At 71.1% G+C, this 115,343-nt stretch carries 94 protein-coding genes and 1 pseudogene; 43 read left to right on the top strand and 52 right to left on the bottom strand.

The window, feature by feature from the left end:
* Positions 1 to 455 precede the first annotated feature (455 nt).
* The 4 genes from NE234_RS32235 (at position 456) to NE234_RS32220 (ending at position 3,736) form a co-directional block, all read left to right on the top strand.
* Positions 456 to 1,040: a carboxymuconolactone decarboxylase family protein gene (locus NE234_RS32235; RefSeq protein ID WP_252784648.1), complete on the top strand. Its 585-nt coding sequence runs from the start codon at positions 456 to 458 to the stop codon at positions 1,038 to 1,040.
* Between the two features lie 10 nt (positions 1,041 to 1,050).
* On the top strand, positions 1,051 to 1,374 hold the full coding sequence (locus NE234_RS32230) for a hypothetical protein (protein WP_252784647.1): 324 nt from the start codon (positions 1,051 to 1,053) through the stop codon (positions 1,372 to 1,374).
* A gap of 311 nt (positions 1,375 to 1,685) precedes the next feature.
* A complete protein-coding gene (locus NE234_RS32225; protein ID WP_252784646.1) occupies positions 1,686 to 2,267 on the top strand; it encodes a carboxymuconolactone decarboxylase family protein in 582 nt (193 codons plus the stop codon).
* Between the two features lie 11 nt (positions 2,268 to 2,278).
* On the top strand, positions 2,279 to 3,736 hold the full coding sequence (locus tag NE234_RS32220) for an aminotransferase class V-fold PLP-dependent enzyme (protein ID WP_252784645.1): 1,458 nt from the start codon (positions 2,279 to 2,281) through the stop codon (positions 3,734 to 3,736).
* Between the two features lie 62 nt (positions 3,737 to 3,798).
* On the opposite strand, the gene NE234_RS32215 is transcribed toward NE234_RS32220, so the two are convergent.
* The 4 genes from NE234_RS32215 to NE234_RS32200 all read right to left on the bottom strand — a co-directional run bounded on the left by NE234_RS32215 (position 3,799) and on the right by NE234_RS32200 (position 9,235).
* Positions 3,799 to 5,283, bottom strand: a complete 1,485-nt coding sequence (locus tag NE234_RS32215) for an MFS transporter (RefSeq protein WP_252784644.1) — start codon at positions 5,281 to 5,283, stop codon at positions 3,799 to 3,801.
* 404 nt (positions 5,284 to 5,687) lie between these two features.
* Positions 5,688 to 6,929, bottom strand: coding sequence for a hypothetical protein (locus NE234_RS32210; RefSeq protein ID WP_252784643.1), 1,242 nt, complete (start codon positions 6,927 to 6,929; stop codon positions 5,688 to 5,690).
* Positions 6,926 to 8,470, bottom strand: a complete 1,545-nt coding sequence (locus NE234_RS32205; protein WP_252784642.1) for an FAD/NAD(P)-binding protein — start codon at positions 8,468 to 8,470, stop codon at positions 6,926 to 6,928. The genes NE234_RS32210 and NE234_RS32205 overlap by 4 nt, the downstream gene beginning before the upstream one ends.
* A 321-nt stretch (positions 8,471 to 8,791) precedes the next feature.
* The gene (locus NE234_RS32200; RefSeq protein WP_252784641.1) at positions 8,792 to 9,235 is read right to left on the bottom strand and encodes a hypothetical protein; all 444 of its coding nucleotides are present in this window, start codon (positions 9,233 to 9,235) and stop codon (positions 8,792 to 8,794) included.
* A 698-nt stretch (positions 9,236 to 9,933) separates the two neighbouring features.
* On the opposite strand from NE234_RS32200, the gene NE234_RS32195 reads away from it, so the two are divergent.
* Positions 9,934 to 10,917, top strand: coding sequence for a MalY/PatB family protein (locus NE234_RS32195; protein WP_252784640.1), 984 nt, complete (start codon positions 9,934 to 9,936; stop codon positions 10,915 to 10,917).
* Between the two features lie 348 nt (positions 10,918 to 11,265).
* On the opposite strand, the gene NE234_RS32190 is transcribed toward NE234_RS32195, so the two are convergent.
* Entirely contained in the window at positions 11,266 to 11,622 is a 357-nt protein-coding gene (locus NE234_RS32190) for a tetratricopeptide repeat protein (protein ID WP_252784639.1), read from the bottom strand.
* A 277-nt stretch (positions 11,623 to 11,899) separates the two neighbouring features.
* Between NE234_RS32190 and NE234_RS32185 the strand changes: the two genes are divergently transcribed.
* Positions 11,900 to 12,712 carry an SAM-dependent methyltransferase gene (locus NE234_RS32185; RefSeq protein ID WP_252784638.1) on the top strand — a complete coding sequence of 271 codons (813 nt, stop codon included), beginning with the start codon at positions 11,900 to 11,902 and terminating at the stop codon, positions 12,710 to 12,712.
* Between the two features lie 267 nt (positions 12,713 to 12,979).
* Here the strand turns inward: NE234_RS32185 and NE234_RS46135 are convergent.
* Both NE234_RS46135 and NE234_RS32180 read right to left on the bottom strand, forming a co-directional pair.
* Positions 12,980 to 13,042: pseudogene (locus NE234_RS46135) on the bottom strand (hypothetical protein); the annotation flags it as partial.
* 187 nt (positions 13,043 to 13,229) lie between these two features.
* Positions 13,230 to 14,243: a LacI family DNA-binding transcriptional regulator gene (locus NE234_RS32180; protein WP_252784637.1), complete on the bottom strand. Its 1,014-nt coding sequence runs from the start codon at positions 14,241 to 14,243 to the stop codon at positions 13,230 to 13,232.
* A gap of 531 nt (positions 14,244 to 14,774) precedes the next feature.
* Here NE234_RS32180 and NE234_RS32175 point away from each other — a divergent pair.
* Positions 14,775 to 20,342 (top strand): GH92 family glycosyl hydrolase, encoded by a 5,568-nt coding sequence (locus NE234_RS32175; protein WP_252784636.1) that lies wholly within the window; start codon positions 14,775 to 14,777, stop codon positions 20,340 to 20,342.
* A 59-nt stretch (positions 20,343 to 20,401) separates the two neighbouring features.
* Here NE234_RS32175 and NE234_RS45550 read toward each other — a convergent pair whose 3' ends face one another.
* Positions 20,402 to 21,760 (bottom strand): PP2C family protein-serine/threonine phosphatase, encoded by a 1,359-nt coding sequence (locus tag NE234_RS45550; protein ID WP_252784635.1) that lies wholly within the window; start codon positions 21,758 to 21,760, stop codon positions 20,402 to 20,404.
* Between the two features lie 399 nt (positions 21,761 to 22,159).
* A complete protein-coding gene (locus tag NE234_RS32165) occupies positions 22,160 to 22,777 on the bottom strand; it encodes an Hsp20/alpha crystallin family protein (RefSeq protein ID WP_252784634.1) in 618 nt (205 codons plus the stop codon).
* Between the two features lie 500 nt (positions 22,778 to 23,277).
* Here NE234_RS32165 and NE234_RS32160 point away from each other — a divergent pair, with 500 nt between their 5' ends.
* The 10 genes from NE234_RS32160 to NE234_RS45545 all read left to right on the top strand — a co-directional run bounded on the left by NE234_RS32160 (position 23,278) and on the right by NE234_RS45545 (position 29,129).
* Positions 23,278 to 23,958 carry a hypothetical protein gene (locus NE234_RS32160; protein ID WP_252784633.1) on the top strand — a complete coding sequence of 227 codons (681 nt, stop codon included), beginning with the start codon at positions 23,278 to 23,280 and terminating at the stop codon, positions 23,956 to 23,958.
* Between the two features lie 6 nt (positions 23,959 to 23,964).
* Positions 23,965 to 25,269 (top strand): SRPBCC family protein, encoded by a 1,305-nt coding sequence (locus NE234_RS32155; RefSeq protein ID WP_252784632.1) that lies wholly within the window; start codon positions 23,965 to 23,967, stop codon positions 25,267 to 25,269.
* A 62-nt stretch (positions 25,270 to 25,331) separates the two neighbouring features.
* Entirely contained in the window at positions 25,332 to 25,733 is a 402-nt protein-coding gene (gene gvpJ, locus NE234_RS32150; protein ID WP_252784631.1) for a gas vesicle protein GvpJ, read from the top strand.
* A gap of 1 nt (position 25,734) precedes the next feature.
* Positions 25,735 to 26,520, top strand: coding sequence for a GvpL/GvpF family gas vesicle protein (locus tag NE234_RS32145; protein ID WP_252784630.1), 786 nt, complete (start codon positions 25,735 to 25,737; stop codon positions 26,518 to 26,520).
* A gap of 3 nt (positions 26,521 to 26,523) precedes the next feature.
* Positions 26,524 to 26,766 carry a gas vesicle protein GvpG gene (locus NE234_RS32140; RefSeq protein ID WP_252784629.1) on the top strand — a complete coding sequence of 81 codons (243 nt, stop codon included), beginning with the start codon at positions 26,524 to 26,526 and terminating at the stop codon, positions 26,764 to 26,766.
* A 34-nt stretch (positions 26,767 to 26,800) separates the two neighbouring features.
* Complete coding sequence (gene gvpO, locus NE234_RS32135; RefSeq protein WP_252784628.1) at positions 26,801 to 27,241, top strand: gas vesicle protein GvpO; 441 nt, start codon at positions 26,801 to 26,803, stop codon at positions 27,239 to 27,241.
* The gene (locus NE234_RS32130; RefSeq protein WP_252784627.1) at positions 27,238 to 27,660 is read left to right on the top strand and encodes a gas vesicle protein; all 423 of its coding nucleotides are present in this window, start codon (positions 27,238 to 27,240) and stop codon (positions 27,658 to 27,660) included. The genes gvpO and NE234_RS32130 overlap by 4 nt, the downstream gene beginning before the upstream one ends.
* Complete coding sequence (locus tag NE234_RS32125) at positions 27,653 to 28,444, top strand: GvpL/GvpF family gas vesicle protein (RefSeq protein WP_252784626.1); 792 nt, start codon at positions 27,653 to 27,655, stop codon at positions 28,442 to 28,444. Before NE234_RS32130 ends, NE234_RS32125 begins: the two co-directional genes overlap by 8 nt.
* A complete protein-coding gene (locus NE234_RS32120) occupies positions 28,441 to 28,689 on the top strand; it encodes a gas vesicle protein (protein ID WP_252784625.1) in 249 nt (82 codons plus the stop codon). Before NE234_RS32125 ends, NE234_RS32120 begins: the two co-directional genes overlap by 4 nt.
* Positions 28,686 to 29,129, top strand: coding sequence for a gas vesicle protein K (locus NE234_RS45545; protein ID WP_252784624.1), 444 nt, complete (start codon positions 28,686 to 28,688; stop codon positions 29,127 to 29,129). The genes NE234_RS32120 and NE234_RS45545 overlap by 4 nt, the downstream gene beginning before the upstream one ends.
* 94 nt (positions 29,130 to 29,223) lie before the next feature.
* On the opposite strand, the gene NE234_RS32110 is transcribed toward NE234_RS45545, so the two are convergent.
* Entirely contained in the window at positions 29,224 to 30,225 is a 1,002-nt protein-coding gene (locus tag NE234_RS32110; RefSeq protein WP_252784623.1) for a M56 family metallopeptidase, read from the bottom strand.
* A gap of 105 nt (positions 30,226 to 30,330) precedes the next feature.
* Here NE234_RS32110 and NE234_RS32105 point away from each other — a divergent pair, with 105 nt between their 5' ends.
* Positions 30,331 to 30,708, top strand: a complete 378-nt coding sequence (locus tag NE234_RS32105) for a BlaI/MecI/CopY family transcriptional regulator (protein ID WP_252784622.1) — start codon at positions 30,331 to 30,333, stop codon at positions 30,706 to 30,708.
* A 56-nt stretch (positions 30,709 to 30,764) separates the two neighbouring features.
* Positions 30,765 to 31,643 carry an alkaline phosphatase family protein gene (locus NE234_RS32100; RefSeq protein WP_252784621.1) on the top strand — a complete coding sequence of 293 codons (879 nt, stop codon included), beginning with the start codon at positions 30,765 to 30,767 and terminating at the stop codon, positions 31,641 to 31,643.
* An 89-nt stretch (positions 31,644 to 31,732) separates the two neighbouring features.
* Here NE234_RS32100 and NE234_RS32095 read toward each other — a convergent pair whose 3' ends face one another.
* The 6 genes from NE234_RS32095 to NE234_RS32070 form a co-directional block, all read right to left on the bottom strand.
* On the bottom strand, positions 31,733 to 32,551 hold the full coding sequence (locus NE234_RS32095; protein WP_252784620.1) for a COG4705 family protein: 819 nt from the start codon (positions 32,549 to 32,551) through the stop codon (positions 31,733 to 31,735).
* Positions 32,552 to 32,600: 49 nt separating this feature from the next.
* Positions 32,601 to 33,260 (bottom strand): response regulator, encoded by a 660-nt coding sequence (locus tag NE234_RS32090; RefSeq protein WP_252784619.1) that lies wholly within the window; start codon positions 33,258 to 33,260, stop codon positions 32,601 to 32,603.
* Positions 33,257 to 34,483, bottom strand: a complete 1,227-nt coding sequence (locus NE234_RS32085) for a sensor histidine kinase (RefSeq protein WP_252784618.1) — start codon at positions 34,481 to 34,483, stop codon at positions 33,257 to 33,259. The genes NE234_RS32090 and NE234_RS32085 overlap by 4 nt, the downstream gene beginning before the upstream one ends.
* 6 nt (positions 34,484 to 34,489) lie before the next feature.
* On the bottom strand, positions 34,490 to 35,305 hold the full coding sequence (locus NE234_RS32080) for an ABC transporter permease subunit (RefSeq protein WP_252784617.1): 816 nt from the start codon (positions 35,303 to 35,305) through the stop codon (positions 34,490 to 34,492).
* Positions 35,302 to 36,231, bottom strand: coding sequence for an ABC transporter ATP-binding protein (locus NE234_RS32075; RefSeq protein ID WP_252784616.1), 930 nt, complete (start codon positions 36,229 to 36,231; stop codon positions 35,302 to 35,304). Before NE234_RS32075 ends, NE234_RS32080 begins: the two co-directional genes overlap by 4 nt.
* Before the next feature lie 214 nt (positions 36,232 to 36,445).
* Complete coding sequence (locus NE234_RS32070; protein ID WP_252784615.1) at positions 36,446 to 36,613, bottom strand: hypothetical protein; 168 nt, start codon at positions 36,611 to 36,613, stop codon at positions 36,446 to 36,448.
* Between the two features lie 98 nt (positions 36,614 to 36,711).
* On the opposite strand from NE234_RS32070, the gene NE234_RS32065 reads away from it, so the two are divergent.
* From NE234_RS32065 to NE234_RS32055, 3 genes are all read left to right on the top strand, one after another.
* The gene (locus tag NE234_RS32065) at positions 36,712 to 37,656 is read left to right on the top strand and encodes a DUF523 and DUF1722 domain-containing protein (RefSeq protein ID WP_252784614.1); all 945 of its coding nucleotides are present in this window, start codon (positions 36,712 to 36,714) and stop codon (positions 37,654 to 37,656) included.
* Positions 37,657 to 37,851: 195 nt separating this feature from the next.
* A complete protein-coding gene (locus NE234_RS32060) occupies positions 37,852 to 39,243 on the top strand; it encodes an MFS transporter (protein WP_252784613.1) in 1,392 nt (463 codons plus the stop codon).
* 37 nt (positions 39,244 to 39,280) lie between these two features.
* A complete protein-coding gene (locus NE234_RS32055; protein WP_252784612.1) occupies positions 39,281 to 39,748 on the top strand; it encodes a MarR family winged helix-turn-helix transcriptional regulator in 468 nt (155 codons plus the stop codon).
* Between the two features lie 21 nt (positions 39,749 to 39,769).
* On the opposite strand, the gene NE234_RS32050 is transcribed toward NE234_RS32055, so the two are convergent.
* From NE234_RS32050 to NE234_RS32040, 3 genes are all read right to left on the bottom strand, one after another.
* Positions 39,770 to 40,834 carry an ABC transporter permease gene (locus NE234_RS32050; protein ID WP_252784611.1) on the bottom strand — a complete coding sequence of 355 codons (1,065 nt, stop codon included), beginning with the start codon at positions 40,832 to 40,834 and terminating at the stop codon, positions 39,770 to 39,772.
* A gap of 136 nt (positions 40,835 to 40,970) precedes the next feature.
* On the bottom strand, positions 40,971 to 42,362 hold the full coding sequence (locus NE234_RS32045; protein ID WP_252784610.1) for a serine/threonine-protein kinase: 1,392 nt from the start codon (positions 42,360 to 42,362) through the stop codon (positions 40,971 to 40,973).
* Between the two features lie 184 nt (positions 42,363 to 42,546).
* Positions 42,547 to 44,229, bottom strand: coding sequence for a phosphodiester glycosidase family protein (locus tag NE234_RS32040; RefSeq protein WP_252784609.1), 1,683 nt, complete (start codon positions 44,227 to 44,229; stop codon positions 42,547 to 42,549).
* Positions 44,230 to 44,491: 262 nt separating this feature from the next.
* Between NE234_RS32040 and NE234_RS32035 the strand changes: the two genes are divergently transcribed.
* Positions 44,492 to 47,302, top strand: coding sequence for an FAD-binding and (Fe-S)-binding domain-containing protein (locus NE234_RS32035; protein ID WP_252784608.1), 2,811 nt, complete (start codon positions 44,492 to 44,494; stop codon positions 47,300 to 47,302).
* Here NE234_RS32035 and NE234_RS32030 read toward each other — a convergent pair.
* Positions 47,292 to 48,125, bottom strand: a complete 834-nt coding sequence (locus NE234_RS32030) for an alpha/beta hydrolase (protein WP_252784607.1) — start codon at positions 48,123 to 48,125, stop codon at positions 47,292 to 47,294. The genes NE234_RS32035 and NE234_RS32030 overlap by 11 nt on opposite strands.
* A gap of 181 nt (positions 48,126 to 48,306) precedes the next feature.
* Here NE234_RS32030 and NE234_RS32025 point away from each other — a divergent pair, with 181 nt between their 5' ends.
* Positions 48,307 to 49,911 carry an FAD-dependent oxidoreductase gene (locus NE234_RS32025; protein WP_252784606.1) on the top strand — a complete coding sequence of 535 codons (1,605 nt, stop codon included), beginning with the start codon at positions 48,307 to 48,309 and terminating at the stop codon, positions 49,909 to 49,911.
* Here NE234_RS32025 and NE234_RS32020 read toward each other — a convergent pair.
* The 3 genes from NE234_RS32020 to NE234_RS32010 form a co-directional block, all read right to left on the bottom strand.
* Positions 49,905 to 51,035, bottom strand: a complete 1,131-nt coding sequence (locus NE234_RS32020) for a sulfite oxidase (RefSeq protein ID WP_252784605.1) — start codon at positions 51,033 to 51,035, stop codon at positions 49,905 to 49,907. The two genes, NE234_RS32025 and NE234_RS32020, sit on opposite strands and share 7 nt — an antisense overlap.
* A gap of 111 nt (positions 51,036 to 51,146) precedes the next feature.
* Positions 51,147 to 52,841, bottom strand: coding sequence for a hypothetical protein (locus NE234_RS32015; RefSeq protein ID WP_252784604.1), 1,695 nt, complete (start codon positions 52,839 to 52,841; stop codon positions 51,147 to 51,149).
* Positions 52,842 to 53,074: 233 nt separating this feature from the next.
* Positions 53,075 to 54,097 (bottom strand): DNA polymerase IV, encoded by a 1,023-nt coding sequence (locus NE234_RS32010; RefSeq protein ID WP_252784603.1) that lies wholly within the window; start codon positions 54,095 to 54,097, stop codon positions 53,075 to 53,077.
* Between the two features lie 285 nt (positions 54,098 to 54,382).
* Here NE234_RS32010 and NE234_RS32005 point away from each other — a divergent pair, with 285 nt between their 5' ends.
* Both NE234_RS32005 and NE234_RS32000 read left to right on the top strand, forming a co-directional pair.
* The gene (locus NE234_RS32005; protein ID WP_252784602.1) at positions 54,383 to 56,779 is read left to right on the top strand and encodes an MFS transporter; all 2,397 of its coding nucleotides are present in this window, start codon (positions 54,383 to 54,385) and stop codon (positions 56,777 to 56,779) included.
* Positions 56,776 to 57,603, top strand: coding sequence for a YceI family protein (locus NE234_RS32000; protein WP_252784601.1), 828 nt, complete (start codon positions 56,776 to 56,778; stop codon positions 57,601 to 57,603). Before NE234_RS32005 ends, NE234_RS32000 begins: the two co-directional genes overlap by 4 nt.
* A gap of 103 nt (positions 57,604 to 57,706) precedes the next feature.
* On the opposite strand, the gene NE234_RS31995 is transcribed toward NE234_RS32000, so the two are convergent.
* Positions 57,707 to 59,686 carry a putative Ig domain-containing protein gene (locus NE234_RS31995; protein WP_252784600.1) on the bottom strand — a complete coding sequence of 660 codons (1,980 nt, stop codon included), beginning with the start codon at positions 59,684 to 59,686 and terminating at the stop codon, positions 57,707 to 57,709.
* A gap of 206 nt (positions 59,687 to 59,892) precedes the next feature.
* Between NE234_RS31995 and NE234_RS31990 the strand changes: the two genes are divergently transcribed.
* Complete coding sequence (locus NE234_RS31990; protein ID WP_256529738.1) at positions 59,893 to 60,798, top strand: Gfo/Idh/MocA family protein; 906 nt, start codon at positions 59,893 to 59,895, stop codon at positions 60,796 to 60,798.
* 17 nt (positions 60,799 to 60,815) lie between these two features.
* Here the strand turns inward: NE234_RS31990 and uppS are convergent, their stop codons facing one another.
* Complete coding sequence (uppS, locus tag NE234_RS31985) at positions 60,816 to 61,586, bottom strand: polyprenyl diphosphate synthase (protein ID WP_252784598.1); 771 nt, start codon at positions 61,584 to 61,586, stop codon at positions 60,816 to 60,818.
* Between the two features lie 82 nt (positions 61,587 to 61,668).
* On the opposite strand from uppS, the gene NE234_RS31980 reads away from it, so the two are divergent.
* The 4 genes from NE234_RS31980 to NE234_RS31965 all read left to right on the top strand — a co-directional run bounded on the left by NE234_RS31980 (position 61,669) and on the right by NE234_RS31965 (position 66,466).
* Complete coding sequence (locus NE234_RS31980; RefSeq protein ID WP_252784597.1) at positions 61,669 to 61,986, top strand: PadR family transcriptional regulator; 318 nt, start codon at positions 61,669 to 61,671, stop codon at positions 61,984 to 61,986.
* A 2-nt stretch (positions 61,987 to 61,988) separates the two neighbouring features.
* A complete protein-coding gene (locus NE234_RS31975) occupies positions 61,989 to 63,014 on the top strand; it encodes a permease prefix domain 1-containing protein (protein WP_252784596.1) in 1,026 nt (341 codons plus the stop codon).
* A gap of 141 nt (positions 63,015 to 63,155) precedes the next feature.
* Positions 63,156 to 63,938, top strand: a complete 783-nt coding sequence (locus NE234_RS31970; protein ID WP_252784595.1) for an ABC transporter ATP-binding protein — start codon at positions 63,156 to 63,158, stop codon at positions 63,936 to 63,938.
* On the top strand, positions 63,935 to 66,466 hold the full coding sequence (locus NE234_RS31965) for an FtsX-like permease family protein (protein WP_252784594.1): 2,532 nt from the start codon (positions 63,935 to 63,937) through the stop codon (positions 66,464 to 66,466). Before NE234_RS31970 ends, NE234_RS31965 begins: the two co-directional genes overlap by 4 nt.
* A gap of 28 nt (positions 66,467 to 66,494) precedes the next feature.
* On the opposite strand, the gene NE234_RS31960 is transcribed toward NE234_RS31965, so the two are convergent.
* The 7 genes from NE234_RS31960 to NE234_RS31930 form a co-directional block, all read right to left on the bottom strand.
* A complete protein-coding gene (locus tag NE234_RS31960; RefSeq protein ID WP_252784593.1) occupies positions 66,495 to 67,355 on the bottom strand; it encodes an aldo/keto reductase in 861 nt (286 codons plus the stop codon).
* Between the two features lie 149 nt (positions 67,356 to 67,504).
* The gene (locus NE234_RS31955; protein ID WP_252784592.1) at positions 67,505 to 69,286 is read right to left on the bottom strand and encodes a discoidin domain-containing protein; all 1,782 of its coding nucleotides are present in this window, start codon (positions 69,284 to 69,286) and stop codon (positions 67,505 to 67,507) included.
* 169 nt (positions 69,287 to 69,455) lie between these two features.
* Positions 69,456 to 70,874 carry an NAD(P)/FAD-dependent oxidoreductase gene (locus tag NE234_RS31950; RefSeq protein ID WP_252784591.1) on the bottom strand — a complete coding sequence of 473 codons (1,419 nt, stop codon included), beginning with the start codon at positions 70,872 to 70,874 and terminating at the stop codon, positions 69,456 to 69,458.
* A 148-nt stretch (positions 70,875 to 71,022) separates the two neighbouring features.
* Entirely contained in the window at positions 71,023 to 72,363 is a 1,341-nt protein-coding gene (locus tag NE234_RS31945) for a glycosyl hydrolase family 8 (RefSeq protein ID WP_252784590.1), read from the bottom strand.
* A gap of 227 nt (positions 72,364 to 72,590) precedes the next feature.
* Positions 72,591 to 73,598 carry an acetamidase/formamidase family protein gene (locus NE234_RS31940; protein ID WP_252784589.1) on the bottom strand — a complete coding sequence of 336 codons (1,008 nt, stop codon included), beginning with the start codon at positions 73,596 to 73,598 and terminating at the stop codon, positions 72,591 to 72,593.
* Positions 73,595 to 74,986: an APC family permease gene (locus NE234_RS31935; protein ID WP_252784588.1), complete on the bottom strand. Its 1,392-nt coding sequence runs from the start codon at positions 74,984 to 74,986 to the stop codon at positions 73,595 to 73,597. Before NE234_RS31935 ends, NE234_RS31940 begins: the two co-directional genes overlap by 4 nt.
* A 99-nt stretch (positions 74,987 to 75,085) precedes the next feature.
* Positions 75,086 to 76,201, bottom strand: a complete 1,116-nt coding sequence (locus NE234_RS31930) for an ABC transporter substrate-binding protein (RefSeq protein WP_252784587.1) — start codon at positions 76,199 to 76,201, stop codon at positions 75,086 to 75,088.
* Between the two features lie 45 nt (positions 76,202 to 76,246).
* Between NE234_RS31930 and NE234_RS31925 the strand changes: the two genes are divergently transcribed.
* The 3 genes from NE234_RS31925 to NE234_RS31915 all read left to right on the top strand — a co-directional run bounded on the left by NE234_RS31925 (position 76,247) and on the right by NE234_RS31915 (position 79,474).
* Positions 76,247 to 76,690, top strand: a complete 444-nt coding sequence (locus NE234_RS31925) for a MarR family winged helix-turn-helix transcriptional regulator (protein ID WP_252784586.1) — start codon at positions 76,247 to 76,249, stop codon at positions 76,688 to 76,690.
* 145 nt (positions 76,691 to 76,835) lie between these two features.
* Positions 76,836 to 78,404 (top strand): amidohydrolase, encoded by a 1,569-nt coding sequence (locus NE234_RS31920; protein ID WP_252784585.1) that lies wholly within the window; start codon positions 76,836 to 76,838, stop codon positions 78,402 to 78,404.
* A 203-nt stretch (positions 78,405 to 78,607) separates the two neighbouring features.
* The gene (locus NE234_RS31915) at positions 78,608 to 79,474 is read left to right on the top strand and encodes an alkaline phosphatase family protein (RefSeq protein ID WP_252784584.1); all 867 of its coding nucleotides are present in this window, start codon (positions 78,608 to 78,610) and stop codon (positions 79,472 to 79,474) included.
* Between the two features lie 132 nt (positions 79,475 to 79,606).
* Here the strand turns inward: NE234_RS31915 and NE234_RS31910 are convergent, their stop codons facing one another.
* The 12 genes from NE234_RS31910 to NE234_RS31855 form a co-directional block, all read right to left on the bottom strand.
* Positions 79,607 to 80,494: a U32 family peptidase gene (locus NE234_RS31910; protein WP_252784583.1), complete on the bottom strand. Its 888-nt coding sequence runs from the start codon at positions 80,492 to 80,494 to the stop codon at positions 79,607 to 79,609.
* A gap of 167 nt (positions 80,495 to 80,661) precedes the next feature.
* Positions 80,662 to 81,918 carry an ATP-grasp domain-containing protein gene (locus NE234_RS31905; protein WP_252784582.1) on the bottom strand — a complete coding sequence of 419 codons (1,257 nt, stop codon included), beginning with the start codon at positions 81,916 to 81,918 and terminating at the stop codon, positions 80,662 to 80,664.
* Entirely contained in the window at positions 81,919 to 83,055 is a 1,137-nt protein-coding gene (locus NE234_RS31900; RefSeq protein WP_252784581.1) for a GNAT family N-acetyltransferase, read from the bottom strand. It lies immediately after the preceding gene.
* Positions 83,056 to 83,198: 143 nt separating this feature from the next.
* Positions 83,199 to 84,578 carry a DUF6002 family protein gene (locus NE234_RS31895; protein WP_252784580.1) on the bottom strand — a complete coding sequence of 460 codons (1,380 nt, stop codon included), beginning with the start codon at positions 84,576 to 84,578 and terminating at the stop codon, positions 83,199 to 83,201.
* 260 nt (positions 84,579 to 84,838) lie between these two features.
* Positions 84,839 to 86,011 carry an acyl-CoA dehydrogenase family protein gene (locus tag NE234_RS31890; protein ID WP_252784579.1) on the bottom strand — a complete coding sequence of 391 codons (1,173 nt, stop codon included), beginning with the start codon at positions 86,009 to 86,011 and terminating at the stop codon, positions 84,839 to 84,841.
* A gap of 288 nt (positions 86,012 to 86,299) precedes the next feature.
* On the bottom strand, positions 86,300 to 87,265 hold the full coding sequence (locus NE234_RS31885) for a chlorinating enzyme (protein WP_252784578.1): 966 nt from the start codon (positions 87,263 to 87,265) through the stop codon (positions 86,300 to 86,302).
* Entirely contained in the window at positions 87,262 to 89,094 is a 1,833-nt protein-coding gene (locus tag NE234_RS31880; protein WP_252784577.1) for a non-ribosomal peptide synthetase, read from the bottom strand. The genes NE234_RS31885 and NE234_RS31880 overlap by 4 nt, the downstream gene beginning before the upstream one ends.
* A gap of 61 nt (positions 89,095 to 89,155) precedes the next feature.
* Complete coding sequence (locus tag NE234_RS31875; protein WP_252784576.1) at positions 89,156 to 90,346, bottom strand: ATP-grasp domain-containing protein; 1,191 nt, start codon at positions 90,344 to 90,346, stop codon at positions 89,156 to 89,158.
* 29 nt (positions 90,347 to 90,375) lie between these two features.
* Positions 90,376 to 91,731 (bottom strand): hypothetical protein, encoded by a 1,356-nt coding sequence (locus NE234_RS31870; protein WP_252784575.1) that lies wholly within the window; start codon positions 91,729 to 91,731, stop codon positions 90,376 to 90,378.
* A 503-nt stretch (positions 91,732 to 92,234) separates the two neighbouring features.
* Complete coding sequence (locus tag NE234_RS31865) at positions 92,235 to 93,476, bottom strand: MFS transporter (protein ID WP_252784574.1); 1,242 nt, start codon at positions 93,474 to 93,476, stop codon at positions 92,235 to 92,237.
* A 631-nt stretch (positions 93,477 to 94,107) separates the two neighbouring features.
* Positions 94,108 to 95,115, bottom strand: a complete 1,008-nt coding sequence (locus NE234_RS31860; RefSeq protein WP_252784573.1) for an Rv2578c family radical SAM protein — start codon at positions 95,113 to 95,115, stop codon at positions 94,108 to 94,110.
* 59 nt (positions 95,116 to 95,174) lie between these two features.
* Positions 95,175 to 96,041 carry a LysR family transcriptional regulator gene (locus NE234_RS31855; protein ID WP_252784572.1) on the bottom strand — a complete coding sequence of 289 codons (867 nt, stop codon included), beginning with the start codon at positions 96,039 to 96,041 and terminating at the stop codon, positions 95,175 to 95,177.
* A gap of 104 nt (positions 96,042 to 96,145) precedes the next feature.
* On the opposite strand from NE234_RS31855, the gene NE234_RS31850 reads away from it, so the two are divergent.
* Complete coding sequence (locus NE234_RS31850) at positions 96,146 to 97,105, top strand: DMT family transporter (RefSeq protein WP_252784571.1); 960 nt, start codon at positions 96,146 to 96,148, stop codon at positions 97,103 to 97,105.
* On the opposite strand, the gene NE234_RS31845 is transcribed toward NE234_RS31850, so the two are convergent.
* Entirely contained in the window at positions 97,050 to 98,153 is a 1,104-nt protein-coding gene (locus NE234_RS31845; protein ID WP_252784570.1) for a site-2 protease family protein, read from the bottom strand. The two genes, NE234_RS31850 and NE234_RS31845, sit on opposite strands and share 56 nt — an antisense overlap.
* A 76-nt stretch (positions 98,154 to 98,229) precedes the next feature.
* On the opposite strand from NE234_RS31845, the gene NE234_RS31840 reads away from it, so the two are divergent.
* Together NE234_RS31840 and NE234_RS31835 are read left to right on the top strand one after the other, a co-directional pair.
* Entirely contained in the window at positions 98,230 to 99,801 is a 1,572-nt protein-coding gene (locus NE234_RS31840; protein WP_252784569.1) for a glycoside hydrolase family 10 protein, read from the top strand.
* 128 nt (positions 99,802 to 99,929) lie between these two features.
* Positions 99,930 to 100,133 carry a DUF3040 domain-containing protein gene (locus NE234_RS31835; protein ID WP_252784568.1) on the top strand — a complete coding sequence of 68 codons (204 nt, stop codon included), beginning with the start codon at positions 99,930 to 99,932 and terminating at the stop codon, positions 100,131 to 100,133.
* A gap of 379 nt (positions 100,134 to 100,512) precedes the next feature.
* On the opposite strand, the gene NE234_RS31830 is transcribed toward NE234_RS31835, so the two are convergent.
* The gene (locus NE234_RS31830; RefSeq protein WP_252784567.1) at positions 100,513 to 100,980 is read right to left on the bottom strand and encodes an ester cyclase; all 468 of its coding nucleotides are present in this window, start codon (positions 100,978 to 100,980) and stop codon (positions 100,513 to 100,515) included.
* Between the two features lie 178 nt (positions 100,981 to 101,158).
* Between NE234_RS31830 and NE234_RS31825 the strand changes: the two genes are divergently transcribed.
* The 3 genes from NE234_RS31825 (at position 101,159) to NE234_RS31815 (ending at position 103,930) form a co-directional block, all read left to right on the top strand.
* Positions 101,159 to 101,734 carry an RNA polymerase sigma factor gene (locus tag NE234_RS31825; RefSeq protein ID WP_252784566.1) on the top strand — a complete coding sequence of 192 codons (576 nt, stop codon included), beginning with the start codon at positions 101,159 to 101,161 and terminating at the stop codon, positions 101,732 to 101,734.
* Positions 101,721 to 102,509, top strand: a complete 789-nt coding sequence (locus NE234_RS31820; RefSeq protein ID WP_252784565.1) for a methylated-DNA--[protein]-cysteine S-methyltransferase — start codon at positions 101,721 to 101,723, stop codon at positions 102,507 to 102,509. The genes NE234_RS31825 and NE234_RS31820 overlap by 14 nt, the downstream gene beginning before the upstream one ends.
* Positions 102,510 to 102,616: 107 nt before the next feature.
* Positions 102,617 to 103,930, top strand: coding sequence for an acyltransferase family protein (locus NE234_RS31815; RefSeq protein WP_252784564.1), 1,314 nt, complete (start codon positions 102,617 to 102,619; stop codon positions 103,928 to 103,930).
* A 45-nt stretch (positions 103,931 to 103,975) separates the two neighbouring features.
* Here the strand turns inward: NE234_RS31815 and NE234_RS31810 are convergent, their stop codons facing one another.
* The 3 genes from NE234_RS31810 to NE234_RS31800 form a co-directional block, all read right to left on the bottom strand.
* Entirely contained in the window at positions 103,976 to 104,731 is a 756-nt protein-coding gene (locus NE234_RS31810; protein WP_252784563.1) for a nuclease-related domain-containing protein, read from the bottom strand.
* Positions 104,732 to 105,522: 791 nt separating this feature from the next.
* The gene (locus tag NE234_RS31805) at positions 105,523 to 106,302 is read right to left on the bottom strand and encodes an alpha/beta fold hydrolase (protein ID WP_252784562.1); all 780 of its coding nucleotides are present in this window, start codon (positions 106,300 to 106,302) and stop codon (positions 105,523 to 105,525) included.
* Positions 106,303 to 106,369: 67 nt separating this feature from the next.
* Positions 106,370 to 109,399: a hypothetical protein gene (locus NE234_RS31800; protein WP_252784561.1), complete on the bottom strand. Its 3,030-nt coding sequence runs from the start codon at positions 109,397 to 109,399 to the stop codon at positions 106,370 to 106,372.
* A 91-nt stretch (positions 109,400 to 109,490) separates the two neighbouring features.
* On the opposite strand from NE234_RS31800, the gene NE234_RS31795 reads away from it, so the two are divergent.
* Positions 109,491 to 110,468: an EamA family transporter gene (locus tag NE234_RS31795; RefSeq protein ID WP_252784560.1), complete on the top strand. Its 978-nt coding sequence runs from the start codon at positions 109,491 to 109,493 to the stop codon at positions 110,466 to 110,468.
* On the opposite strand, the gene NE234_RS31790 is transcribed toward NE234_RS31795, so the two are convergent.
* Together NE234_RS31790 and NE234_RS31785 are read right to left on the bottom strand one after the other, a co-directional pair.
* Complete coding sequence (locus NE234_RS31790) at positions 110,449 to 111,186, bottom strand: ABC transporter permease (RefSeq protein ID WP_252784559.1); 738 nt, start codon at positions 111,184 to 111,186, stop codon at positions 110,449 to 110,451. The genes NE234_RS31795 and NE234_RS31790 overlap by 20 nt on opposite strands.
* Positions 111,176 to 112,108 carry an ATP-binding cassette domain-containing protein gene (locus NE234_RS31785; protein ID WP_252784558.1) on the bottom strand — a complete coding sequence of 311 codons (933 nt, stop codon included), beginning with the start codon at positions 112,106 to 112,108 and terminating at the stop codon, positions 111,176 to 111,178. Before NE234_RS31785 ends, NE234_RS31790 begins: the two co-directional genes overlap by 11 nt.
* Before the next feature lie 72 nt (positions 112,109 to 112,180).
* Here NE234_RS31785 and NE234_RS31780 point away from each other — a divergent pair, with 72 nt between their 5' ends.
* Positions 112,181 to 112,816: a TetR/AcrR family transcriptional regulator gene (locus NE234_RS31780; protein ID WP_252784557.1), complete on the top strand. Its 636-nt coding sequence runs from the start codon at positions 112,181 to 112,183 to the stop codon at positions 112,814 to 112,816.
* On the opposite strand, the gene NE234_RS31775 is transcribed toward NE234_RS31780, so the two are convergent.
* Complete coding sequence (locus NE234_RS31775) at positions 112,813 to 113,415, bottom strand: TetR/AcrR family transcriptional regulator (protein WP_252784556.1); 603 nt, start codon at positions 113,413 to 113,415, stop codon at positions 112,813 to 112,815. The two genes, NE234_RS31780 and NE234_RS31775, sit on opposite strands and share 4 nt — an antisense overlap.
* Positions 113,416 to 113,548: 133 nt before the next feature.
* Here NE234_RS31775 and abc-f point away from each other — a divergent pair, with 133 nt between their 5' ends.
* Positions 113,549 to 115,159 (top strand): ribosomal protection-like ABC-F family protein, encoded by a 1,611-nt coding sequence (abc-f, locus tag NE234_RS31770; protein ID WP_406567097.1) that lies wholly within the window; start codon positions 113,549 to 113,551, stop codon positions 115,157 to 115,159.
* Positions 115,160 to 115,343 lie beyond the last annotated feature (184 nt).

The following is a 115,343-nucleotide window of genomic DNA, read 5'->3' as shown; positions in this document are numbered from 1 at the left end:
GGGGTGGGCGGGCTCGCTTGAATCAAGACAAACACTTTAAGAAAAGATAGTCAATGAGAACGCTGTGGACGAGACGTCCAGGGGGATGTGCGGACGAAGCCGCAGCTCGTATGAGACCGGCCTGCCGGACTCGGCGGCGGGACCGGCTGAGTCGCAACCTGTTTCACAAGTATCTGAGCGCCGCCGAGCCGTGCCCCGGGAGGAGGCCGTGCGGGGCTCTTCGCCGACCGCGGTTGCGGTAAGGCCGCTCAACCGCGAATCTCCCGAGGTTGAGCGGCCGGCCACCTTCGCGTCCGCTCACCCGGCGCGGCTCACCCGGCGCGGATCGCCTCGTACGGGCCTGGCAAGAAGGGCGCCTTGCCTTTCAGTTGGCAAGCTGCGTGAATTGGTGGGGCTTGATAACGTTCGAATGAGTGCCGCCGTGCCGGGACATTGATCAGGCGGGTGAGTGAAGCATGCGGCTGAGTAATCTTGAAACGGGTCAGCGGAGGCCGGCCAAATTCTTCATGCTGATGGCCTCGAAAGCCTCGGGCGCGGAAATGGCTGACGTGGTGAAGATGTTCCTCTACCGGCCGGAGTTCTTTGGCCGTGCGATAAGCGAGCTCTTCACGGAGGTCATGCGCGGGCCATCCTTCTGGACCGCTGGAGAGCGTGAGTTCATCGCGCTGCGCATCGCGCAGCTCTATAAGGTCCAGTATTGCATAGACATCCATACCGAGATGATCAGTATCGCGTCTACCGGCGAGATAGACGCGGCGGATGCCGACACGGCGCGGCCGGAGCTCAGGGCCGTTCTCCCGTTCCTGGAAAAAGTGACGCGCTCTCCTGACTCGGTCGGTGAGAGCGATCTCGCGGAGGCGCGGGCGCTCGGAGTCTCCGACGAGGCCGTGACCGAAGCGCTGCATGTCGCGTTCATCTGGGATGCGGTCGACCGCCTGGCGTACGCATTCGACTTCAAGCTGCTCGACGGCCAGGTCACGAAGGGAACCCGGGCGCTCCACCAGTTCAAGTACCGGTTCCCCGCGTTCACGCTGCGGTGAAAGGGAGATAATGCGCGACGAAGAGGAGCCCATCGCGGCGAAGTATTCACGCCTCATCTCCGATCTGCGTGAAGCGGTGTTCGAGGGGCCCGGCCGGACCGACTCGGCGACGCGCAGGTCCGCGGCCACTGGAGGAGCGCTTCCTGAGCCTTGGCTGTCGTACGCGGCGAAGGTCAGGGACGAGTCATGGGGGGTGACGGATTCGGATATCGAGGACCTCAAGGCGGCCGGCCACGGCGAGGACGAGATATTCGAGATCACTGTCGCCGCCGCCGTGGGCGCCGCACTGCGCGCGCTCGACGCCGGCCTGCGGACGCTGCGCGCTGCCGGCTGATCTGGTATTCCCGCGCAAGACGGCCGCCGTTTCCTGTGGCGTCGAGCCGCCGGCGTCGAGCCGCCGGCGGAGTACGCGGCTCGATTCCACGGCCTTCCGGGTCGGCGGAAATTCCGGGAGAACCGCGTCGTAGGGATTCCTGCCCTGAGTTCCAGCGGAGTTCTCCGCTGCCCTTTTCCGCGCGGTCCCGCCTACGGCGCTGAACGAGCCATCAGTAATTGACTAGCTTTTTTTAAAGTGTTCTACTGATGGCGAGGCCCCGGTGCCGCCCACGACGGCGGCGGCGGGCGTGGAGATATCAAGGAGGTATCATGCCCCACATTCCCGTAGCCGAGGGCAGTCCCGGAATCTTCGGGCTCTTTCAGTTCCGGCCGGAAACGGCGGTGCCGATGCTCGAACTCTGCGAGGTGCTGCTTCGCGCGGACAACTCGCTGTCGCGTGGCGAGCGTGAAATGATCGCCGGCTACGTCTCCCAGGGCAACCGCAGCGAGTTCTGCCAGGACGGGCACTTCACCATTGCGGCCATCCAGATGGAGGACGGCCGTGATCTCGTGCGCGCTGTCCGGGCGACGCCGGAGGATGCGCCGATCAGCGCCAAGATGAAGGCTCTGCTGCGCATCGCCGAAAAAGTACGGATCGGCGGCCGCTCGGTGCTCGAGGACGACGTCGACGCGGCGCGGAACGCCGGGGCGACGGACGTCGAGATCCACGACGCCGTGCTGATCGCCGCGGCGTTCTCCATGTTCAACCGGTACGTCGATGGCCTCGACGCGATAATCCCCGAGGACCCCCACTTCCACGACGTGGTGGCGCAGAAGGTCGTCGCTCAGGGGTACTCCAGGATGGCGAAGATGATCGCTGAGGGGGCCTCCAAGGCCGGCGCCTCCCGGTGAGCTGATCTGCCGTGACAGTTGAAACGCAGCAAGAGATCAGTCTCGCGGAGTTCTCGCGAACTTATCCGGAGTACCTCACCACCGGGCATCTCGACCGGATCCGCCGGGACGACTTCGCCCGGCTCGACGATCAGGACCTGGTCTATGTGGACTACGCCGGTAGCGGCCTTCCCGGGCGGTCACAGGTTGCCGCGTTTCAGCAACTCCTGTGCCAGGAGACCCTGGGTAATCCGCATTCGGAGAACGCTCCGTCGCGGCGTTCCTCCGAAGCGATGCGGCGGGCCCGGCGGGCCACGCTCCGGTTCCTGAACGCCGACCCCGACGAGTACTCGGTCATCTTCACCGCGAACGCGACCGGCGCCCTGCGGCTCGTGGGTGAGGCGTTCCCGTTCCGGCCGGGGTCCCGGTTCGCGCTGTTGCAGGACAACCACAACTCCGTGCTCGGCATCCGCGAATACGCCGCCGCGCGCGGTGCCGCCCTGGAGATGATTCCGCTGCGGCCGGATCTGCGTGCGGATCCGGCCGCCGTGGTCGAGGCTCTGGACCGCGGGAGCACGCTGCCGTCGCTGTTCGCGTATCCGGCGCAGAGCAACTTCTCCGGCGTTCAGCATCCGCTCGGCTGGATCCGCGAGGCCCGGTCGCGTGGCTGGCGCGTGGTGCTCGACGCCGCGGCGTACGCAGCGGTCTCCGACCTCGACCTGAGCAGCGACAAACCGGATTTCGTCCCGCTGTCCTATTACAAGATATTCGGCTGGCCGACCGGGCTCGGGTGCCTGGTCGCCCGCAATGACGCGCTCGCCGAGCTGCGGCGTCCGTGGTTCTCCGGCGGAACCGTGGTGGCGTCCAGCGCCCTGGGCGGATGGCATGCGCCCGCCGCCGCGCCAGAGGGCTTCGAGGACGGGACGCCCGACTTCACGGGCGTGCTCGGAGTCACGATCGGCCTGAACTACGTGCGGGAGAGTCTGGGCCGCGACGCGGTCCGGACCAGGCTGCGGTGCCTGATGGACCGCCTGCTGGACGTCATGCGCACCCTGCGCCACGGCAACGGCCTTCCCGTCTGCGTGGTCTACGGCCCCGCCGACACGAAGGACCGGGGTGCGACGATCGCGTTCAACCTGCTGGACACCGATGGAGCCCTCGTCGACGAACGGGCGGTGGAGACGAGCGCGGCCCACAGCGGAATCGCCTTGCGCGCAGGTTGTTTCTGCAATCCGGGAGTCGGCGAGACGATCTTCGCGCTCGACCCCGAGGACCTGCTTCGAGCCGGGCGACAGCGGCCCGCGCCGGCCACGGCGGACGAATATCGGCGCGCGATGCGGTTGCCCACCGGCGGTGCCCTGCGGATCTCACTCGGGCCGATGAGCAACCTGCGTGACATCTCCCGGCTGATCCGGTTCCTCACGTCGTGGCGGGACTACCGTGCCGCCGATGACGACCTGTCGACACTGGGGGAGCGAGCCCGGTGCTGAAGGTCGGCCGCGGACAGGCCAGCGCGGCCGGGCACCGCCTGGGGCACCGGGCCGGGCGGTCTCTAGGAGTCCACCTGGTCCGGTGAGACCTCGGCCAGCGCGGTGCGCGGCTGGGCGGTCACGTTCTCCAGCAGCACCAGGATGAGCACGGCGGCGACGACGAGCACGATGGCGGTGACGCGGAACGCCAGCGTGTATCCGCCGGTCTGTGCCACCGCTACGGGCGTCCCCGTGCGGATGTGGTCGGCGGCATGCCGGAGCGCGATGGTGAGCAAGATGGACAGGCCGAGTGCCGAGCCGACTTGCTGCATGCCGGTCTGCACCCCCGATCCCAGGCCGGAGTCCTGGCCGGTGACCTGGTGCAGCGCGCCGTTGATCAGGCCGGGGAGGCAGATCCCGGTGAACAGGCCGACCACGATCAGGCCGGCCAGCAGCCCGCCGGCGTAGGACGAGTCGGCATGCATGTAGCTCGCTACGAACATCCCCGCAGCCGTGCCGATGAAGCCGAGGGTCAGCAACAACTTGACGCCGAGGCGTGGCATCAACGCGGTGTTCATGCCGATCCCGGCGCCGAAGGCGAGGCCGAGCGGCAGGTACGCGAGCCCGGTCTTCAAGGGGGAATAGCCGAGTATCTGCTGCATGTACAGGGTCAGCATGAACGCGTAGCTGACGAACGTCGCGAACAAGGCCGCGGTCAGAACGTTGGACGTCGCCCGGGTGCGATTGTTGAAGAACCGCAACGGGACCAGCGGATCGGAGGAACGACTCTCGATCGCGACCATGATGGCCAGGAGGCATATCCCGCCGATCAGCGGAAGGAGCACCTGCCATGAGCCCCACGAATGCGAGGAGACATTCAGAATGCCGTCCACGATGGCCAGGACGCCACCGGTCACGGTGATGGCTCCGGCCGCGTCGATCGAGTGGCCTCCGCGAGCCATCCGGCTCTCCGGCAGCACGCGCGGCGCCATGATCAGCGCGAAGATCACGACGGGGATGTTGATGTAGAAGATCCACCGCCAGTCCACGTCGGTCAGCAACCCGGAGATCACCGGGCCGAGCGTCCCGCCCACGCCGCCGATGCCGCCCCAGATTCCCACGGCCTTCATCCGCTCCCGGGAGTCGGAGAACAGCAGCGGAATCATGCCGAGCGCCGCCGGGCCCGCCAGCGCCTCGCCCATTCCCTGCGCGAATCGGCTCGCGACCAGCATCGACGACGTGACGGCGGCACCGCACGCCGCCGACGTCACCCCGAAGACGATCACACCGATGAGGAACATCCGCCGGCGCCCGAACATGTCGGCCAGGCGGCCGCCCAGCAGCAGGAACCCGCCGGCCACCAGCACGTAGCCGTTGGGAACCCACGAGAGTGCCTGACGGGAGAAGCTCAGGTCGTGCTGGATCTTGGGGAGAGAGACGTTCACCACGGTGGCATCGAGGACGAGCATGAACTGCATCGCCGCGAGAACGGCCAGCGCCCGCCACCGCCGCGGGTCGGGTTCTGCCGTGACGGGTGCCGGATCGTGCAAAGGACCTGGGGTGCCCACTACCTGATTCCTCCTGACCTGCTCCGCGGGCACGATTCGCCATCAGGACGCATGTGCCTGTCCGGGAGCCGTGTCACCTCGGCATATCTTGCCCATGGCTGGTGCGCGTATTGTGCATAAGTCGCTCTTATTCGATTAGGGCGATTTGTGCACCTTTCACTGATGCGGCGTACTACTGCTGACCATTGACAAACCGCGCCGAATGTTATCACTCTCCGTAAAGAATGGAAAGCGCGGCTGAGCTGCGGATATGGTGCGGTCGCTGAAGAGTGCCCGTTTAGAGGCGGGGCCGGAGGCGCTGCCAGGGCTTTGGGCCCGTGATTCGGACTGTACATTTTCCGGATTTGTTGCTCTTTCGGGCCGCTTGGCGGCTCGGTTCGGGGGCGGTCCTGCCGCCCGTCGAGCTAGCCGCGGAGGGTGTGCCGAACCTGCGGAGCTGGTCGTGAGGGCGTTGCCGCGGCCGGCGACGTGGCGGCATCCGCCTCCGACACCGCCCCGGCGTACGGGTCGGCGGTTGCCGAGGCCGGTTCAACAGGCTGGTACGGGCTCTCATACCGGATCCGGCGGGCCGCGACCGTGAACTCCGTGCCCGGCATCAGCCGGGCCGACGCGCCGGGGGCGATGTGCAGGTCCCCGCCGCCGGGAAGCGCCAGGGCGATCGGGTGGAGCTCGCTCGACACGAAAGGCTGCCACCCGGCCAGCCGGATGTCGGCGAGGGCGGACGCGGCGGGTATCTCATCGCGGTGCCCGGCGGTGAGGGGCCCGGGCCCATCCGCTTCGGCCAGCCTGACATCACCGTCGAGGACGTGCGTCACGCCGTCGTCGAGGATGAGGACCCCCAGCGGCGGACGCCGGCCGAGGACGCGCGTCCCGTTCAGCTGGGGCAGCGGCCCCCCGCAGATCATGCAGTACCGCATCCCGGGATGGCCGAAGTGGCCGTGGTCGCACATGTTCCCCTCGACCAGATCCCCGCTCGACGCGGACGTCGGGTTCCCGTTCACCCGCGCGAGGCCCGTGTGGGGCCGGAGGGTGAGCCGGGCGGCCGCCGTGCCCGGGACGGCATCCCGTACCCCTGCCTCGGAGGTGCCGGCGCCTTCCGGCCGGGAGATCGCGGGCCGGTCGCCGGGCACCGCGGAATCCGGGACGTGGGAGTGCACGATCAGGCCGCCCTCGAAACGCCAGCGAACGAAGATGACGCGCATCGGGCCTTGGCCGAACAGCCACATGAGCCCCCACGTCGTACCCATGTGGACGACGAAGCCGGCGAGATAGGGCGAGTCCAGCCCCAGGGAGCCCGCGTTGGCCAACGAGGAACCCGACATGCCCGGCATGGGGCCTGACATCACCGGGAAGAGGTGGTCCAGCAGCCATACGAGGAGCGCCTCGTTGAGCACGGTCAGCAGGGCGAAGACCGATGGCCAGTCCCTGTCCCAGCGCCTCTGCTGGAGGCGGTGATAAAGGTGTTCCCACACCAGCCCGTAGACGGCCATCAGCAAGAGGCTGTCGAACGCCATGGAGTACGACATGCCGGTCGTCACTCCAGGGGGCTCGGGCAGGAAGGGCGAGATGATGGCCGTCCACAGCACTCCGACGGTGGCGGCCAGGAAGAGCCGCGTCTGAAGTCGACCTCTCAGCGTTGGAGTCATGGCACTCGGCGGGCCAGCTGTTTGATCCAGGCAGCGACCGAGCGCCTCGGGCCCAGCCGCGCGCACACCCCTCGCACCGCCAGGTCGTCGCAGATGAGCAGCGCCGCGTCGACGAGCCCCGCGAACGAGTCGACCGGCGCGAGGTAGCCGCCGCGCGCGATCGCGCCCGAGGCGTAGAGGCGACCCGGTTCGCCGCCGGAACCGCGTACTTCGAAATGCGGCCCGACGTCGAGGCCGCCCAAGGCGTTGACGGCCGCGCCGCCGCTGTCGATGAGGTCGGCCAGCAGCGGGTTGTCCCGCAGTTGCGGGCTCATTCCGGTGCAGTCGATCAGGAAGTCGACGTCCAGGCGCAGCGGATCGTCCTCGGCCGAGCCGGCGATGACCAGCCGTACCTGCCGGTCGCCGGACGGCTCCATCATCGTGATCTCTCCACTGAGCGCCTGGTAGAAGCCCTCCGACCGCGCCTTGCGGAGTTGCCGTTGCCAGTGACGCCGCTTGGCCGTGGTCGTGGCGCCCATCGCGGTGATCCAGGCGGCGCGTTCCGCGCTGCTCATGCCGGCCAGCTGTTCCCGGTGCTGCCCGGACGTCGCCGACCTCGGGAAGCTGAACGCCTGGTAGCGCCAACCGTGCTCCACGGCGGGGCTCGATCCGCGCCGGCCCGGCGGGTGCTCGGCGAGATCGCGGAACAGGTGCTGGATCCGTACGGCCTGGCCGGAGCGGTCACGGTCGTCGATCAGCCGCTGCAGGACTCGTGACGCGGTGATGCCCGCGCCGCGTACCAGCACCGTCCCCGGCCGGCGCCGCAGCACCTGATACACGTGCTCGTGCGGCTCGTAGGCGTTGACCACGTTGAAGTACTCCTGGTGGCGCAGCCGGTATTCGATCAGCCCGGGCGCGTACCCGAGCGCCGGGTACCCGGTCCCCAGGTGCAGGTAAGGGGTGCGCAGTACATACGGAGGGGAGTGATCCGCGGGGTGCACCAGGCAGAAGAAGCCGCCCTCGGCACCGCGCCTGATGAGTCCCGCCTGCCCGGGGGCCAGCATCGAATCCCAGCCGATCCGGCCGGCCTCCCGGTCGAGACCGCGGAACACCTGACCGGGCGAGGGGTTGTAGAACTCGGCCGCCACCGGCTCTGCGAGTACCTTCCACAGTGGCCGGATGGTGCGGCGCCGGATCGCCTCCTGCACCGCGTACCCCGGGAACCCCCAGATGTTGTCCGCTCGCGCCCCCGAGTCCGAGCGCAGCGGGTCGTCGTCGCGGATCTGACTCGTCCTGATCAGGCGGCTCAGGTTCTCGTAGGGCCGGCGCTGCGGGCTGACCACCCGAATCCGCGTCGGCTCGAGCCCGCGGATCCGCAGCGTGTCGACCACCGTGAAGCCGGCCAGGCCACCGCCGACCGTCACGAAGGTCGCGTGCTCGGTGGGGAGTCCCGCCGTCGCGACCAGTTCCTCCGACCAGACGGGCGCGGCCCGCAGCCGCTCGAGCTCCGGCGCTCCGGCGTGCGCGGACCCGGGCATCGGGTGGGCGGTGAGGTCGGGCATCAGTTCCCGACCCCCCGCCACGGAACGCGCCCGGCGGCCACCGGCCGCCCGGGCCGGGCGCTGATGTCCCCCAGGCGGCGCCCGTGAGCGTCGATCCCGAATGCCGCGAAGGTCCCGACCGGCCGCACACCGCGGAGAGAAACCCGGCTCCTCGGTGAAGAACCAGAAGAACCAACTGCAGTCATCGGTGCACTCCTCGCATCTCTGCGGCTGGTCGCGGGCCGGCTACCGAGCCGTCTCGACCGCGCCCGGCTCGGGCGGCGGACAAGGCGGACGAGCAGGCTGCGGGCCTGCCCCGAACTGGATGAACTGGCGTTCCGTCTAGGCGGCCAGCGACGCCATGAGGGCCTCGAGCTCGCTGACGATGGTGGCGTAGTCGACCAGGCGTTCGTGGATCTGGGTGTGCTCCGCGGTCTGGTCGCCGAGCTCGGCGACGAGCACCTCGATGAGCCGGTCGAGGTTGTTGTGGGCGATGCTCACCGGGAAGTGGGAGAGGGGAGTGGTGAGCTGCGGGTCCGCGGTGGGCGGGCCGGAGGTGATGCGGCCGTCTGAGCCGGACGCCTCGCGCCACGATCGTTCGACGGTGAGGTCGTAGCGGCGGAAGGCGTCGAAGTAGTAATTGCGCCAACGCTCGCGGAGCTGATCGGCGCTGATGCGGTTGTCGAGGAATTCGGCGGCGGCCGGTACGACGATGGCGCGGTACTCGGCCAGCAGCGGGCCGGTGTCGGGGCCGTCGGTCTGCACTCCCTGGTCTGTCACCGTCATGGTGTTCTCCGATCGTGGGCTAGTGGGCGGGCTCGCTTGGGATCAGACAAACACTTTAAGAAACAGTAGTCAATGAAGCGATGCGCGTACTGATCGGCCAAGCACATCGAGGCTGTCAGGGACGTTGCCTTCACGGGCTGCGAAGGACGGGAGACTGCAATATATTTTAGGAGCGCTCGGGCGCGGCAGGTCGTGGCTGGCGGGCGCGCTGCGCGGGTCTTCGCCGACCGCGCCCGGGCTGCTCAACCGCGAACTTTTCGAGGTTGAGCGGCCGGCCGGCCCCGCACCGGCTCACCCGGATCGCCTCGCCGGGCCCTGGTCCGGATCCGGAGCGCCGAAGAACTCAGCGTAAAGATTATGCGGCAGCCACTCAATAAAGCCGATACACCCCGTGCTGTTCGCGGAAATGATGCCACTGCCGGCCGGCCGCGTGATAATCCAAGCGATGATTATGATGATCTGTCGGGAAAGGCGAAGCGATGCGCGAACCAAGTGCCGTGGCGGCCGACTTCGGATTTGAGCACCTTGACATGTCGTGGCTCCGGAGCAAGGAGGGCGTCAAGTGGGGCCGGGCCGGGCACGATGTACTCCCCGCCTGGATAGCCGACATGGACTTCCCCGTGGCGGAGCCGATCAGAGAGGCGATATATGCGACAGTACGGCGCGGGGACCTCGGATATCCATCCTGGTCGAACTGGATGGGACTCAGTCCGCTGGCCGAGCCGTTCGCGCGGCGGATGACCGAACTCCATGATTGGCAGCCCAGGCCCGACTGGGTGCGTAATTTCAGTGACCTGATCCAGGCGATACAAGTCGTGCTGTACTTGACCACGCGGCCAGGAGAAGCGATCGCCCTGCACACGCCGAACTATCCGCCGATCCTTAAGTCGATCACGATGATGGGTCGGCGGGCGATCTTCAGCCCGATGGAGTGGACCGGCGATGACTGGGGCTTCGACCCGGCCCGGCTGGAGCAGGACGTGGCGAAGGCCGGGTGCCGCACCTTGATCATCGTCAACCCGCACAACCCCACCGGGCATGTCTACACGACGGCGGAGTTGCAGGCTCTCGCCGACATCGCGGTGCGGAACGACATGCTCGTCGTCGCGGACGAGATCTTCGCCGAGTTGGCCTACTCACCGCATCGGCACGTCCCCCTGGCCTCCCTGGGGCCGGACATCGCCGACCGGACGGTGACCCTGACCTCGGCCACGAAGGCGTTCAACATGGCAGGCCTGCGCTGCGCGGTCGCGCACGTCGGCTCGGCCCGGCTCCGGGAGGCCCTCGACGCGTGCCCACCGGACCTCTTCGGCGTCCTCGACGTGCTGGGCGTGGAGGCGACCAGAGCCGCGTGGGAGAAGGGCGGCACGTGGCTGGCCGCGCTGATGGATCACCTGGGGGAGAACCGCGACCTGATCGCCGACACACTGGCGGCGTGGGCACCGGCCATCGGGTACCACCCGCCGCAGGCGACATACCTGGCCTGGCTGGACTGCCGCCGTCTCGAAATGGCGATGGAGCCGGCCGCATTCTTCAAGGAGAAGGCGAAAGTCGCGCTCAGCTCGGGTGAGAACTACGGGCCCGGGGGAGCCGGGTTCGCACGGCTGAATTTCGCCACCTCGGCGGCGATCCTGGGCGAGATCCTGAACACCATGGCGGACGCCGTCGATGGCGCACAGTAGGCCGGTCCAGCGGTGGACAGGGGAGGCCCGATGCATCTCCGGCAATGGATCCGTCGCCTGACACCCCGGCGGGACGATCTGCTGCGCTCGCTCGCAGTGTCCTGCTCCTATTGGATCCTGGCCGTCGACTGCATACCGCGAGACCTCCTGATGGCCGATACCGGAATCGAACTCGAAGGCTCTGGGGAGACCGATTCGCAGTCGAGCGTCGAGAGTCGCGGTGCGAAGAAATAGGCAGGCGATCGGCGGATTCTACCGATCGCCTGTCTGAGAAACGCCCTGGCATGGGCGGTGACCCGTCCCGTGGCCGGCCGACTCGCGGCGTCCGAGGCCCGGCCCGGAGTGAGGTCAGTCGGCGAGGTTCGCGGCGGAGACGAAGACCGCCACCTCGTCGGCCGGGTCGGTGCCCATGGCGCGGGCCAGATTGCGGTACGGCGCGGCCTCGTCGGCGCGGCCGCGCCGCTCGAGAGTGCGGGCCAGCGCCTCGTACGCCCAGCCGTTGGCGGGGTCCAGCTCGATCAGCCGCCGGAAGGTCTGCTCCGCGCGGCCCAACTGCGCGCTGTGGAAGTAGGCCCGCCCGAGCAGCTCGACGGCCGCCCGGTTGTCCGGCTCGCTCTCGACGATCGGGGCGAGAATACGGCCCGCCTCGGCGTAGTCCCGGGCGTCGAAGAACATCCGTCCGCGCTGGTACTCCTCGTAGGTCATCGGGGTCCTTCCGTCGATGACGTCCGCATCGTCGGACGCCGACCGCCACAACGCTCGTCCCCGCCGCCCTCTTCCCACCGTCCGATGCCGTGGCTGCACCGGCTCACCTCAGGCACCCGATGCCCGGGGCGTCGAGAACCCGCCGAGGCGGGCGCGTGCGCATGCCGCAGGGGGAGTCGCTCGCCCAAAGCAACGGTCGACCGAAACGGTCACTCCACGACCAACGTTGATTGACACGGCACTAAGATGACCATCTAACCTTGACTGGAGGCCGAGCGTGCCCGATTCGCAGGATGTCCGAATCCCTACGGTAGATGTCACCAGGCCGAGTGTCGCTCGGATGTATGACTACTATCTGTCAGGGAAGGACAACTTCGAAGTCGATCGGGCCGCCGCCGAGCAGGTCGCGCAGGCCATGCCGGAGATCCGCGAACTGGCTCTGGAGAACCGCTCGTTCCTGCGCCGCGCGGTGCGCTACATGACCCAGCGTGGTGTCCGGCAATTCCTCGACATCGGCTCCGGGCTGCCGACGGTGGGTAACACCCATGAGATCGCCCAGGAGATCGCCGCGGACGCCCGGGTCGTCTATGTCGACGTCGATCCGGTGGTGCTCGTGCACGGCCGGGCGCTGTTGGGAAGGGACAAGAGCACCACGGTGGTCCAGGGCGACATGCGTCGCCCCGGCGAGGTGCTCGGCCACCGGGAGACCACCCGGCTGCTCGATCCGACGGCTCCGGTCGGAGTACTGATGATCGCCATGATCCACTTCCTCACCCTGGAGGAGCGGCGTTCGGTCATGGAGGAGTTGCGTGCGGCCCTTCCCCCGGGCAGCTATCTGGCCGCCACTCACGTGACCGGCGAAGGCCACTCCTCTTCAGCGGTCGAGCAGATCGAGGCCGTCTACGCGACCACACCGACGCCCATCTACTTCCGTCCCCGGCAGGAGATCGCCGGCTTCTTCGAAGGGTTCGACATGGTCGAGCCCGGGCTGGTCACCATCGACCGGTGGAACCCCGACTCCGACCAACGAGATCGTCCTCGTGCCAAGGCCGGCACCTGGCTTTACGGAGCCGTGGCCCGCAAAGCCTGATCGGAAGGTGAGCGTGGCACGGAGGGCGGGCCGGGATCCGGCCCCGCGCCCCGTGCCGCTTCGGCGTTCACCGGCCGTCGTGGCTCGAGGCCGAGGCCGGTGGGTCAGTCGTGGGCGATCCTGGTGTTGTCGGCTCGGGTGGTGATCGGGTCGGAGCGGACGGTGAGGGCTCGGGCCTGCGGGTCGTAGCTCCAGCCGGCTCCGCTCACCGTCCTTGAGGAACATGGGCATCGTGTCCAGGCCGGCCGTGATCGTCTGCCTGGACGGACCGATGTAGGTCCGGCCGGTGAAGTAGCCGGTCCAGCGTCCCGGCGGGAACCAGACCGACACCGAGCCGTTGCCGCTCTTGTGGTTCGGGTGGTGATCGGCGCGACGAGGACGTCATCGCCGTAGAGGTTGTGCGGGACCAGGGCTTCGCGCAGCCGGATGAACTTCTCCGCGGCGTCCTCGGTCGCGCCCGGATGGCTCCACGGCAAATCGCCTCCCTCGACGCGCGTCTCGTACGCCGGCGGGTCGATCAGCGCGGAGGGGCGCCCCGGGCGACCAACTCGGTGGGGAGCACCACCGTACGCGGCAGGGAGCGGTCTCCCTCGATCCGGCGGAACAGCAGTTCGGTGGCGACCCGGGCCAGTTCGTGCGTGTCGTAGGCGATCACGGTCAGCGGGTACGGCACCAGGCGGGCCAGGTCGAAGTCGTCGAACCCGAGCAGCGCGGCGTCACTGCCCCGGCGGCACAGCTCCTCGATCACGCCGACGGTGATCCGGTTGTTCAGGGCGAAGAAGGCGGTCGGCGGGTCCGGCCGGTCGAGCAGGTCGGCGACGGTCCGGGCGGCCGCCGCCGGATCGCGGATGCCGTCCCGGACGAGCCGGGTGTCGTACGGCGCGCCGGCCGGGGCCAGTGCGTCGTACGCGCCGTCGAGCCGTTCCCTCATGGTGTGGATTCCGACCGAGTCGAGCAGGATGCCGATCCGGTGGTGGCCCGCCTCCACGAGCCGGCGCACGCCGGCCCGCGCGCCGCCGCGGTTGTCGAGCAGCACCGTGTCGGCGGCCAGTCCGCCGGCCGGCCGGTCGAGGAAGACCACGGGAGTGCCGAGCTCGACCTCGGTGCGCAGGAACGAGTGGTCGTACCCGGCCGGCACCACGAGCAGCCCGTCGACGCGGCGGGCGCACATGTCCCGTAGCAGCTGCCGCTCGCGCGCCGGATCCTCCTCGGAACTGGCGATGATGAGCATCATGTCGTGCTGCCGGACGACCTCGGCGGCGGCTCCGGCGATCGTGGCGTAGAACGGGTTGGCGATCTCCTCGATCAGCAGCCCGATCGTGGCGGACGCCTGCCCGGAGCGCAGCGAGCTGGCGAGATGGTTGCGGCGGAAGCCGAGCTCCGCCACGGCGGCGAGCACCCGCTCGATCAGGTCGGGCTGGACGTTCGGCTCGTTGTTCACGACCCGCGAGACGGTCTTCAGGCTCACTCCCGCCCGGTTCGCCACGTCGACCATGGTGGGCCGCCTCGTACGGCCGATGTCGCCGGTCATGCGACGAACCCTACCGGGGCGCCTCGGCTCGGTTGACAACCTTGTCAGGCCGCCTCGGTCAACCTGCCCGTTACGGCCTCGCCGTCGGCGGCGGAGGCGCCGTCGTCGTCACCCGTTCGCCTCGCCCGATCAGAGAAACCGGAAAAGTCGGACGGACGGTTATGAATCGGTTACATGGGCCGATCTTGACAACGTTGTCTTCGAGGATCACGCTAGCCGTGATCTTCATTCGGGTGCCGCTCCTCCGCAGAACCCGCCGTCCCCCATGGAGTTCCCGCATGCCTGAATACCCGCGCTTCTGTTCACGGCAGCGGTCGCGGCGGTCGCCGCGGCTCCACGGACCCTCTCCCGGCGTCGGCCCGCGCTAGCCCCCGCTCACACCGACGTACGGCAAGCCCGGCTCACGTACTCGGTAGGCCCGCTCACGCTCCCTCGCGCACCCCGACGTTCGGCGCTCCGGCGCCTATCGAGTCGAAAGGCCCTGCCATCAACGCGTCTCCACCCCTCCGTGCCCCCTTGTCCCTCCGACGATTGGCCGCGGCAGCGGCCCTGTTGATGCCGGTGTCGCTGCTCGCCATCGCACCCTCGGCAAGCGCCGCGGCGCCGCCCGGCGACTTCAGCTCCTCGTTCGAGTCCTCCGATCCGCAACCCGCGACGAGCACCGCCGAGGTCGACGCGAGCGGCGACCCGGTCCAGGGCAATCTGAGCGGATCGAGCCCCAGCGGACTGCCCGGCAGCCTGCTCGGCCAGGTCAGCGCGGTGACCGCGAGCGCCGAGAACCCGCCGAACGAGATCGCCGCGAACCTCAAGGACGAGAACCCGTCGACCAAGTGGCTGGCGTTCAACCCGACCGGCTGGGCGACCTACCAGCTGGCCAAGCCGGCGGCGGTCGTGAAGTACTCGCTGACCTCCGCGAACGACGCGCCGACCCGCGATCCCAAGGACTTCGTCCTGCAGGGGTCGGACGACGGCAAGACCTGGACCGACCTGGACAAACGGACAGGGCAGAGTTTCAGCGGGCGGTTCGCCACCAACGTCTACAGCTTCACGAACACGACCGCCTACGGCTACTACCGGCTGAACGTCACCGCGAACTCCGGTGACTCGCTCGTCCAGCTCGCCGACTGGAACATCAGCGACGGCTCGAACACGCAGCCGCCGGCCACCCCGATGGTCGGCGTCGTCGGCACCGGTCCGGTCAGCGGCTACAACATGAAGCCGGGAGCCGGGTTCACCGGGACGGCCTCGCTGCGCTACTCGGGCGGCGCCCAGGCGGCCGGCCGCTCGTACGCGACCGACAAGCTGTTCGACGTGAACATCCCGGTCGGGCCGAAGACCCGGCTGTCCTACAAGATCTTCCCTGAGTTCACCGGCGGCGACACGCAGTACCCGTCGACCTACGCGGCCGTCGACCTGCACTTCACCGATGGCAGCTACCTCAGCCGGCTGTCGCCCGTCGACCAGCACGGCTACGCGCTCACGGCCGCCGGACAGGGCGCCTCGAAGGTGCTCTACGCCGACCAGTGGAACGCGGTGCAGTCCGACATCGGCGAGGTCGCGAAGGGCAAGACGATCGACCGCGTCCTGCTCGCGTACGACGACCCTCAGGCCAAGGCGTCGACCCGTTTCCAGGGCTGGCTCGACGACGTCACCGTGACGGCCGAGCCGGCGCCGATCGACGGCTCCAGCCTGACCGACTACGTCGACACCCGGCGCGGGACCAACGCCTCGGGCTCGTTCTCCCGCGGTAACAACCTGCCGATCACGGCGCTGCCGAACGACTTCAACTTCTTCACGCCGGTCACGGACGCCGGATCCAACTCGTGGGAGTACGCCTACCAGCAGAACAACAACGCGGCCAACCTGCCGACGCTGCAGGGACTGGCGATCTCGCACGAGCCCAGCCCGTGGATGGGCGACCGCAACCAGATGTCGGTCATGCCGGTGCCGGCCGGCGGGTCGCTCACCGGAGCGCCCAGCGCCCGGGCCCAGGCGTTCAGCCACAACGACGAGATCGCGCGGCCGGACTTCTACCGCGTCGCGATGAAGAACGGCATGACCGCGCAGATGTCGCCGACCGACCACGGCGGGATCATGCAGTTCTCCTTCCCGTCCGGAATGGCCACCGGAAGCCTCGTCTTCTACAACGGCACCTTCACGATCGGGACGGACGGCACGTTCTCCGGCTGGGTCGACAACGGAAGCGGACTGTCGGCCGGTCGCAGCCGGATGTTCGTGTACGGAACGTTCGACCGGGCGCCGACGGCGTCCACCGCCACCGCCGCCACGTTCGACACCTCCGCGACGCACGACGTGACGTTGCGCATCGCGACGTCGTTCATCTCGGTCGACCAGGCGCACAAGAACCTCGACCTCGAGGTCACCGGTAAGAGCTTCGACCGGATCCACGCCGACGCCACCGCGGCCTGGAACGACCGGCTCGGCCGGATCGGCGTCCAGGGTGCGACCGAGACGCAGCTGGTGACGCTCTACTCGAACCTCTACCGGCTGAACCTGTACCCGAACTCCCAGTCGGAGAACACCGGCACCGCCACCGCGCCGCACTGGCAGTACGCGAGCCCGGTGTCGGCGGCGACCGGCACGTCGACCGCCACGCAGACCGGCGCGAAGATCGTCGACGGGCAGATCTACGTCAACAACGGGTTCTGGGACACGTACCGCACCGTGTGGCCCGCGTACTCGCTGCTGTACCCGGACATCGCGGCCAAGATCGCCGACGGGTTCGCCCAGCAGTACCGCGACGGCGGTTGGATCGCCCGCTGGTCCTCGCCCGGCTACGCCGACCTGATGACCGGCACCAGCGCGAACGACGCGCTGGCCGAGGCGTACCTCAACGGCGTCAAGCTTCCCGACCCGCTCGGCGCGTACGACGCGATCGTCAAGGACGCGACCGTCGCGTCCGGGCGCAGTGCGGTCGGCCGCAAGGGCATCGAGACCGGGCTGTTCCTCGGCTACACGCCGACCTCCACGGGCGAGTCGGTGTCGTGGGCGCTGGAAGGCTTCATCAACGACTACGCCATCGGCAACATGGGCGCGGCCCTGGCCAAGGACCCGGCCACGCCGAAGGCGCAGCGCGCCCGGCTCCAGGAGGAGTCGGAGTACTTCCTGCAGCGCGCCCGCAACTACGTCAACCTCTTCGACACGAAGACGAAGTTCTTCGAGGGACGCAACGCCGCCGGGACCTTCACGGCCGGCAACCCGCTCGACTGGGGCGGCGTCTACACCGAGACCGACGGGTGGAACTTCGCGTTCACCGCGCAGCAGGACGGCATGGGACTGGCCAACCTGTACGGCGGGCAGCAGGCGCTGAAGGACAAGCTCGACCAGTTCTTCGCCACCCCGGAGAACGCCGACCACCCCGGCGGGTACGGCGGCACGATCCACGAGATGCTCGAGGCGCGTGCGGTCCGCATGGGTCAGCTCGGCATGAGCAACCAGCCGTCGCACCACATCCCGTACATGTACGACTACGCCGGCGCGCCCTCCAAGACGCAGGCGATCGTGCGGGAGATCCTGCAGCGCCTCTACGTCGGCAGCGAGATCGGCCAGGGCTACCCGGGTGACGAGGACAACGGCGAGATGTCCTCGTGGTACATCCTCAGCTCGCTCGGCCTCTACCCGCTGCAGGCCGGCTCGTCCAACTGGGCCATCGGCTCGCCGCAGTTCACCCGGATGACCGTCCACCGCGAGACCGGCGACATCGTCGTCAACGCGCCCGACAACAGCACGAAGAACGTCTACGTGCAGAGCGTGAAGGTCAACGGGGAGAAGCAGAAGCAGACGTCCATCGACTCGTCCGTGTTCGCCCACGGCGGCACGATCGACTTCCGGATGGGCCCGAACCCGTCGGCCTGGGGCACCGGCAAGAAGGACGCGCCGCCGTCCCTGACCGAGAAGAACGACGTGCCGCAGCCGTTGCAGGACGTCACGGGCCCCGGTCTCGGCACCGCGACCGCGACCGGCGGGCAGGACGCGTCGAAGCTGTTCGACGACTCGTCGTCCACGCAGATGACCTTCGCCTCCGGTACGCCGCAGGTGACCTGGGTCGTCCACGGCGGCAGGCAACAGCCGACGTACTACACCCTCACCTCCGGGGCGAGCGCGGGAGACCCGTCGGACTGGGAGCTGCAGGGCTCCCGGGACGGGATCACCTGGGCCACCCTCGACCGGCGCAGCGGCGAGGTGTTCACGTGGCGGAACCAGACCCGGCCCTTCAAGATCGACAAGCCGGGGAAGTTCACGCAGTTCCGCTTGGTCGTGACGAAGACGACCGGCGCCGCGCAGACGAACCTCGCCGAGATCGAGCTGCTCGCCGGCGGCGACGTCCAGCTCGGTGGCGGCGACATCGCGGTCACTCCGGCGAGCAGCGTGCACGCCACGTCCGGTGTCGCGGTGTCCGCGTCGCTGGCGTCCGTCACGGGGGGCACCGCGAGCGGCTACAAGGCCACGGTCGACTGGGGTGACGGCTCACCCGCCACCGCGGGCACCGTGACCCTGAGCTCGCGGGGCGTCTACAGCGTCGGCGGATCGCACACCTACGCCAAGCCGGGTTACTACCAGGCCAAGGTCACGGTGACCGACGGCACCGGTCAGGGCGTGGCGACGGCCGGAGTCGACGTGGCGTACGCGCCGAGCAACAGCCTCACCACGGCGTTCGACACCGTCTGCATCGGTGACGACGGCACTCTGGCGGCCAACTGCGACGCCAAGTCGTGGGCGTACTCGCGTGCCGCCCTGGCCGCGGCGGGCGTGACCCAGGGCGAGCGGCACGACGTGCCCGGAACGGCGCTGCACTTCACGCTGCCGGCGGTTCCCGCCGGACAGCCGGACGACGCGACCGGGAACGGCCGTAAGGTCGTGCTGAACCTGCCCGCCGACGCCAAGAGCATCTCGTTCATCGGCGCCGGTACGCAGGGCAACCAGAGCACGACCGCGACGGCGACGTTCAGCGACGGCAGCACCGCGAACATCCCGATCCAGATGAGCGACTGGACGCTGGGCGGCAACCCCAACGGCACGCCGTCCTACGGCAACATCATCGTCGCCAGGTCCGCGTACCGCCTGCTCGGCACGAACAAGGACGGCGCGCAGCCGTTCCTGTTCGCCACCGCGCCGTACCAGGTCCCGGCGGGCAAGACGCTCGTCTCGGTGACCCTCCCGACGCAGACCGGCGACCCCGGCTCGGCGGGCAGGATCCACGTGTTCGCCATCGCCGACGACGGCACGCCCGCCGCCGCGCTGGCGACCACCGCTCCGAAGGACCAGACGGTCACCGCCGGTCAGGTCCTCTCCGCGGACCTCGGTTCGGTCAAGGGCGGCGTTCCCGACTCGACGGGCTACCACGCCAGTGTCCAGTGGGGCGACGGCACGGCTCCCGAGGATGTCACGGTCGGCTCGGACGGTGCGATGAGCGGACAGCACAAGTACGCGCAGGACGGCACGTACACCGTGCACGTCACCGTGTGGGACACGCTGTCGAGCAGCACCGAGACGTTCACCGTGACCGTGGGGCGTGCCAAGTCCCAGCCGACGATCTCGGCGGCGGCGTCGGCCGCCCCCGGTGACCCGATCACCGTCACCGGCAGCGGGTTCGCCGCCGGTGAGAAGGTGACCGTCAAGCTCGGCACCAGCCCGGCGCGCAGCCTCACGGTCGAGGCCTCGGCGAAGGGCGCGGTGAACACGTCGATGGCGGCGTCGGACGGCGCCCAGCCCGGCCGGTACTCCGTCACCGCTGTCGGCGCGTCCTCACGGACACCGGCGACGGCGACCGTACGGGTGACCGAGCGGCCGGTGGCGCGCACGTACCGACCGGAGGTGACGTTGTCGACCACCTCGGGTCCGCGCGGCACCGCGATCACGGTCAACGGTTCCGGGTTCGCGCCGAACGAAGCGGTCACGATGACGTTCGGCGCCGGCCTCGCCTCCATCAGGGTGCGCGCGAACGGCGACGGCGTGATCTCCGGCGCGATCATCAGCGTCCCGGGGACGGCGAAGCCGGGTGCGACGAGCATCACGCTGGCCGGCGCCCGTTCGGCGGCCCGGGTCAGACTGCCTTTCACGGTCGATGGCCGGAACTAGGCGGAGCTAGTCGAAACCGCCGGTGAGCGGACCGTGCCCACGGTCGCTCACCGGCGGTTTCACGTCTCGTACGACCCGCGAAGCGGCGCCTGACGGTCCGGACGCTGCACGGGGAGCGTATGGGGCGTCAGCTGGATGGCGCCACCGGGGGTGGCGGGGCGCCACTCGGCGAGCATGATCGTGGCGTCGTCGGCCAGCGGGCCGTCGTGCTCGGCCAGGAGGCCGTGGACGAGCCGGCGCAGCGCCTCCGGCGTGGACATGCCGGCCGCGGCCGTGCGGAGGATGGTGTCGGCCAGGCGATCCACCCCGAACAGATCGCCGTTGCGGGTGCGCGCCTCGGTCACGCCGTCGGTGTAGCACAGCAGCCGGTCGCCCGGTTGCAGGGTCTCGCGGTGCGTTCGCGGCCGCGTGCCCTCCAGCAGCCCCATGGGCGGGTCGGGGGTCCGCGCGAGCTCCTTGATCACTTTGTCCTTGCGGATCAGCAGCGGGGGCGGATGGCCGCAGTTGACCCATCGCAGCAGGCCGGTCTCCGTCTCCAGGTCCAGCAGCAGGCCGGTCATGAACCGCCACTCCGGGCTGTGCTCGCGGATCGCGCTGTCGGCGACCGTCGCGATCTCGGCCAGGTCGCCGCCGGCCCGGCGGGTGCTGCGGCAGGAGGCCAGGCCCACGGACGCGACCAGCCCGGCCACCAGGTCGTGCCCGGCGGCGTCGAGGATCGTCATGTGAACGGCGGAATCCATCGTGGAGAAGTCATAGGCGTCTCCGCCGAGCCGGTAGGCGGGCTCGGCCGCCGCGGATATCACGAAGTCCTTGGTGGCCAGGGTGTGGCCCGGCATGAACGCCCAGACCAGCTCGGCCGACAGCTCCATGCGCTCGCGCCGGCGCAGCCGCGCGAAACCGTCGCTGTACACGCCGTGGCTGGCCACGAGGAGCGCCACCACGCCGGTCAGCAGGTGGCACCGTTGCAGTACCTGCTCGTCCAGGTGATCGAGGGTCAGCTCCAGGACGCCGAGTCGTATGGTGCCGTCCACCAGCGGCAGCCACACCCGATGCCGCCGCACCGGCGCGTCGATCGTGGTCAGATTCCCTGAGGCGTCGCACTCTTCGGCCGTCACCACGGTCAGTCTCCGGTAGGCCAGCCCGGCCACCGTGCCCTCGATCCGCACCGTGCCGCGCACGGGCGCGATCACGCCGACGTCCGGATCACCGATGTCGACCTGCTCGTCGAGGTCCGGATCCGCGCCGCCGTCCGCGCCGCAGGAGAGCGGCACGAGGACCGTCTCCTGCAGGTCGGCCAGGTAGACGACCACCCGCGTGATGCCCAGCGGCCGGGCCTGGTCCAGCACCACGTCGGCAAGCCGGCTCGGCGGGTTGCATCGCGCCTCCCGCAGCGTGCCGGCCAGAACCCGTTCGCCCACCGACAGACCGGCGGAATCACCGACGTTCAACGCGGCCGCCCGGCGCCGCTCCGCGGCAGCGGGTCACGGCCGTGGGAGCGGGTGAGAGGACCGGCCGGCGCGTGTTCCGCGTTCCGGCGATCGCGGAGAAGATGTTCGGACACCGGCGACTCCTGCCGACAGGGTCTCCAAGCCGGGAGGCCGCCGTAACCTTGTCGCCGGCCCGCCGACCTGCTCTAACTCCGACCCTACGCCCTGCCGCCCGGCGATTGGAGGGCAGCCCACAGTGCGACGGCCACCACCGTCGCCTTCTCTGACCTCGCTTCTCCGGGCACCGTCGTGCGGGCGGAGGAGCGGTGGTCGTCGTGACGGAACAGAGGCGCGGTGGTCCGCCGGAGCCGTCCGGCCTCAAGTCCCCGCTCAGCGCTCGGGCCGGATGCCCTCGCTCGGCATGCCCCCGGACTCCGTCGCCCCGGTGGCCGGCATGCCTCCGGTGTGCGTGCCTCCGGCCGGCATGCCGGTGGCCTGTCCTTCGGCCGGCATGCCCGTGGTGCCCATGCCCTCGGCCGGCGTGCCGGTGGTCTCCGCGCCGCCGAGCGGCGTGCCCGTCGTGCGTCCACCCGTGATCGGGACGCGGTGCCCGTGGGATCGCTGCGCCTTCGGAATGCGCAGGGTCAGCACGCCCTCCTCGAGCTTCGCCTCGACGTTGTCCTCGTCGACGTCGGACGGCAGCGACGCGTGGTAATGGAAGCGCCCGACCCGTACGCGCAGCGCGTTGGATCCTTCGGTCTCCTCCCGGACCTCACCGTTCACGCACAGCTCACGGTCGCGGATGCCGACGTCGATGTCGTCCGGCAGGATGCCCGGCAGCTCGAGCCGGACGACGTAGCCGTCGTCGGTCTCGTCGATCTCCGCGATGGGCACCCACGGGCGTTCGGCCTCGGCCTCCATGGGCGGCTGGATGAGCCCGGTCATCCGGTTGAGCAGTTCCTGAACGTCCGCGAAGGGATCCCGGTGCAGCAGTCCGGTCGGCTCCATCCCGTGCAGTCGGCCCCCTCTGCCACGCCGCCTCATCGGCATAGTCATGACAAATCCCCATATTCGTCGGTATGGGCGCCCTCGCCGGCGTCCACTCTCCCCGTCCGTCGAGGCGGTGGCCCCCAGCCACCGCAACGGCCTCACTGAGCGCCGTACCCGGCCGTTCTCGGGACCACACGTCGATCGGACCGCTCGAGACCGGTCGTCCGCCCCTCCGGCCCACCGCTCCCACGGGCCCCGCGCGGACCTCTCCGCGGGCCCTCTTCCGGCCTTCTCCGAGGGCCTCCGGGCCGCACTGAGGCGGCGTCGAGGTCCCTGGCGTGCGGGTTTTGTGGACGACGGTAAGGGTAGGGCGATCGGTAACAGACCTACATATTGATCGTTTTCACGCTCGAAGTCGGTGATATCGGCAGTAGGGGCGGCCGGGGCCGACGGGCCGGTCGGGGCGGATGGGGGCATGGCACCCGCTCCGGCTGCGGGCGCCGAAGGGGGACACGATCATGAAGGACGGACTGCGGATCGCCCTGGCCGTCGGCGCGGGATACCTCATGGGCCGCCGGCGCAAGATGAGGCTCGCGCTGACGCTCGCTGCGGCAGGTGCCTCGGGGCGTATCGCCAAGAACCCGGCGAGCCTGGTCAAGCAGGGTACGAACCTGCTGAACACCTCGCCCGAGGTCAAGAACCTTACCGATGCCGTGCGCGGCCGCCTCGTCGAGGTCGGCAAGGCGGCGGCCGTCACCGCCGCCAGCAGTCAGATCGACGCGCTCAGCGACCGCCTTCAGCGACGGACCGAAGCCCTCCTGCAGCCGCCGCGTACGCCCGGCGGCGTCCGGGAGCGGGAGGAAGAGGAGCCCTACGAGGAGCGGGACGTCCGCGGGGAGGAGCGCTACGACGAGGGGCCCGAAGAACGGCCGAGGCGCCGGCCCGCCGCCATCCGCAGGCCGTCCGCCTTCCGCCGCCGGCCACGCGCCCACGACGTCGAGGACGAGGACGTCGAACGGCCGCGCGCCGAACGGGACTACGCCGAGGATGAGGGCGCCGACCGGCCGCGTGGCGTACGGCGTTCGGCCTCCCGCCCCGCGGAGCCGGAGGACGAGTACGAAGAGGAGACCGACCGGCCGCGTCGGGAGGCTCCACTGAGCGAACCGGGACGGCCACCCGTCCGGCGTACCCGGAGGTGAACCCCGATGACGGACGCGACGCGCTCGGTGACCGATCCACTGAAACGGACCACCGAGGAGCTTCCCGGCGGTGACCTGCTGAAGGACCTGCACGCCGACCGGCTGCTCGGCGAGGTGCAGCACCTGCTCGCCGCCATGGGCACCCGCGCCGCGAAGCGCCTGCTCGAACGGATCGAGGGCACCGCGGACCGGCTCGGCGACTACTCGGAGAGCGGCGAGGGCGGGCTGCTGTCCGCTCTGACGGGAGGCGCCGGCGGCGGCCTGCTGTCCAGCCTGGCCAAGGGCGAAGGCGGCGGTCTGCTGTCCGGCCTGGTCAAGGGCGAGGGGGGCGGCCTGTTGTCCGGTCTCGCAAAAGGCGCGGGCGGCGGGGTGCTGTCCGGTCTCGCGAAAGGCGCGGGCGGCGGGGTGCTGTCCGCCCTGGCCGGAGGGGGAGAGAAGGGCTCGCTGAGAGAGCGGCTCGCTCCGGGTCTCGCCGCCGTCAAGGCGTACGCCAAGACCAAGCTGGAACAGAAGCTGCGCGGGGGCGACAAGGGCGGCAGGGGCAAGAAGCTGAAGGTCACCAACATCGTCGAGACCCTGGACGTCGGCGCCCCGCTGCGGCTCGTCTACGACCAGTGGACCCAGTTCGAGGACTTCCCGTCCTTCACCAAGAAGGTCGAGGACGTCCACCAGGAGAGTGACGAGAAGGTCGAGTGGAAGGCGCAGGTCTTCTGGTCGCATCGCACCTGGGAATCGACCATCATCGAGCAGATCCCCGACAAGCGGATCGTCTGGCGGTCCAAGGGGCCGAAGGGGTACGTCGACGGCGCCGTGGCCTTCAGCGAGATCGGGCCGGACATGACCCGCATCGCCCTGGTCCTGGAGTACCACCCGCAAGGACTGTTCGAGCACACCGGGAACCTCTGGCGCGCCCAGGGACGCCGCGCGCGGCTGGAGTTCAAGCACTTCCGGCGGCACGTCATGACGCAGGCGGTCCTGCGCCCCGACGAGATCGAGGGATGGCGGGGCGAGATCCGCGACGGCAAGGTCGTCAAGGACCACGAGACCGCGATGCGCGAGGAGGGGAAGGCCGAAGGCCGGCCGGAGCGAGCCCCGCGCGAGGAGGAGGAGCCGGAGCGCGGGCGCGAAGAGGAGTACGAGGGCGAGTACGCGGAGGAGTACGAGGGCGAGGAGGAGCCCGAGTACGGCGAGGAGGAGCCCGGCGAGGGGGAGCGCGGGCGCCGCGAGCCCGTGACCTCCGGCGGACGGCGCGGCGACACCGGGCGAGGGGATCGGCCCGAGCGCTCGACACGCCGCGAGCGCCGCGGCTGACCGGCGGAGGCACCGGCCGACCGGCGGAACCACTGGCTACCGACGGAACCACTGGGGGGACCATGACCACGGCAGTACAGCCGGCGGGTGGGGGTGGGCTCGGACGCCCATCGGGCGGCGGCCTGGCCGACGTCATCGACACGATCCTGGACAAGGGGCTCGTCATCGACGCCTACGTCCGGGTGTCGCTGGTCGGCATCGAGGTGCTGACCATCGACGCGCGCATCGTCGTCGCCAGCGTCGATACGTACCTGCAGTTCGCGGAGGCGGCCAACCGCCTCGACCTGACCCAGACCGAGGAGCAGGGGATCCCCGGCCTGATGAGGGACCTGCAGGAGGGCGGTGCCAAGTACAAGACGCGGGGCGCCATCGAGGGCGTCGGCGAGAAGCTCCGCGAGTTCGTGGGCATGGACGACGCCGAGCGGGCGGTGCCGCGTCGGCGGCGCCGATCGGGGGAGGAGTGAGATGACGGCACCTGGACGGACCCGCCCGGCCCAGGAGGTGCGGGAGACGGGCTGTTATGTGTACGGCATCCTGCCGGGAGACGTGGAGCTGACCCCCGACGCCCGCGGGCTGCGGGACCACGAGGTCGACCTGGTGCGCCACGGGGACATCGCGGCACTGGTCAGCGACATCGACCTGGGCGGCCCGATCGGCCGGCCGGAGGACCTCACCGCGCACGAGCGGCTCCTGGACGGCGCCGCCGTGGAGGTCCCCGTCCTGCCGATGCGGTTCGGCGCGGTCCTCACGAGCCGGGAGGCGGTGGAGCGGGAACTGCTGGCCGCCAACCACGACCAGTTCCTCGCGGCCCTGGATGAGATCGAGGGGCGGGTCGAGTACATCGTGAAGGGGCGCTATGAGGAGCGCGCCGTGCTCCGGGAGATCATGTCGGAGAACCCGGACGCCGCGGGCCTGCTGGAGCAGATCCGCGACCGTCCGGAGGAGCTCACCCGCGACGCCCGCATCCGGCTCGGCGAGTTCATCAACCAGGCGATCTCCGCCAAGCGCGACGCCGACACCCAGTGGGCGGCCCAGGCGCTCTCGGAGTACGCCCAGGCGAGCGTCCCGCGGCGGCCGACCCATCCCGAGGACGCGGTCCAGGTGGCCTTCCTCGTCGAGACGGACCGGCGGTCCGAGTTCGAGAGGGCCGTGGCGAAGATCGCCGAAGAGTGGCAGGGGCGGGTCGACCTCCGCCTGCTCGGCCCGACGGCGCCGTACGACTTCGTCATCACACCGAGTACGGGGGCCTGAGCCATGGGCCTGGTCTCATCGATCCTCACGTTGCCGTTCCTCCCGGTGCAGGGCGTGATCAAGCTCGGCGAGCTCATCGAGCAGCAGGTGGACCAGCAGCTCAACAGCCCGATGGCGATCCGCGCCCAGCTGGAGGAGATCGAGCGGCGACGCCAGGCCGGTCTGATCTCCGAGGAGGAAGAGGCCGAGGCCCAGCAGGAGATCCTGGGCCGGCTGATCGGCGGCCGGGCCACCGGCGCCCCGTAGCGGGTTCCGGCCGTCCCGCCGGAAGGGAGGAACCGTGTCCGTCAGCCGCAGAGACCGGCCGGAACGCGCGCGTCGGCGGCTCGATGACGAGATGGACGAGGACCGCGGCGCCGAGTACGAGGCCGGGTACGACGCCGACGACGAGGCCGCCGGGTACGAGGAGGACGAACCGGCGCCGCGGCGAGGGGGCGGTGGTGCGGTGACGGCCGGATCCGCGCGGCTGTCCGCCGGGGAGGCGGCGCACGCCGCGCTCCGGGAGATCACCGCGCTCACCGGCAGGTCCGCGGAGGGCGTGGTGGCGATACGGCCGGGGGAGAGCGGCTGGGTCGCCGGTGTCGAACTGCTCGAGGCCCGTCGCGTCCCCTCCTCCTCGGACACGCTCGCGCTGTACGAGGTCGAGGTCGACGAGGAGGGCGGCCTCGTCGCGTACCGCCGGATCCAGCGGTACCCGCGCGGCCGTGGCGAGGCGTCATGACACCGGACCGACCGCGGGGCGGGTACATCACGCCGTACGGGACCGGGGCGAGCGCGCGCGAGGGCGCCAACCTCGGCGACATCCTGGAGCGCGTCCTCGACAAGGGCATCGTCATCGCCGGTGACATCCAGGTGAACCTCCTCGACATCGAGCTGCTCACCATCAAGCTGCGGCTGCTGATCGTGTCGGTCGAGACCGCGCGCGAGCTGGGGATCGACTGGTGGGAGCACGACCCGTGGCTGACCGGAGACCGGCGCGGCCTGGAGGAGGAGAACCGCCGGCTGCGGGAGCGGGTCGCGGACCTGGAAGAGGGCGGGCACGGGCGGCGGGCCGTGGACGCGCCGCGTACGGAACGGGAACGCGGCCGCCTCGAAGAAGGCGAACGCCGCCGCGTCGATCCGGAGCGCCGCCGTGACTGACACCGGAACGTATCTGTACGCCATCGCACGGGACACCGGGGCGCCCCCGCCCCCGGGACCGACCGGCCTGCTGGGCGCGCCGGTCCGGACGATCGCGGAGGCCGGGCTCGTCGCGTACGTCGGGACGGTGCCGCTCGCGCAGTTCGGGGAGGCCGCCCTGAAGCGGAACCTGGAGGACCTGACCTGGCTGGAGGCGACGGCGCGGGCCCACCATCAGGTCGTCGAGGCGATGGCGGAGGCCGGCCCCGTCGCTCCCGTACGGCTGGTGACCGTCTACCGGGGCGACGAGCAGATCCACCGGCTCCTGCGCGACCGCGCCCAGGAGTTCACCGAGGTCCTCGCGCGGGTGGCCGGACGGCGCGAGTGGGGCGTGAAGGTCTTCGCGGCCGCGCGCCCGGCCGCACCGGATGACGCGGGGGCCGGCGAACCGCCGGAGAGCGCGGCGGAGCGCCCGGGGACGGCGTATCTGAAGCGCCGCCGGACGAATCTGCGCACGCGTGAGGAGGCGTGGCACCGGGCGGCCTCGCGGGCCGAGCGGATCGACTCGGTCCTGACCGGCATCGCGGTGGCGCGCCGGCACCACCGGGCACAGGACCCGCAGCTGTCCGGCCGGGACGACTGGATGGTGCTGAACGGCGCCTACCTGGTCGAGGACGAGCGAGGCGAGGAGTTCGCCGCCGCGGTCGCCGCGCTTCGGGACCCGGAGCTGGACGTTCAGCTCACCGGGCCGTGGGCGCCGTACTCCTTCACGATCAGTGAATCCGGGACGGGAGGGACCGCGTGACGGTCGACCGCTCCGCCGAGCGTATGCCGGCCGCGCGAGGCGGGGTTCCGGCACAGCGCGTCGCGCTGGTCGACCTCCTCGACCGCCTGCTGGCCGGCGGCGTCGTCATCAGCGGCGACCTGACCCTGTCCATCGCCGACGTCGATCTTGTGCGCATCTCACTGCGGGTACTGATCGGCTCGGTCGGCGGCGACGACGTCATCGCGCCGCGACGATCCGACGTGCCGGGGACGAGGCCACGGTGAACGAGCCCTTCCCCTCCTGGTCGCAGGACCCGAACGCCGCCGACCGCACGGGCGCCGCTCACCTCCCGGGCGGCGCTCACCCCGAGGGCACCGCGCATCCCGAGGGCGCGGCTTATTCCGCCGGCGCCGATCATCCCGCGGGCGCTCCGGTGCGCCGCGGGGGCCGACGCATCGAGGCCGACTCCGAGACCGTCCAGCGCGACCTGGCGCAACTGGTGCTCACCGTGGTGGAACTCGTGCGGCAACTGGTCGAGCGTCAGTGCATCCGGCGGGTCGACCAGGGCGATCTGTCCGACGAGCAGGTCGAGAAGATCGGCGTGACGCTCATGCGCCTGGAAGAGGCGATGGAGGAGTTGTGCGAGCGGTTCGGCCTGTCGATGGCCGACCTCAACCTCGACCTGGGCCCGCTCGGCACCCTCCTCCCCACCGATCGGGACTGAGCGGGACCGGTCGGCGCGACCGCCGACCGCCGGTCGCCGGCCGGGGAGGGGGCGGCCGGCCGGTGCCCGAACCGCCCGGCACCGTTTCCCGAGCTCAGGCGGCCTTCCCGGCCGTACGGAGCGAGCCCGGGTTCGCCAGGACGGTCTCGGGGCGGTGACGGCCCTCCGTCTCGTGTTGGTGGGTCTCCGCGGCCTCCACGCTGCCTCCGAGGTCGGTGGCGGCGTCCAGCGTTCCCGCGCCGGACAGCGTGACGCAGGCGGCCAGGGCCGCCGCGATGCCGGGCAACAGCCGCGAGCGTCTCGCCGGCGGAGCGGCCAGCAGCGCCGCGACGCGGCGGGGGACGGGCCCGGCCGCCACGGAGAGCGCCCCCACCGGGGCGGCGGGTGCATGCGCCCGTCTTCTGGCCAGGGCGGCCCGCGCGATGGCGCGGGCGACGAGGCGCCGGTCCCCGACGGCGCCCGCCGCCGACTCGTCGGCCCAGCGCTCGAGGTGGTAGCGCAGCGGCGCGCGGAGCGCGAGCAACGCCGGGTGCAGGACGGCCGCCACGTCCATCACCAGTGTGAACAGGTGGTGGCGGCCGGACAGGTGCGCGCGCTCGTGGGCGAGGAGCACCTCCCGTTCACGGGCGTCGAGGGCTCGCAGCATGCCTGTCGTGACCACGATGGTGCCGGGGCGGCCGGGCACGGCGTAGGCGTCCGGGAGGTCGTCCGGTAGCACGGCGAGGTCACCACGCCGGGCCGGGGCGGTGTTCGCGGCCCGCAGAAGGGCGGTGACCCGCCGGCAGAGGGTCCGGCCCGCGGCGCCGATCGTGACGGCCAGGGCGAGACCGGCCGCACAGGCCAGCGGCGGCGGGGTCGGCGACATGCGGCGCAGCAGGGGCGGCGACAGGTGCTCGGCGGCCGCGACGAAGTCCAGCCGGAGGAGGCCCGCGCCGGTCAGCAGGACGAGGGCGAGCATCGTGCAGGCGGACAGCACGGCACCGGTGGTGGCCAGCAGCCAGGAGGCCGGCCGGGGCGCCAGGCGTTCCGCCAGAAGGCGGACGAGCGGCACCGCGAGCAGGGGGATCAGCAGCGGCATCCAGACGGCGACGACCATGCCCTTCATTATGGGTCCGGAAGAGGGCACCGGTCCGGGGGGTGCGGCACCGGCGGCGGCCCTGATCTACTATCGGGGTAATACCTGAGGTGTCTGGAGCGGGACGTGACCAAGGAACAGGACCCGGGGCGGCGGCCTCCCGGCATGCTGGAGGACGCCGTGCTGGCCGCCCTGTGGAACGGCGGCCGGCCGATGAGCCCCGGAGACGTGCAGGCCGTGCTCCCCGGTGCCCCCGCCTACACCACGGTGATGACCACCCTGGCACGGCTGCATCGCAAGGGGCTGGCGACGCGCACCCGCGCCGGACGCGGATTCGTCTACTCGCCCAACGTCGACGAGGCCGCTCACACGGCGACCGCGATGCACGACCTGCTGAGCCGCCGGAGCGACCGGGCCGCGGTGCTGGCCCGTTTCGTCTCCGAACTGACGCCCGAGGACGAAGTGCTGTTGCAGCGGCTGTTGCGCCAGGAGGAAGACGGGTGACGCACCGCCGGACGCTACTATTCGGGTAGTAGAAGTCCCGGCATCGGAGGTCGGTCGTGAAGGATCGGCGTTTCCGCCGCGCACTGCTGCTCGCGGCGACACTCCTCGCCGCATCGCCGGCGGCCGGCTGCGGTGACGGCGGGGCGACCCACGCCGCCGGCCCGCATCCGACGGCCGCCTCGGTGCCACAGCCCGCGCACGTGGTCGTCGTGGTGCTGGAGAACAAGTCCGACCGTCAGATCGTCGGTGCCCGTGACGCGCCGTATCTCACCTCGCTGGCCCGGTCCGGTGCGCTGTTCACGAATTCCTACGCGGTGCGGCATCCGAGCCAGCCGAACTACCTGGCGCTGTTCTCCGGGTCCACCCAGGGGCTCACCGACGACTCCTGCCCGCACACCTACACGGCCCCGAACCTCGCCTCGGAACTGTCCGCGGCCGGGCTGACCTTCGCGGGTTTCGCCGAAGCGCTGCCGGCCTTCGATCGGACCGCCTGTGTCACCGGCAACTACGCCCGCAAGCACGTTCCCTGGGCGGACTTCCCCGACCTCCCGGACGCCGTCAGCCGGTCCTTCGCCGACTTCCCGTCCGACTATTCCGCGCTGCCCACGGTGTCGTTCGTCATCCCGGACATGTGCGACGACATGCACAACTGCCCGGTCAAGACCGGGGACGCCTGGGTCCGGGAGAATCTAGACGGTTATGCGCAGTGGGCCCGGACCCACGACAGCCTGCTCATCGTCACCTTCGACGAGAACGACAACCGTCCCGGTAACAAGATCGCCACCATCTTCGCCGGCGGCCCCGTCAAGCCCGGGACGTACCCGGAGAAAGTTGACCACTACCGCGTGCTCCGGACCATTGAGGACGCCTACGGGCTCCCGCACGCCGGGGAGAGCGCCGCACGCAGCCCCATCACCGACGCCTGGAGGACCTGACCGGCCGGAGCCGAACCCGGAGGGGCGTCACCGGGACTCCCGGTGCCGGCGAGCCGGAACCGGGAGTCCGGGAACTCAGGGCGAGGTGCTCAGGCGGATCGCCGCCCGGACGCGTGGGCTCCCCGCCGGCCGGCGGTGGTGTCCCTGCGGCTCACGGTCAGATAGCCCACGAACGCGACGATGACCACCGCCAGGGCGAGGCTGACCGGGCCGGTGCCCAGCGCGACGCCGCCCCGGGCGCGCGACACGCCCAGCCAGTCGGCGAACGATGCGCCGAGCGGCCGGGTGAGGACGTAGGCGACCCAGAAGGTGGCGATCGCGTTCATCCTGAGCAGGCCGTAGGCCACGGCCGGAACGGCGATCAGGACGGCGAACATCACGCCCGAGGCGAGGTACCCGAGGTGGACCGTCACCGCGGTCATGTCGCCCGTGGCGGTGCCGAGCGCGAAGGTGGTCATGACCGTGATCCAGTAGAACAGCTCACGTCGCGGCGTCACGACGCTGTGGATCGACAGGGTCCGCTCGCTCGCGTACCAGAGGGCGAAGATCGCGGCGAGGGCGACGACGAAGAACGCGGTGGAGATGACGTACGGCACGCCCAGGACGACGTGTACCACGTCGGCGGCCATCGTGCCGAACACGCTGACCATGACGATGGCCGTCCAGTAGATCCAGGCGACATAGCGCCGGACCGTGAACTGCAGCGCCAGCGACGCCGCGAGGACGACGCCCGCCGCGGCCACCGCGACGATCGGACCCAGGCGGTGCGCCAGGTAGTCGGAGGTCGTCTCGCCCATGCCGGTGGTCAGGACCTTGACGATCCAGAAGTACGCGGTCACCTCGGGGACCTTGCTCATCGTCCGCCGGGTGACGGCGCGGGGGCTGTTGCGCAGTTGACTCGTCGCCATGTGGCTCGTCGACCTTGTCCTCTCGTGTTCTCGTACGGTCGGGGAATGGTCAGGTGGGCCGGAGCAGCCCGGTCTGGTAGGCGAGTACGACGGCCTGGACGCGGTCGCGGAGGCCGAGCTTGGGGAGGATGCGGCTGACGTGCGTCTTCACGGTCGCCTCGGACAGCCCGAGCGCCACCGCGATCTCGGCGTTGGACAGGCCCCTCGCCATCTCGATCAGCACCTCGCGCTCCCGGTCGGTGAGCCGGCCGAGGCGTGGGTCGTCGGCCGGGCCCGGCCGCGCGGGACTCTGGCGGGTGAACGCCTCGATCAGCAGCCGGGTGAGCCGGGGCGCGACCACGCCGTCGCCCGCGGCGACCGTGCGGATGCCCGCGATCAGCTCGGCGGGCTGGACGTTCTTCAGCAGGAAGCCCGCGGCGCCCGCGTGGAGGGCGGCGAAGGCGTACTCGTCCAGGTCGAACGTCGTGAGGATGAGGACGCGCGAGGCGGCGTGGTCACGGACGATCCGCTCGGTGGCCTCCAGGCCGTCCATGCCCGGCATCCGTACGTCCATCAGCACCACGTCGGGGGAGCGCGAGGCCACCGCGGCGAGGGCCTCGGCGCCGTCACCGGCCTCGCCGACGACGGTGATGTCGGGTTGCGTCTCCAGCACGAGCCGGAAGCCCATGCGCAGCAGCGGCTGATCGTCGACGAGCAGAACGTTGATCACCGGCTGACCTCCAGCTGGGACGGCTCGAAGCGGGCGTGCACCCGCCAGCCGCCGTCGGGCAGCGGTCCGGCCCGGAGCCGACCGCCGTAGACGGCGACGCGTTCGCGCATTCCGGCGATGCCGTGCCCGGCGCGCGGCCGGCCGGCCGGAGCGCCGGCGGCCGCCGACCCGTCATCGGTGATCTCGACGTCCACCTGTTCCGCGGCGTACTCGAGCCGTACCCGTGCCGTCGTTCCCGGCGGCGTGTGCTTCCGGACGTTCGTGAGCGCCTCCTGGACGAGGCGGTAGATGGTGAGCTCGGCTCCGGAGGCCATGGCGGGCGGCCGTCCGGTGACCACGTACTTCACGGGGAGCCCGGCGGCGCGTACCTCGGTGAGCAGCGCGTCCAGTTGGCTCAGCCCCGGCTGCGGACGCCTGAGCCGGTCGGTCGCCGGCGCGTCCTGTCGGAGCACCTCGAGGACGCGCTGCATCTCCGCGATGGCCTGGCGGCCGATCTCCGACGCCTTGGACACGGCGTCGGCGGCCCGCTCCGGCGCGGTCGGAAGGGTGTAGGCGGCGCCGTCGGTGAGGGCGACCATGACCGAGAGGCTGTGGGTGACGATGTCGTGGACGTCCCGGGCGATCCTCGCGCGTTCCTCGGCGGCGACGATCTGGGCCTGCTGGTCGCGTTCCCTCTCGAGGCGGGCGGCGCGGTCCTCCAGCGACGCGAGGTAGGCGCGGCGCGTGCGCATGTTCAACCCGATCACGGCGGCGGCCGTGGTCATCCCGGACAGCAGGACGAACGCCTTCCACAGGTGAACCCGCGGGACCCACTGGTCGGTGGCCATGGCGACGCCGAGTTCCACGACGCCCGCGGCCACGAGCAGCCGGCGCAGCGTCGAGTGCGCCGCCACCGAGTACAGCGCGATCAACACGGCCAGGTCGCCGGTGGTGAGGAGCACCCCGCCCAGCCACTGAACGAACGCGATCCCCGCGACCACGGTGAACGCGGTGAACGGCGCGCGCCGCCGCCAGGTCAGCGGGACGAGGAGCGCGACCTGAAGAACCCAGCCGAGCAGTACGTGCCCCGGTGGGTCCTTGATCAGGTGCGGCGCTCCGATCAGGAACAGCAGAAGGGCGAACGCGCCGTCGGCGACGGTGGGGTGTCTCCCGGCGAGCGCGCGGACGCGAGGGCCCCAGCGCACGGCGAGCGCGCCGGGGCCCATCTCGGGCGAGTCGGTCATCGAGGGTCAGGCGTCCCGGCGCTTGAGCAGGTACGCGGCGACCGCCATGGCGATGACGGTGTAGAGGACGAAGACCCCGAAGCCCGTCCACGGGCCGAGCGACCCGGGATCGGGCGCGTTCGTGAGCAGGTCGCCGCCGGCGTTGCTCGGCAGGTACGGCGTGATGTGCTTGCCCCAGGACGTCAGGTTGAGGACCTCGCCCAGGACCGGCAGGACCAGCAGGATGCCGAACAGCGCCGCGATGGCTCCGGCGGTGCTGCGGATGATGGTGCCGAGGGCGGTGCCGAGGAGACCGACGACCGTGAGGTAGAGCCCGACCCCGGTGACGATTCGCAGCGCCTGGGGAGACGAGAGCGTGGCCTGGATGTGCTGGGAGGACAGGATCGCCTGGCCGCCGAGGAAGGTCACGAACGAGACGATCTCCATCAGGACCAGCACGACCACGCTGAAGACGGCGGCCTTGGCCCACAGCACGGGGAGCCTGCCGGGCACCGCGGACAGCGTGGCACGGATCATGCCGGTGGAGTACTCACCGGTGATCACCATCACGCCGAGCACACCGACCGCGAGCTGGGCGATGACGTACGGCCGCAGCGGGACGGTCACCGCCATGGTCGCGGCGTCGCCGATGGGGTGGTGGTGGTCACCGACGCGGGTGGCGAAGCCCCAGCTGAAGAGCATGCCGAGGCCGATGGTCGCGACGATCGCGGCGAACAGCGACCAGAAGGTCGAGCGCAGGGTCCTGAGCTTGATCCATTCGGAGTTCAGCACCCGGACCTGGGTGACGCTGCCGGGCGGGACGGTCGTGGTGGCGGTGGTCATGCGGCGGACCTCTCTGCGGTGCGGGCGGGTGCCCGGTACTCGACGGAGTCGCCGGTCAGCTCCATGAACGCCTCCTCCAGCGAGGCCTGCTGCGGAGCCAGCTCGAAGAGCGTGACGCCGTTGTCCGACGCGATCTGGCCGATCTGGTCGCTGGTCAGCCCGCTGACGAACAGAGTGCCCTCCTCGGTGGCCGACACCGTGACGTCCGGGCCGGCGAGCAGATCCCGCAGCCGGGCGGCCTGGGGGGAGCGGACCTTGACCCGGCCCGTCGACGCGCGCTCGATGAAGTCGGTGACGGAGGTGTCGGCGATGAGCCGGCCCCGGCCGATGACGATGAGGTGCTCGGCGGTCAGGGCCATCTCGCTCATGAGGTGGGAGGACACGAAGACGGCACGCCCTTCGGCGGCCAGGTCCTTGAGCAGGTTGCGGATCCACAGGATGCCCTCGGGATCCAGGCCGTTGACCGGCTCGTCCAGGATCAGCGTCTTGGGGTCTCCCAGCAGCGCGGACGCGATGCCGAGGCGCTGGCCCATGCCGAGGGAGAAGCCTCCGGCGCGCTTGCGGGCGACCTCGCGCAGGCCGACCAGGTCGATGACCTCATCGACCCGGCGGCGCGGGATGCCGGTGGTCGCGGCCAGCGCGAGCAGGTGGTTGTAGGCGGTCCGGCCCGTGTGGATGGCCTTGGCCTCCAGCAGCGCGCCCACCTCGTGCAGCGGTGCCGCATGCTCGGCGTACGAGCGGCCGTTGACCGTCACCGAGCCGGAGGACGGCCGGTCCAGGCCGAGGATCATGCGCATCGTCGTGGACTTGCCCGCGCCGTTGGGGCCCAGGAATCCCGTGACGATCCCGGGTTCAACGGTGAACGACAGGTCGTTCACCGCGGTCTTCTCGCCGTAGCGCTTGGTCAGGCCTCTGGCCTCGATCATCATCGGTCCTTCGGAAGGTTCAACGGTGTCACGGGGAAACGGTAGGGATCGGACCGCGCCGGATCGTCGCCCTCACGGAGGAATCCGGCAGGTCACGAAGGTCCACCGCGCGATGTAGGCCTACATCGCGGGATGCAGCGGCCGGATCGGCTCGGCATCGCCCTCGTTCCCGGCCGGCCGCTCACGGCCTTTCCCGGGGGCTCCCGGCCGGCGCTCAGTCGGCGTTCGGCCCTCCTCCTCCGGGGCGGGGGACGTCCGATGGCAGATCGCGGCCGGTCGTGGCCCTGTGACCCCGCTCCCGCCGGGCTACGAACATCGGGGCGAGCTGGAGGTACCACAGGAGCGCCAGGGCGGCGCTGCCGAACAGCAGGGAGACGAGCATGCGGAGCCTATCCGGAGGGAACTACTACAAGCATAGTAGAAGGCGGGTCCGGCGGGAACCGGCCGGGGGCTCCGTCACGGTCCGAATACAGTGGGCGTATGGCGGCGCTCGAGTGTGACGCGGTCGGCCGGCCGCGGATCGGGGTGTCGAGCTGTCTGCTCGGCGATCCGGTCCGCTACAACGGCGGCCACAGCCGCTGCCGCTTCCTCACCGACGAGCTCGCTCCCTACGTTGACTGGGTGCCGTTCTGCCCGGAGATGGAGATCGGCCTGGGGACCCCGCGCGAGACGCTGCGGCTGACGGCCGACGACCGCCTGGTCGGCCGGAGTTCGGCCGCCGACCACACCGCCGCGATGGCCGCCCTGCCGCTGGCCTCGGGCCTCGACGGCCAGGTGTTCAAGGCCAGGTCGCCGAGCTGCGGCGTCCGGGGCATCCCGCGCTACGCCGGGGACGGGCGGCCCGCCGACCGGCGCGGTCGCGGCGTCTACGCGGCGCGGCTGATCGACGCGGACCCGCTGCTGCCGGTGGAGGACGAGGGCCGGCTGAACGACGCCGGGCTCCGGGAGGCGTTCGTCGAGCGGGTGTTCGCGCGTGCCCGCCTGCGGGAGCTCTTCGCGGGCGACTGGCGCCCGCGTGACCTGGTCGCCTTCCACACCCGCCACAAGGTCCAGATCCTCGCGCACGATCCCGCCGGTTACCGGCTGGCGGGGCGGGTCGTCGCCCGGGCCGGCGACCGGCCCCGCGAGGAGAGTGAGGCCGCCTACCGTGCGCTGTTCGACGCCGCGCTGGCCCGCAAGGCCACGCGGGGCCGCAACGCGAACGCGCTCCAGCACGTGTTCGGCCAGATCGGCGAGGTCCTCGACGACACGCGGAGACACGACATCGTCGCGAGCATCGAGGAGTACCGCCGCGGCGACGCCCCGCTCAGCCTCCCCGTCGCGCTGCTGAGCCACCACGCCCGCGGAGAGGGCATCGCCTGGGCGGCGGACCAGACCTACCTGGCCCCCTTCCCGGCCGCCCTTCGCCTGCGTCACCACCTCTGACCGGCGCCTCCAGGACGGCGCGGCCGGCCTCTCGTACGTCCTCCCGTGCCTCCGTCGACCCCTGCGGTCCCGGTGCAGTTAGTTAGCGGTAATAATGGTTATATGTCTATAACTGATGGTGTTGCGGTTCGTAGCGGTACACCTCGCCAGGAGGCGGGCGGGCGCCGGCGCTGGCTCATCCTGGGGATCTGCTGCATGAGCCTGTTCATCGTCGGCCTGGACAACACGATCGTGAACATCGCGCTGCCGTCGATGCAGCACGATCTGCACGCCTCCGTCTCCGGCCTGCAGTGGATCATCGACGCCTACACCGTCGTGCTCGCCGCGCTCCTCATGCTGTCCGGCTCCACGGCGGACCGCGTCGGCCGGCGCCGCACCTTCCAGACGGGCCTCGCGCTGTTCACGCTCGGCTCGCTGCTGTGCTCACTCTCCCCGAGCCTCGGCTGGCTGGTCGCCGCGCGTGTGATCCAGGCCGTCGGCGGTTCGATGATGAACCCGGTGGCCATGTCCATCATCACCAACACGTTCACCGACCCGCGGGAACGCGCGCGGGCCATCGGGATCTGGGGCGGCGTCGTCGGTCTCAGCATGGCCATGGGCCCGGTCGTGGGCGGCGCGCTGGTCGCCTCGGCCGGATGGCAGGCGATCTTCTGGATCAACATCCCCGTGGGCCTGCTCGCGATCGTCCTGTGCGCGCTCTTCGTTCCCGAGTCGCGTGCGCCGCGCGCCCGCCCGATGGACCCGGTCGGCCAGATCCTGATCTGCGCGCTGCTCGCCGGGCTCACCTACGGCATCATCGAGGCGCCATCCGCCGGATGGGCCTCCGCGCAGACTCTGGGCTGCTTCGCCGGGGCCGCCCTCGTCCTGGCCTGCCTCGTCGCGTACGAACTGCGCCGCGCCGAACCGCTGATCAACCCGCGGTTCTTCCGCAGCGCGCCGTTCGCGGGAGCGACCGTCATCGCGATCTGCGGCTTCGCCGCGCTGGGCGGCTTCCTGTTCCTCAACACGCTCTACCTGCAGGACGCGCTCGGCCGTACCGCGCTGCACGCCGGCCTGTTCACCCTGCCGATGGCCGGGCTGACGGCGGTGTGCGCGCCGCTGTCCGGGCGGATCGTGGGAAGTTCCGGCCCGCGGCTGCCCCTGGCCGTCGCCGGCACCGCCATCGGGCTCAGCGCCCTGCTGCTGACCGGCCTCACCGCGCACACCCCGGTCTGGCGGCTCATGGTCGCGTACGTGCTGTTCGGCCTCGGCTTCGGCATGCTCAACGCGCCGATCACCAACACCGCCGTCTCCGGCATGCCGCGGTCGCAGGCGGGTGTCGCCGCCGCGGTCGCGTCCACCAGCCGGCAGATCGGCCAGTCGCTCGGCGTCGCCGTCATCGGCTCCCTCGCCATGTCCACCGTGCACGGGCCGCTGCGCACGGGGATCCCGGCCGCCAGCCACGTCGGCTGGTGGGTCGCCGTCGGCTGCGGCGCCGCGATCCTCCTGCTCGGTATCCTCACCACCGGTCGCCGGGCCAGGCGGACCGCCGAGCGCACGGCAGAGCGGCTCATCCACGGCTCGACCGAAACGGCGGAGACTGCGTGAGCCGGCTTCGACCGCTCCTCTGACGAAGGATGGGCCCATGAACGACAGGTCCGGGGTGCCGCGCGACGCGGCCTCCACCGCCGTCGCCGACGCGGACGCGGTCGCCCGCGTCTGGGCGGCGATGTGCTCGCTCGTCCTGAAGCAGGAGGACCGGCGCAAGGAGGTCGCCGAAACACTCGGGATGAGCTTCTTCCGCGCCAAGGCACTGCGCCGGCTCCTGCCCGGTCCGCTCACCATGCGCGAGTTGACCGCCAGGCTGGCGACCGAGAAGCCCTACACCACCCTGGTCGTCGACGACCTGGAGCGGCGCGGGTTCGTCGAACGCAGCGTCCATCCCGACGACCGCCGCTGCAAGATCGTCACCCTGACCCCGGCCGGGGTCGCGGCCGCCGAGCAGGCCGAGCGCATCCTGGCCCGGCCGCCGCGCTCCCTCCTCGACCTCGCTCCCGAGGACCTGGCGGTCCTCGACCGGATCATGGCCGAGCTCCGATCCCCGCGGGGCTGACCGGCGAGACGGAGGGCGGTCTCACGCCGCCGCGTGAGCGGGCCTTCTCCCGCGGCCTCCCGGGTGGCGGTGCCGCCAGAACCAGAACACGGCGCAGGAGACGAGCGACCAGCCCGCGAGGACGAGGAACGGGAACACGTGCTGGTGGTGGCGGAAGTAGATCGCCGTGTGCTGGGCGTTGACCGACGCGCCCGGCGGCAGCCAGCGGCCGATCGTGCCGAGCGGCGAGGGCAGGAGTGCCCAGGAGACCGCGCCTCCCGAGGACGGGTTGCCGAGCAGGACCATCAGGCTCCACGTCGGCAGCATCGCCCAGCGCCCGAACAGGGTCTTGAACATCGTGAACACCATGCCGCAGGTGAACATCGTGAACGACAGGATCGGCCAGGACTGACCGAAGGGCAGGCGCAGCGCGCCCAGGAGCCAGTTCACGATCGCCACGATGACGAACCCGCCGAGCACCGAGTACGCCACCGTGAAGCCGATCCGCTCCAGCGGCGCCAGTGCCTCCGCGTGCGCGCTGAGTTGGACCGCGCCGACGAACCCGAGGATCACCGCGGCGATCGAGACGTAGAACACGGCCAGGCCGCGCGGATCGCCGCGCTGTAGCGGCTTGACGTCCCGTACCGTGACCGAGACGCCCGTGGCCCGGCCCACCTCCGGCGTGGTCTGCTCCAGCAGCTGGGCGACCGAGGCGCCCGACGCCCCGGCCACGTCGACGGTGACGACCCGGCCGGAGTCGCGGAAGTCGAGGATCGCGAAGACCTTCTGGGCGTCCACCGCGTCGACGGCCGCCTCCCGGCTCTCGTACGGGTAGATCCGGACGGAGGCGTTCAGCGCCTTCTCCAGCCCCCCGATGAACGCCTTGGCGCGCGCCGGCTGGTAGTTCCCCACGATCGCCACCGGGATCGAGTGCGGCGTGGGGTTCGCCATGGAGTAGGTGTAGGAGCCCGCGAACAGCCCGGCGGCGGCCGAGATGATCAGCACCAGCACGGTCGCGGGCAGGAACGGCGACCGCTTGAACGCCGCCCAGCGCTCCGCGCGGGTGGGCGGCCTGCCGTGCGCGCCGTGGACCGGCGTCTCGGACATGTCACCACGCTAAGCGACGGCGTGCCGGCGCGCGGCCCCGGGAGGGCCGGCGCCCGGGTGGGCGACGCCACGGTGATCACCGTCCGCCGTACGCTCGGCGGCCGCGTGGTGCAGAGCCTCAGCGGGAACACCGGTTTCACTTCGCCGTGACGCAGAAGAACCACACGTTGATGTCCACCTCGGTCCAGGCGGGGTCGCACCGGGACGTGGAGGACACCCGGGGCAGGCCGATACCGCGGGTCATCACCTTGTACTCGGTGGCCGCCGACCAGCAGGAGGCCTTGACCCAGGTGCTCTTGCGCTTGATGTAGTGAAGGCAGTCTCCGGCCTTGGCGGACGATATGGAGCTGGAGAGGTTGAGCCTCTCGGTGGCCCAGACGGAGAAACCGCGGTCGCCGTGGTAGAGCAGGACCGCCACGACGGCGGCGATGCACAGGGCGACGATCCAGCTCGTCGGGTCGTTCGAGCCCTCTTGTTCCTGGGGCGTGGTCTGCGGTTTCGGGGTGTCCGAGGTCTTCGCCGATGGCTTCGCGGGCCCGGTGCTCTTCGGCAAGGGCTTCGCGGGTGCGGGTTCCTTCAGCGGTGGCTTCGCCGACTTGGGCTTCTTCGCCGGAGGGCGGGCAGGCGCGGGCACGGTCAGCCGTTTCGTCTTCGCGGTCTTCCCTCCGTTCGTGTTCTTCCCGGACGTACCGCTCTTGCCGGCGGCCTTCGAGCGGTCGAGCAGACGGAACGCGTCGGCGACGGACGGGCGCCTGTCCGGCGTCTTTCTCATCAGCGCCATGATGAGCGGTTCCAGTCGCCCGGCGCGTTCAGGCGCCGGTGGATCCTCCGCGATGATCGCGGACAGGGTCTCGTCCGTGGTGTCGCGGTGGAACGGGGGGACACGTTCGAGCGCGTAGTAGAGGGTCGCGCCGAGGGAGAACAGGTCGCTCGGCGCCTGCCCGTCGAGGCCACGGGCGCGCTCCGGGGCGAGGTAGTTCATCGTGCCGATGAAGGTCCCGGGCGCGGTGAGCGACCGGTCGTTGCGCGCGACGGCGATGCCGAAGTCGGTGAGCAGGATGGAGCCGTTGTCGGCCATCATGACGTTGGCGGGCTTGACGTCACGGTGGATGATCCCGGCCTCGTGCGCCGCGCCGAGTGCTTTCAGGAGCGCTTTGGCCAGCCGTGCCGTCTCGTTCACGGAGAGCGGCCCGTACCGCTTGACGTGGTCCTCCAGCGAGTGGCCCACGACGAACTGCATGACGATCCAGGGGGCGTCTCCGTCGATCACGACATCGTGGACGGTGACGATGTGCGGATGGTCGCGAAGCTTCGCGGCGTTACGGGCCTCGCGTTCGGCGCGCTCCAGGAACTGAGCGCGCATGGCGGGCGGCAGCGCCGGGTGCAGCAGCACCTCCTTGACGGCGACCGTGACCTGAAGGAGCTGGTCCCATGCTCGCCAGACCCGCCCGAACCCGCCTGCCGCCAGCACCTCGTCGAGCCGGTAGCGACCCCCGATGGCCTGCCCCGGCTGCGCCTCCCGAACCATCGATCACCCCACTGGCCGCCCGCCGCGGCGATAAGGAAAGCCGAGCCGAGGGCCAATCGTAAAGACTTCCCCATCCGTCTGACAGTGGGTAAGGCGTGCCGGCCGGATGCGGGGCCGTACGCCGCCGGACGGGACGAGCGGGCCGGGCGGCACCGGCGAGCGGCTCCGTGTGGCGCGACGGGACCTACGGCCGGCGGCGCGACGGCAGGACGACGACGGCGTCGCCGACGGGACGCTGACCGGTGGCGTCCGACGGCGAGTTGATCATCTGGCCGCCGACGACCATCGTCGTCGAGCCGCCGCCGTCGAGGTTCATCGCCTGGACCGCGCCGAGGCTCTTCATCACCTGGCCGGCCTCGGCGATGGACAGGCCCTGGCTGAGGGACGCCTGCCGGCCGTCCGCCTCGACCAGCAGGAGTCGTCCGCGCCGGTCGGTGCCGATCATGGTGCGGGGATTACGGCGCAGGACCCAGCCGTAGTAGAAGGACGGGTCGCCCGGGTGGACCAGCCCGTCGGCCTGCGGGGCGATGGCGACCCGGCCGTCGGTGACCAGCTGCGGGCCGCCGTTGACGACCGAGTCGTTCGGCCCGAAGTCGACGGGCCGGCCGCCGGGTCCGGTGACCTTCGTGCGGAGCCGCAGCCGGTGCCCGACGATCGCGTGCTCGCCGAGCCAGGACGCCTCCGTGCCGATCGCCTCGATCACCCGGCCCCCGGCGGGCACCGACGTGGCGGTGCGCGGGCCGGTGGACACGACCGTGCCGTGGGCGTCCAGCACCGCCTCGGTGCCGGGCCCGGTCGGCAGCGGCCCGCCGAACTCCGGCGTGAACACCGCCAGCTCGTTCGGGTCCGTGCAGGTGACGTCGTGCCGGGGGAGGGACGTCGGGCTGTCCTCCGCGTCGCCGCCGCAGTCGCGGATCACTCCGGGCGTGCGGTTAAGTCCTTCGACCCGGTGCGTGCGGCCGTGTTCGTCGACCAGCTCGATGCTCGTCCACAGTTTCTTCAGCTCGACCCGGCGGCCGCCGTCCCGCAGGATCGCCGCCACCCGGCCGTTGGTCGCGTCGTGCAGCAGCCTGCCGTGCTCCACGACGATGCCGGCCGTGTCGCCGGGCACCCCGTCGCTCTCGGAGATCACGAAGAACCCGCCGTTCACGGCGGCGAGGGCTCCGGTGTCCTGGGCGATCTGGGTGGTCGTCCGGCGGCCCGCGAGCGTGGCGTCGTGCGACTCGGCGACGCTGCCGTGGAACCGGTGGAAGTCGACGGTCAGGGCGCGGACGACCCAGGGCCCGGTGGTCGAGTCGCCGTCGAAGCCGGTGTAGACCACCGACGGCTTGAAGTTCGCCGCCTTCAGCTTCTTGGCGGCGGCGTTGGCGGCGTCCTGGGTGGCGTACCGGCCGACCCGCACCCGGTAGCCGATCACGCCGGCCTCGACGTCGGCGAACGCGGGCGTGGACACCGGCTGCGCCTGGCCGGTCCAGCCGGCCGCCGTCAGCTGGGCGACGACCGCGTCGGCCGCCGTGTGGGTTCCCACCACCGCCGTGACGGCGTCCGGGTCGGGTGACGGCGGGACGTCGGAGGAGGTGGGGATGCCGACCTCGATGGTCCAGTGGTCGTCGGGCGACACCCGGCCGCGCGTGATGGTCGTGAGGGTGACGCCCGGGGCCACGTCCTGCGTGGTGCGGGTCTCGGCCAGACCACCGGGACCGAGCGGCAGCGAGGCCGTCGTCGCGGGCCGGCCGGCGGAACGACCGGCCTCGGCGGGTCCGGGCGCCGTGCCGGGCGTGGCCGCGCGCGCCGCCGTCCCGGTCGTCGCCAGCAGAGTGAGGGCCGCGGCGCCCGCGGCCCATCCCCGTCGAACTCCGTGCGTCACGACGCCTCCTCGGTACCGGTCGTCCCGGTTAATTGATCACCTGAAATTGATCAACAGCGTCGGTATCTTACGGAATACTGGATCACCCCAAAAGACCCGGAAAGCGGCTGAAGGTCGAATTCTGGGTAGCGCGGGGATGATCCGCGAGCCGACGGATCCGGCGGCCCGCCGACCCGGGGGCCGCCCCTATGCTGGACATTCGGGCCGAAACAGGCCTCTTCCGTCCACGCCGGTAGGCGACCACCCATCGGACGAAGGAAGCATGAGCGCCACCCGCACCCAAGGAACGCCGAGGCTGCCCGCGCCGGATCCCGCCGTCCTCGCGGCGGTCGAGGCCGCGGTGCCGGGGATCACCCGTTCGCGGGTGAGCGACCGGCTGGGCGTCGCCCACGACGCGTCGCACTACCTGCTGACCCCGCAGGCCGTCCTCGTGCCCCGCAGCGCCGAGCAGGTCGGCGCGCTGATGCGCGCCGGTCTCCCGCTGACCTTCCGGTCCGGCGGCACCAGCCTGAGCGGGCAGGCGGTCACCGACCACCTGCTGGTCGACACCCGGCGGCACTTCCGCGCCATCGAGGTGCTCGACGGCGGCGCCCGCGTCCGGGTCCAGCCGGGCGCCGTGCTGCGGCAGGTCAACGCCAGACTCGCCGCGTACGGCCGCAGGCTCGGACCCGATCCGGCCAGCGAGGCGGCCTGCACGATCGGCGGGGTCGTCGCCAACAACTCCAGCGGCATGACCTGCGGCACCCACGCCAACACGTACGAGACGCTGGAGTCGATGGTCCTCGTGCTGCCGAGCGGGACCGTCCTCGACACCGGCGCGCCGGACGCCGACGCGCGCCTGCGCGCCCTCGAACCCGACCTCGCGGCGGGCCTGGAGCGCCTGCGGGACCGCGTCCGCGGCAACCCCGAGTCGGTGCGCCGGATCAAGGCCCAGTTCGCCCTGAAGAACACCATGGGCTACGGGCTGAACAGCTTCCTCGACCACGACTCGCCCGCGCAGATCCTCGCCCACCTCGTCGTCGGCAGCGAGGGCACCCTCGCCTTCGTCGCCGAGGCGGTCCTGCGGACGGTCCCGGCGCACCGCCTGGCGGCGACCGGCCTGCTCGTCTTCCCCACGCTGCGCACCGCGATGGCCGCCGTGCCCGAGATCGTCGCGGCGCGCCCGGCCGCCGTCGAGCTCCTGGACGCCGAGTCCCTGCTCGTCGCCCAGGAGGACCCGAAGGCCGAGGACGTCCTGCGCGCGCTGACCGTGGAGGACCACGCGGCACTGCTGGTGGAGTGGCAGGAGTCCGACCCCGAGGTCCTCGCCGACCGCGAGCGCGCGGCCGCGCGGCTCTTCGACGCGTTCGACCTGGCCGTTCCGGCACGGCTCAGCGGGGACGCTCAGGGACGCGCGGCGCTGTGGCACATCCGCAAGGGCCTGTACGCCTCCGTCGCCGGCGCCCGTCCCAGCGGCACGACGGCGCTGCTGGAGGACGTCGCCGTCCCCGTGCCCGCGCTGGCCGACCTCTGCGACGACCTCGCGGAGCTGTTCGCCGAGTACCGGTACGAGCGCAGCGTCGTCTTCGGGCACGCCAAGGACGGCAACCTGCACTTCATGCTCAACGAGCACTTCGGCACCGACCTGCAGCGGTACGCGGACTTCACCGAGGACATGGTCGACGCCGTCCTCGGCCGCGGCGGCACCCTCAAGGCCGAGCACGGCACCGGCCGCGTCATGGCCCCCTTCGTGCGGCGTCAGTACGGCGACGAACTGTACGCGGTGATGCGGGAGGTCAAGCGGCTGTGCGATCCGGGTGACACGCTGAACCCCGGAGTCGTGCTGACCGACGACCCCCGGGCGCACCTGCGCGACCTCAAGTCCGCCGTCACCGTCGAGCCCGAGGTCGACCGATGCGTCGAGTGCGGCTACTGCGAACCCGTCTGCCCCAGCCGCGACCTCACCACGACGCCGCGCCAGCGCATCGTGCTGCGCCGCGAACTCGCCGCCGCCCGCGCCGCGGGCGACCACGAACTGGCGCGGCGGCTGGAGGCGGAGTACGAGTACGACGCCGTCGAGACGTGCGCCGTGGACGGCATGTGCGCCACCGCCTGCCCCGTGCTGATCAACACCGGGGACCTCACCAAGCGCCTGCGCGCCGAGGGCCACGGCCGGGTCGCCCAGGCCGGCTGGAAGACCGCCGCCGGCCACTGGGGCGCGGTGACGCGGGCCATGGACAAGGCGCTCGACGTGGCGGCGGCGGCCCCGCCGGGGCTCGTCGAGGCGGCCGGGCGGGCGGCACGCAGGATCGGCGACCCGGACACCGTCCCGGAGTGGAGCCGCGACCTGCCGCGCGGCGGCGAGCCCCGGCGGCCGTCGCCGGCGCCGGACGCCGACGCCGTGTACGTGCCGTCCTGCCTGAACACCATGTTCGCCCCCGCCGAGGGCGGCCCGGGCGTCATGGCCGCGCTGCGGCGCCTCACCGAGCGGGCGGGCCTGCGCCTGCACGTGCCCGGGGACATCGCGAACCTGTGCTGTGGCACCCCGTGGTCGTCCAAGGGGTTCACCCAGGGGTACGAGGTCATGCGCGGCAGGGTGCGGGCGGCCCTGCTGGCCGCCACGGACGGTGGCCGGATCCCGGTGATCAGCGACGCCGCCTCCTGCACCGAGGGGTTCCGCCGGCTCGCCGGCACGGCAGGTCCGGCCGTCGCGGTGGTGGACGCGGTGAGCTTCGTCGCCGAGCACGTCCTGCCCCGGCTGCCGGCGGCCCGCCGCCTGCGCTCACTGGCCCTGCACCCGACCTGCTCCTCGACGCGGCTCGGCCTGGACCGGGACATCGCCCGCATCGCCGAGGCGGTCGCCGAGGAGGTCGTCGTCCCGGAGGGCTGGCAGTGCTGCGCCTTCGCCGGCGACCGCGGCATGCTCCATCCGGAGCTGACCGCCTCGGCGACCCGCGCGGAGGCGGAGTCGGTGGCCCGCGGCGACTTCGCCGCCCACGCCTCGGTCAACCGGACCTGCGAGATCGGCCTGTCCCGCGCGACCGGCGAGACCTACCACCACCTGCTGGAACTCCTCGATCAGGTCACCGCCTGACCGGCCCGCCTCCGCGATCCGGAGTGCCGTCCTGCGCCGTCCCGTCCTGCGCGGTGCCGTCCCGGCCCGGCGCGCCCTCCGGATCCGGAGTGCGGTCCCGGCCCGGAACGCCTCCGGACAGCATCCAGGACACCGCGCGGTCGACGATCGGCTCGGGCACCTCGTGGCCTCCGTCGAACTCCTCGTACGTGACCTGGTACCCCAGCGCCCGCAGGCCGGGGACCAGCCGGCGGCTGCAGGCGTCGATCCGCAGGACCCGGTCGCCCGTCCCGTGGGAGACGAACACGCGCGGCGTCCCGTGCGTGACCAGCGGCGTCGCGAACCCGGGGGAGAAGGCGACCACGGCGTCGAACAGGTCGCCGTTGGTCAGTCCGATCGACAGGGCGTACGAGGCGCCGTCGGAGAATCCGCCGACGATCACGCGTTCGACCGGGTAGGCGTCGAAGATCTCCTCAAGCACCCGGTCCAGCCGCAGCACGTCGGTCCCGAATCCGTCGACGATCAGGTCCCAGGTGTTCGCGGCGGACTTGGGCGCCACGAGCAGGAGCCGGTGGTCGTCCGCGGCGGGCAGCAGCAGATCCAGGCCCTGGCGCGCCGACCCTCCGGCGCCGTGCAGGAGCACCACGAGCCGGTACGGGCGCCCGTTCACCGGCGGCGGGACGTACGCCATGGCCAGCAGCTCGGCCGTCGGGCCGTCGAACCGCAGCAGTCCCGTGCGGTCGGACTCCACCACCGGATCGCAGAGACGGACCGCCAGGCGTCCGTGGTGGAAGCCCTCCTCCGGCCGCGGGTGGGGCTCGGCGGGCTCGGCGGTGAAGGACATCTCGATCACCTCAGGTCGATGTCGGTAACCCGCGGTGACGGGCCGGGAATACTCCGGGTGACGCTCGACGTTGTGAATGTCATCTCTGGATGACATCCCCCGCCCCGTTCGCCGGACAATCCCTCGTCCCGATGGCGTCACCGATCACGCGGGCGGCCATTCCAAGGAGTTCTTTCCCCTCATGGATATTCATACCGATGCCCTTGTCGTGGGCGGAGGTCTGGGCGGCGTCGCCGCCGCGATCGCACTGGCCAAGGCCGGCTCCTCGGTCGTGCTGACCGAGGAGTACGACTGGCTGGGCGGCCAGCTCACCAGCCAGGCCGTACCCCCGGACGAGCACAGCTGGGTCGAGCGCTTCGGCATCACGGCCGGCTACCGCGCGCTCCGCGACGGAATCCGGGACTACTACCGGAACCACTACCCGCTGACCGGCCGCGCCCGCGCCTGGGACGAGCTCAATCCCGGCGCCGGCTGGGTCAGCCGCCTCTGCCACGAGCCCCGCGTCGCCGTGGCGGTCATCGAGGCCATGCTCGCCCCCTACCGCGGCTCCGGCCGGCTGCGCGTCCTGCAGCCGTACCGGCCGGTCGGCGCGGACACCGAGGGCGACCTCGTCACCGCGGTCACCTTCGCGCACCGCGACACCGGCGAGCGGACGACCGTGTCCGCGCGGTTCGTCCTCGACGCCACCGAGACCGGCGAACTGCTGCCGCTGACCGGCACCGAGTACGTCACGGGCTTCGAGTCGCAGGCGGACACCGGCGAGCCCAGCGCTCCGGAAGAGGCACAGCCGCAGAACATGCAGGCCATCTCGGTCTGCTTCGCCATGGACCACGTGGACGGCGACCACACGATCGAGCGGCCGAAGACCTACGATTACTGGCGCGCGTACCAGCCGGAGTTCTGGGGCGACCGCCTGCTGTCGTGGTCGGCTCCGATCCCGCGCACGCTCGAGCCGGTCGAGCGGACCTTCACCCCGAACCCCGAGGGCGACCCGATGGCCGTGCTGGGCGACCAGCAGCGCTTCGGCGGCGACCTGGACCTGTGGTCGTTCCGCCGGATCGCCGCGCGCGGCCTGTTCGAGGACGGCGCGTACGCCAGCGACATCACGCTGGTGAACTGGCCGATGATCGACTACTTCGATGGGTCGATCATCGACGTCCCGGACGCCGACCGGCACGTCGAGGCCGCGCGCGAGCTGTCCCGCTCCGCGCTGTACTGGATGCAGACCGAGGCGCCGCGGCCGGACGGCGGCACCGGATATCCGGGGCTGCGGCTCCGCGGCGACGTCACCGGAGGCGCCGACGGCCTCGCCCAGGCCCCCTACATCCGAGAGTCGCGCCGCATCCGCGCGCTCTACACCGTCCCTGAGCAGGACCTGTCCCTGGCCGTACGCGGCGACAAGGGCGCGGTCCGGTACGAGGACTCGGTCGGCGTCGGCATGTACCGGATCGACCTGCACCCCTCGACCGGCGGCGACAACTACATCGACGTGGGCTGCTCGCCGTTCGAGATCCCGCTCGGCGCCCTGATCCCCCGGCGCATGCGCAACCTCGTGGCCGCGGCCAAGAACATCGGCACCACCCACATCAGCAACGGCGCCTACCGCCTGCACCCCGTCGAGTGGAACATCGGCGAGGCCGCGGGCACCCTGGTGGCGTTCTGCATGGAGCGGTCCGCGACGCCGTACGCCGTCCGCGAGAAGGACGACCTGCTGTCCGAATACCAGTCGCGGCTCGAGCGGTCCGGTGTGGAGCTGCACTGGCCGGACGGGGTCCACGGCTACTGAGCCCCGGTCGTCGTGAGGCGGACGCGGTCCCAGGAGTTGTTGGCGTAGCCTTTCGGATTCCACAGCGTCGCGGGCGACTCCGGCTGCGTCACGCCGGTGGAGTCCCAGGCCCGGGCGGTGACGACGGTGTCACCGGCCGGCAGGTCGACGATGATGCGCCACTCCTGCCACGTCCAGGGGCTCAGCGGCGCGTCCAGCTGCGCCTGCGCCCAGGTGCGGCCGCCGTCCAGGGAGACGTCCAGCCGGGCCACGGTCCGGTCCTCGCCGGCGTAGGCGTAACCGGCGATCTGCGTCGGGCCCGGCGGCAGCGGCGTGCCGCCGTCGGGCGCCAGGATGGCGCAGTTGAGGCCGACCGGGCCGAGCGGGATGCCCGCCTCCGGCCCCGTCCGGGAGGGGTCCGCGTCCGGCGGCAGGATGCGGTAGGCGACGGCCTGGAAGTAGTTGGACGACGGTTCGGCCTGCGCCGTGACGCGCTCCAGCCACTTGACGCTGCGCGCGCCGATCCATCCCGGGACGATCACGCGCAGGGGGGCTCCGTGCACGTCGTGCAGGGGCCGGCCGCCCATCCCCCAGGCCAGGAGGACCTCACCGGAGATCGCCTTGGCCAGCGGGATCGAGCCGCCGAAGGGCTGCGGCGGATCGGCCAGCGGTGAGACGTCGGGGGCGGCGAAGGCGACGTGGCGCGCGCCGGGTCGTACCCCGGCGGCGGCGAGCACGTCGGCCAGGAGCACGCCGGTCCAGTGGGCGGTGGAGGTGGCGCCGGGCCCCCACGGGTCCTCACCGGGGATGTCACGGACGTCGAGCAGGCCCGCCCGGCGGTTACCCGCGCACTGCACGGTGGCGAGGAGTTGCCGCTCGGCGAACCGCTCGCGCAGGTCGCCGAGCGACAGGGTGAGGGGGCGCTCCACCAGGCCGTCCACGCGCAGCCGCCAGGCGCGGGCGTCGATGTGGGGGATCGGGCCGTGGTTGCGGCTGTAGAAGCTCTCCGGATCGGTCAGCACGCGGCGGGCGAGGGCGTGGCGTGGCGGCTCGGCGTTGAACGGTTCCCGCCGGTGCACCACCATGTCGTCCCGCTTGCCCCACGGCCCCATGTCCCGAGCGCTACCCGCGCGGACGAACTCCACCCGCGGCGTCTCCTGCGGGTGGCGCCAAGTTCGTGCCCGGAGTTCTTTGCCGAGCCGGGGCCGCACGTGACGCGGGCCGCACGTGACGCGGGCCGCAGGCGGTCGCCGGGCTCAGCCGCCGGACATCGCCGGGTGGGGCGACTCGGCGAAGGCGCACTCCGGATGGGTGTCGCGGTCGATGATGTTGCGGACGGTGGCGTGGACGCGGACCGGGCCGGGGCGCAGCGCCGTCACCTGGAACCAGCCGTCGGGCGTGGTCGTGAGGCAGGCCGCGCCGCCGTCGGCGACGCCCCACATGTCGTTGGCGTGGATGCGGACCGTCTCGGTGCCGGCCGTCGGGAAGTCCAGGATGAACGACGAGACCTCGAGGGTGCGCAGCGTGGCGGGGCCCGAGGCGAGCGGGACCGCGTCGGCCACCTCCCAGACCTTCCAGTGCGCGTCGTGCCAGACTTCATGCAGGTAGGAGGGCGGGTCGGCGAGCAGCGCGGCCTCGGAGAGGCCGCCCCGGTCGAGCGGGACGTCGGGCAGCGCGACCAGGCCGACGGCGTTGGCGTTCAGCCAGGCGCGGTAGCCCTCCGCGGTCAGCGGCCGGTAGAGCGCGGGGGAGTAGTGAAGGTCGAGCTGCCGCTCCCAGCCGCGCGCCATGGGGAACCGCTGGGCGAGGAACACGGTCTCCCAGTGTTCGCGGGTGAACGGGACCTCGAGCCGGCCCGCCGCCGGTCTCCGGGTGGCCAGGAACGACTGCAGGCCCGTGTAGTACGAGGCGTTGGACGACGGGTCCCCGGCCGAGTTGGCCAGGGCGGTCGCCACGGGCACCAGCTGCCAGCTGAGCAGCGGCACGATCAGCAGCGCCAGCACCAGCCGCCGGCCATAGCGGAGCAGCAGGTAGCCGGCCGCCGGCAGCGCGAGCGTGCTGCCCAGGCGAGCGATGTTCGCCCCGACCGGGTTGGGCACCACGAACAGCGCGGCGCTGAGGCCACCGTAGATCACCGCGAAGCGGCGGATGAGAGTGCTGCTCCGCGGGGCGATGGCCAGGGTCAGGGCGCTGAACAGCAGGACGCCGAGGAGGTTGACCAGGGGGAACGGGAACCGGCCGCTGCCGCCCCCGGTCACGAAGGACACGAACATGCCCAGGGCGGCCGAGCCGAGCGGGGCGACCCGCCGCCAGCCCGCCTGCGGGGCCCAGCTGAGGCCGGCCAGCAGCAGGAACAACCCGGCGAGTGGACTCGACAGCGACGAGCAGGCGGCCATCATGAGCACCAGCAACGGCAGGCCTTCGATCGCGGCGAGCAGCGCGGCCAGCCCGAAGGCCAGCCCGAGGGCGAAGGGCAGCTGGCCGATGATCAGCTCGCCGACGATGCCGATGGCGAGCGCCAGGCGGAAGAAGGTCTGCGCGCTGTCGCGCGGGCCGGGCAGGAGCCTGCAGGCCGCCCAGGTGATCACGGTGCAGGAGATCAGGCCGGTGATCCGCGCCCCCAGGACCGCGGCGATCGGCGGGAAGAGGACGCTGTAGCCCGGCAGGCTGTGCCCGTCGTACCACTGGTTGTTGAACGCCACCAGACCCGCGGTGCGCGCCACCCAGGTCCGGAAGTACTGCGCCGGCAGATCCGGGCCCCGGAGGTTGAGGGCGATGACGAGAGCGCCGAGCAGCAGCGTCACCGTCCACGGGTGACGCACCGGCGCGGCGAGGCACCGGCGAATCCACGACGCGCCGCGGTCCGGCGAGGGTAGGGTGTCCACGCGGCCGAGGCCCTGGCCGGCCGCGTCCGGGCCGCCGCTCGGACGCGGACGCATGGATGTCTTCACTGCTCTCCCTCCTGTACCGGGCTCAGCCGCGCCCGCTCACTGCCCCATCCTTCACCACCGACGCCGCAGGTCCCGGCGTCGGCCCTCCGCCCGGCACGCCCCGATCCTGCCGTATCGCGCCGCCGGCAGGAGCGGATCATCCCGCTCCCCGGCGTGTTCCGCTTCCTCCGGCCCCGTTTCGGCCGGAACGGTTTGCTTGGGCGGTCGGGCCGGAATGAGGCCGTCCGGCCGGTTCAGCGGGAGAACTCGGCCCGGACACCGAGCAGGCGCACGGGCCGCCGAGCGGTGAAGCGGCCGAGGGCGGCCAGGGCCGCCTGCTCGATCGCCTCCACGTCCACGGTCGGCGTGGTGAGCGTACGCCCGTGGGTGCGGGTCGTGAACGGCGCGTACCGCACCTTCACGACGACGCGGACGGCGGGCCGCTCCTCGGCTGCGATCTCCTCCGCCACCCGCCTGGCGAGGCCGGCCACCTCATCGCGCACCCGGTCCCAGCCGTCCAGGTCGCGCTGGTAGGTCGTCTCGCGGCCGTGCGAGCGCGCGACGTACGGCGCGTCCGTCACGGGGGAGCGGTCCTCGCCGAGGGCGAGGCGGATGAGCCACGGGCCGGTGGCGGGCCCGAAGCGGGCCGCCAGGACGGCCGGGTCGGCGGCGGCGAGGTCCCGCACGGTGCGGACGCCCAGCGCGGCGAGCCGCCCGGCGGTCCGGCGGCCGATGCCCCACAGCGCGTCGGTCGACCGGTCGCCGAGCACGTCGAGCCAGTCACCGGAGGTCAGCCGGAAGACGCCGCCCGGTTTGCCGAAGCCGGTCGCCATCTTCGCCTGCAGCTTGTTGTGGCCGATGCCGACCGTACACTCCAACCCGGTCGCCTCCCGTACACGGGCGCGGATCCGCCGGGCGACGTCCTCGGGATCGTCGCCGGTCACCGCCAGGAACGCCTCGTCCCACCCCAGGACCTCGACGACGGCGTCGAACTCCCGGAGCGCCGCCATCACCCGGGCCGAGAACTCCTCGTACACGGCGCGGTCGACCGGCAGGAAGACCGCCTCGGGACAGCGCCGCGCCGCCGTGCGGAGGGGCAGCCCGGAGTGCACGCCGAAGGAGCGCGCCTCGTACGACGCGGTGCTGACCACGCCCCGCTTGGTCGGATCGCCGTCACCCCCGACGACGACCGGCCGCCCGCGAAGCTCCGGACGGCGCAGCATCTCCACCGCGGCCAGGAACTGGTCGAGGTCGACGTGCAGCACCCACGGGGCCACACTCCATCTTCGCTCCGGCGCCGGAGCGGGCGCGCACCCCCTCCCGCCGGGTGGGCGGCCCGGTACGGCGCCGGTTGGTTCAGACGGTCACGGGCTGAAAAGGCCGGATGCGGTCTTTATCCCTGCTAAGCAGTGATGTACCCTCAGTGTCGGGACAGATACACAATGTGAGATCGTTCCGGGGTGACAGGGGGGTGGAGACGTTCGACCATGCCTCTCCACGCCCGGTCCCACGATCTTCGCTCGCCGGCAGGCCCGCCCGACACCACTAGGAGACCTCTCCTCATGTCGACGACCGCCTCGACTCTCGTTCCCCGTCGCTGGATCGCCCTGATCTTCATCGCCCTCGCCCAGCTGATGGTCGTCCTGGACGCGACCATCGTGAACATCGCGCTCCCGTCGGCGCAGCGGGCGCTGAACATCTCGGACGCGAACCGGCAGTGGATCATCACCGCCTACACGCTCGCGTTCGGCGGGCTGCTGCTGTTCGGCGGCCGGGTCGGCGACCTGATCGGCCGCAAGCGCGCCTTCCTCATCGGCCTGATCGGTTTCGCGGGCGCGTCGGCCGTCGGCGGCGCCGCGGTCGACGAGGGCATGCTGCTGGGCGCCCGCGCGCTGCAGGGCGCGTTCGGCGCCCTGCTGGCGCCGTCGGCGTTATCACTGCTGGCGGTCACGTTCACCGTCGCGAAGGAGCGGGCGAAGGCGTTCGGCATCTACGGCGCGATCGCCGGCGGCGGCGCCGCGATCGGCCTGATCCTCGGCGGCCTGCTCACCGAGTACCTGAACTGGCGCTGGGCGCTGTACGTCAACGTGCCGATCGCCGTCGTCGGGCTCGTCGGGGCGCTGGCGTTCGTCCGCGACCCCGCCCCGCACGACGGCGCGCGCCTCGACGTCCCCGGCGTCATCCTCGTCACCGGCGGGCTGGTCGCGCTCGTGTACGGCTTCACCCGCGCCGAGTCGGAGGGATGGAGCGAACGCGGCGTCATCGGCCTGCTGGCCGGGGCCGGCGTGCTGATCGTGGCGTTCGTCGTGGTCGAGGCGGTGACGAGGGCGCCGCTGCTGCCCCTGCGCGTCGTCCTCGACCGCAACCGCGCCGGCGCCTACCTCGCGGTCGGCCTGTCGGTGATCGGCATGTTCGGCCTGTTCCTGTTCATGACGTACTACCTGCAGACGGTCAGGCACTACTCACCGGTCCGGACCGGCCTGGCGTTCCTGCCGCTCACCGCCGGGATGATCGTCGGTTCGACGCAGATCTCCGCACGGCTGATGAACCACGTACCGGCGCGCCTGCTGATGGTCCCCGGCCTGCTCGTCGCGGAGAGCGGCATCGCGCTGCTGCTGCGCATCCGGGTCGACAGCGGCTACGCCGGTGTGGTGCTGCCCTCACAGGTCCTGCTCGGCATCGGGCTAGGCGCGACGATGATGCCCGCCATGAACCTGGCCACCCTCGGGGTGGACCTACGGGACGCCGGCATCGCCTCCGCGATGGTCAACACCTCCCAGCAGGTCGGCGGCACGCTCGGCACCGCGCTGCTCAACACGGTCGGCACCACCGCGGCGACGGGCTACATCGCGGCGCACGCCACCGGCCGTCCCACGCCGGCGCTGGCCGCCGCCGGGCTCGTGCACGGTTTCCAGGTCGCCCTCTGGTGGGCGATGGGCGCCATCGGCCTGGCGGCGGTCATCGTCGCGACGCTGATCACCCGCAGGGGCGAACCGCGCGCGCCGGCGCCTGTCCGGGCGGCCCCGGACCTCCCGCGCGAGACGCGTGGCGCCGAGGCCGAGCCGCCCCGTGAGCTCGCCGCCGTCGGGACGTACGCCGAAGCGCCGTGGGACGACGGGCCGCAGGGCGAGACGCGCCTGGCGTACGCCCCGGTGGCGTCCACCGGAGGGTACGGCGGGCCCGGCGGCGCGCGGGTCCGGGGCCGGGTGCGCGGCGCCGAGGGCGGGCCGGTCACCGGCGCCGCGCTCACCCTCATCGACCTCGGCGGACGCCAGGTCGACCGGGCCGTGACCGGTCCCGACGGCGGGTACACGCTGCACGCGCCGGGCGGCGGCCCGTACATGCTGATCACGGCGGCCGACGGACACCAGCCGCGGGCGGCCACCGTCGTCCTCGGCGACGACCTCGTCGACCACGACGTGACGCTGTCCGGCACCGCGAGCCTCTCGGGCGTCGTACGCGCCGCGGCGACCGGCGGGCCGGTCGCCGGGGCGGTGGTCGTGGTGACGGACGCCCACGGCGAGGTGATCGGCTCGGCCGGGACCGGCGACGACGGGGCGTTCGTCTTCGACGACCTGGCCGCGGGCACGTGCGTGGTGGCGGTGAGCGCGGGCGGCCACCGGCCGGCGGCGCTCACCGTGGAGGTCGGGGCGGGCGGCACCACGCGGTGCGAGGTCGAGCTGCCCGCCGGCGCGCGGGTGTACGGCACCGTACGCGCCGGCAGCGCCGACCTTCTGCTGGCCGACGCCCGGGTCACGCTCGTGGACGCCGCCGGCAACGTGGTCGCCACGGCCACCACCGGTCCCGACGGCGCGTACGCCTTCGAGGACCTCGACCCCGGCCCGTACACCGTGATCGCCACCGGGTACCCGCCGGTCGCCATGGCGGTCGAGGCGGGCGAGAACGGCTCGGAGCCGTTCGGCCTGACCTTGCGCCACCCCACCGAGGAGCAGGGATGACGGACGACGGGGGCCTGCGGGCACGGGTCCGCACCACGGACGGCTGGGCGGTGCCGCACGCGGTCGTCACGGTCGCCGACATGACCGGCCGCCAGGTCTGCCGCGCCGAGGCGGACTCCGAGGGCGTGGTCCGCACCGAGCCGCTGCCGGCCGGCCGCTACACCGCGATCGTCACGGCCATCGGGTACGCCCCGTCCGCCTCGACCGCGCGCGTCGGCGCGGCGGGCGCCGCCGAGCTCGGCACGGTCCTCCTGGACCGCCAGGCCGGCACGGACCTGCCGCCACCCGGCCCGTGGTCGATCGACCCGGCCCACTCAAGCATCCTGGTCAGCGTCCGGCACCTGGGGCTGTCCAGCATCCACGGGCGCTTCGGCGAGTTCGGCGGCCGCATCGACCTCGGCCTGCCCGTCGAGAGCTCCCGCGTCGACGCCGAGATCAAGGCCGCCTCCATCGACACCGCCAACTCCCTGCGCGACGAGCACCTGCGGGGCGGTGACTTCCTCGACGTCGAGCGGTTCCCGGTCATCACCTACGCCGGTACGCGCGTCGTCCCGGCCGGCGGCGACCGTTGGACCGTGCACGGGGAGCTGACGTTGAAGGGCGTACGCCGCCCGGTGGAGCTGGACCTGACCTACCTGGGCACCGGCCCGGACCTGTGGGGCGGCGTCCGCGCCGCCTTCCGCGCCAGCACGGAGCTGCGCCGTGAGGACTTCGCGATGACCTACAACCAGGTCCTGGCGGCCGGGATCGGCGCCATCGGCACGACGCTCCGCGTGGTCCTGGACGTCCAGGCGGTGCGCGGCACGTCGCCGCCTCCGGCGTGAGGGCGGTTCCCCGGAGCACGCCCTCGCCGGATCATGCTCCCCGGAACCGGACAAGGGGAGGGCCCCGCGCGTCGGACGCGCGGGGCCCCGGACGGATGGATGGTCAGGACGCGTTGACGGCGACGTCGTCGATCGTGAAGCTCGTCTGCAGCGACGAGTCCTCGGTGCCGCTGAACGACAGCGTCACGGTCTGCCCGGCGTAGGACGACACGTCGAACGTGCGCTGGGTGTACCCGGACGCGGCGTTGGCGTTGCTGTAGGTGGCCAGGGTGGTGCTGCCGACCTTGACCGTCAGCTTGTCGTAGGCGGTGCTGCCGGCCTCGCTCGTGTCGATGTGCAGCCAGAAGCTGAGCGAGGCGCTGCAGCCGGACGGGATCGTCACCGACTGGGTGGCGCTGTCGGTGTGGGTGGTGCCGTACCCGTCGAGCCAGGCGAAGTAGCTGCCCGAGTGCGGGCTCTCACCACTGCCGCTGGTCGAGACGACGCCGGAGGTCGTCGTCCACGGTGCGGTGCCGCTCTCGAACCCGCCGTTGCTCACCTTGTTGCCCGGCGAGGAGCACCCGCCGCCGACCGTGTTGACGGTCCAGGTGAAGGACGCCGACCCGGAGGCCCCGGTCGAGTCCTTGGCGGTGACGGTGACGTTCGAGGTGCCCGCCGCGGTCGGCGTCCCGGAGATCAGGCCGGTGGAGGAGTTGATCGACAGTCCGGCGGGCAGGCCCGTCGCGCTGTAGGTCAGCGTCTGGCCCGACGCGGAGTCCGTCGCGTGGATCTGCAGGCTCACCGCTGTGCCGACCGTGCTCGTCTGGTTCCCCGGGTTGGTCACCGTGACGGTGTTGCCGCCGGTGGAGCCGCCCTGGAAGGCCGTCGCCCCGTTCGGGGTGCCCAGCCCGGTCGGCCCGTCGTATCCGGAGGTGGCGGTGCACAGGTAGGACGGGCTGCATGAGCCGTTGCTGCCCGACGTGACGTCGTTCAGCGCGCTCGTGTGAGCGTACGGATAGGACGCCGGGTACGTCCCGGACGCCGGCGACCCGCCCAGCGCGTAGACGCCGGCGATGATCGGCGCGGAGGCGCTGGTGCCGCCGACGACGAGCCATCCGCCGGTCTGGTAGCTGTCGTAGACGGCGAGGCCGGTGTTCGGGTCGGCGACGGCCGAGACGTCCGCCACGGTCCGCTTCGAACAGCCGGAGTCCTTCTGCCAGGACGGCTTCGGGTCGTAGGAGGAGCAGCCCGAGCCCGCCCCGGACCAGGCCGACTCGCTCCAGCCACGGGAGTTCGACGCCCGGGACAGCGAGGTTCCGCCGACCGCGGTGACGTACTGCGACGCCGCCGGGTACTCGGTGCCGTATCCGTTGTCACCCGACGACACGGTGATCGCGACGCCCGGGTGGTTGAAGTACGACGAGTCGCTGCTCGTGTCGGTGCTGTCCTCGCTGCCGCCGTAGCTGTTCGACACGAACTTGGCGCCGAGGCTGACCGCGGTGTTCACCGCGGTGCCCAGGTCGGCCATGCTCGGCTGGCTGGCCTCGACGAGCAGGATTTTGCAGTTCGGGCAGATCGCCGAGACCATGTCCAGGTCGAGGGACTCCTCTTCGGCCCAGCCGGAGTCGGCGGAGGGGAGGGAGGTGCCGCCGGTCTCGTTGACCTTCTTGAAGCAGCCGCTCGCCGTGGTGCAGGCGGGCAGCCCGTACTGGGAGCGGTAGGTCGCCAGGTCGGAGGCGGCGTTCGGGTCGTCGTAGGCGTCGACGATCGCGACCGTCTGCCCGGACCCGGCCGAGGAGGACGGCAGGGCGTACGCGCTCTGCAGGTCGGACGGGCCGAAGCCGGACGGCGCCAGGTTCGGCTGGATCCCCTGGCGCGCGGTGACGTCGGTGCGCACGAGGCTGAGGCAGGCCATCTGGCCGCGGCGGGTCGGCTCGGCGCACGCGCGCTTCACCGGGGAGACGTGGTGCGGTCCCGCGGACACGGCCGGGGCGGCGTTCGCCGGCGCGGTCGTGGCGGTGAGGACGGCGAGGGGCAGGGTGAGCGCGGCGACGAGGGTGAGTGCGGCGCGCCACAGACGACGGGCTCGGGTGGGGGGTGACATCCTTGCTCCCTTTCTGGCGGGAGGCCGGGGACGCGGTGGGGTCGACCGCTTCCGGCCCGTTGCACCACGATTGGTGGTGCTGCGCGGAACATAGGTATTCGTCACGTTCCGGTCAATGCGGCTTTACGCTCTCTTGACGAACGCTGTCCGGTTCTGGACGTGGGAGAGACTGAGGACTACCGAGCGGTAGGGGAAGGGTGAGAGGGTTGCGGATCGGACTTCTCGGGACCGGCCCGTGGGCGGAGCTCGCGTACGCCCCCGCTCTGCGGGGCCACGCGGAGGTGGACTTCACCGGAGTCTGGGGCCGCCGGCCCGAGGCGGCCGGTGCGCTCGCCGAGCGCTTCGGCACCCGCCCGTACGCGGACGTGGACGCCCTGATCGCGGACACCGACGCGATCGCGATCGCGCTCCCGCCCGCCGTCCAGGCACCGCTCGCCGTACGCGTCGCCCGCGCCGGCCGTCACCTGCTGCTGGACAAGCCCCTGGCGATCGACGTGGCCGACGCGCACGCCGTCGTCGCCGCGGTGCGGGAGACGGGCGTCGCCTCGGCGGTCTTCTTCACCGCCCGTTTCGCCGACGGCTCGCGTCAGTGGATCGCCGAGCAGTCCCGGCGCGGCGGCTGGTTCACCGCGCACGCCGCGTGGATCGGCGCGCTGGACGGCGGCCCGTTCGCGGACTCGCCGTGGCGGCGCGAGAAGGGAGCGCTGTGGGACGTCGGCCCGCATGCCCTGTCCGTGCTGCTCCCCGTGCTCGGCGACGTACGCCGGGTGGCCGCGGCGACGACCGGCCCCGGCGACACCGTCCACCTGGTCCTGCGGCATGACGGCGGCGCGTCGAGCACCGCCACCCTGACCCTGACCGCGCCGGAGGCGGCCACCGGCTCGACGGTCGAACTGCGCGGCGACCACGGCGTCACCGTGATACCCCCGAACGGCGACACGCCGGTGGCCGCGCTCGGCCGCATGATCGACGCGGTGCTCGAGTCGGCGCGCACCGGCCGCCCGCACGACTGCGACGCGGCGTTCGGCCTGCGCGTCGTCGAGATCCTGGCCGAGGCCGCCCGGCGGCTCTCCCCGGACACGGCGGAAGCCGACCGGACGCCTCGCGGCTGACGCGCCGGGCCGCGCGTTCAGGCGCCGTACCGACGCAGGCGGGTGGCGTAACTGCGCAGGGCGCGAAGGAAGTCGATCTCGCGGAACGCGGGCCAGGTGGCCTCGCAGAAGTACAGCTCCGAATAAGCGCTCTGCCACAGCAGGAAGTTCGACATGCGCTGTTCGCCGCTGGTGCGGATGATCAGATCCGGATCGGGACGCCCGGCGGTGTAGAGGTGCCGCGCGATGTCGTCCACGGTCAGCGCCGCCGCCACCTCCTCCAGAGAGTCGCCGGCCTCGGCGCGCTCGTACAGGTGATCGCGCAGCGCGTCGGTGACCTCCTGCCGGCCGCCGTACCCCACGGCCAGGGTGACGTGAGCGCCGGTGGCGCAGGTGCGGGTCGCCTCGACCGCGTCCTTCAGGGCGCGGGCGGTGCTGTCGGGCAGCGCGTCGAGCAGGCCGGCGACGTGGACCTGCCAGCGGGCGTCCTCGCGGGCGAGACGCTCGGCGGCCATCCGCTCGATCACCCGCATGAGGAAGGAGATCTCGGCGTCGCCGCGGCGCTGCAGGTTCTCGGTCGAGCAGAGGAAGACGGTGACGTGCCGGATCCCGACGGTCTCACACCAGGCCAGGACGTTCTCGGCGTGCGCGGCGCCGTGCTCGTGCCCGAGGCTCGGATCGTCCAGGCCGGCCCGCCGAGCCCAGCGGCGGTTGCCGTCCATGATCAGGCCGACGTGCTCGGGGAGCGGGCCGCCGGCCACCTGCCGGCGCAGGCGGCGGGCGTACAGGGCGTGGACGAGACCGGTCATCGGGCACCTTCCGTTCGCTGACGGCCACTTCGGAGCGGCGGCGGGTTGATACCTAGACAGTCTATGCCTAAGCTCTCTAGGTATGGATGCCGTACGTGGACACCTTGACGGGCTGGTGCTGGCGGTGCTCGCCACCGGCCCGGCGCACGGATACCGGCTGATCGACCTGCTCCGAGAGCGCAGCGGCGGCTTCTTCGAGCTGCCCGAGGGGTCGGTCTACCCGGCGCTGCACCGCCTGGAGCGGGCGGGCCTGATCGAGAGCGGCTGGTCGGCGGAGGAGGGCCGCCGCCGACGCGTCTACGCGCTCACCGCCGGCGGCCGGCGGGCCGTCGACGAACGGCGCCGCGAGTGGCGGTCGTTCTCCGCGGCGGTCGACGCGGTCTTCGGAACGGGGGCCTGAGGATGCGCGACCCGAAGCGGGACTTCCTCGACGAGCTGCTGACCGTCCTGCGTGTCGGCGCCGGGCGCCGGCACCGCATCGCCGCCGAGGTCTCGGATCACCTGACCGACCTGATCGAGGAGGAGCGCCGGCACGGGGCCCGGCCCGAGGAGGCGGCCGAGCGCGCCGTGGCGCGCTTCGGCGACCCGCGCGCCCTCGCCGCCGAGTTCAACGCCGACCTCGCCCGGCACTCACTGGGCCGGGCCGCGTGGGCGCTGACCGGCTGCGTCACGGTGGCGTTCGCGGCGGCGGGCCTTCCGCTCAACGGCGCGCCCCCGGCGCGCCCCTGGCCGTCGCCGGCGGTCTTCTACGCCGTTCCCGAACTGCTGGTGCAGCTCGCGATCGTCGGCGGCCTCAACGCCCTGTTCCTCACGGTCGTGGCGCCTCGGCTGCGCGGTGCCGCGCTCGCCGGGCGGCCGGCGGCGCTGGCCGGGCGCAACCTCGCCGCGGCCACCCTCGCGCTGATCCCGGTCGCGGTGGTGGCCGCCGGGAATCTCACGGGCTCCGTGCCGTTCGCCGAGCGCCTCCCGCTCGCCGTGCTGACGGTCGGCTTCCCGCTCGCCGGCTGCGCGGCGCTGCGGGCCGCCGGGCGGGCGTCCTGGCTGGCGTCGCCCCGGGACGACGAGAACGTACTGGACGTGATCGCCGCGGTCTGCCGCGCGTCGGCCGGCCGCGTGCCGTACGCGGACCTGGTGCTCCGGACCGTCTCGAGCGGGTGGCGAACGGCCTGCCGCCGGGCGCCGCGGCTCATGCGCTGGCTCGACCTCCGCCACCACCCCTGGCGGGCCGCGGCGACCGTGTCGGTGGCCGCCGGCATCGGGCTGAAGACGCCGGACCTGCTCATCGGCGACCTCGACCCCATCGCGGCCGTCATCGAGGCGGCCACGGTCTACACCTGCTTCGCCGCGCTCGGCGGCCTCCTCGGCCTGCGCGGCGGCCGGGCGGGCGACGAGTCCGAGCCCGAGCACGCGCCGCTCGTCACCACCTGAGCATCCCCGACCATCCCCCGCCCGGGCGGGCCGGCCACGCTCGCGCCGGTCCGCACGGGCGGGCCGTACGCCTCCGCCCCACCGGCGGGCCGGCCATGTGCGCCGGTCCGCGGGACGGGCCATGCCGAAAACAGGAGAACCATGCCCGGCTCTGTCTCACCGACCGTCACGACCGCCGCGGCCATCAGCGCGGTCGGGCTGTCCCGCCGCTACGGCGAGGGGCCCGCCGCGGTCCACGCGCTCCGGGAAGTGGACCTGACGGTCCCGGCGAACTCGTTCACCGCCATCATGGGACCGTCGGGCTCCGGGAAGTCGACGCTGCTGCACTGCCTGTCCGGGCTCGACACCGCCACCGGCGGGCAGGTCTTCCACGGCGACGTCGAGATCACCCGCATGAGCGAGCGGGAGCTGACCCGGCTCCGCCGCGAGCGGGTGGGGTTCGTGTTCCAGGAGTTCAACCTGCTCCCGACACTGACCGCGCGGGAGAACGTCCTGCTGCCCCTGCAACTCGCCGGGCGGCGCCCCGATCCGGGCCTGCTGGAGACCATCATCGGCCTGCTCGGGCTGGCCGAACGCCTCGAGCACCGCCCGGCCGAGCTGTCGGGCGGCCAGATCCAGCGGGTCGCCGTCGCCCGGGCGCTGGTCACCGAGCCGCGGGTCGTCTTCGCCGACGAGCCGACCGGCAACCTGGACCGGCGTTCGGGGACGGAACTGCTGCGCCTGCTGCGCCGGTGCGTGGGCGAACTCGGCCAGACCGTCGTCATGGTCACCCACGACCCGGCCGCCGCGGCGTACGCCGACCGGGTGCTGTTCCTCGCCGACGGCCGGTTCGCGGGCGACCTGGCCGGCCCGACGCTGCCGGCGATCCTCGACCGGCTGGACGCGCTGGAGGACGACCTCGGCGGGAACGGAGCGGAGCGGTGAGGGGCCTCGTCACGGTGCTGCGGCGGGGGCTCGCCGCACGCCGGGTCCGTACCGCCACGACGGCGACGGCGATCGCGGCCGCGGTGGCGTTCCTGTCCGGCACGTACGTGCTCACCGACACCATCGACGCGGGCGTACACCGTTCCGTCGCCGAGGCCGCCGGCGGCGTGTCCGCGATCGTCACCGAGGCGGGCGGATTCGGCGGGTCGCTGTTCGGCGGCACGACGACGATCCGTCCCGGCCTGGTGGCGAAGGTGCGAGGCGTGTCCGGGGTGAGCGCCGCGGAAGGCGTCGCGGCCGGCTACGCCATGCCGCTCGACCGGCGCGGCCACGCCGTCTCCTCCTCCGCCGCCATCGGCGTGTCCGCGCCCGCCGACCCGAGGCTGCGCCAGTTCGCCCTGCGCGAGGGGCACTGGCCGCGCGGCGCGGACGAGGCCGCCGTCGACGCCACCACGGCGGGGACGCTGCACCTCGCCCCGGGGCGCACGCTGCGGGTCGCCCTGGCGGGCGGCGCGCGGACGTTCACCGTCAGCGGCGTCGTCGGGTTCGGCTCCGCCGGGACCATCGCCGGGGTGAGCGTCGTCGCCTTCACCCCCGAGGCCGCGCCCGGGCTGCTCGGCACCGGCGGGAGGTACGCCGCCGTCGCGGCGGCCGGCGAGGCGGGGGTCCCGGCCGCCGCGCTCGCCCGCCGGATCAAGGCGGCGGTGGGCGCCGCCTACACCGTACGGACGGGTTCCCAGCAGGCCGACCGGCTGGCCGGCGACATCTCCGGCGCGACATCGGTGATCGGCGCCGTCCTCGGCGCCTTCGCCGTGATCGCCCTCATCGTCGCGACCCTGCTGATCGCCAACACGTTCACGATCACCGTGGCCCAGCGCACGCGGGAACTCGCCCTGCTGCGCTGCGTCGGGGCGAGCCGGGGCCAGACGGCCCGGCTCGTCCTCCTCGAGGCCGCCGCGATCGGGCTGGCCGGTGGCGTCGCCGGCCTGTTCGGGGGGATCGGGCTGGCCGCCGGCCTGCGCGCCTCCTTCGGCGCCCTGGGGCTGCCGCTGCCCGCCGCGGCGCCGGTCCTGCGGGCGCACACCGTCGTGGCGTCGCTGGTCGTCGGTGTCGGCGTGACCGTGGTCGCGGCGGGCGCCGCCGCGCTGCGGGCGTCCCGCTCGCGTCCCCTGGCCGCGCTGTCCGCCGGCCTGACGGCCACGGGCACCCGCCCGCCCGGATGGACGCGCCGGATCGTCGCGACGGGCGTTCTCCTGGCGGGGGCGTTCCTGCTCGTCACGACCTCGTCGCGGGGGCTCGTCGCGCTCGGCGCGCTGGCGCTCCTCGTGGGCGCCGGGCTGGCCGGGCCCATGCTGGTACGCCCGCTCACCGCTCCGGCGCGCCGCCTGCTGCCGGTCGCCGCGGGCGTCTGTGGACGCCTGGCCGACCGGCAGATGCTCCGCAACCCGCGCCGGGTCGCCGGCACCGGGGGAACGCTCGCCGTCGCGGTCGCCACCGTCTCCATCGTCGCCACGCTCGCGGCGACCATCACCTCCAGCCGCGCGCTCGACGTACGGCGCTCGCTGCGGGCCGACTACGTCCTCAGCACCACCCCGGGAACGGGCGCCGGGCTGGACCCGGCGCTGACCGGCCGGATCGAGCGATCACCCGGGGTGAGATCGGCCGCCGGGATGCCCTGTGGCATCTTCCGGGCGCCCGGCAACTCCGACAAACTGTGCGGCATCGACCCGGAGGCCTATCCGCGGCTCGTCGATCCTCATGTGCGTGCGGGCAGCATGGCCGACCTCGGGCCGGGGACCATGGCGGTCAGCGCCGTCGTGGCCGGACGCCTCGGGTGGCGCCTCGGCCAGACGATCCCCATCACCTTCCCGGTCGGCGGCACCCGGCCGACGCGCATCGTCGCCCTGTACGACTACGAGGAGGTCGCCGGCGCCTACCTCATCCCCCTCGCCGACTACGCCGGTCACTACCCGCCCGACCAGCAGGCCGACCAGACGATCCTCGTCCGTGCCGCCGGCGGGGCCCGGCAGCAGGTCCGCGCCGAACTCACCGCGCTGCGCGCCGACTACCCGCAGGCGACCCTCGACGACAGGACCGGCTACGGCCACCGGGCCGCCGCGGGCATCGACCTGCTCGCCACCATGATGACCGGCCTGCTGGCCCTGAGCCTCCTCATCGGCCTGATCACCGTCGCCATCGCACTGGCCCTGAGCGTCCTGGAGCGCACCCGTGAGATCGGGCTGCTCCGGGCCGTCGGCGCCGAGGCCCGCCAGATCCGCGTCATCATCCGCGCCGAAGCGCTCGCGACCGTCGTCACCGGATCGCTCACCGGAGTGGTGCTGGGACTGGCGATCGGCTGGCCGCTCGCCCGCGCCCTGAACGGGCGCGTCTTCGGCCCGCCCGGCGTCCCCGTCCCGCTCCTGGCCGTCGTCCTGCCCGCGGCGGTGGTCGCGGGGCTCCTCGCCGCCGCCGTCCCCGCACGGCGCGCCGCCCGCCTGAACGTCCTCACCGCCCTGCATGCGGAGTAGCCATGGGCCGCTCCCGGGCCGCGCCGGGTCAGACGAACAGCGGCTCGGCCCGGGACCGCTCGACCAGTGCGTCCATCGCGGCGTCGCCGGGCGCCTCGGCGAAGCGGGCGGCGGCGTCGAGGACCCGGGGGAGGAGATCCACGTCGCCGACGCTGTTGACGAAGACCCCGGGCCGGCTGAGCGCCCACCAGACGGCGAGATCGATGTCGTCCTGCCGCTCGAGCGGTTCGTACCAGGTCGACCGGGTGTGCGGGCGGCCCATCCAGGGGCGCAACGCGATCGACTTGATCGTCTGCATCGCCACCCGCCGCTCCTGGCAGGTCCGGTAGAGGGCCTCGAAGTTGTCGGCGTAGTACGAGTTGCGCATGGTGACGTAGTTGTAGGGCAGCAGGACCGAGTCGAAGTCGAACCTCTCCAGGCTCCGCCGGTGGGTGGCCGCGATCTGCGTGCCGTGACCGGTCACGCCGATCCACCGCACGAGTCCCTCCTCGCGGGCCGCGAGCGCCGCCTCGATCGCCCCGCCGGGGCTGAGGGCGACGTCCCACTCGATCGGGTCGGCCAGGGCGTGCAGCTGCCACAGGTCGACGTGGTCCACGCCGAGGCGGTCCAGCGACCGGTGGAGCTCTTCGCGGGCACCGGACGCCGTACGCTCGCCGGTCTTGGTCGCCAGGAAGAACCGGTCCGGCTCCCGCCGGAGGAGCGGGCGGAGGCGCACCTCGGCCTCGCCGTAGGAGGCGGCCACGTCGATGTGGTTCACGCCGTGCTCGATGAGGACGTCCAGGGTCTGGTCCGCGACGCTCTGGGACACCGCGGCCAGTGCCGCGGCTCCGAAGATCACACGCGTGCTGGCGTGGCCGGTACGCCCGAACTCCGCCGTCTCGATCGGCATCTGCGACCCCTTCCGATCCAGGCGGGTGTCCCGCTCCGACGCCTCATCGGGGGGACCGGCCCGCGCGGTGACGTCCACGCTACCGCGCGGGCCACATCGGCCTCACCGGCCCCGGGCCCGGATCACCAGGTCGGCCCGGGGCCCGGCGGTCAGGTGCCGTAGACCTGGAGTTCCCAGAGCGAGTAGCCCCACTGGGTCGCCCGCTGGGTGCCGTACACGCGGACGTAGCGGCCCGATCCGGTGACGTCGAGGGTCTGGACGCCTCCGGTTCCGCCGGTGGTGGAGTAGACGGTGGTCCAGGTGTTCGCGTCGCCCGAGGTCTGGATCTGGAAGGCCGTGGCGTAGGCGGTCTCCCAGTTCAGGGTCACCCGGCAGATGGACCGGGTGCCGCCGAGGTCGACCTGGAGCCACTGGGGGTCGCTGAAGGCCGAGGACCACCGCGTGCCCGTGTTCCCGTCGACCGCGTTCGGCGCCGGGAAGGCCGCCGACTCGGTCGACGACGCGGTGGCCGTCCTGCCCTGGGCGAGGTTCGTCGCGGAGCAGCCGCCGCCGGTGCCGCCGGACGGCGTGGTCCACTGCTGCTGCGCCGAGCCGGTGCAGGTCTCGATGTCGAGCCGGGCGCCGGTGTTGCCGCCGGGGTCGGTCAGGCACAGGCCGGAGTTGGGATTGACCAGCTCGCCGTTGGCCTGATGTCTCCAGACCTGGGCGTTCGTGCCGTTGCAGGGATACCAGTCGACGTCGGTGCCGCTCGTGGTCCCGGCGCTGACCACGTCGAGGCAGCCGCCCTGCACCCGCAGCGTGTCGTCGCTGTAGGTCGACCAGGACTGCCCCGCGCCGCCGTTGCACGCGGCGACGCCCATCGGGTTCCCCTCGGTGTTCAGCGCGTTCTGGTTCGTCAGGCACAGGCCGTTCAAGCCCTTGACCGCGCCCGTCGCCGTGGCGGTCGCGGTGGGGGTGGAGTTGCCGCCCTGCTCGTAGACGGCCACGTAGGAGACGCTCATCGAGGCGCCGGACGTGGTGGCGGAGGTCGGCGTCGTGCAGCCGCAGACCCCGTCGGGGTAGTTCCCACCCATCGCCAGGTCCCAGATGATGAAGAACCCGTGGTCGATGGCCTGCTGCCAGGCGGTGACGCCGACCGAGGCCTCGGTGATGGTGCTCTCGACCGTGCCGTCCATCAGGAACTGCAGCGTCTCGGCGCTGGTGTCGGTGCGATCGATGATCACCGAGTAGGTGTGGTAGCCGGTCTGGCAGGTCGAACTCGTGTCCGGGCACGCGATCAGGGCGTGCCCGGGGCTGTTCGCGGAGTCGTGCAGGGTCTGCGAGGCCTGGTTGAGGCCGTTGACGTCCTCCATCATGTCGATCTCACCGGAGACGGGCCAGCCGCCACCGGCGCGCATCGGCGAGCCCAGCGCCCAGAACGCAGGCCAGTAGCCCAGTCCGGCGGCGGGGTTCGGCTGCTGGATGGACGCCGTCATCTCCAGCTTGCCGCCGGGCGGCGCCTGGAAGTCCTCGCGGGTGCTCTCCAGGCGCGCCGAGGTCCAGGTGCTGCCGTTCTTGACGGCCTTGAGCACCAGGTGACCGTTGCCGTCCAGGTAGGAGTTGGCGGTGGAACTGGTGGTCTGCTCGCTCTCGCCGGTGCCGTAGCCGGTGCCGATGTCGTAGAACCAGTTCGCCGACGAGGGCGGCGACCCGGCGGGCCCGGCGAAGTCGTCGCTGAACACGGTCGTCCAGCCGGATGGGGGCGGAGGCACCGTACCGGCGTGCGCCGCGGGGACGCCGACGACGGTGGTCATGACCGCGCTCAGGCAGGCGCCGAGCAGCGCGATGACGAGCAGGAGCGCATGGCGCCCGTGCGACCGGGAGGAGCGCCGGGCGCGCCCTCTCCGGGGGAGCGCGATCCGAAGGGGCGGCGGGACGGGTTCGGGTGACATCGGGATCTCCTGAGAGCGAGGCGGGGGAGCTCCTCAGGGAGCGCTGTACGAGCCGTACACTCACCTCATTCGAACCTTATGTCAAGGCTAAGTTTAAGGTCGCTAGTGTTCGGCGCCGGAGGACGCGGAGCCGCCGAGCTCAGTGCCCGGAGATGCGGAGCCGCCGAGCTCAGTGGCCGGAGATGAGGTCGGCGAGGCGGGCGTAGGCCGAGGTGCGGTCGAGGCGATCGTTCTCGCGCCGGTCGGCCGCGCGGTACAGCGTGTAGATGAGTCGCACGCCGATCCAGCGCAGCGGCTCCGGCTCCCACGGGCGGACCCGGCGCCCGACCCAGGGCAGCCGGGTCAGCTCGGTGTCGTGCCGGAGCACCAGGTCGCGGAGGGTCCGGCCGGCGAGGTTGGTGGTCGCCACCCCGGTTCCGACGTAACCGCCGGCCCAGCCCAGACCGGTCTCGTGGTCGAGGTGCGCGGTCGAGCACCAGTCGCGCGGGACGCCGAGGACGCCGCACCAGGCATGGTCGACGCGCGCGTCGGCCGCGGCCGGGAACAGGTCGACGAGCATCCGCGAGAGCGCGGCGACGGTCCGCGCCTGCGTGCGGCCTCGCCGGTCGCGGCGGGAGCCGAACCGGTACGGGACGCCGCGGCCGCCGAGCGCGATCCGGCCGTCGGCGGTGCGCTGCGCGTAGATGTACGCGTGCGCCTGGTCGCCGAGGAGCTCGCCGCCCAGCCAGCCGATGTGCTTCCAGACGTCCTCGCCGAGCGGCTCCGTGACGATCATCGAGCTGTTCATGGGCAGCCACTGGCGGCGCTGCCCGGCGATCCCGGCGGTGAACCCCTCGGTCGCCCGGATCACGTACTCGGCGCGCACGGTCCCCCGGTCGGTCACGGCGGTCGCCGGCTCGTCCGCGCCGCGTGGGCGGATCTCGGTGACCGTCGTGGACTCGAAGATGTCCACGCCGAGCCGCTCCACGGCACGCGCGAGGCCCTGCACCAGGCGGGCCGGCTGAATCCGGGCGCAGTGCGGGCTGTACGTCGCGTCCAGCGCCCCGGCGACGCGCAGCCGGTCCTCGCGCTCGTCGCGGGGGAGCAGCCGCAGGTCCTCCTCGGCGAATCCCCAGTGGCGGGAGGCGGCGAGCTCCGCGTGCAGCCGGCGACGCTGGGCCGGGTTGGTCGCGACGTTCAGCACCCCGCCCTTGACGATGTCCGCCTCGACGCCCTCCCGCCCGGCGACCCGGATCACCTCGTCGACGGTGTCGAACATCGCCCGCTGCAGCGCGATGACGGAGTCCCGGCCGTGCGCGCGGGCGTAGCGTTCACGGGACCCGGCCATCTCGGCCGTCAGCCAGCCGCCGTTGCGCCCGGACGCGCCGAACCCGGCGAACTCCTTCTCCAGGATCGCGATGCGCAGGCCGGGCCGGGCCGTCTTGAGGTAGTAGGCGGTCCACAGCCCGGTGAACCCGCCGCCCACGACGCACACGTCGTACTCGCGTGCCCCGGGGAGCGGGCCGCGCGCCGCGGGCCGCCCGGCCTGGCGGTACCAGAAGGACACTCCGCCGTTGCGGAAGTCAGGGGTCTTGCGGACGGTGTCCATTCGGGTCCCGCCTTCCATCAGTGGCCGTCGCGAGCCGGTCCCCGCCGTGCCGGCGCGACGTCGTCCCTGTGCGTCGAGGTCTCCGGCGGAGCGGTCCTCTCGTGGAGGGGCCGTCCACCGGAGACCTCGACGTCCGGTGTTCGGGGCCTCAGTGCTCGGAGGGCGAGGTCCAGATCCGGAACTTACCGCTGTCGTACAGCAGTCCCAGCATGTAGAGCATCCCGTCGTAGTAGCGCGCGTAGCCGGACGGGATCTCGGTGTTCCAGAAGTCGCGGACGAAGGCCCGCCGGGCGCTGTCCGTCGCCGTGATCGCCGACGTGGAGTTCATCGCCACCAGGCCCTGCGCGTGGGCGGGCTCGTAGGTGTTCTGCCCCGACGACAGCGGCGTGCCGTCGAGGTGGTACCGGCTGACGTAGGTCGTCACGCCCTGGCCCTCGAAGAAGTTCTCCAGGGTGTTGGAGTACTCCTTCTGCCACGGCTTCGTACCGAACCACGCGGCGTCCACGTTCGCGTTGGCGATGGCCCGCCAGGCGTCTTCCTGGAAGTTGTGGGTGTAGGAGTTGTCGGTCGGGGTCTCCCCGTTGCCGAAGTACGGCGTGCCATCGAAGTTGGCGTAGTCGGGGGTCAGGCCGGTCTGCGGGTTGTGGGCGTCCTGCAGGAGCTTCTCGCCCGCGTCGTACGCCTTGTCCCACAGGTCCTTGTCGTCCTTGTCGACCGCGGCGAAGACCTTGTAGAAGGCCGGCAGCGCGTAGGACGGGTCGGTGAAGTACAGGAAGGTCGCCGGTGGGGTGAACAACGGCAGGTAGTACTTCCGGTCGAACATGTCGACGCCGCCGTTGTCGGACTCGTGCCACATCGCGTGCAGGATCTGCCGGGCCTCGGTGCCGTAGTCGTAGATCCCGTCGCCGTTGCCCCAGCGGCCCTCGGCGAAGGCGAGCGCGGCGGCGATCCACTGGTCACCGTCCGGGGCGACGCCGGTGCTGAGGATCTTGCCGGTCGTGTCGGTGTGCCAGGCGAAGAAGTACTTCTCCTTGCCGCTCTGGAGCTGCATCTTCGTCTTGGCGAAGTTCCACAGCGAGTCGAACTCGTGCTTGTGGCCGAGCTGGACCGCCATCATCATGGCGTAGCCCATGCCCTCGGTGCGGACGTCCTGGTTGCCGATGTCCTCGACGTAGGCCATGTCCGGCGTCAGCTGGTAGTAGATCGCCTGGCCGTCGCCGCGGTGGGTGGCGTCCGTGCCCGGGTCGCCGTGGAAGAGCTGCTGCCAGGCGGCGTTCACCCGGGCGTCGACGGCCCGGCGCGAGATGCCCGCCTTGACGAACACGTTGGGGTACACGCCGGTCCGGCTCGCTCCGGCGTGGCTGTTGCCCACTCCCGCCGGCGGGTTGTTCTTCGCGGGGGAGTTCTCCGCGGCCGAAGCCGTCGCGGGGGTGGTCAGGAGGGTGAGGGCCGACAGAACCGCCAGGCCCAGCTTCGCTTTCTTGCGCACGCAACACCTCTCTGCGTCGACGTGAATCCGGTCGGGGACGATTTCGGCCGTCGGCCACCGGGTGGTGGCCCTCGGCCGGGTGCGCGCGCCGCGTTCCCCGATCGAGGACGTTAAGCGCCTGAAATACTCCGGGTCAAGGCCTAACCTATGCGTAACTGCCGGTCAGTTAATCCGTAGTCCGGATTAATGGGCCGGCAGTCACACGCTCGGGTGCGAAGACCGCGATTTCAGCGCTGGGCGAGGTATCGGGCCGCGATGGCGCGCAGACGGGCGTGCGTGCCGTCATAGACGGAGGCGCCGGACAGGACGCTCTTGGAAAGTTTCGCGAGCATCGTGTAGTTCGTGTCCACCACGTTGCCGGCCGGTGCGAGCCCCGCCTGGCTGACCAACTGGTAGGCGTCGAGCGTGTCGAGCCCGAGCAACTCGGCGGTCCAGGCGACCAGGTCGTGCTGGCTGATCCGGAAGGCGTCCTCCAGCGGACGGGCCGAGCCGATGGACATGACGTGGTCGTCGCTCTCCAGGCGCGGCCAGGCCGGGGCGCCCCCCTTGATCAGATCGACGACGACGACCGTGTTCATGGCCGCCTCCACGGCCGTGCCGCACACCTCGCCCTCGCCCTGCCGGCAGTGCCCGTCGCCGATCGAGATCAGGCCGCCGGGCACGTTGACGCCGAAGTACGCGGTGGTGCCGGCGCGCAGTTCCGGGGTGTCCATGTTCCCGCCGTGCGGGCCCGGAGTGATGCTCATGATGACCTCGCCGGCGGCCGGCGCCACGCCCACCGTGCCGTGCATCGGGTCGAGCGGCAGCTCGACCTCCAGGTCACTGGAGCGCGCCGTGAACCGGCAGGTCCCACGCGCGGAGTCGACGTCGTACAGCCACACCCGCTCCTCGAGCGGCGGGTGCAGCATCGCCGTGGTGTGCGTCGTGGTCAGCGCCCCGAAGTGCGGGAAGGTGGACGAGACGGCCCAGTTCCTGGCCGGCCGGATGTCCGCGAAGTGCACCGCGACCGTGTCGCCCGGCTCGGCGCCGGCCACGGCGATGGGGCCGGTGACCGGATTGAGGTAGGGGAACTCGCAGACCTCGCTCGGCAGGTCCGCGACCGTACGGACGGCGCCGCCGAAGCAGTCCTCGGCGAACAGCTCGACCACGGTGCCCGGCTTCACGGTCAGCGCCGGTGGCCGGCCGCCGAAGGCGAAGGCGGGTTCGGCGTCCAGCGTCACGACCTCGATGCTCACTTGCTCGTCTCCTCACCGGCGATGCCCGCCAGGGCGGGCCGGCGCCGGGCGATGAGGAGCCCGACCAGCACGACCACCCCGAGGGCCAGCCACACGAAACCCATCTTCTGTGCCGCGACCTTGGCGTTGATCACGACGTATCCGAGGATCAGGAACCCGATCGCCGGAGCGATCAGGTGACGCCACCAGTCCCGGCTGCCGGAGCGGACGACGTAGTGGACCACGACGGCGACGTGCAGCACCAGGAACGCGGTCATGGCGCCGAAGTTCACCAGCGAGCTGAGCAGGGTGATCCCGTCGCCGCGGCTGTTCATGTACAGGCCCAGGCCCAGCGAAACCGCCGCGACCAGCAGGGTCGCGTTCACGGGCACGCGCCGTCTCGGGTGCACCTTGGCGAGGAAGCCGGGCAGCTGCCGGTCCCGCGCCATCGCGTACAGCAGCCGCGAGGTCGCGGCCTGGGCGACGAGCGAGTTGGCGAAGCCCCAGGAGACCGCGGTCGCCAGGGCCGTCAGCTTGGCCAGCCAGGCGCCGCCCGCGACCCGGGCGGCGTCGTAGAAGGCGGTGCCGCCCGGATCCCCGTGGGCGAGCAGCCCGGCCTGGTCGGGGACCAGCAGCGAGGCGACCCAGGTCTGCACGATGAACAGCACGCCGGTCAGCACGAGGGCGGCCACCATCGACCTGCCGATGGCGCGCGCCGACTCGCGGTTCTCCTCGGCCAGCGTCGAGATGCCGTCGAAGCCGAGGAAGCTGAGGACGGCGATGGACACCGCGCCGAAGACCAGGCTCCAGGAGAAGGTCGCGTGATCGTAGAGGGGCGACAGGGCGGAGCCGTGCCCCTTGCCCTGCGCGAGGGCCACGACGCCCACGACGAGGAAGAGCGCGAGGACGACCAGCTCGGCGACCAGCATGATCCGGTTGATCCTCGCGGTCATCTCGATGCCGAGGTAGTTGACCACGGTGTTGAGCACGACGAAGGCGATCAGCCACAGCCACACGGGGATCGCGGACACGAGGGAGTTCATCGCCACGCTCGCGATCAGGTACAGCAGGCTGGGCACGAGGACGTAGTCGAGCAGGATCATCCAGCCGGACAGGAACCCGACCGGCGCCCCGATGCCCCGGCCGGCGTAGGTGTAGACCGAGCCCGCCATGGGGAACGCCCGCGACATCTGCGCGTACGAGCCGGCGGTGAACATCATGGCGAGCATCCCGATGGCGTACGCGAGGGCGACCATGCCGCCCGAGCCCTGGAACACGCTGCCGAAGATGCCGAACGGCGCGATCGGCACCATGAAGATCAGCCCGTACACGACCAGATCCCGGAAGCTGAGCGATCGCCGCAGCTCCTGGGTGTATCCGTAACGTTCGATGCCTTCGACGTCACTCATGGATCCTCCTCGCTGGAGCGGTGCAGCGCAGCCTAGGGAATCTACTTCCAGATGAAAAGGTTTTGTCTGGAAAAATGAGTAGCGGGCGACCACCGTGGGTCAGTAGCGGCTGACGACCGTCAGATCGAGCCCGTCCGCCCTGGCCAGGTAACCGCCGGCCCGCGGCGGGCCGAGCGGCGCGGCCGCCCATGCCCTCCGCGCGTCCGGCTCACCGGGCGCGTTCAGCAGGAGGCCGGCGGCCGCCTTGACCCGTCGCGGATCCAGCGCGCCGTACGCCGCGAGGGCCGCCGCCAGGTGGACGCCGTCGTACAGGCCCTCCGCGTAGACGTCCAGCACCGGAGCGTGGCCGCCGAGCTCGGCCTGGTAGCGCTCGGCGAGGGCGATCCGCCGCTCGCCGTCCTGGCCGGCGAACGACCGCATCGCGGAGTACAGCTCGCCCGTGTCGTCGCCGCCGATGGCGAGCAGGCCGTTCATCTCGAGCGACCCGGACAGCCGGATCACCCGGGAGGCCCGACCGGACGACGCGAACACCCGGTTGAACCGGACGAGGTCCCGGCCGACGAGGCTGACCAGGACCGCGTCGGCGCGCACCCGGAGCAACGCGTCCACGGCCTCCTCGGCTCCCGTCCCCACGACCGGCTCGAACGGCAGGAGACGGTCGAGGACCACCTCGGCCCCGATCGACCGGATCAGCCGGGCGGCCACGCGGTGCACCGAACGCGGCCAGATGTAGTCGCTGCCCACCAGCGCCCACCGCCGGGGCCGCCGGTGTTCGGTCAGCCAGCGCAGCGCGGGTGCCAGCTGATCCGCCGGTGAGCCGCCCAGCAGGACCACGCCCTGTCTCCGCGCGCCGCCCTCCTGCGGCGGCGTGAAGAAGTAGGCCGACCGGCGGGCGATCGCGGCCTCGACGGCCCGGTGCACATCGCTCGTGTGGTAGCCGACGAAGGCCTGCACGAGCCCGGCGTCGGCGAGCAGCCGGGCGTCCCGCGCCACCTCCTGCGGCCGCCGCCCGGCGTCGACCAGGACGAGCTCGACGGGCCGCCCGGCCTCGGTCACCTCGCCCGCGGCCAGGCAGGCGGCGGAGAGCCCGGAGGGCCCGGTCAGACCGAGGGGCCCCGACAGCGGCAGCAGCAGGCCGAGCCGCAACACCGAGGGATCGGGCCCCGCGACCAGGAGCTCCGCGGTGTCCCGTACGACCGCCAAGCCGCCGTTCACCCGACAAGTATGCTCTCCGCAACGGACCACGGCGGAAGGCGCAACGTGTCGAATCAGAGCGAGACGGCCCTGCCCGCCGCCACGGCCGACCTCGTCGATCTGCTCACCCGCGCCCAGCGCGCCCTCGCCCGGGATCTGGGCACCGTGCTGGAGGAGGAGGGCACGTCCGTCGACCAGTGGCGGGTGCTGCGCGCGCTCGACGGCGCGGAGGGCCGCTCGATGGGCGAGCTCGCGGCGGAGGTCGAGATCCCGCACCCCACCCTGACCCGGATCGTCGACACGCTGGTCGACTCCGCCTACCTGTACCGCTCGCAGTCGAGCAGGGACCGCAGGCGCGTCTCCGTGCACGTGTCCGACCTCGGCCGCCGCAAGCTGCGCCGGCTGGACGCGCTGGCCGCCGCGCACGAACAGGCGATGGCCGCCCGCCTGGGCCCGGACACGGTCGCGACCCTGTCAGCCATGCTCAGGTCCGTACGCGAGCGGCTCTGACCCCGCTGCGGGACGCGTCACCCGCCTGCCTCCGCCGGCCTGCCAGGGTCCCGCCGATGAACCGGAATCCCCGGACGCGCCCGTTCGGCTTCTTACCGCCACTCCTACCGTGACCGCACCCGTCACCCGAGTCTGTGAGAGTCAGATGAGCATCCGCGTGTACCGCAACGCCGCCATCCACACCGGAGACGGCGGCAGGCCGCCGGCCCGGGCCATGGCCGTGGAAGGCGAGCGTCTGCTGGCCGTCGGCGCGGAGGCGGAGGTGCGCGAGGCCGCGGGGCCGGCGGCGGAGCTGATCGACCTGGAGGGCGCCGCGGTGCTCCCCGGCCTGTACGACGCCCACATCCACACCGCGCAGTACGCCCAGAGCCTGGGCGCGGTCGACCTGCGCGACGTGCGCTCCCTCGACGACGCGCTGGCGAGGGTGGCTGCGCACGCGGCGCGGCTGCGACCGGGCGCCTGGCTGTTCGGCGGCCGGTGGAACAGCAACACCTGGGACCCGCCGGCGCAGCCGGACCGGTACGCGCTGGACTCGGTCTGCCCCGAGCTGCCGGTCGCGCTGCCCAACGCCGACGGCCACACGGTGTGGGCCAACTCCGCGGCCCTGCGGCTGGCCGGCATCGACGCCGGCACCCCCGACCCGATCGGCGGCGAGATCGTCCGGGACGCGAACGGAGAGCCGACCGGCATCCTGCGCGAGTCGGCGTCCTACCCGCTGCGCGACCTCATGGTCTCCGCCGACCTGCGCGACCGGCTCCGCGCCGCACAGGAGGAGCTCCTCGCGCTCGGCCTGACCAGCGTGCACGACATCGACGGCGAGGACTGCCGGGACGCCTACCTGCAACTGCGCGCGGCGGGCGAGCTGAAGCTGCGCGTGCACAAGGCGATCCCGATGGACCACCTGGAGGCGGCCGTCGCCGAGGGCCGCCGTACCGGGCAGGGCGACGACTGGTTCCGCACCGGACCCGTGAAGATCTTCAGCGACGGGGCGCTGGGCTCGCACACCTGCCACATGAGCGAGCCCTTCGCCGGCGAGCAGGGCAACGCCGGCATCGCCGTCACGCCGTACGACGACCTGGTCACGCTGTTCGCCAGGGCCGCCGGCGCCGGCATCGCGGTCGCCACGCACGCCATCGGCGACCAGGCCAACCACCTGGTCCTCGACGCGTACGAGGCGATCGGCCGCAGCGCGCGGCTTCGGCACCGCATCGAGCACGCCCAGCACCTGCGGCCCGGCGACCTGCCCAGGATGGCCGGGCTCGGCGTCGTCGCCTCGATGCAGCCCGTCCACTGCACGAGCGACATCGACCTGGTCGACTCCCTGCTGGCCGGCCGCGAGCTGGCCTCCTACGCCTGGCGCGGGATGCTGGACGCCGGCGTCGCGCTGGCCTTCGGCTCCGACGCTCCCATCGAGCACCCGAACCCGTTCGCCGCGTTGTACGCCGCGGTGACCCGTACCCGCCCCGACGGCACCCCCGCCGGCGGCTGGCAGCCCGGGCAGCGGCTGACCATGGCCGAGGCCGTCGCCGCCCACACCGTGGGCGCGGCCTACGCCGCGGGCGAGGAGCACGACAAGGGCGTCCTCGCGCCGGGCAGGCTCGCCGACTTCATCGCGGTGGACACCGACCCCTATCGGGAGCCGGCGGAGGCGGTGCTGCGCACCAAGGTCCTGACCACCGTCGTCGGCGGCGACGTCCGCTGGCGGCGAGTCTGAAGGCGCCGCCTGTGCACGCGCTCGGCAGGTGAGGGGCCACGCGGCGGCCGCCGGTGCCGTGCTCCGTCATTCTGACAGAGCCCTTAACGCAAGGTTCGCGCGTACTTAACCCGGCCTCGCTTCTCAGCCACGTTTCCGGCGTTCACACTCTGGCGGGGCACCGCCCCCGGGCCCCGCACCCGACCCCTCCGGAGGTCCCTGTGATGCCACGCGCCGCAAGAAGACCCGCCCGCCGCGCCCTCGCGTCCGCTCTCGGCCTCGCCGCCGCGGCGGCCGGGACCGGCGGCACCGCGAACGCCGCGGGCAGTGTCCCGACTCCCGACCACACCGTGGTCGTGATGATGGAGAACCACGCCTACAGCCAGGTCATCGGCAGTTCCAGCGCGCCGTACATCAACTCCCTCAAGAGCGGCGGCGCCGTCCTCACCGCCTCCTATGCCATCACCCACCCCAGCCAGCCCAACTACTTCGCCATCTTCTCCGGCTCGACGCAGGGGATCACGGACGACAGCTGCTACACCCCGGGGTTCAGCTCCGCCCCGAACCTCGCGTCCGAGCTGGCGGCCGCCGGCAAGTCCTGGGCCAGCTACAACGAATCGCTGCCGAGCCAGGGTTCGACCACGTGCAGCAGCGGCAACTACGCCCGCAAGCACAACCCGTGGTTCGGGTTCAGCAACGTCCCGACCTCGACCGCGATGACGTTCGGCCAGTTCCCGACCGACTACACCACCCTGCCCAAGGTCTCCTTCGTCATCCCGAACCTGTGCGACGACATGCACGACTGCTCGGTCTCGACCGGTGACACGTGGCTGAAGAACAACCTCGGCGCGTACGCGACCTGGGCCAAGACGCACAACAGCGTCCTCATCGTGACCTTCGACGAGGACAACAGCCTCAGCGGCAACCACATCCCCACCGTGCTGTACGGGCAGCCGGTGCTCGCGGGCAGCAGCTCCGGCACCCGCTACAACCACTACAACGTCCTGCGCACGATCGAGGACATGTACGGCACCTCCCACGCCGGGAACGCGGCCTCCGCGACCGACATCACCGGCATCTGGGCGAGCTGATCGCGTGGACGTCGCCGACAGCGGCGGCGTGGCCGGTGCCCGGGGCGCGCTGCGTCCCGGGCACCGGGCCGCCGCCATCGCGCCGCCTGCACGACCGCGGCCGTCGACGCCTCGAGTGATCTCTATCGCTGGTCACTCTGAGTCGTCATGAGCGCGCTTGGCGTTCGGCGACTGGCGCGCGGAAGGCAGGTACCGGTCCACGAATTCCGAGACGATCTCTACCTGGGTCAGGATGCTCTCCACCTGATCCATCGTTGGTACGACGCCATGACCATCCAGAGCGCTGTTTCCCGTCTTGAGGTGAACCGGAGCCGCGATTCGCACAAATTCGGGCGCATCGAAGGTACGCACGAAGCCGCCCGATCCGTGCGGGTTGTCGACGTGGATGTCGATTGGAATGGATATCGAAGAGCGCAGCGCGCCGACCATGGGCAGGGTCAGGTCGCGAACCGGGTTGAAGCTGTCGGCGCCGAGTCGTTCGAGCAGTCGTGCGGACGCCGGATTCCCGTGGCCGCAGTGGGCTGAGACCTTCAGGGAGAGGTCGGCCGGCAGTTTGCCGGAACTCCTCAGCTCGCCCAGCACGGACAGTAAGCCCTCGTCGTAGACGACGAATCCCCGTACACCGAGGTCCACGGCACGCCTGACGTCCTCCAACGCCCGCACGACCTGGTCCTGTCCGCGGAGACGGTAGCCGATCCGCACGCCCTGCCGCGTCTGAACGGTCGCGCCGATGTCGTACGTGGCGCGAGGGCCCACCGACATGAGTATTTCTACCCCGTACTCCTCGCCGAGCTTCACGTACTCGCGCACCTGAGCCGCCGTATGCCGGTAGGAGCCCAGTGTCTCGGTCAGACGGTTGATCGTGAACCCTCGACGAACGCTCTCCGACAGAATCCGGGCAGCGCATTCCACCGAGTTCACGCTCGGGACCTCGATGCGGAAGTGGCAGCCGTCGGGAAAACGCTGCCCGGACTCCTCCGAATCTCGATCTCCGGTCGGCAAGCCGAGATCGCGGAGCATGCTGCGAGCCTCCGAGTACACGGGGCCGCTCACACTTCCGGTGTTCGGCGGTCCGAACGGGGTGGGACGGTCATGGTCGTGTCCCGTGTCTGGAACGCACCGTGAGGAGATCGCATTCGCTCGCCTTTCCGTTGACCTTTCGGGACCGCCTGAACCTTCGCGGATCTTCATGGGTCCGCGCGGGTCAGCGCGCCGTCCGACGGACGCGGGGCCGCCACGCCGCCAGAGGCATCCGGGACGGGAGTGACCTTGACCGAGTCGAACAGGCGCAGGAGGAAGTTCTCCAGTTCCTGAGTAGGCGCCGGACCGATCACACCCGACACGGGCACGTTCGCGCGCGCGTAGGAGAACCTCACGGGCTCGTCGGGTGCCCGCTGCTCCCAGATTCGGATCAGCGGGTGATCACGAAACTCCGACTCGCCACTGATGTCACAGAACGCCGAGCCGAGCTTGTGCCCGGGGACCAAGAACCACCCGTACCACTGATCGGGCTGAGGTGTGCGCACTCCCGGAAGGGCGCTCGGTCCGTCGACGGCCAGCCGAACCGCCGCAGACGGTTGCCAAAGCCCGGTGGCGAGTTCGAGCGCGTCTACGACGCCACCGCCTGCCCACCGAGCCGCGACCTCCATGAAGGCCAGTCCGTCAGCGGCCTCGATCGCCTCGAGGTGGAAGGGCCCGTCGGTGATCCCGACGGCCAGCAGACAGCGCAGCGTCCAGTCGACGAGCGCGTCATCGGCACCGAATTGCACCGACCCGAGCGGCGTCCCACCAGCGTAGGCCAGGCATGTGTTGACGTACCGGCTCGGCTGCAAGACCAAGGCCCGGCCCCCTGCCATCACCCCGTCAATGTGGATGACGCGTCCCGGCAGGAACTCCTCGATCTCGAAACCGTCGACGTCGTCGGGGGCGATGTCGACGGCCGCCGTGGCCAGCGCCTCGGACACTGACGGGAGAACGACGACACCCTGGCTCAACGCGCCCGCGGACGGCTTGAGCACCGTGGCTCCCTCCCAGGGCACCTGACCAGCGTCGTCGATGCCGGCCAGGGGCAGGAAGCGGGGCACACGTATGCCGGCCGCCGCCACAGCCGACTTCATGATCACCTTGTCTCTGACCAACAGCGCGTCCGACAGTTTCGGGCCCGTGACGCCCAGAGCCTCCCGGACCTCCCCAGCCGCGAGCATGTCGAATTCCGACAGGGCGAGGACCAGATCCGGTTTCGGCATGCCGGCGACCGCCGCGAGCACCTCGCCGGCGATGTCGCCTACGCCCGGCCGCTCGATGACGCGACAACGAACGCCCTTCGGTAATGAGTTCCGCCGTTCCGGTGTGCTGACGTACGTCACGTCATGGGCATCGTGGTCGATGTTGTCGCCGTAGTGGATCAGGTAGTCGGGGCGACTGTGGATGACAAGAATCTTCATTCAGCCTGACCTTCTTCTGCGATTTCGCTGGCTGAGCCGAGTCAATCGTTGCCGATGTGGAGGCGTTGCCGTGCCGCTCAAGAAATCATCGAGATCCACTCGGCGAACCCGCTCGATGCCAGGCGATTCCGACTGCAGATCGAGCCTCGGGGGGCGCTGCCGATCGAAGAAGTAGATGATGTCCAGCGATCCATGATGATTCTCAACGACCACCGGATTGGCGGTGAGGAAGTCACGGACTGCCTCCGTGTCACGCAGGACTTGCAGCCATAGGCGCTTGTCGCCGAAATGGTTCGGCGGGTATACGACGCGCGATCCGAAGCGGCGCTTCATTTGGTAAGTGCCTTTGCTCAAGAATGGCTCGGTTCCTTGCAGGTCCAGTTGGCGGACCTGGTTCTTCGTCGCCCATTCGATCATGAGGCAATACATCACCTTGACCACGCCGGCCGCGTACTGGCCCTCGCTGCCGTCCAGGACACCGAGCAGCCGCGAGGTCAGTACTCTGTGCTTCGGATCCCAGTGACAGAGGTGACCTGCGACCGGTTCGCCGGCATCGGACAATATGAAAAGGACCCCCGAGCGGTACAGGCATTCGTAGGCCGACGCCTTGCCCTCGGTGCGGGCCATCGAGCCGTATCGAGCTTCCATGGTCGGCACGTACATGCGATCGTAGAAGTAGTCGAATATCGCGGTGTCGTGCTCGACGGAGAAATGCCAGTCGTGTTTGCGTGATTGCTGTCGTACGTCTCGCCGGACGCCTTTAGAGATACGGGAGAGTGCGCGGTCGGCATCGACCTCGCAGTCGACCACGAAATGAACTCGAAGTGGTATGACCAACGACGAACCGACCGGCAGGCGTCGCGCTCGGCGGCGGTTGGTGCCAACGATGATGATGTCGGCACCAGTGGTCAGCGCGAGTTTCTGCGCGGACCGGGGCGCGATCGTGAACGACCGCCGTACGGCTTTCTCGTCGGAAGTGCGTTGCCTGCGCTGCTCGGTGAATTCGAGCGTGTAGCGCAGACCGTCGCGAAGGCCCGCATACAGCACCGACAGTCCGCCGATCTCGGAGTGGACGGCAGGCCCTCGCCGCCACGGTGCCGAGTCCCACGCCGAGTGCGCCTTGGCGATCAGAGGCATGCCGCTGTTCCGCCACTGGTAGCGGACGTGCAACCTCACCCGCTGCACCAACCGCGCTCGCGCGGGTGCCGAACTCGGCGTGTCCACTGACTTCGCCGATGCGCGCTCGCGTGGGCGCGATATCGCCAGGCTCCGGTCAGAACTCATCCCATCGCCGCGATTCGCTGGGGAGAAGAGGCGTTGGCCGTGTGCATCAGGTCGACCAGTTCGTCCTCGTTAGTGACCACGGGGAGATTCCGTTCAGCCAGACCCTCGTAATCGTCGCGCGTGTATGTCCCCGAGCAGTGAACGAGGATCTCATTTTCCTGAATAAGGCCGCGATCGATTGCGTTCATCAGACCAGTCATCGCCATGTTGAGCGACCATTCCTGGATCAAGGTCGGGTTGGCTGGCAGTATTATGTCGGCCTGCTTGCACATCGCACGTACCTCGCCGTATCTCTCCAAGCATTCGGCGAGGGATACGACTATGCCGCCGCCGCCCTGGGATCTGATGATCTCGTTCATCCGCGGCGATGTAACCGGGTTCCGCGTGTAGAAGGTCGTGTCGAGCACCTCCTTGGGGTCAAAGGTGATCCGGGGGAAATGCGGATTCGTTTCCTGCGTGTAGCATCCGGACTTGGGCTGATAGGTATAGGTTGGCGCAGTCAGCTGCGGATCACCGGAGCCGTCGTCGTAAAGGCTGGTCACCATGTCCGGAGCTCCCAGGTGCTGGACCAGGAAGTAACGTGACGCCGGCCCCGCCTCCCTGCCGGTCATGATCGACCGGCCGTAATCGTGGCCGAGTAGACCGAAGGCGCTCGAGACGGCGTGCACGTGCAGGCGGCCCGTGGACGCTGCCGGCGGCAGCGCGTCGGACTCTGCGAACGCGCGAATGATGTCGCCAACGAGATAGTTCTCTAGCTTCAACGTGTACCAGACGGGGCGCGTCGCGGCATCGGTCGCGGACTGCCGGTATCGGTCGACGGCTGCTCGGGTTATGTGCTTTACCGTCTCCGCATGTGGCCCGGGATACACGGCCAGCGGATTACGGGTGCGTAGTTCCTGATCGGTGAATAGTTCGGAACGCCGCAACTTGTGGACCGAACCGGCCGGGACAAGGGCGATGATGTTGAGCTGATCAGGTCGCACCAAGCCCGACTTGATAGCGCGCAAAACCGCATCTCGCAATGCGACGGCTTTGTTCGCTGATGAGGGGGTCACGATCGTGAGTGAGAGTCCGCTGTCCTGGATGAACCGAACCGCGCGCGCCACGATCATCAGGGAGGCGAAGGTCTTGGTGGTCTGGGTCCCGGAGTGACGTGTGAGGTCCAGGAAAGAGATCCGCTTGCCGTCGTAAGTCGCCGCCTCGATACAGGCCAGCGTCGACGCGGACAGGTAATCGACCATCTCGTCCGTTAATTCAGGCAGACGGTTCCCGGGATCGAATTCGCCATTGAGAATCGGTGCATCGTTCTTGATGAGAGAGCTGAGCGCCGATCCAACCTCGGGATAGTAGTGCGCCAGAGCGTTCTCAAGAATCACGTCGTGCCGTCTCCTGCCTACTCTGCTCAGAGTAACCGGTGCCAAGCTCGTAGAGCGTTCGGGGCAGCCGTGTGCGCCGGGTGCCGGATTCGGCTCGAAGAGCGACTGACTCCGCACCAGGGTAGTTATCGTGAATGCCGGCTCCCGTGACAACGCTGCTTTTTACCCAAAGAGTAAGATTAATCGTAGCTGATCGTCAAGGACGCGCAGAATACTTCTCTGGGCGGACTGTGGATCGTCGTCCGAGTGCCACCCGGCGACTAATCCAGCAACGCGCCTGCGATCAGGTCGTACATCACCTCCGTCGGTCCCGCGGCGATCGTCGCGGCGCGCGAATCACGAAGCAACCGGGCGCCCACAGAGTCCTCGTCGTAGCCGTCCGACCCATGGAGTTGCAGAAACGCATCGGCCGCTCGGGACGCGAGCTCGGTCGTGAACGCCTTGGCCATCGAGCACTCGGCCACAGGCAGCTGCGAGGAGTCAAAGCCGCGCGAGGCCCGCGCGACGAGTTCGCGTGCGGCGGCCGCCTCCGTTGCCAGGACCGCGTACCGATGCCTGACCGCCTGGAAGTCCGCGAGCCTTCTGTCCTGAACACGCCACGTCCGCAGCCGGTGCGCTAGGAGTTCCAGACAGAACTCCACGCCCCCCAGCGCTGCCGCGGCCGCCACCAGACGCTCATATTGCAATCCGTAGACCAGCTGGAAGAAACCGCCTCCCGGCCGGCCGATCAGTTGGCTCGCCGGTACGGCAACCCGGTCGAAGCGCACCGTCGCGATCCCCGCCGAGCGCCAACCCAGAGTCGGCTGCGGCGACACGGATATCCCCGGGAGCGCCGCGTCGACGACCAGCAACGACATTCCGGTTCTTGCCGAGGAACTCGCGGTCGAGGTCCGGCACGCCAGCACGAAATAGTCCGCGATCGTCCCGTTGACGACTGCCTTCTTGACGCCACTGATCACGTAAGCGTCACCTTCGAGAACTGCCTGTGTCGTCAACGCCGCCAGGTTCGATCCGGCATACGGCTCGCTGATAGCGAGCGCGGCGATCTTTGCACCGGTCACCGACGGACGTAGATACTTGTCCTGCAATTCCCGTTCTGCACACTCGCTCAAGTAGCGAGTCGCCATATACCCGTGCACTGCGATCGCGGTGCGGAATCCCCCGTAACCGGTTCGTCCTAACTCGGTCAACCAGGCCACAGATCGGGAAAGGTCCGCTCCGGCCCCACCCCAGTCGGCGGCCAGACCCATGCCGAGCAGGCCGAGCGAGCCGAGGCGGGTCCAGACCTCGCGCGGTACCGACCCGTCCCGCTCCCACCTCTCGACGTGATCGTCAAGCAGCTCGGCCAAGACGGCGCGCACCGTCAGACGAAACTCCTCCTCCGGCAAGCCGGCCCAATCGCGCGCGGCGTGCTGCCCGTGGTCATTCGGCACTCGCTACCTCCCGTCCAGTCCGATCCCGCGTAAAGAGCGGCAGCACTGCGCTGCAGGACTCGCGCATGGAGCAGGGCCGCGGCTCACCAAGTAGTGCGCGTACCAGCCTCTGGCGAACGGTTCCCACCGATGCCGGACGGTTGGCGGGCAATCGCGTCACGCGCGCCACTCAGCACCGTCATGGCGACCGGCGACCTGCCGGTAGGACGGGCCACGACGAGCGATTTCGTGGGCGAACATCACGGCACCGCCTGATCGAAGTCGGCCGGCCCTGCCGACCTACACCGTTCATCCCTGGGCTGAACGGACACGTGCCGTGCTGAAGGGGTGGTCGCGCGTGGTGTAGCGCGTTATGCGATTATGACCATAGGTATCGGTTCCGGATACCAGCACCGCGCCGTACCGATCGAGGCTGATCTTGCCGCCGTACTCCTCGATCGAGTCGGAATCAGGGTAGATGCGCACCGAGGTGGGCACGTAACGCGCGGCGAAGCCGATGCGTGGTTCCTTGGTCGCGCCGCTGTGCGGGTGCGAGGCGTGCATCAGAGTGGACCAGAACATGACGAACTGCCCTGCCTTCATGACCATCGACTCCGCTGCGTCCTCGTTCGGCGACCAGTCCGGATCGATCTGCAGCTCTCGGTAGTCATAGCCGAAGAAGCCGCGCCGCACGCCGCCCTTGGCCAGCGAGTTGATCTGTGCGGGCCGGTACTCCATGCGCTTCGTCTCGTCGTAGAACCTCGTGTGATGGGTGCCTGGGATGAACTGCAGGGCTCCCCGTTCCACCGTCGCGTCTGTGAAGGCACACCATACGGTGATCGTGCCGCCGGCCTCGCTCTGCCCCGGCCACAGGATCTGCGGTGTTCCGGATACGTTGGCGAACGTGTCGGCCTGGTGCCAGTCCGTACCTTCGTCGCCCGGGTACTTCGGGAAGAACTCGGTTCGCCAGCACAGCACATCCGGGCCGAGCACGGACGCGACCCGGTCCACGATCTCCGGCCGGCAGATGTGATCGGCCAGGAATTCGTTGTCGAGGTGCCGATCATAGTTAGCGATGTTCGTCCCGCTCTTGGCGGCCGCGTCTTGATACACAGCCGCGCTTCGATCGAGCAGCCGGACGCGTTGCTGCCGCCAGATACGCTGCATCTCGTCCGGCTCGTACAGCGTGAAAGGGCCGGCAAAGCCGCGTTGATGAAACTGCGTCACCTCTTCATCGCTGAGTCCCAGCGGATTGAGCGCGAAGGAATCGCTCACGGTTCGACCGCCTTCCGTGAAGACCGCTCGTCATCGTAAGATTCGACACCCGCCGCCTCTACCGCCTTGGATAGGACGGCGATGGTGAAACCGTCCATCAGGACTTGAATGTCTATCGGGTATCCGAAGGTCTTCCTGACCTCGTCGAACATCTTGGTCACCGTCAGCGACGTGCCACCCAAGTCGAAGAAGTCGTCGTCCACGTCGATTTTCTTGACGTTCAGCAGACGTTCCCATATCTCGGTGATCCGGGCGACGGGCGTGTCGTCGGGTGGCGATGTCGAAGGTGGTGGTGTCGGCGGCTCGCCGGCAGCGAGGGCTGTGAGATCGGCCTTTCCGCTTACGGTCAGTGGCAACGCGTCCAGGGCCTCGTAAACGGATGGGCAGAGGCTGGCAGGCAGTGCCCGGGCCAGGGTCGCCCGCGCCTCGGCGGTGATCCGCGCCTGCCAGTCGGCATCGGCGGCTTGGCCGGGCGGGGGAACGAGATGGGCGACGAGGCGCACATCACCGTCGCCATAATCGCGAGCAGTGACGACCGCTGCTCCGACCTGCTCCAGCATGGACAGGTGTCGCTCGATCTCGTTCGGATCGACGCGGTAGCCGCGCACCTTCAATTGCCGGTCGTTGCGGCCGATGTAGAGGTGGTCTCCGTCGGGCCGGCGAAGTACCAGGTCACCGGTCCGGTACGCACGTCGGCCGCCTGCCGCATCGAGCGGCGCGAAACGGTCGGCCGATTCGTCCGTCCCGCCGACGTAGCCGGCACTGAGCGTTGGTCCCAGCACGAACAGTTCGCCCTCTTCGTCGTCGCCTACCGGGCGGCCGTTCGCATCGAGCACGAGGAATTCATTGCCGGGCAGTGGAGCGCCGATCGGACTCACGGTCGGCCGGGACAAGTCGCGCTTGGTCAACGGTCGGTACGACGAAAAGACTGTGCACTCGGTGACGCCATACATATTGATCATTCTCGGATGCTCGTCGCCGTGTCGCCGCAGCCAGTCGGCGAGCGTCGGCAACGAAACACGCTCGCCGCCCAGAATCACCAGGCGGAGATCGGGTAGACCTGCCGGATCGACCGCGTCGGCCCGCATCAGCGGCAGGAACGCCGAGGGCGTCTGGTTGAGCACGCTGACACGCTCATTGCGCAGGAGCGAGATGAAGGCCGACGGCGACCTGGCGACGTCGTCTTCGACCACTACCAGGCGACACCCGTGTGTAAGTGCGCCCCAGATCTCCCATACCGAGAAGTCGAAGGCGAGAGAATGGAACACCGTCCACACATCTGAGTCGGTTATGTCGACAACCGTTTCCATCTGCGCCAGGAGCGCGAGCACGTTGCGATGCGTGACCCGGACACCTTTGGGCTCGCCGGTGGTACCGGACGTGTAGATGATGTAGGCGAGCGAGTCAGCGGTCGCCGGTACCGTATCCGCGGGTGTCGCGATGGGATCGACGGAGCCGGCATCGATCAGCATGACCTCGGGTCCGGAGCCGGCCGCGCTGCGTCCGTCGGTGAGGATCAGTACCGCGCCGCTGCGTTCGACTAACTGATCCAGCCGTGTACGGGGGACGCTGGGATCGATCGGTAGGTACGCGGCGCCCGACTTCAGCACCGCGAGCAACGCGACGATCATGTCGACACCGCGTTGGGTGCTCAGCGCGACGACGTCCCCGGGCCGCACGTTCGCTTGGCGTAGTCGCGCCGACAGGGCATCCGAACGGGCATCGAGGTCTCGGTAAGTCACTTCTTCGTCCGTCGACGTGACCGCCGGGCGGTCTGGGCCGGACTTGACCTGTGCGGCGAATGCCTCCGTGAGCGTTTGCGCTGTCATGTGAACTCCGGAATCTCATAGAAGCGTTGATCCACTTCGTTGTGTCTCGCCTGGTCTTCTGTCAGTCGCCGGCCTCCCGCAAACTCACTTTGACGGTGCTGAACAGTTCATTCAGGAATCGCGTCATGCGTGGCTCCGATGAGGGGCCGATCAAGCCTCCGAGCGGTGCGTTCTGCGGCGTGTAGGTGAAAGAAGTGCTATTCGACTGCTGTGATGTGCGCTCGAACCACTGGTGGACGATCGGATCGGACCTGAACTGCGACGCGCCGAGGATTCGGTGACTGTGAAGTCGGTGTCGCGGGAATACGAAATACCCGTACAATTCGTCCGGCCTGGGGACACGGGGTGCCGGAAGGCCGTCTGGCCCGGTGACGACCAGGTGGACCGCGAGAGACGGCAGCCGCAGACCGGTCGCCAACTCGAACGCATCCACCGATCCCCGGGCCGGCGGTCGGGCCCCGACCTCCAGGAACGTCAACCCATCCTTTGACTCGATCGCTTCGAGATGGAACGGACCGTCGGTGATCCCGACGGCCAGCAGGCAACGGAGCGTCCAGGTGATCAGGTCGGCGTCCGGCTCGAACTGGACCGATCCAAGTGGACTTCCTTCGGCGAACGACAGACAGGTCTTGATGTAGCGAGCCGGGAGCAGGACGAACGGCTGCCCGCCTACCATCAGGCCATCGATCTGGATGACCGGGCCCGGCACGAACTCCTCGATCTCGAGATAGCCCGAGGTGTCATCCGTGCTGAGCCGTTGCGCTGCCGCCAACGCCTCGGCGGGGGACGGGTAGATCACCACACCGTCACTACCGGCTCCCGCCGACGGCTTGAGAACCGTCGGCCCCTGCCAAGTGACGGCGTGGTCCTCATCTCCTGTGGCGAGCGACAGGAACCGGGGAACCCGCAGCCCGGCGGAGGCTACGGCCGACTTCATCAGCACCTTGTCCCGGACGAGCAGGGCCTGTGCCGGCTTCGGACCCGCGATGCCCAGCACGTCTCGAATCTGGGCCGCCGCGATGATGTCGGATTCCCCTAACGCGATGATCCGTTCGGGCCGCGACCCGGCTGCCACCGCCGCCAACACCTCCGTAACAAGATCGGCGTTTCGCGCCGGCCGTTCCACAACGCGGTACGGTACGGCCTGCGGCAACGTACGCCGTTTGGTGTTGGTCGTGACATAAGTTACGTCGTGCCGCTCATGATCGATGCAATCGCCGTAGTGAACGGACGAGTCGGGCACGGAGTGCATAACGAGAATGTGCATGCTGGGACCGGGCTTCAGATCCGGTTGCCGGCACCGGAACCGGCCTCGGCCTCGCCGACCAGGACACCAGGGTACGCGCCATAGGGACGCGTCACCGGGCCGATCCGCCCGGACGGATGGAAGCGCATCGAGCACCCGGTTGCTACGCCGCCGACACAGAACGGGGAAATCCGGGGGTTGGCGAGAACCGACTCAGTAGTGCCCTCTTGGTCGACGAGGACCTGCATGGGGTGGCGGACCGCGGTAACGAGTTCCTGCGCGATGTAGTACTCCGACTCAGCTGCCGCATGCACCAGGTCGGCCCATTCCTGCTCCGGCGTGGTCAGGCCGAAGAACACCTCTTGCGACGAGTAGCCGGCGGAGCCCTTAAGTACGAAAGAACTCTGTTCCTCAAGGAGGAGCGGCACGAGATCTCGCTCGGTGCCATTCCACCGAACACGTCGTTCCCCGACGATCCGACTCCACGGAACGTAGCGGTCCACGACGGCGGCATCATCGGCCGACATCCACTCAAGGCCTTCCGAGAGCAGCGCGAGGACCTTCTTCGAATCCACCAACCGAGCCGTCTGTGACGGCAGTGCGAAAAGGCCGGCGTCCGTCGCCGCCGACAGAGCACTGAGATCCCAGCCGCAACTGTTGGCCTCGCGTTCCGATAGTTGGATCAGGCCCACAACGTCGGCGAAACCCGACGACGACGCGATGACGTCAGGCAGCGTCGCCAGGTCCTGAAACTGAGCCGAGACACCATGCTGCTTCAAGAATGTTATCTGCGTCTCGAAATATCGCGTCGTCTTGGCTGGATCGGCCAGCGCTCCGATCAGGAGCACCGACGGGTCGCGCCTGAGGCTGCGGCACGTTCTCTCGATCAATCGCGCGATCAGGTTGTAGAGGCTGGGTGCAAGGAATTCCGGCTGACCTGCGTCGCGGCGCACACCCTGCCAGATCCTGCTCTCGATCTCGTACTCGAGCATGGCGCCGACCCCGCCGCTGACATTGAACTCGACGAACTTCGGGCCGCCCTTGTCGACCACCACATCGGCCCGGCAGATGTCTCCAGAATGGCCGATCTCGTACGGCTCATCATCGGTCATCCGCGGCAGATCCGCGACATCCGCCTTCAGCGCCGCAATCCGACCCTCCGACGTAGGGGCCAGATGCTCGACGGCCTTGCGCTGCAATTGCAGCAGTCTCTCGGTCGCCCACATTAACTCGCGGTAGGACGCGGTCGGCACGACCAGTGGCTCGAACGCGCGCGGGAAGCGAGTCCTGGCGATATCTGTCAGCTCGGTCTCGAACACGCTCGCGAGCTGAGCCGGCGGTGGGCCTCCTCGGCGGGGGGCATACTCACCGAACCAGGTGCTGTCCGTCATGCCACGTAATGTATATCGCCAAGGCGCTCCGTACAATGGTGCGGGAAGGATGGCCTCTGCAATGGCCGATCTGCGAGGGCCGTTCTGACTGAGACTGAACATGAGTGGTTACGTAGTGTGTTGATGTCTTTGGCCAGGTCACGAGCGACTGGCTCTTCGCTAAGCCGTCGAGGCCGTGCCCCAACGCCACCGATGTGCGGCGGAGACTGGAGCACCCCCAGGCTGGGTGGGAGTCCTGAGAACTCGCGAGGTCGTGGGGTGATGGCACCCTCGATAAGCGCTTCGGCGGGCGCCGTGAGCGCGCGGTCCGGATGGTTCTCGAACCACACGTAGAGGCATCAGCGGGGGAACTGACCGTTCGTCAGCGCTCTGATCGTGGTGAACGATGGCGCGCCATAAGGCGAGAATCGGGCCTCCTCGGGAACGTTTTCTCCGTGTGATCGAAGAGCGTTCTGCCGGTCGTATCCGAGTATCGACTGACGAAGAGCTCGGTGGTCTGCGACCTAGACCTTGACGTGTACCGCGCGCATCTCGTCGACCAGGATGGGCACCATCGCTACGAGGACGACGGCGCGTATCGCTCCGGCTATGACGAAGGGCGCCCGGAAGCCGAACAGCTGTGCCAGGAATCCGCCGGCGAGGGCACCCAGCGGCATCAATCCCCAGCCGATCATTCGGAAAACGCTGTTGACGCGGCCGAACAACTCGTTCGGTGTCAACTGCTGTCGCATGCTGACGGTCACCACGCTGGAGACGGTGATCACGAGGCCGCTGAGCGCTATCAGCACGCCCAGGACGACTCCATTCGACGCGAGTCCCATGCCCGCGTAGAGGACCGCGTTCGCGGCCAGCGCGCCGACGAACGTGGGCAGTGCCCCGAAGCGCCGCGCCAGGCGAGTGTTGATCAGCCCGCCGATCACGCTCCCGACGCCCACGCCGACCAGGAGCAGACCATATTCCGCCGACGTCAGATGCAGGGTGAGCTTCCCCAGCAATACCAGAGTGGCGAAACCCATCTGGTTGCAGAAAGTGTTGAGGCCGAGGAGCAGGGCCAGGGTCCGCAACAGTCGATGGCCGAGGAGCCAGCGCAATCCCTCCGGTACCGCGGTTCGCATCGGAACCTGCTTACGGTCCACCCGCACCTGCGGCAGGCTGGCGAGTAGCGCAGCCGACACGATGAACGACACGGCATCCACCCCGAACGGGAGCGGCGCCGCGACGGCGAACATGATGCTGCCGAGTGGCGGTCCGGCCGACGACTGGCCGACGGTCTGGACCGTGTACTGGTTGCTGTTCGCCTGCTGCAGTGCTGCGGCGGGGACGAGTTCGGGCAGCACTGCCTGGGCGGCATTCGTGATCACGACCTGGGCGCAACCGAGCAGGAAGCTGGCGATTATCAGCTCCGCGATCGTGACGATGTGCAGTAAGGCGGTTGCGGCGACCAGGGCAACGATGAGGGCCTGGACGGCCTGGCAACGCCACATCAACGTGGCGCGGTCATGACGGTCGACGTAGACGCCGGCCGGCAGGGAGACCACCAGCCACGGAAGGTACTCGCCGACCGAGATCAAGGAGATCATCACGGGATCGCGGGTCACCGTGACGGCGAGCAACGGCATGGCCGCCACGAAGGCACCGTCGCCGACACTGTTGATGGCGTTCGCCCACCACAGGCGCCAGAATCGCGCGCCGAGTCTGGATTTGGACTCGCCGCGCTCAGCGGTCGAAGCGGAGGATCCGATCATCGGTCTTGGCCACCTCTGGCGTGTTGACCACGAACGACCGGCCAGGTGATGGGTGATGCCGATGCACCGGACGCCGGTGCCATGATGACCGCCGCTCCGCCGGTCCCAGATCGGCCCCTGCCGCGACGCCGAACGATCTGTTGCAGGCGCTGATTTTCGTGCTCGGTCAACTGTCCTGCCCGAACCGGCGCTGTCACCTGATGTCCTCATTTCCGATAGCGGTCTGGTCGCCATCGAGACTGAGCCTGGCAGGCCCCGCCGTCATGGACGCCGACGGCGTGTCACCAGATTTGGTGAGAATAAATGGTCACCCCACTCGGCCGTGATGACCGATCAAAGCTGGGGGCGGACCCGATAGAACACACTATCGAAGAGTAAGTGGTTGTCAAGCCGGAAACCGTTACATGGTTATTTCGACCGGTCTGTCGCTGGGTATGGCATCGCTGTCGGTCGCACGTCTCCGCTATCCGAAGGGATCGGCAACCGGGGCTTGACCTCGAACTTGACCATCCGTTTACCATTGCTTCTGGGAAGTGTGAAAGGCATGGCCGGCGGCCGATGTCGATGCTTGACGGCAGGGCCGGTGCCTTTCCCATGAAGCCGCCGCCTCGCCAGAGGCTGCGAGAGGCGGTCACAGGATGGTGAGCTGTTCGGGGTCGTGGGAGCGCTGAGGTGCGGGCGGGGGTGTGCGCAGGCGGCGGACGCCTCGGTGTCCGCCGATGCCGTGCTTCTCGGCGAGTTCCTTGACGCGCTGGGCGATGCGGTGCTGGTAGTCCTTCGGCGCGTACGCCCCGCGGCCGTACAGGCGCTCGTAGGGGGCGACGAGTTCGGGGTGGTGTTCGCGGAGCCAGCGGGTGAACCACTCGCGGGCGCCGGGGCGCAGGTGCAGGACGATCGGCGAGACGGAGGTGGCCCCCGCCTCGGCGATCCGGCGTACAGCCGCCTCCAGCTGCCTCGGGGTGTCGGTGAGGTAGGGAACGATCGGGCCCATCAGGACGCCGCAGCCGATGCCGTGGTCGTTCAGCGTCGCGCAGACCTCGAGGCGTTTGAGCGGGCCGGGCGTGCCCGGCTCGAGCAGCCGCCACAGGTCCTTGTCGACGAAGCCGACCGACACGGCCGTGCCGACCTCGGTGCGGTCGGCGGCCTCTTCCAGCAGCGGCAGGTCGCGCAGGATCAGCGAGCCCTTGGTCAGGATGGAGAAGGGGTTCGCCGCGTCGCGGAGCGCCTCGATGATGCCCGGCATCAGCCGGTAGCGGCCCTCCGCCCGCTGGTAGCAGTCGACGTTGGTGCCCATCGCGATGTGCTCCCCGGCCCACCTCGGCGCGGCGAGCTCCCGGCGCACCAGCTCCGGGGCGTTCACCTTCACCACGATCTGCGAATCGAAATCCCGACCTGTGTCGAAATCCAGGTACTTATGGGTGTTTCTGGCGAAACAGTAGACACATGCATGGCTGCATCCCCGATAGGGGTTGATCGTCCAGCGGAACGGGACGCGTGAGGCGGCGGGGACCCGGTTGATGATCGACTTGGCCCGGATCTCGTGGAAGGTGATCCCGCGGAACTCCGGGGTGTCGACCGTGACCGGGCTGCCGAACAGCCCGGGGTTCTCGCCGTCCAGCGCCAACGCATCCCAACGCATGGTCCCACCTTAGAACATGCGTTCGATGATGTCTCCGCCGGCATCCGGGCGGTGACCCCTCAGGCGGCGAGGGCCGCGGCGGTCGCGTCGACGAGGGCGGTGGCGGCGGGGTGCCAGGGCCGGTCGGCCGGGCCCGTGAGGACGAGCCGCCGGCCCATCACCGGGCGTACGGGCACCATCACGAGGCCGGGGACGAGCATGGCGGCGGTGAGGGCGGGGACGATCGTTACGCCGATCCCCGCCCGCACCATGGCCAGCAGGGTCCCCATGTCGCGGATGCGGTGGGTGGGGGAGAAGGGCGTGCCCGCCTGACGGTACAGCTCGCGGACGTGCCGTTCACATCCTCCGCTGGACAGCAGGAAGGCGTCGTCCTCGAGGTCGGCCAGGTCGATGCCCGGCTCCGCGGCGAGGGGGTGGTCGTCGCGGAGGAGGACGTGGAAGGCGTCCTCGGCGAGGAGGACGCCCGGGCCCGGGGGCGGGTCGACGAGAACCGCGAGGTCGACCGTGCTGCGGGCCAGCCAGTCGGCGACCTCGTCGTCCTCGCCCTCGAACACGGCGACGTCGACGCGGGGCAGTTCGGCCTGCCACCGGGGGATGAGCCGGGGGAGGAGACCCTGGCAGACCGTGGTGGGCGCGGCGAGCCGTACGGTGCCGGCGGGCAGTCCGTCACGCTGGGCGGCCAGGTCCGCGATGGCGGTCGCCGCCGCGAGGGCCGCGCGGGCGTGACCGAGGATGAGGTCCCCGAACGCGGTGGGGCGGGGGTGGCCGTGCCGGGTCAGCACGGCCCCGCCGAGGGTGCGCTCCAGCGCCGCGACGGAGTGGGAGATCGCGGACTGGCTCAGTCCGAGCTCGTCGGCGGCGGCGCCGAAGCCGCCGTGGTCCAGCACGGCGACGAACGCCCGCAGCTGGCTGAGGTTGAGGCTCATGAGCCTTTCTCATGGGTGAGGTGCAGCCACTTGTTGGACTCATCGTCGCATCTCCTCCCATGATCACGTCGCGGAAGCGGTGTTCACGGCGTGCGGGAGGACGGATGGAGCGGTCTGGCGGATCGGCGGGGTGGCTGCCCGGTTTCGTGGTTCTGTCGATCATCTGGGGGTCGAGCTTCGCCCTGATCAAGGTGGCCGTCGACGCGGGCGTCGCACCGCTGTGGGTGGCCCTGTGGCGGTGCCTGTTCGGGCTCGTGGCGCTGGGCGCGGTCTGCGTCGCGCGGCGCGCGTCCATGCCTCGGAGCCCGCGGGTGTGGGCGCACGCCCTGGTCGTGGCCGCCCTGTTGAACTCCGTGCCGTTCGCGCTGTTCTCGTACGCGGAGACGCGGGTGAGCTCGGTCGTGGCCGGGGTGTGGAACGCGACCACGCCCTTGACCACGCTGCTGTTCGCCGTCGCCGTGATTCCCGAGGAGCGGCCGACGCCGCGCCGGTCGATCGGGCTGGCGACCGGGTTCTGCGGGGTGCTCCTGGTCCTGGGGGTCTGGCGGGGGCTCGACGGCGGCACGCTGGGCGGCAGCCTGGCCTGCCTGGGAGCGACCGCGTGTTACGGCGCCGGCTTCACCTACACCCGGCGTTTCTTCGCCGGGGGAGGGGAGTCGGCCGTCGCGCTGTCGGCGGTGCAGATCCTGTGCGCGACCGCCGAACTCGCCCTCGTCGCGCCGGCGGCGGCCGGTCCGCCGTCCTGGCCCGGGCCGGCGGCCGTCGCCGCGCTGGCGGGGCTCGGCGCCGTCGGCACCGGGCTCGCGTACATCATCAACCTGGGCGTGATCCGTGCGGCCGGGCCGACGGTCGCCTCGACCGTGACGTACCTGACCCCGCTGTGGTCCACGCTGCTGGGCGCGGCGCTGCTCGGCGAGCCGCTCGGCTGGAACACCCTCACCGGTGGCCTGCTGATCGTCGCCGGGGTGGTCGTGGCACGGTCGCCGCGCCGGGGAGCGCGCGCGGCCGTCAGCGCGCCGGGAAGCCCGGGACCTCGCGGGCCAGATGTTCGAGCTCGCGGGTGAGGTCGTGAGGGGTCACGATGCCGACCAGACGGTCCCCGTCGAAGACGAGGAGGCGTTCGCGGGCGAGCCGGGGCAGCAGCTCGGTCAGCGGGGTCTCCGTGGTCGTGCGCTCCGCGTCCTCGATGAGGGCGCCGAGCGGCGTGCCGGGTGGTTCGCCGCGGACGCGCGCGGTGGTGACGACGCCTCGGACGACGCCGTCGTCGACGACCGGATAGGCCGAGTGCCGGTGGCGGGGCAGCATCTCGCGGAGGAACTCGGCCACCGGCATGGAGCTCGGCACGGTGAACGGATCGGGCGTCATGATCCGGCGGATCGGGACGCCGTCGAGCCGCGCCCGGACCCTGGCCTGTCCCGCCTCCAGACCGGCGGCCGTGATGAGGAACCAGCCGACGAGCGTGAGCCACAGCCCGTCCGCACTCCACATCGCGATGTAGAAGCCGGCGAGCATGGTCGCCCAGCCGAACGCGCGGCCGACCTGGGTGGTCTGCAGCGTCGCCTTCACCCGGTCGCCGGACCTCCGCCACAGCAGGGCGTGCACGAGCCGGCCGCCGTCCAGGGGCGCGGCGGGGATCGTGTTGAAGACCGCCAGGAGCGCGTTGATCAGGGCGAGCCAGGTGACACAGCCGCTCACCAGGCCGTCCGCTCTCGTCAGGTGGAGGATCCCTGACGCGGCGCCGAAGACCGTCGCCAGCAGCATGCTGACGAGCGGTCCCGAACCGGCGATGCGGACCTCGGCGCCCGGAGTGGCCGGTTCGCCCTCGTACCGGGCCACGCCGCCCAGCAGCCACAGGGTGATCCCCGTGACGGTGAGCCCGTGCCGGCGGGCGACGAGGGCGTGCGCCAGCTCGTGCGCCAGCAGCGAGGCCAGGAAGGCGGTGGCGGTGAGCAGCCCGCCCAGCGCGTACGCCAGCGGATGCAGGCCTTTGTACGCGCGCGGCAGCTGCTCGCCGGCCAGGCCGTACGTGATGAGCGCGAAGATCACCAGGACGGTCCAGTTGACGCCGACGCGCACGCCGCCGATCCGGCCGAGCCGGAGGGTGTCGTTCATAGCCGCCGCCTTTTGTCGTCCCTGACTAAGGGATACCCGCCAAAGCACTCCGGAGTCTCGGGCAGAATGCCCTTCCGTGGGTTCATCCATCGCCAAGAGGACCATCGCCGCCGCGGCGGCGATGGTCGTCACGGCTGGATGCGGCGGCCCCGCGGACCGGTCCGGGCCCCCGGCGGCGCAGGCGGCCGAATGCGGCCAGGTCTCGATGGCCCGCTCGGACGCCGGGCGGCAGACCCGGGCCATGTGGATCGTCTCGGTGGGCAACGGCGACTGGCCGAGCAGGCCGGGGCTGTCGGTGGCGAAGCAGCAGGCGGAGTACCGCGCCCTCCTGGACCTGGCCGTACGGCGGAACTTCAACACCGTCTACGTGCAGGTCCGGCCGTCGGCCGACGCCTTCTACCCGTCTCCGTACGAGCCGTGGTCGCGGTATCTCACCGGTGAGCAGGGCAAGGCCCCGGGCTACGACCCGTTGCGGTTCCTGGTCGACGAGGCGCACAAGCGAGGGCTGGAGTTCCACGCCTGGTTCAACCCCTACCGGGTGAGCACCGGGCCCAACCGCAAGAGCCTGGCTCCGGGCAATCCGGCGCGGCGGCATCCGGACTGGGTGTACCGCTACGGCGACGCCCTCTGGTACGACCCCGGCCTGCCCCAGGTCCGCGACCTCGTGACGAAGGTGGTCCTCGACGTCGTGCGGAAGTACGACATCGACGGCGTTCACTTCGACGACTACTTCTATCCCTATCCCTTGCCCGGCAAGGACTTCCCGGACAAGGCCACGTTCAAGAAGTACGGCGCCGGCTTCAAGAGCCGCGCCGACTGGCGCCGGCACAACGTCGACACGCTCGTCCAGACCCTGTCGACCGGCATCCACCAGGCCAAGCCGTGGGTCAGGTTCGGCATCAGCCCGTTCGGGGTCTGGCGCAACAGGTCCGACGACCCGAACGGCTCGGCGACCCACGCGCTGCAGAGCTACGACGAGATCTACGCCGACACCCGGAAGTGGGTCAGGAACGGCTGGATCGACTACGTCGTCCCACAGCTGTACTGGCCGATCGGGTTCGGCGCGGCGGACTACCGGACACTGGTGGCGTGGTGGGCCGGTCAGGTGGCGGGCACGCATGTGCAGCTGATCATCGGGCAGGCGGCCTACCAGGTCGGACACGGCGGGCCGTGGGACAAGGCCGCCGAGCTCTCCCGCCACCTGACGCTCGACGCGAAGTACCCCCAGGTGACCGGAGAGGCGATCTTCAGCGCCACGGACGTGAGGCAGGACCGCCGCGGCTTCGCGTCCCGGCTCGCCCGCGACCACTTCCAACGCCCGGCGCTCGCCCCGGTGAGCCCGCGTACGGCCGCCGCCCGGCCGGCGGCGCCCGCCGGCCTGGTGGCCGAGGATCGCAAGCTGACCTGGCAGGGCGCCGGCGCCGACCCCGCGTCGTACGCGGTCTACCGCTCGCCGGCGCAGGGCCCGGTGTGCGCCGGCCCGGACTCCCGCCGGCTCCTCATGGTGGTGCCGGGCACGACGACCCGGATCACCGATCACACCGCCGAATCCGGTCGGGTCTACACGTACTACGTGACGGCGCTGGATCGACGGCACCGGGAGAGCTTTCCGACCCGTGGCGCCCATATGACCGCTCAAGGCGGCTGACCTGCGCTTACGTGGTGACCATGCCACATGTGGCCGCAAAGGGCGAGGCTCGCTGGCTTTTTGAGGTTTCCCATGCTTAACAAACAGGGGATGATTCCTGGAAATCTGTGACCCCCTGGAGGTGCGGCATGGCGCTCTCAATGGAGGAGGAGCGAATCCTCACCGAGATCGCATCTCAACTCGGTCAGGACGACCCCCGTCTGGCCGACCGGCTGTCCAACTTCGGGCGCCTGCGCAGGCGGCGGCGCATCCGCGCCGCCCTGGCGATCGCGATCGCCGTGCTCGTGATCGCTTCCCTGGTGACCGCCGCCGTGGTCACCGTGCCGGTCTGACGAACGAAGTCGCCCCCGCGGGAGATCATCCCGCGGGGGCGTGACACGTTCAGGCCGGTGTGGTGGTCGCCTCTCGGCGAAAGGCACAACGCGGCTCCTGCTCCGACCGACCGGCCGGACGGTATTCCGCGAAGGCGGTAGGTGCGGCCCGGGGACACATGCCACACCGGCCTCACCAGCGTAACCGATGCGCAGCGGTGACACGGACATCTCCTGGCCCGGGAGTGGCGCACCGCGGCTCGGGCCCGCCGGCGGTCGCGTGAGGACCGCGTACGGGCGGTGTCCGGGTGGGGGTGTGCGCGGGTACGGGCGGTTTCCGCGGTGACCGCGGGCGGAGAGCGCCGGCGGTCACCGCGCCCGCGAACCGGTGCGGGTACGCCTATGAACCGGCGCCGACCGGGCCGGTGCCGACCGGCCCCGGCATGACGCCCAGTTGGGTCGCGATGGTGGCGATGTCGAAGTAGACACGCTCACAGATGATCCGGTCGCCTTCCGGGCCGTCGAAGAGGAAGAACGCCACCATCGGGCACCGGAAGGCGCGGCCGGTCGGCGGAATGCCGTACAACTCGCCCAGGTGCGTGCCGAGCAGGTCGAACTCCGCGATCACGGCGTCGTCCGCATGGCGCAGGCGGACGTTGTCATGCCGCTGGTCGGGGAAGGCCTCGCGGGACCGGTGATAGTAGGCCATCACCTCCTCCGGGCCGTCGAACACCTCACCGGTGGGGACGATCTCGTAGCGGGGGTGGCTCATCGTCGCCAGCGTGACGTCGAAGTCCTGGGCGGTCTCGGACTCGAAGTGGGTGCGGATCAGGGCCTCGCGGGCCTCACGCACACTGGTGCTGGTCACGGTCTCTCCGTCCTGTGGATCGGGCGAATGGTGGCGAACTGCGACCGGTGGCCGTCGGCCCTCGTATGTGATCTACATTGTAAAGGCGGGAAGCCGCATCGTACGACTTGTTCATCGGAGGCAACGGAACGAACGTGATGCTCCGCAACGCAGCGGCCTCGGCCGGTGTTCTATGAACGTGACCGAGACCGACATCCGCCTCCCGATCGTCGCCGCGCTCACGGAGGACCTAGACACCGGCTTCGTCGCGCTCTTCGACGCCTACCGCGACGTCGTGTTCTCCGCGGCGCTGCGGCTGTGCGGGCGATGGGCCGACGCGGAGGACCTCACGGCGGAGGCGTTCCTGCGCGCCTATCGCGCGCTGGCCGGTTACGAGCCGCAGCGCATCGAGAGCCTGCGGCCGCGCCCGTGGCTCATGACCATCCTGGCGAACCTCTGGCGCAACACCGCCCGCTCGGCCGCCCGGCATCCGCCTCCGGCGCCCCTGGAGGCCGCACCGGAGGCGGCCGATCCGGCGGAGCCGGCCGAGCAGGTCGCGGAGCGGTCCGAGACCGGCCGCGAGCTGGCCGCGCTGCTCGACGAGCTGACCGAGGAGCAGCGCCTCGCCATCGTGCTGCGGCACGTCGTGGACCTGCCGATCGCGGAGATCGCGACGGTTCTCGGCGCCCCCGAGGGCACGGTCAAGTCCCACATCTCGCGGGGTCTCAAGCGACTCCGCCTGCTCTACCCGGGGAGGAACGATGAGCACCGTTGAGTCCCACGGCCCGGATCCCTTCGACCAGGCCGATCCGCTGATCGCCGATCTCGGCGCACTGACGGCCGGCGCGCCGGCGGGCCTGCTCGAGCGGGTGGCGGCCCGCTGGGTGCGCGTCGACGCCGCGATCGGCGGCGTCTACGTCGCGATGACCGACCAGGGCGTCGCCTACCTGCGCGCCGGACAGGATCAGGAGGAGTTCGCCGCGTCGTTCCGGGGCCGGTTCGCCCGGCCGCTGCTGCCGGGCGGCAGCCCGCCCCCGGCCCTGGTGCGGGCACTGCGGACGGGGCGCGCCGACGGGCTCCACCTGGACCTGCGGGGGTTGCGTCCGTTCGAGGAGGCGGTGCTGCGCGCGGCGGCGACGATCCCGCGTGGGGAGATCCGGCCGTACGCCTGGATCGCCGAGCGGATCGGCCGGCCGAAGGCGGTCCGGGCGGTCGGCACCGCGCTGGGAAGGAATCCGGTGCCGCTGCTGATCCCCTGCCACCGGGTGACCCGCTCCGACGGCCGGATCGGGCAGTACGTCTTCGGCGCACCGGCCAAGGAGCACCTGCTGCGGACGGAGCAGGTCAATCTGGACGAGGTCGGCACGCTCGCGGCGAAGAACGTCTACTTCGTGGGCAGCGACACCACGGGCGTCGTGTGCTTCCCGAGCTGCCGCGACGCGCGCCGGATCACTCCGGCGCACCGGCAGGGCTTTCGTACTCTGGCACAGGCCGAGAGTGCCGGATACCGGCCGTGCCGGCACTGCCGGCCGGGGGGCGCACCGGCATGAACACGGCCTCACCGGGCACAGGTGTTCAAGACCCTTTGCGCCTCCGTTCAGGAACGTCCTGTTGACTGGCCCGGTAAGTCGTTGTCTCCGACCGAGGTTCCGTCGTTTTGAGCATCCGCACCGACCTCGTCCCCGCCGAACCCAGCCCCGCCGATTCCGCCCGCACCGACCTCAGCCGTACCGATCCCGGCCGTACGGATCGCACCGGCACCGACCTCGTCCCCGCCGGCCCTGGCCGCGTCGGGTCCGCGGGTGACGATCCGGCACCCCCCGTTCCGGCTCCTCCCGGCAGCGCCGACCGCGATCCGGCCGGTCGCAGCCGCACCGACCGGGATCCCTACTTCGACAACGCGAAGTTCCTCGCCGTCGTCTTGGTGGTCATCGGCCACGCCTGGGAGCCCCTACGGGGCGCGAACATCGGGGGCCGCCTGCTGGAGGCGGCGCAGACGTTCATCTACGCCTTCCACCTGCCGGCCTTCATCGTCATGTGCGGGTACTTCTCGCGCGGGTTCCCGAGCACCCGCGGCCGCACCCGCAAGCTCGTCGCGGCCATCGTGGTGCCCTATGTGCTGTTCAGCGTCGCGTATCCGCTGTGGGCCGGGCTGCTGTCCGGCCGTCACGTCGGCTGGGATCCGCTGGAGCCGTACTACCTGACCTGGTTCCTGCCCGCCCTGCTGCTGTGGCGGCTGTCCACGCCGCTCTGGCAGCAGATCCGTCTTCCCGTCATCGTGGCGGTGCTGATCTCGATGCTCGCCGGGTTCGTCACCCTGCCGAGCATGCTCAACGCCGCCCAGGTGCTGTCGTTCCTGCCCTTCTTCGTGCTGGGGCTGGCCCTGCGGCCGCACCACTTCGCGGTCCTGCACCGCCGTGCCGTGCGTATCGCGGGTGCGGCGGTGCTCCTCCTCGGTGGGGTCACCGCCTATCTGCTCGCGCTGAGCGTCGATCCGGAGTGGGTGCACTGGCGGCGCAGCTTCGGCCAGCTCGGGGTGGGCGCCTCGGTCGGCGTCGGGTTCCGGATCGCCGCGATGGCCGCCGCGCTGATCCTCACGGTGGCGTTCCTCGCGGTGGTGCCCGCGCGGCGCACGTGGTTCACCCGGCTCGGCTCGGCGACGATGTACGCCTACCTGCTCCATGGGTTCGTCACGCTGTACCTGTCCTACCAGGACTGGTACTACGGCATCTCCGGCCGGCAGGTCGTGCTGGTCACGGTCGGCTGCGCGCTCCTCGCCGTCGTGCTGTCCGGGGACCTGGCGCGCCGGGCGTTCCGGTGGGCGGTCGAACCTCGCATGGACTGGCTCTTCCGTACGGCTCCCGCCCGCCGTGCGCCGTCCCGCCACGTGCCCTCTCGCCGCCGACCGGAGCGAGGGGGCGGAGTGACCGGGCGGGACGAAGGACGCGGCGCGGTCGCCGGAGTGGAGTGACGGAAGGGGAGCCGGCCGACGTCGAGGCGCGTGCCGGGCCGTGGCTCAGCGGACGATGATCGCCTGCCGGCTGATCGGCAGCTGATGCGCCGCCTCGGCGATGGCCGCCACCTGCTCGGGGGAGAAGCGGTTGCGCTGGCGCCGGACCCAGCCGGGCAGGCGGTGCATGCGAACGAGGGTGACGCCGTCGGCCTCGACGACGCCACGGGCGAGGCGACCGCCGTGGATGACGGCCACGGCCTCCACGGCGACCTCGCCGCCGAGGCGCTCGGCGAGCATGGCGGCGGTCGCGTCGGCCCGCGCCCGTAGCGCGGCGACCATCTTGGCGCCGGATCGCTCGTCGATGAACAGCGTGCCCCGGTAGGCGGCGATGTCGGTGTCCGGAGCGACGGCCTGGTTGTCGATCATCATGACGCCGGTCGGCCCGATCACCAGGTGGTCGATCTGACCCTGTTCTGGAACGTTCCTTCCCTGGAGGACGCGGTATCCGCGCCAGTCGAGGGTCAGGCGCAGGAGGGTGGACGTGCGCCGTTCGCCCCGTTGGCCCCTGCGCCAGACGCTGGAGGCCATCCGCTGGCGCAGGTAGTACAGGGCGTCCACCGCGGCGACCGCCACCGCGGCCAGCAGCCCGAACCAGAAGTCGACGAGTACCGTGCCGATCACCAGGCCGAGGGCGGCGAGCGCGCCGCGCACTTGAAGCCGGCGGCGCTTGCCCTGCGCCCACAGCTGCTCGTGCACCGCCTGGGGGGACCCGCCGATCAACGCCGGGTTCTCCGGAACATAGATCGACCGACCGAACATGACGCGACCCTTTCGCTCGTGGGAGTTTATTATCCCGTGACCTCCGCGAAATGGTCCCTGTGGTGACACAGTTAAACCTAAAAGTAACAAACGGAAATGTTGCCGATATCTGCGCATGGAATTTCCGTGCAAGCTGCACTGCGGGTTGCACGGCAGGCGTGTGGTGCGGGTGAGGCGCCGAATTCGGTCCCGTGACCGAAGACCACGTCTCGCGATGAAGACGTCAGCATAGCGCCCCAGACTCCGGCGAATGCGGCGGTATCGAGATCGGCCACATGCCATTTCTCGACGTCGGTGCGGATGCGGGCGGACCTTATCTCGAACGCCGTCGCTGACACTTATCGCCAAAACCCGTCGCCGATCGCCGGCAGGCGGAGCCGTACCCACCCCTGGGCTCCTGAAGGCGCCGGTGAGAGACCCGGTGGGTCGGTGAGCGACGTGTCGGAAAGTGGTGAATCGACGCGCCGACGGCGCGGACCGGCAGGCCGCTGCGGGCCATTACGGCGAAATCCGCTGGCCGGTCAACGCGCCGACCGCCAGCCGTTCGGTGAGCGCTCGCGCCCACAGCGGTGCCGGACCGCCCGTCCCTGGGCCGGCAGGCCGCGCCGAGGGCGGGTCACACCCTCATCGTCACTCTCGAACGTCCGGATGGGAAGACCTCGCGCCGTCCCGAAACCGCACCACCCGGCCGGACCCGGACACCGCCGGCCTCCGGCACGGACCCGGCGAAGGCTCGTGGTCGCCGGATCGGCGGGCCGATGACGGGCCGCCGGCCGCCGGCCGGGCGGCGCTCAGCCGGAGCTTCCCTCCAGGAGCACGCGGGCCACGAGTTCCGGGTCGTCGCCCATCGGGACGTGCCCGCATCCCTGCAGCCAGACGAATCGCGCGTGCGGCAGCGTCTGCTGGGCGCGTACGGCCTGGCTCGAACGCAGGAGACGGTCGCGGGTGCCCCACGCGATGGTCACCGGGACATCCCGCACCTTGCCGCGGAACGTGGTCCTGCGACCGGCCCGCAGGGTCGGTTCGAAGCCCACCGCGCCGCGCAGCGCGGCCGCGTCGGCCAGCAGGGTGTCGACGCCGATGAGATCCGGCCGTCCGTAGATCATGCCGAACATGAGACGGCGCATCCGCGGCGTGCTCGCCAGCCGTCGCATGGTCGAGGGGGACAGCCCGGCGCCGAGCCGCGAGGCGCGCAGCACGAGCGCGGCATACCGCAGTTCGAGTGGTGTATAGAACCCGGCGGGGGAGAGTGCGGTCACTGAGCGTGCGAGCCCCCGGTCGGCCGCCTCGAGCGCGAACAGCCCGCCGAGGGAGTTCCCGGCGACGTGCGGGCGGTCGACGCCGAGCCGGTCGATGAACTCCCGCAGCACGTCCACCACGGTCTCGAGGTCGTACGGGGTGCCGGGGGGCAGGGGCGGTGAGGCGCCGAAGCCGGGCAGGTCGACCGCGATGACGTCGCGCTCCTTGGCGAGCAGGTCGATGACCGGCTCCCACGCCTGCCAGCGGTGGCCGATGCCGTGCATGAGCAGCAAGGGCGGGCCGTCACCCCGCCGTTCGAAGACGATGTCCACGCGCCGAGGGTAGACCCGAAGTTACCGCTTGGTCACTATGAAAGCGCTCACTTTCGCGGGCCGCCGCTCAGGGTCCGAGTTCGGCGGCGACGCCCTGGAAGTCGTTGATGGAGAGGGTCAGGGTGTTCTGTCCCTGGAAGACCTGGGTCTCGCCCACCTGGCCGAGGTGGTGGTTGCAGGCGCGGTCCAGGTACGCCTCGACGAGCCGGGCGTTGGTGAGCCGGCCGCGGCCGCGGAGGGCCGCCAGGTCACGCCGGGCCACCTGCCATGCCTCCGGCTCCAGCTTCAGGCGGCGTTCTCCGGCCAGCAGCGCCGCGAGGTGGACGCGAAGCTCCGGATCGGACAGGTCGGGCAGTCGTACGGTGCGCAAGTCCGTGATCAGCTCCGGGATGGCGTCGGTCAGCTCGCGCAGCCGACCCGGCGCGCAGGTCGCGGCCAGGACGGTCTCACTGACGCCTTCGACCCGTGCCCGGTACAGCGCCGACGCGTAGGCCGCGCCGCGGTCGTCGTCGAGAACGATCGTGTCCAGGCCCTCGATCAGGAGCGTGTGACCGTTGAACTCGGCGAGGCGGTCGCGCAGCCGCCGCGGGTCGATCTCGGCGAGCTCGTCGGCCAGGAGCGTGTGGACCTCGCCGCTGCCCACGCCGACCTCGGCCAGAGCTCGGGCGATCATGCGGGTGAGCCGACGCTGGCCGCAGGACAGCTCGCCGACCAGCAGCACGGCCGGCGCGGACGCGCTGGACACCTCCTGGCCGCGCAGGCTGAGGGCCCAGCTGCCGCGCCGGCGCAGCTCCGTCAGCAGCTGCTCGATGTCGTCGGGGCCCGGCAGGAACGTGATGCCGTACGCCTCCACCGGACGCGGCCCGGGAGCGTACGGGGAGGCCGCCGGGTCCGGAAACGACCCCGAGCCGTCCCCTCCGGCCGCCGGAGCCGGATGGTGCGGCTGAGTGCCGGCTCCAGCCGCCGGGGTCGGATAGGGCGGCGGAGTGCCGGTGCCGGCCACGGGGTCCGAGTGGTGCGGCGAGGCGCCGGCTCCGGTCGTCCCGCTCGGGAAGGGCGGCGGGGTGCCGGCTCCGGCCGCCGGGGTCGGATAAGGCGGCGGAGTGCCGGTGCCGGCCGCCGGATCGCCGGGGACGACCGAGGTCGGTGGCACGCCGGGATCGGGCGTGAGCGCGGTCGGCGGAGCGGGCGGAAACGACGCCGCCGGGTCGGGCGTCACGCTCGTCACCTCGGGGGTCCACCCCTCGTACGGGGAGGCGGCCGGTGAGGCGCCAACGGGATCGGAGAACGGACCCGGAGCGCCCGGGCCCGGGGCGGCGCTCGCCGGGACGCCGGGGTCGGAGGCCGGCGCCGTGAACCCCGACCACGCTCTGGTGCCCTCCGGCACGCCGGGCTCGGGGCCGGGCCCGGAGGACCCGGCCGACCAGCCGCCTCCGACCGGGCTCCCGTGGTCGGCGGCCGGCGCGCCCGTTCCGGGGTGGGACGACGGGCCCGTTCCGGGGTGGGACGAGGGGCCCGTTCCGAGGTGGGACGAGGGGCCCGTGCCCGCCGCGACGCCGGGGATCGACGTGGGCGCGGCAGGGCCGCCGGGACCGCCGGGGTCGGACGTCGGCGCGGCGCCCGGGTTCGAGGAGGGCGCGGAGGGCGTGGAGGGAAGCGGTTCGGAGGCCGGCCAGGCCGTGGTGGCCGGCTGCGGCGGGGGAGCCGCGTCGGCCTTGCGCTGTTCGGCGAGGTGCGCGCGGGCGGCCTCGATGATCTCCCAGGGCGTCAGGCCCTCACCGGGGCCCGGCTCGGGTCCGGCGTCGATCGCCTTCAGCAGCGCCGCGGGGACGGTGAACCCGGGCCGGGGCGGAGCCATGCCCGCCAGCCGGCACCAGGACAGCGCGGTCGCGTAGGCGGCGGCCAGCAGGGTCCGCAGGATCTGCGGGTCCGCGCCGGCGACGGCGCCGGGCAGCGTGCCGTCGACCGGCCACAGCTCCCGCAACGGGTGACCCGGCTGTGCGAGCGACTGCAGGGTGCGGACCGCTTCGGGGTCCAGCCAGGGGAGCACGGCGGCCGCCGCGCCCGGCGCGCCGTCGAGGTCGGCGGCCAGCAGCGCGAACGCGACCCGCCGTGCCTCGGCCGGTCCGGCCGCGGCGGCGGGCAGCGCGGCCGCCATCGCGGCGAGGTCGTAGCAGGCGAGCCGGAAGTGGTCGCCGGGCGCCGTCTCCCGCAGCAGCGTCACCCGCAGCTCCGGGGGGCAGCGGCGCAGCCACTCCTGCACGATCGCCGGGTCGCCGTAGCGGACTCCGGCGTGGTCGCTCGGGACCATGCGCAGGGTCGTGGCGGCGATCGCGGCGAGCGCGTCGGCGCGGGGCCGGAAGGCGGGTTCGCCGCGCAGGGCCTCGGCGGTCTCCCAGAGGACGCGTGCGACGTAGGACGCGCCCATCGGGTCACCGGCCCGCAGCCGCTCGGTGTAGGCGCCGACGATCAGCGGGAGCGCGGGCTGCAGGAACCAGCGCGGACCCGGCGCGGCGGGGACGAGATGGCGGGCGTACAGGCCGAGGATCGGGTGGTCGTCCATGGTGACCGGAGCGCCGGCGCACCACAGGACGGCGAAGAAGGACACCGCGATCGGGCTCGGGGTGCCGGGCAGGAAGTGCGGATCCTGCAGGGGGAACTGGGCGGGGTTGGCGGTCGCCGCCGCGGTCACGGTCTGCTGGAGCCGGCCGAGCACCGTGGGGGAGGGCGGCGCGCCGAACAGGCCGTCGCCGGCCAGCGGGCCGGGGGTCAGATCGGGGCCGGTGGTCAGGATCGAAGGGGGTACCGGGGGGCGGCCCGCGCCCGGCGGCGCTGGCATCACCGCCTGCCGCGCGGCGGGGTCGAATGGGGGCGGGCACAGGTGCCAGTTGCCGTCCAGGCCGCAGCGGTACCAGCGGCCCCATGCTCCGAACAGCCACCATTCACCGGCCCCGGCCAGCATCCGTGACGTGAGCGCCTCGGCGCGCGCGTGCGGTGGCGCACCCACCCACCACGGGGAGGAGGTGATGCCGCGCACGTCTGTCTCGATGGCCGCGAACGGGTCGCTCGGGGGTGCGGCCGGGGCCTGCCAAGTCACGATGCGCATCGTAGTGGGTCGATTCGTACGCCATTGCGGCGCGTAATTACCGTCCTGTAGCTTTGCTCCTTATTCAGGAGGGGGTGGGCGAGTGAATGCCGCGCGGCTCAAGGCGTCGGGGCTGGGCCTCGGGATCGTGTCCGCGATCGCGTTCGGCACGTCGGGGCCGTTCGGGAAGGCGCTGATCAACGCGGGTTTTTCGCCGCTGCAGGCGTCATGGACACGGATCGCCGGCACCACTCTGGTCCTCGTGCCGCTCGCCCTGCTGCTGCGCGGGCGTGCCGCCGGGCGCGCGGTGCGCAGGCGGTGGCCGCTCCTCCTGCTGTACGGGGTGATGGGCGTGGCGGGGTGCCAGTCGCTCTACTTCGTCGCCGCCTCCCGCATTCCGGTCGGCGTGGCGATCCTCCTGGAGTTCACCGGCCCGGTGCTGGTCGTCGGGTGGATGCGCTTCGTCCAGGGGCGGCGGGTGCCCCGGAGCGCGTCGATCGGCGTGGGGATCGCGCTGGTCGGTCTCGCCTGTGTCGTGGAGGTCTGGTCGGGTCTCGGCATCGACCCGCTGGGGCTGCTCGCCGGGCTTGGCGCGGCCGCCTGCCAGGCCGCCTACTTTCTGATCATCGACCGGGTCGGGGAGGACGTCGACCCCCTGGTCATGACGGCCGCCGGGTCCAGCGTCGGCGTGGTCGTGCTGGCCGTCGCCGCGCCGCCGTGGGAGATCCCGTGGCACCTGCTGGCCACGGGAGTACGGTTCGGCGACCGGCCGGCTCCGGGTTGGCTGCTGGTCGTCTGGATCGTTCTGGTCAGCACGGTCACGGCGTACCTCACCGGTGTCGCCGCCGTGCATCGTCTGTCCGCGCCGGTCGCGGGTGCCGTCGCGTACATCGAGACGGTGTCGGCGGCGTTGTGCGCCTGGATCGTGCTCGGTGAGCGGCTGGGCGTGCCGCAGCTCGTCGGCGGGGCGATCGTGCTGGCCGGCGCGTTCGTCGCCCAGCGGTCGGTCGCCCCCGACGAACCGGTGATGGAGCCGGTGCCCTACCTGGAGGGCGTCGGCGTCAGGAGTGCTGGCGGGTGAAGGTCCGGGTGCCGATCGCCAGCGCGGCCACCGCGAACACCACCGACACGGCCAGCCCGGCGGTCAGCGTCCCCGACGCGTAGCGTCCGGCGAAGGCCGCGCGCAGCGCCTCCACGCCGTACCGGAACGGCGTCGCGCGGGACACGGCGTCGAGCCAGCCCGGCGCCGCCGACATCGGCAGCAGCGCCCCGGACAGCAGAAGCATCGGCACCACGAAGGTGCTGGACAGCGGCGCGAACAGCTCCTGCCGCCGGAGCGTCAGCGCGAACGCGTAGGACAGCGCGGCCAGGCCGGCCGCCAGCGGGACGAGCAGCGCCAGGCCGATGAGCAGGCCCGCGACCGGGACGCGGAACCCGAACGCCGTGCCGACCGCGATGACCAGCACCGCCTGGCCGAGGAGCACGACGGTGTTGGTCAGCACCCGGCCCAGCAGGAGGGCCAGGCGGGACGCCGGCGTGACGCGCAGCCGTTCCAGGACGCCGAACCGGGCGTCGAAGACGATGCCGAACCCGGCCAGGCCCGGGCTGAGCAGCGAGAGCTGGATCAGCACGCCGGGCACGAAGACCTGCCAGCTGTCGTGCCCGAGGTACGTCCCGAGCAGCGGCCCGAACAGGATGAGGTTGAGGACGGGCTGCAGCACGCCGAAGACCAGTCCGAGCCATCCTCCGAGCGTGAGCCGGAGCTGATGGCGGAAGAGCAGCCAGGTGTCACGCGGCACGGGCGGCCGCCTCTCGGTCGGTGAGGGCCAGGAACACGTCGTCGAGGGTCGGCCGGGTGTGCTGGATCGACAGGGGCTCGACGCCGGCCGCGTCCAGGGCCCGGGTGAGCTCGATGAGGATCCGGTCCTCGGGGGCGACGGTCAGCCGCAGGGTGCGCCCGGTGACGCGGACCTCCCGTACGGAGGCGAGACCGGCGAGCGCCGACCGGGCGTGCGGCACGTCCCCGGAGATCTCGATGGTGACGACGTCTCCGCCCAGCCGGGCCTTCAACTCCTCCGGCGACCCCTCCTCCACGACACGTCCCCGGTCGATGATGAGGACGCGGTCGCACAGCGCGTCCGCCTCGTCGAGGTAGTGGGTGGTCAGGAAGACCGTCGTGCCGTGGCGGTCGCGGAGCCGCCGGACGTGGTCCCACAGGGCGCTGCGGCTCTGCGGGTCCAGCCCGGTGGTCGGCTCGTCGAGGAAGACGACCGCGGGCCGGTGCACGACGCCGAGCGCGATGTCCAGGCGCCGCTTCCGCCCACCTGACATCGATCCGATCGGGCGGTCGGCGAGGTCGAACTCGGCCAGGAGGTCGCGGGACCGGGCGGGCGCGTCCGGCACGCGGTACAGCCGGGCCTGCAGCACCAGTTCCTGCAGGGCGGTGCAGGACGGGTTGGTGCTGCCGCCCTGGGCGACGTAGCCGATCCGGCGCCGTACCCCGGCCGGGTCGGCGATCAGGTCGTGTCCGGCGACGGTCGCGGTGCCGGCGGTGGGCCGCAGCAGGGTCGTGAGCATCCGGAGGGTCGTCGTCTTGCCGGCGCCGTTCGGCCCGAGGAATCCCACGATCTCCCCGGCCCGGACGTTCAGGTCGACGCCGCGGACGGCGTCCGCGCCGGCGAAGGACTTGGCGAGGCCACGCGCCTCGATGACGTGATCCATGGACGTAGGCTAACCATATCTTTGGCGTCGCACCAAACTTTGGGTGACCCCAATATGAGTACGATGAATCCCATGGCGGAAGAGCTCGGGCTCCGGGAGCGCAAGAAGCGCGAGACGCGGCAGCGCATCGCCGACGTCGCCATGGGGCTGTTCATGCTGCGCGGCTTCGACCGCACCACGGTCGCCGACGTCGCCGAGGCCGCCGACGTGTCCGTCAACACGGTCTTCAACTACTTCAAGACGAAGGAGGACCTGTTCTTCGACCGGCAGGACTTCGCCGTCCAGGGCCTCGGCCGGGTCGTCGCCTCCCGGCGTCTGGGGGAGTCGGTCGTCGAGGCGCTGCGCCGCGACTTCCATGAGGCGCTGGACGAGGGCGACTGGCGCTACGGCACCAACAGCGGCGCGGACGACTTCTCCCGCCTGGTGCTCGAGAGCCCGTCGCTGCGGGCACGGATGCGTGAGATGTCCGACCTGCGCAGGGACTACCTCGCGCAGGTCCTGGCTGAGGAGACCGACGCCGACCCCGACGACCCCACCCCGCGGTTCGTCGCCGCGCAGGTCGTCGCGCTGGTCCAGGCCATCTCGATGGAGTACCTCCGGCGCCGCCGTGCCGGCGAGAGCCACGCGGCGATCCTCCCCGCCGTGCGGATCGCCGTCGATCAGGCCTTCGACCTGCTGAGGTCCGGCATCGGAGACTATCCCCGTTAGCCGAAGGCGCCCGCGCGGGCGGCCGCCAGGGCGGCGCCCGCGGCCCGGTCGGCGACCGCCGCGTCGACGGGCTCCCGGCTGACGAACAGCCGGTAGTAGACCGGCGCCACCGCCGCCCGTACGACCTCGGCCGGGTCGGTGCCGGCCGGCAGCTCGCCGCGGGCGACGGCGCGGGTCACGATCCGTGCGGCCTGGTCGTGCCGGGAGGCGAAGAAGCCCCGGAGCGCGTCCGCGGCGGCGGGGTCCTGGGTGGCGGCGGCGATGAACGCGGTCGACACCGGCCCCTCGTCCGGATCGGTGAACCCGGTCACCACCAGGCGGGTGAGGGCCCGCAGGTCCTCCTCCACCGAGCCGGTGTCGGGGATCGGCCAGGGCTCCTCGGCCGCCATCTCCAGGGCGTCGGCGATCAGGCCTTCGACACCGCCCCAGCGCCGGTAGACGGTGGTCTTGTGCACCCCGGAGCGGACGGCGACGCCCTCGACCGTCAGGGCGGCGTATCCCTTCTCGGTGAGCTCGCTCAGGGTGGCCGCCCGGACGGCGGCCCGGACGCGGGCGCTGCGGCCGCCCGGCCGCGGCCCGGGTCCCTCGGTGCTCGTCATCGGATAATCCCTTGCCTCCGGAGGTGCCGACCTGTCATCATCTTAACGCAACCGAAGTTGCGATAAGCCTGTCACTGAAGGAGAGCAGTCGTCATGGGCCTGATCCCGAGCACCGCGATGTCCTGTCCACGCCGTGTATCGGAGGTCCTTCTTGTCCACTCAGCTCACCCTGCGGGGCGTCGCCAAGTCCTACGGTGACCACCTCGTCCTCGACGACGTCTCGTTCTCCGTACGGCCCGGGGAGCGTGCCGGGCTCGTCGGGGAGAACGGCTCCGGCAAGTCGACGCTGCTGCGGCTGATCGCCGGCGTCGAGCCGCCGGACGACGGCGACGTGACCGTCATGGCCGACGGCGGCGTCGGGCACCTCGGGCAGACGAGGAACGTGCCGCCCGGCGACACCGTCCAGCAGGCCATCGACGCGGCCCTGGCCGACCTGCGCGCGATGGAGCGCCGGATGTGCGAGCTCGAGGCCGACCTCACCGAGGACCGGTTCGCCGAGTACGCCGCGCTGCGGGCCGCGTACGAGGCGCGGGGCGGCTATGAGGCCGACGCCCGCGTCGACAAGGCGATTCACGGGCTCGGCCTCGCCCACCTGGAGCGGGACCGCGCGCTCGGCACGCTGTCCGGCGGTGAGGAGGCACGGCTGGCGCTGGCCTGTGTCCTGGCGGCGTCCCCGGAGATCCTGCTGCTCGACGAGCCGACCAACCATCTCGACGAGCCGGCGATGACCTGGCTGGAGGACCGGCTCCGCGCCCACCACGGCACCGTCGTCGTTGTCTCTCACGACCGGCTCTTCCTCGATCGCGTCGCCACCGTGATCTATGAGGTCGAGGACGGGTCCGTGGGCCGGTTCGGCGGCGGATACTCCGGCTTCCTCGCCGCCAAGGCGGCGGCCCGCGTCCGCTGGGAGCAGGCGTACGCGGCCTGGTGCGAGGAGGTCGAGCGCGTCGAGAGACACGCGGCGACCACCGCCCGGCGGGTCGCGCACGGCCGGCCCATGAAGGACCGCAACAAACCCGCCTACGACCGGGACGCCGGGCGGGTCCAGAGCTCGGTCGCCAGCCGGGTGCGTCAGGCGCAGGAGCGGCTCCGGCAGCTGCGGGCGCACCCGGTGCCCAGGCCGCCCGAGCCGTTGCGCTTCGACGGGCTGTTCGGCGGGGGAGAGGGGGAGGGGACGCTCGCGGAAGTGCGCGAGGCCACGGTCGGCGACCGGCTGCGCGGGGTCTCCCTCACCGTGACGGCCGGCGATCACCTGCTGATCCACGGCCCGAACGGCGCGGGCAAGTCCACGCTGCTGCGGCTCCTCGCCGGCGAGGAGCCCGACTCCGGGAGCGTGCTGCGGCGCGGCCGGGTGGGGTACCTGCCGCAGGACGTCGACTTCCCCGACCCGCGCCGGTCCGCGCTGGCGGTGTTCGCCGACGGCCGGCCCGGTCACCCGGACGAGCATCGCCTGCGGCTGCTGTCGTACGGACTGTTCCGCCCCGAGGCCCTGGACACCCCGGTCGGCGGCCTCTCGGTGGGCCAGCGGCGGCGGCTGGCCCTGGCCCGGCTGCTGGCGGCGGAGCACGACCTGCTGCTGCTCGACGAGCCGACCAACCACCTGTCCCTCGTCCTGGTCGAGGAACTGGAGACGGCGCTCGCCGACTACCGGGGCGCGCTGGTCGTCGTCTCCCACGACCGGACGCTGCGGAGCCGTTTCCCCGGCGTGCGGCTGGAGATGCGCGACGGGCGTCTCGCCGGGTGACCGCGGGCGGGCCCTCGACGTGCCCGGTGGTCGGGGCCGGTGGTCGTGCCCGGTGGTCGGGGAGTGCTCAGGCCCCGGTTCGGCGGTCGCAGCGGTGTGCAGGTACTCGGTCTCGAGCATCGAGACGCGGGGGAGTGGGGCAGGACCCGACGCGGCCACCGCTTTCAACTTACTTTGTAAAGGC

The organism is Actinoallomurus rhizosphaericola, assembly GCF_024055675.1.
GTDB lineage: Bacteria > Actinomycetota > Actinomycetes > Streptosporangiales > Streptosporangiaceae > Actinoallomurus > Actinoallomurus soli.
The sequence above is the reverse complement of the archived record's forward strand: the minus strand, read 5'-3'. Positions and strand labels throughout refer to the sequence as shown.

Bases quoted from the DNA above. Each gene is read 5' to 3' on its own strand.
- NE234_RS32195 (WP_252784640.1), top strand. From the start codon at position 9,934: ATGGGACTCAGTCCGCTGGCCGAGCCGTTCGCGCGGCGGATGACCGAA.
- NE234_RS31935 (WP_252784588.1), bottom strand. From the start codon at position 74,986: ATGAGTGACGTCGAAGGCATCGAACGTTACGGATACACCCAGGAGCTG.
- NE234_RS31850 (WP_252784571.1), top strand. From the start codon at position 96,146: ATGGAGCGGTCTGGCGGATCGGCGGGGTGGCTGCCCGGTTTCGTGGTT.
- NE234_RS32035 (WP_252784608.1), top strand. From the start codon at position 44,492: ATGAGCGCCACCCGCACCCAAGGAACGCCGAGGCTGCCCGCGCCGGAT.
- NE234_RS32055 (WP_252784612.1), top strand. From the start codon at position 39,281: ATGAACGACAGGTCCGGGGTGCCGCGCGACGCGGCCTCCACCGCCGTC.
- NE234_RS31900 (WP_252784581.1), bottom strand. From the start codon at position 83,055: ATGCCTCTGATCGCCAAGGCGCACTCGGCGTGGGACTCGGCACCGTGG.
- NE234_RS31960 (WP_252784593.1), bottom strand. From the start codon at position 67,355: ATGCCGATCGAGACGGCGGAGTTCGGGCGTACCGGCCACGCCAGCACG.
- NE234_RS31950 (WP_252784591.1), bottom strand. From the start codon at position 70,874: ATGGACACCGTCCGCAAGACCCCTGACTTCCGCAACGGCGGAGTGTCC.
- gvpJ (WP_252784631.1), top strand. From the start codon at position 25,332: ATGACCACGGCAGTACAGCCGGCGGGTGGGGGTGGGCTCGGACGCCCA.
- NE234_RS32085 (WP_252784618.1), bottom strand. From the start codon at position 34,483: ATGACCGACTCGCCCGAGATGGGCCCCGGCGCGCTCGCCGTGCGCTGG.
- NE234_RS31780 (WP_252784557.1), top strand. From the start codon at position 112,181: ATGGCGGAAGAGCTCGGGCTCCGGGAGCGCAAGAAGCGCGAGACGCGG.
- NE234_RS32045 (WP_252784610.1), bottom strand. From the start codon at position 42,362: ATGGTTCGGGAGGCGCAGCCGGGGCAGGCCATCGGGGGTCGCTACCGG.
- NE234_RS32155 (WP_252784632.1), top strand. From the start codon at position 23,965: ATGACGGACGCGACGCGCTCGGTGACCGATCCACTGAAACGGACCACC.
- NE234_RS31910 (WP_252784583.1), bottom strand. From the start codon at position 80,494: ATGCTCCGCGATCTCGGCTTGCCGACCGGAGATCGAGATTCGGAGGAG.
- NE234_RS32065 (WP_252784614.1), top strand. From the start codon at position 36,712: ATGGCGGCGCTCGAGTGTGACGCGGTCGGCCGGCCGCGGATCGGGGTG.
- NE234_RS31845 (WP_252784570.1), bottom strand. From the start codon at position 98,153: ATGAACGACACCCTCCGGCTCGGCCGGATCGGCGGCGTGCGCGTCGGC.
- NE234_RS31820 (WP_252784565.1), top strand. From the start codon at position 101,721: ATGAGCACCGTTGAGTCCCACGGCCCGGATCCCTTCGACCAGGCCGAT.
- uppS (WP_252784598.1), bottom strand. From the start codon at position 61,586: ATGACCGGTCTCGTCCACGCCCTGTACGCCCGCCGCCTGCGCCGGCAG.
- NE234_RS31810 (WP_252784563.1), bottom strand. From the start codon at position 104,731: ATGTTCGGTCGGTCGATCTATGTTCCGGAGAACCCGGCGTTGATCGGC.
- NE234_RS32070 (WP_252784615.1), bottom strand. From the start codon at position 36,613: ATGCTCGTCTCCCTGCTGTTCGGCAGCGCCGCCCTGGCGCTCCTGTGG.
- NE234_RS31915 (WP_252784584.1), top strand. From the start codon at position 78,608: ATGCCACGCGCCGCAAGAAGACCCGCCCGCCGCGCCCTCGCGTCCGCT.
- NE234_RS32180 (WP_252784637.1), bottom strand. From the start codon at position 14,243: ATGACCGGCGACATCGGCCGTACGAGGCGGCCCACCATGGTCGACGTG.
- NE234_RS32110 (WP_252784623.1), bottom strand. From the start codon at position 30,225: ATGGTCGTCGCCGTCTGGATGCCGCTGCTGATCCCCCTGCTCGCGGTG.
- NE234_RS31860 (WP_252784573.1), bottom strand. From the start codon at position 95,115: ATGCGTTGGGATGCGTTGGCGCTGGACGGCGAGAACCCCGGGCTGTTC.
- NE234_RS32160 (WP_252784633.1), top strand. From the start codon at position 23,278: ATGAAGGACGGACTGCGGATCGCCCTGGCCGTCGGCGCGGGATACCTC.
- NE234_RS32210 (WP_252784643.1), bottom strand. From the start codon at position 6,929: ATGACTCCAACGCTGAGAGGTCGACTTCAGACGCGGCTCTTCCTGGCC.
- NE234_RS31835 (WP_252784568.1), top strand. From the start codon at position 99,930: ATGGCGCTCTCAATGGAGGAGGAGCGAATCCTCACCGAGATCGCATCT.
- NE234_RS32130 (WP_252784627.1), top strand. From the start codon at position 27,238: ATGACACCGGACCGACCGCGGGGCGGGTACATCACGCCGTACGGGACC.
- NE234_RS31865 (WP_252784574.1), bottom strand. From the start codon at position 93,476: ATGATCGGATCCTCCGCTTCGACCGCTGAGCGCGGCGAGTCCAAATCC.
- NE234_RS32060 (WP_252784613.1), top strand. From the start codon at position 37,852: ATGAGCCTGTTCATCGTCGGCCTGGACAACACGATCGTGAACATCGCG.
- NE234_RS31870 (WP_252784575.1), bottom strand. From the start codon at position 91,731: ATGACGGACAGCACCTGGTTCGGTGAGTATGCCCCCCGCCGAGGAGGC.
- NE234_RS32030 (WP_252784607.1), bottom strand. From the start codon at position 48,125: ATGTCCTTCACCGCCGAGCCCGCCGAGCCCCACCCGCGGCCGGAGGAG.
- NE234_RS32005 (WP_252784602.1), top strand. From the start codon at position 54,383: ATGTCGACGACCGCCTCGACTCTCGTTCCCCGTCGCTGGATCGCCCTG.
- NE234_RS32235 (WP_252784648.1), top strand. From the start codon at position 456: ATGCGGCTGAGTAATCTTGAAACGGGTCAGCGGAGGCCGGCCAAATTC.
- NE234_RS31955 (WP_252784592.1), bottom strand. From the start codon at position 69,286: ATGTCACCCGAACCCGTCCCGCCGCCCCTTCGGATCGCGCTCCCCCGG.
- NE234_RS32000 (WP_252784601.1), top strand. From the start codon at position 56,776: ATGACGGACGACGGGGGCCTGCGGGCACGGGTCCGCACCACGGACGGC.
- NE234_RS31775 (WP_252784556.1), bottom strand. From the start codon at position 113,415: ATGACGAGCACCGAGGGACCCGGGCCGCGGCCGGGCGGCCGCAGCGCC.
- NE234_RS32190 (WP_252784639.1), bottom strand. From the start codon at position 11,622: ATGACCTACGAGGAGTACCAGCGCGGACGGATGTTCTTCGACGCCCGG.
- NE234_RS31970 (WP_252784595.1), top strand. From the start codon at position 63,156: ATGCCCGGCTCTGTCTCACCGACCGTCACGACCGCCGCGGCCATCAGC.
- NE234_RS32200 (WP_252784641.1), bottom strand. From the start codon at position 9,235: ATGACGGTGACAGACCAGGGAGTGCAGACCGACGGCCCCGACACCGGC.
- NE234_RS31975 (WP_252784596.1), top strand. From the start codon at position 61,989: ATGCGCGACCCGAAGCGGGACTTCCTCGACGAGCTGCTGACCGTCCTG.
- NE234_RS32080 (WP_252784617.1), bottom strand. From the start codon at position 35,305: ATGACCACCGCCACCACGACCGTCCCGCCCGGCAGCGTCACCCAGGTC.
- NE234_RS31855 (WP_252784572.1), bottom strand. From the start codon at position 96,041: ATGAGCCTCAACCTCAGCCAGCTGCGGGCGTTCGTCGCCGTGCTGGAC.
- NE234_RS32025 (WP_252784606.1), top strand. From the start codon at position 48,307: ATGGATATTCATACCGATGCCCTTGTCGTGGGCGGAGGTCTGGGCGGC.
- NE234_RS31880 (WP_252784577.1), bottom strand. From the start codon at position 89,094: ATGACAGCGCAAACGCTCACGGAGGCATTCGCCGCACAGGTCAAGTCC.
- NE234_RS31995 (WP_252784600.1), bottom strand. From the start codon at position 59,686: ATGTCACCCCCCACCCGAGCCCGTCGTCTGTGGCGCGCCGCACTCACC.
- NE234_RS31905 (WP_252784582.1), bottom strand. From the start codon at position 81,918: ATGAAGATTCTTGTCATCCACAGTCGCCCCGACTACCTGATCCACTAC.
- NE234_RS31875 (WP_252784576.1), bottom strand. From the start codon at position 90,346: ATGCACTCCGTGCCCGACTCGTCCGTTCACTACGGCGATTGCATCGAT.
- NE234_RS31920 (WP_252784585.1), top strand. From the start codon at position 76,836: ATGAGCATCCGCGTGTACCGCAACGCCGCCATCCACACCGGAGACGGC.
- NE234_RS32095 (WP_252784620.1), bottom strand. From the start codon at position 32,551: ATGGCGACGAGTCAACTGCGCAACAGCCCCCGCGCCGTCACCCGGCGG.
- NE234_RS31785 (WP_252784558.1), bottom strand. From the start codon at position 112,108: ATGGATCACGTCATCGAGGCGCGTGGCCTCGCCAAGTCCTTCGCCGGC.
- NE234_RS32145 (WP_252784630.1), top strand. From the start codon at position 25,735: ATGACGGCACCTGGACGGACCCGCCCGGCCCAGGAGGTGCGGGAGACG.
- NE234_RS32205 (WP_252784642.1), bottom strand. From the start codon at position 8,470: ATGCCCGACCTCACCGCCCACCCGATGCCCGGGTCCGCGCACGCCGGA.
- NE234_RS32140 (WP_252784629.1), top strand. From the start codon at position 26,524: ATGGGCCTGGTCTCATCGATCCTCACGTTGCCGTTCCTCCCGGTGCAG.
- NE234_RS32050 (WP_252784611.1), bottom strand. From the start codon at position 40,834: ATGTCCGAGACGCCGGTCCACGGCGCGCACGGCAGGCCGCCCACCCGC.
- NE234_RS32225 (WP_252784646.1), top strand. From the start codon at position 1,686: ATGCCCCACATTCCCGTAGCCGAGGGCAGTCCCGGAATCTTCGGGCTC.
- NE234_RS31980 (WP_252784597.1), top strand. From the start codon at position 61,669: ATGGATGCCGTACGTGGACACCTTGACGGGCTGGTGCTGGCGGTGCTC.
- NE234_RS32230 (WP_252784647.1), top strand. From the start codon at position 1,051: ATGCGCGACGAAGAGGAGCCCATCGCGGCGAAGTATTCACGCCTCATC.
- NE234_RS32165 (WP_252784634.1), bottom strand. From the start codon at position 22,777: ATGGAGCCGACCGGACTGCTGCACCGGGATCCCTTCGCGGACGTTCAG.
- NE234_RS32075 (WP_252784616.1), bottom strand. From the start codon at position 36,231: ATGATCGAGGCCAGAGGCCTGACCAAGCGCTACGGCGAGAAGACCGCG.